The sequence below is a fragment of the Flavonifractor sp. An10 genome, from assembly GCF_002161215.1.
Lineage (GTDB): Bacteria > Bacillota > Clostridia > Oscillospirales > Oscillospiraceae > Flavonifractor > Flavonifractor avistercoris.
Window position 1 is genome coordinate 397,229 of record NZ_NFMB01000002.1, and the last position, 112,167, is coordinate 509,395.

Consider the following 112,167-nt stretch of genomic DNA (forward strand, 5'->3'; position numbering starts at 1 on the left):
ATTGCATGGTAATGGATAACTGTATTTGTGGTGCATTTATCTTCTAGGATTTTCTGATAAAACGCCTCGATGTGCTGAGGCGTTACATCTATGAGAGGGATGTTCTGGGGGCGAAAATAGGGAATAATGCGTGCTCTCAGCATGTCAGAGTAACTCTGATAGGTTGCAGTGGCAAGTGTTGCACGAACACCCTTAAGCCACTTTTCCATGTACACAGTGAACTCTTGCCGAGCATCTGGGTGGACACCTTTGAACATCGCTTCTTCTTGGGCTTCCCGTTGGAGGCGTTCTTCTTCCACTAGCTCATATTGCATCCGTATTTCATCAAAGACTTTCCGCACCTTCCGCTCACTGGTTCCGACGACTGGAAGTTTCGTAGCAATCCATTTTACCTTCCGCTTACCATTCACCCTTAGATAGAGTAGTGCATAGTAGTAACCATTTTTTTGTTGCAGGCAACCTGTTATCATAATTTCCTCCTTTGTTATAACATGCATGTATTTGCCTGCTGTTGACACCCTCAACATATCATGAAGCGGTTCGAATAGCCATATATAAAACGTAAAAATACCACTTGACTTTTCTACGTGTTTTGGAGGGAGCAGGCTCTAAATGTCTTTTTTAAGACAAGTTAATGTGGCACATTTCCTCGCCCAACAAATATTCAATCACACACAGTTTTGGAATCTTGTAAGTACGTCCCACGCGGACACTGTGGATCTCTTGCTCGGCAAGTAGCCGATAAGCTAGCTTTTTACTAATGCCGCCCAACATTTTACGCAAATCATCAACTTCAACGACATCAGGATATTCGGTAAACATAGGCTGCTGCTGTTTCATTTGGTGTGCCTCCTTTATCAACATTTGGGATGAGCTTCATATCACAAAAACGGAGACCGCCCAAATCCTGCATGAGTATAGGATCGGTATTGCATTGAGACCGCGTAGCTAAAAACATGCGGTTCCCTGATCCCTGTCATAGGCGGGATAATGCAGGGCGATCTCCGTGGCTTCTAACATGAAGCGCTTTTGTTGGCTCTATTCGACACTACTTCCCGAGCCTTGGGCGGCAGCAGACGGACCGCGCTGGTGCGCGTCACGGGAATCTCACCCCTCCGAGGATCTCTCCGAGCTGCCCCCACAAAGTGGTTTTAATATGGGCAGGAGTATCATTACTAGATTGTTGATGAGGGTCGGACTGGGCAAACCCAGACACAATGCGAAACAGCCCACCACAGGCTGCTTTGGGGACGGATGGGAACCGCTCAGCACCTTATTTGGCCGTCTTTGATGCAGGTTGATATCTGCACAGGTGGTCTTGGCGCATCCTCCCGAGTCGCTCTGGCCTCCCTTCCAGGAGGCATCTCATCAACGGACGTATCCCTGTTGCCGGATATTCTATTTTCAACGCCTCATGAAATGCCATCACAGCTGAGAATGAAAATATAGTCTGTGCGTTAACCGAAGGATTTGCTAAACTGAATACAGCAGGCGTAGTCCGGTTGCACCTTGGTGGATTTTCACCCCGTTTGTTCAACGTGGACGAGTTGCCCAAGAGAACAGCAGTATGTTGCGTCACATAAGTGAAGAGCACGAGTAGCAAAGTTCGGATACCCACCCGGGCAATTCCCAGCCTGCATAATTCAGGGAGGGATTTGATGCAAGACATATTGACCTGCGCCATGGGACTGGATATTCATCGTGACGTTATTGTTGCCTGTCTTGCCAAAGGTGAACTGGGCACCGATCCGGAAATCGAGATTCGCTCCTTCAGCACACTTATCCCGGAAATGCGGAAACTGCGGGATTGGGTGTTGGAAGCAGAGTGCCGCTATGTCGCTATGGAGAGCACCGGGATCTACTGGCAGCCTATTTACGAAATGCTGGAGCCATGTTTTGATGGGCAGATCAGCATTCTGGTCGTGAATGCCCGCCACATGAAGAATGTGCCTGGGCGCAAAACGGATATGCGGGACGCGCAATGGATCGCCACATTGCTCCGTGCCGGATTACTAAAGGGAAGTTTTATCCCAGATAAGACCTTCCGGGAACTGCGGCATCTGACCCGGTATCGTAAGAGCATCGTTCGCGACATTACCGCCCAAAAGAATCGCATCGATAAATTTCTGCAAAGCTCCGGTTTCCGCTTCACAGCGTTTCTGTCGGACGCATTTGGCGCTTCCGGGCGAAACATCATCCGTCATCTCATGGAATACGGAAATATTTCGCGGGAAGCTCTGGATCGGTGTCTGAAAACACAGACCCGGAAACGTATCGACGAAATACTGATTGCCTTGAACGGTTCGCTCTCGGAGCACCAGCGCGGCTTTCTTCGCATGATATTTGGGCACTTGGAAGCACTTGAACAGCACCGGCATACTGTGGAGGACGCTATTACGAAAGAGATCATAAAGCACGAAGAGGCATTGAGCCTCCTGTGCTCCATACCGGGTATTGATGTAACTGCGGCAGCAGCCATTATCGCGGAGATTGGTACCGATATGAGTGCCTTTCCGGATTCCCAGCATATATGCTCCTGGGCCGGTTTGAGTCCCGGTAACAACGAGAGTGCCGGAAAACGCAAGAGTGCTCACATTAACAAAGGTAATCCGTATCTGAAGAGTATGCTCTGTGAGGTGGGATGGGTCATCTCCGGAAAACGAAGCTTGTACCTCTCCGGTTGGTACTGGAGGATAAAACAGCGGAAGGGCGCTAAACGTGCAACGATTGCTTTGGCTCGCAAACTGCTGGCGCTGATTTACACGATGTTGAAGACAGGTTCTCCATACAACGAAGACTGTTTTGAGATCCGCAGAAAACAAAGTGAGCGCAAACGGGCCAGCCGTATGGTGAACGAACTGCAAAAGCTGGGGTACTTTGTGGTGGCACCAGGCTGATTCCCACTGTACCATACTTCGGCCGGCGACAGGTTTTGGCCTGCCGCTTTTTGTGCTGCGATGGTTTTTCATGAGGCGTTGAAAGCCTGTTTGTCAAGGTTCACGCCCTCGCTACTTATTTTCGTAGCAAAGAGCAAAAGAGCATCGTTTCCGCTGCTCAAGAAAGGCAGAAACCATCGACTCTGGCCGATGGAATTTCTCCCTTCACTTATCACACGGACATTTTTTTACCGTTTGGGGGGTATCGAAGAAAAACTTTTTTACTTTTTTTCTGATACACGCAATGGAGGCTCTTACGGAAGAATGATCCATTTGGTTTGCTTTGGCATATTCTCGGATACCAACTCCTGACACAATACAGTAAAGGTAGATATCCAGTTGACGTGGAGTAAGAATCTTCATAAATTCTTCTTCTGTTAAATTGGCAATGATCTCATCCTCAAAACTGTTTGGATCAGCCAACCAGTATTCACTGGTGTCGACATCCGCAAGCGTGTTCAGGGAGAGATCTTTGCCTTGCTCTCGCTCCACGTCTTTCTCTCTTCTTATTCGCTTTTCTTCGCAACGTAAAAACCGTAGTACAGGTAGGGATACTTGTGTGATCTCATCAGTGTACTTTACCCGCACCCAGTACTTCTTTTCGCCGTTCTCTTCCGTGGTCCAGATTTCATATTCAAACTCTTTCAGTTTTTTCATAGTGTGATCTCCTTTGAAGTTTTGAATTTTTGAAAATCAAACTTCGGAGATCACGGATATTTAGCGATATAAGTCTCCCAATCCACGCCGGCCCTCCTGGTACCGGGCAGAAAAAAGCCGGGAACGCAACTCAGCGTTCCCGGCAACCTCCTGCCACCATATTGCGGCAGGAGCATAGGAGCCCCAGATGCTTTTCAGCGTCTGGGGCTCCTATAACCTAAGCTATTCACTTTTGTGCATACCTGCCACTATACCGAGTATAGCAGGCGTAAAGTCGGAAGGGAGTAGGGATTAGGTCGGTTTTTCATCGGGAATTAGTCGGGAAATAGTCGGGGTACTTCCATTTCTTCCTGGAGCTCTGGAAGTGCGTATCCAAAGAGGCAAACAGAAAACAGGAAAAGAGCCTCTCGTTTCCGGTCATAGAAGACACTTCGCTCCATGCTTAACTCATCCAGTAGTTCTTTCTCCGTACTGTTAAAGCGGTGAATAAACTGCTTGACCAGTATCTCATAATAAAGTTCTCCGCGGTCCGGATATCGTTTCAGGCGAAGCAAGGCCCGGTCAATCACATCTACCAGCATTCGACTCTCCATAACACAACAGACCTTTTCCTCAAATTCCTGGAGGTCAATATCCGGGGCGAAATTTTCCAGATAGCAGAGGCCAGCGTCGGCATCTCGGCTACCAAGTTGCCAAGCATACTCATGCAGTTCTTCTGCTCGTTCACTGAGTACCCATACTACATCCCGATAAATTTTCAGGATTATTTTTACGCGGTGGTACGCTGATTGGCTATCAATACCAAGGGAGTCCATCTGCTTTTTACATTTCTGAACCGTGAGGCTCTCTTTTCTCATCATATCTCCTCCTGTTTTGTTCGCTAAATTGCGAACAAAACACACAGCATGAAGCCATGTAACAATCTTAGGGCTTGAAGTCCTTTTACAACAGATGGCGTTATCGAACCAGCTTTACAGCAAATTATGCGTTTCTAAGCGAATCTGTATTGCCTGTTTGGACACCTGAAAGATTTGCGCCATTTCTACAATTATTTGTCCTCCAGTTTTACCAGATCGAAGTTGGTAAAAGCATTTTTTGATTTGGGGGATAGGCATTAAGAGTGCCGTTGCCAATGCATCTGCTTGCCACTCAATCAGGCCATGGCTTTCATCTGAGGATGTTTTGCCTTCATAGGCAGCCACATCTCCGGTTCCAGAGTATAATTTTTGATGAAGCACCCAATGGCCAAGCTCATGGGCGCAGGTAAACCGCATTCTGCCAAGAAGCCTGTTTGTACAGAGCCGCTCATCCACCAAAATTGTCCCTGCCTTAACAGCGATCAAACGATATCGTTTCTCTAGGTGGTCATATAGAATCGCTGCACCGTCATCAAAGATCGTTTCCCCAAGGACACTCCCATTTTTGCGGAGGGTGTGGTACTCCAGAATCAGGTTAAACTTTGTTTCAATGATTGTTTCGATTGGAACCGCTTGCGGAGGGCCTTCCAGCAATGTGCGATCATACTCCTGTAGGACCTTTCGCCCGATAGCTTCAATGGCTTCCAACCGGTACTTCGGAGCATACAAGGAAATCCCTCCTTTTAGCTCTGGCGGTTTTTCAGCATTTTCATAAATGCTGTCCATTCCTCATCTGTAGCATCTACTTCTTTTGCAACTCTCAGGGCTGCTCGTACTATATCGTGCTTGCGTATATAGTCAGGAAGATCTGCAGGAACTGCTTGTCTGGAATCTGCAGCTAAGTCTAAAAGCATTTCATGTTCTTGCTTGTCCAACTCCAGAAAAGAGGAAATCCGTTCAACAAATTTACCCTCTGGAGCAGGACGGCGCCCCTGTTCAATATCACAGAGATACCCATAGGCAATCCCAAGGTGCTTTGCGGCATCGCGGAGGTTCAGCTTGGCCTCCTTACGTTTTGCGCTAATAAAAGCGCCAAAAGTCATCTTGTCTGCCTCCTTCCTTATGACGGTTCACTTCATTGCGAACACCTTATTTACAGTATAGTTCAAACAAGTGTTCTATTCAAGCGGCAAAAAAATATTCAGGGTGAGGTGTTAAAAACTCATAACACCTCACCCTGTTGTCACAGAAATTTACCAGCGATCTGGGTCATCTCCTCCACACATTCTTTGGGAGATATGATCTTAATGCTTCCCATGAATTTAAATACCCATCCATAAAAGGTTCCGCTGGGGTTCACTTCAATTTGGGCCACAAAATGATCATTATCGTATGGATGTGTGGGAATTGCCTCCCCATAGTAATCAACGATAGTCTTCATAAATTGATTCTCACAAAGAAGTTCGACAAGTACTGTGCGGCCAGCCGCAAACATATCAATCATTTTATTGGTGTAGTCGGCAACATCAAAATCAGGGTGGGGAACATAGGTGGACTCTAAGATTTCTACTCCGGCCAGACGGTCTACACGGAAGTGCGCCATGCCATGATGCTTATGGGAATATCCGATCAGGTAGTAGTGATCGTTTTTCCATTCCAGGGCGTAGGGATCCATCTTATAGAAATAGCCATTATGTTTGAGAATTCGCTCTTTATTCGGTGTGTACTCGTAATACTGAAATTGGATTTGATGACTCTCCAATATGGCATTTTGGATACCATCAATGATGTAATAGACCTTTTCGTTATGTGGCTTAATTCGGCTCGAAATCGCAGCCAGGTGCTGGAGCTTTTCGGCCTCTGACTCACTGGTCAACCGACAGAGCTTTTGGATGAGTTCATTCGTTTTATCTGCAGATATAACCTTAGAGGATGCAACCGCATCTGTGAGCATCTTTAATTCGGGATATTCAAACATCCGTGCGCCAATAAAATACTGGTTCTGTGTGCTTTTAATCACCACCACATCAATCCCAGCTGCAATGAGGTCTTGAAGATCTCCATACACCGTCTGCCGCACCGCATAGATACCCTTTCTTTTGAGGAAATCCAGCATATCAGCTATGGTGGCAGGATGTTCTTCATCTGTCCGCAAATAAAGGTATTTCAACAGTTCTAAGACTCTAGTGTTATTTTGCTTTCGCATAGCTATGTCCCCCGGTTATTGAAACACACTACTGTTCTGACCTTTGGCAACGCACAACCTTATGTTGATAAGCATAACTGTATCACATCACACTATAGTTGTATATGGCCCAAGTGTCAGGTGATCCGATATCCTCCTTTTGTCAGGTCCTGAATGAAATGAAACCATTCCTCGAGGGAGGCAAAACTGACCTCTTGATAACCTGCTCTTGGCTGAGTCGATACTACTTTTTCTTCCTGTGAATACCAGACATGCTTTGTCAGCACAGGCATTTTATCATCCATCTCTATCCGTCCCAAACACACTCACATTTACCGCTGACCAGCAGCAAATTCACCCATATTGATGTCCAGCACCCCTCTGGGCGGCTGGATCAGGGCGTCCTCATACTGGCACTTCCACTGGAGCTCCCGGCTCATCTGTCCATTCTCCACACCATCTACGGTTTCCCCATCCTGAATGGGGTTGTCATTGGCCAGAATATAGGACGCCACATTATAGGCGTGGTTTACCACCCAGTTGGGGTCCATGTCGTGGAAGTGATACTGGAGATCTGGCAAAAACAGGGTGCTCATGCCCACCGTGTCGATGAGCATATCCTCAGTGCCCTCGATGTTGAAGAAGCGAACATTGACGCCAAAGCGGATGAACCGATCCGGGCCTTCAATCTGATGGGAGCGCACATCCTCCGCCAGAAACAGCTTGCCGCAGTTCTGGAAATAGAACGCCTCACAGGTGGGATACAGTTCCGCCAGAGCATCCAAAAAGTCGGCATCCAGGTTGGCCCGCTCCAGCGCCGGAAGCGCTGCTGCCAGCATATCGGTGGCCAACACCTGATACCGGCACTCCCGGAAGATCCGCTCCCGGTCCTCCTGGCAGTCCCACATCTGGCTCATCAGGAAGGCGTCAAAGCCTTTGCCCTTGAACTTGTCGCATTTCATCACCATCAGCTGCACCGGGCATTTGCCGTCCTGAAATTCCGCGATATGATCCAGGGCGGCAAAGCCGGCCATCTTTTTATCACGGCAGAAACACTCTACGGCGCCGATGTGCTTTTCCATCACAGCGGTCATTTCATCCTTGTCTGGCATATCCACCGGCTCTTTGAATAGCATCTGAATGAGATAGGGGCCGCCGGGCTGTGGGCCTTTTTTGTCATCCAGGTTTTGCTGGAACACTTTATTGCTCATTTGATTTCCTCCTGTTTTTTATGAACTTACGGTTGCTGCATAGCGCCAGTGCCACTCATCCCAGAAGGCAAGATGCGTCTTCTTTCTAAAGCTCATATTTTGCGTTAATGCTTTATTTCGTAATGCGGCAATTCACTTTCTGTCAGGCAAAAATGCCATTACAGCACCTACAATGCCAATGATTGAAAAAATCAAAGACCATCTAAAAGATAGGTCAAAAAAAGCTGCATTGCCGTACCCTAACATCAACATGATAGAAACTAATATAAGTGCTATTCCTTGTAGTTGCTTTTTCATAGACATTTTACCTCCCGATGATTTTAATAATCCAGTAAAATGGGCACCCACTGTTCCTCAGCAAACCGCATGGCCCGCCAGAACATGGAGAAGGCAAACTTGGCCAGGGATTGGGTGTCATACTGGGTGTGTTCCGGGATGTCCGCCTTGCTATACTGTCCATCTGCGTCTATGGTTCCGTCTACCGGGTATCCTTCCGTATCCGCCCAATCAAGGATGGTATCCTCATCGGCCTGCCACGCCAGCTGGTTCAGCTTCTCCAGCTCCTTCCGCAGTCCGCCCAGGGTGGCGATCATCGCCTGATCATCGGTGGGCAGAGGCGCCTGAAAGAAGAAGGGGTCCGCCAGAGGCAACCACCAGGTAGCCCCATGGAACAGGGACCACACCCGTTCCTCGTCCGATGCAAGGCGGGCGACCAGAGGATGCTCCCCGAAGTTCCAGTCCTTCTCCACGGTGGATGGCACCGGCTCATCGTATGTATGGCAGGCGGCCACCAGAAGCATAGCGCCGAAGGCATCCCAATCCGGCTTGTCGGTGTAATAGGGCTTCTCATTATCTTCCGGCCAGGGGGTGTAGGGGGGCTGGCCCGGTTGAGAAATGGCGCTCAAGATCTGATCCCGCCAGTTCTCCACTGCAGCCTGGACCTCAGCTGGGGACATTTCTTCCTCGTTATCAGCAGCTTCTCCATCCGGCGTGATTTTTTGAAAGCCCCATCCATTTTCCTCCGCCCACTGCTGAACAACAGTTTTCCAGTTGTGAGAATAGTACCGGGTCAGTGTTCCGGCGTAGATGTCAAGTCCCATAGTGATGCCTCCTTTTCCGCTTGGTCAAAGCTGTTCCAGGGTACAGTCGTGCCCGGAATGGTCCGTATCCAAAATGATTTCCACAATGGTGTCCATAGTCTCTTTCCCGAGATTACGGACGCTTTTTTCATAGGCCAACCACTGGATGTGGATGGGTTGTCCATACTCATGCCGCCCGAAACCGCCCCGGAGAATATCATTGAAAGCATTCAGGTTCCGACCGATCTTCCGGTCCAAACCGAATGTAAATACCCGCTCCACTTCGTCATAAAACCCGGCCATGTTAGAAAAGCGGCGGCCGTCGATGGTGAACTTCTGCCGCTGTGGTTGGTCTGCTGTAAACACCCGGTCGATCTGCTCCAGATTATACTCCAAGATCCAGCCATGAAATTGATGGTAAAGCGGCAAAAGCAGTTCTCTGGAACTGCCCAGCACATCCAGCCCCCGGTCATCGTACAGGTGGTAGAGGAACGGTCCAGGCCCTGTCAGATAGACGCTGGACACAAAGCCGCTCCAGCCTCCGATATCTCCCAGAATGATCTCCTGCAAAAGTTGCTCCGGCTGAAAGGTAATCCCGCTGAGATCCCAGTAAAACTGCACTTGTGCATGGGTATCCCCATCTTCGTCCATCTCTATGGCCGGAAGTTGCTCATTGGGAACCGGGAGTCCCATTCGCTGCCGGATAACGGTCAGCAGGGACTCGGCAGGTTCTTCAACGGGATACCCGTCGATCCGCAGAAGGTCCGGCACCTCCGGAAGTGCCCGATAGATCGCGGCGGCCCGGTTCAGCGCCCCCTGAACATAGGCGGGGTTGGTTCTCAATTTCGCCGCACTCCTGTCCAGATAGATTGGTTCCTCCCCACCGATCTCAAACCGAATGCCTACCGGCGCATGGTAGAACAGAGGGTGTTCCAGCTGCTCCATGCCAAGGTCAGTAATTGTTTTCTGAAATTTTTCTGCCAGCATGCTACTTCCTCAATCCTCATCCCCGGCCTTAAAGTTGTAGATGGGGCGGATGATTCTCCTCACCTCCGCCGTGGGACCGATATTGTCCAGAATATCCTGCATCCCCTTGTAGGCCATGGGACACTCATCCAGGGTGGCGTTGCTCACCGAGGTGGTGTAGATTTCCGCCATCTGCTTTTTGAACTCGGACACCGTGAAGGACTGCTTGGCGTCCGCCCGACTCATTAGGCGGCCGGCACCGTGGGGAGCGGAGCAGTTCCAGTCCTCGTTGCCCTTGCCCACACAGAGCAGGCTCCCGTCCCGCATATTGATGGGGATGAGCAACTGCTCGCCCTCCTTGGCGGACACAGCCCCTTTCCGCAGGATCATAGCATCGGTGTCGATATAGTTGTGGATGGTGGTGAATTGCTCCTCCACATGGAGCTTCATGCCTTTGACGATCTCGTCCATCATAGCTTGCCGGTTGAGCATGGCGAAGTGCTGGACGATCTTCATGTCGTGGATATACTGCTCAAACAGTTCCCCGGACACATAGGCCAGGGCTTTAGGGATACTGGTCTGTTTGAGGTTTTTCAGCTTCTTCAGTTCTTTCTGGATTTCCTTCTCCCGGCCCTCTGCCTTCATCTGAGCCACCAGCGCCTGCAGGGAGGCATCGTCGGTGCGGTTGAGCACCTTGTAGCCCGCCTCCTGATAGTAGGCGGCCACCTCTACGCCCAGATGACGGCTGCCGGAGTGAACCACGATGTAGAGATTCCCTTCATCGTCCTTGTCCACCTCAATGAAATGGTTCCCGCCACCCAGGGTGCCGATGCTCTTTTCTGCCCGGAGCAGGTCCACATGGCGGGCACAGCACAGTTCGCTCAGGTCGATCTCATCGAGATAGCGGTGGGCCTTATCCCGTATGGAGAAGCCGGAGGGGATCTTCTCATAGATCAACTTGTCCAGTTTCTGAAGCTCCAGCCGTCCCTCCCGGATGCGGGTGGTCTCCATGCCGCACCCAATGTCCACACCCACCAGATTGGGTACCACCCTATCGGTGATGGTCATCGTCGTGCCGATGGTGCAGCCTGCCCCGGCGTGGATGTCGGGCATGAGCCGGATACGGCTGCCGGCCGCGAATTCCTGATTGCACAGTTCCTGAACCTGTGCGATGGAGGCGCTGTCCACCACATCGGTGAAAATCTTGGCCTCGTTGTATTTTCCTTTGATTTCGATCATGGTTTCCTCGCAATATTCTATGGGGCATGGCCCCGTCAAGTCATTTCATACAGCAGGGCTGTATTGCCCTGCACCAGTTCCAGATGGGAGCGCAGCGTTTCAAGTCCGCTTTGCACCGCCTCGGTGGGCAGATCCCAGTCTGGGGCAATTTCAGCGGACAACTCCGGGAGGTCCTGCTCCCGCAAAGCTGCCAGCACATTAGACGCCAGCTCTCCCTCCAGCAGAGCGCAGTCCAGGGTGTCCTCCGTCTGGGGAGCAGGAAAACGGACATCCAGATCCAGCTCGCTCTCACACCAGTCCCAGATGGCCATATAGACCGCGCCGGAGCAGTCGCCGTTGGACAGTTCCTGCCGCTGGCCGTCTTTGAGCAGATAAAAGGATGCGATCTGTGACATGGTAATTCCTCCTATATGTTATTCGCTTCCATCAGCCCTTCTGCCTGCATCCGGATCACATAGAAAGCCCGCACCCAGTCCAGCTCCGGCTCCATGGATTCCTCCAGAGCCAGCAGGCGGCGCTTTCCCAGCCTGCGGTCCAAAAGGGCAAAGATGCGGACAAGGGGATTCTCGCTGACGAGGCTTTTCTCGATGCTCTGGTTGTCAAAGATACCAAACGCCTCATAGAACACCTTTTGGTCAAAGGTGCCCTGCTCCAGCGCAAAGGCATGAGCCTGGTTGATGGCCTCTTTTGCGGAGTCGCAATCTTTCAGCGTTGTGGACCGCAGGTGATGAAATTTCGTCCACACATTCTCAAAATAGATGTAGTAGTTGCTCCGCAGTACTTCCACACCGTCCATGCGAATGGCTGCCCGGCCCTCATGGTCAGCGCTTTTGCTGTAACTGGTGGCAAAATACTGGATGTGGCCCCGGAGCGCCGGGCACAGGTAGTCATTCTCCAGTTTGTTCCGGATTCCGCTCCAGGTTGACATAGTGGTCACTTCCTTATCATTTCAGTTACTTTGATCGATACAGACACTCAGTTGTTTTTCGTAGGGGGCAATGGTTTTAGAAAAGAAGGAGATGTCGTCGCTGGACGCCCCGGTAATATAGAGCTCTGTGCCGTAATGCTCACTGTAAAAATGCATGTTTTTCCCTTTTATAAAGATGGAAAAATACTTTGTCATTTTGCGAAATTCCCCGTTGTCCGCAGGTGCTTCGGTCAGCAGTTCCGTCAGCAATGCGTCCGTGACCGTTCCTTTTACAGAAACTTCAAGCCCATCTTCCGAGGGGGTTCCATATCGGGAGGCCTGCTGGATTTCCAGGACTTCTTCTTTCCAGCATCGGATTTCCAATTCATCACCAATACAGACAAACCGACCAACAAGTTTTTTCCACCAGTCCGATGAAATTGAGTCGTCTATTACCTGAAGACGGATGGTTCCCATAACACACCTCCGAACAATGAAACTTTCACTCTTTATAGAGACTGGCTTTCTTTCCGATACAGACCGGATTGCAGCAGCTCCATCGACACCCGAATGTTTCCGCCCCACTTATTCGGCTCTGTGGTGTTGCTGCTCTGCGAGATATGCCCGGAAGCATTCGACAAACTCCCGATTCCGCTTTGGGATATCGAATCCCTTCCGATGGGGAAAGAACCCCTCCCGTTCTACATCGTCCAGCAGCTTCGGCAAGTCGGAAAACCGGGCGAAGAATGGTAGAGCATAGTCCTGGATCTGCTCAGAAATCTCCTGGATGGAGCGTTCCCGCTCCAGCAGAGTAGATACCTCATAGCGGGGGAAGTCATCATACCGGCGGGTCAGCCGGGCGATGGAGGTGCCCACGATACCGTCATAGGTCTCCTCCGTCCCTTCCTGCTCACTGCGCCACTGGGCGATTATCGGAGAGCCCACATGGAAGGTAGCGGTAAAGGTGGTGGAGCCAAAGCGGATGGAGGGAGAAAAATCAAAGGAGAACACAAAGATGCCGTCTTTTTTGTAGATGTCATTTTTGCTCTTGCGGTATTTGTAACCCAGCGGGATCAAGGGCTCCGCGATCCGCTCACAGGTATAGACGAAAATCTCGCGGGGCTTGGTTCCCTTGGGGAAATCCTTCTTCTCCATGTTGCCACCTTCCTTCACTCATTTACCGTTCCACTCTCAACCGCCGCGTTATTTTTATTGCTCATTGAGATACCTCGCCAATTTCTTCTCCAGCAGTTCTGTCATATCATTGCAGAGGCGCTTTACCTTGTCCTGCTCATGGGCGTAGTACCAGATGGTTTCCTCTCCAGGGCGGAGCAGGAGCTGGTCGCCGTCCGCTTCTTTCCAGAACTCGCCCAGCACACAATACCGCTCTCCATGGATGGTCAGATCAAACATCCCGGCAAGGGAAAGGATCACGCCTGTGGACGCCTGGATGCCTGCGGTCAGCAGGAAGAACTCCCGCACCTGGGATGGGAGCGTGAAGTCCAGCACGCTTTCTTGATTCCCGATTTGCTCCTCCGTGGCGGCGGGCTTGATCTCGTCAGAGGGGTCCAGCACCTTTGCCAACGCCTTGGAGAACTTGGGGTATCGGCCAAACAACTCCGGGTTGTTGGTCTTGAATTCCTTTTGCTTTTCCCGCTGCACTCGCTCCTGCTCCTTGCAGAAAACATCCAGCTCGGCCAGATACCGCTCCTGGTAGAGATTGCTGGCCTCAAATGCTGTGCCGCTCTTTTCCAGAATGGCGATGGCTCCCTTTTGGCTACCAAACACCGGGACCCACTGAAAACCGTGTCGGCAGGGCTTCAGTTTCAGAAATTCACCCCGACTCAGCAGGGCTTCCAGTTCCGGCTCATGTTCGCCCCACCAGTTCTGCCAGGTTTCGGGAGTTTCCCGCCCCTCGACCAAGTCCAGGAGCTTTGCTGTCAATGATTCTTTGTTCATAGGTGTCCACGCTCTTTCTCCGCCATTACGATACTTGTGATTCCATGACTTCGCCATTATCGTTGATATAAGTGTAATGAATAAAATCCTCGTCCACAAGCAACAGGTATGGACTAAAAACTTCCCATGCATCATGATCGCTCATGATGTCAGAATATTTGCCAAATACATAAATCTGAAATAATGCGTCAGTTCCCATTAAGAAGCACAAGTAGACATTTCCATGGGGATATGGGCAAACTTCTTGGATCGCCAGCTGCCCCGGCTGCTTAAAATTGAGTTTTGAGATAAAGGTTTCAATTTTGCGTGTTTCCACTTCATCTGCGTATCGGTATTTTTGAGAAAAATGTTCGATGCTTTTTGTAAGACGGTCCTTGTATTGCTGTATTTCTGCTCTTTTCTGCCTTTTCTTGAGCTGCGCTTTTTTCTGAGCCAATAGCTCTTTCCTCTCATGATCCATAGGTCACTTCTCCGTTTCAGAGGGCGCAGGAATAGATGCTCATGGCCCCGTAATCGGTGTGCAGGACAAGCCCGCTTTGAGTAAAGGCAAAATTCACCTGCCGCACCACAAAGGGGTCATCAATGGTGGCCAACAGCTGGCCGCTGCTGGTATCCCACAGCTCTATGGGAGAATTACCCCGTTCCTGCTGAACAGCCATCAGGCTGCCCCTTGTCCGTACCATGCAGGTATCTGAAAAACTCAGCCCCTGCCGGACGGAAAACGGGAACGGATTGGCTATCTCCTCTCCGGTCTGGGTCAGATAGAACCTGCCGCCCACCGAGAAGCACTGGTCATCCGGAGAGAAGAAGGGATGCCAGCCCGCATTGGGAATCACTACTTTTTGGGCGGACTTCAAATCGACCATCACATACTCACACTCGGTGACACGGTAGGCCGCTTTGCTCTGCCGGGGAGACAGCATCCCGAAGCAGTAATAGGCAAAATTCGGATCTTTTGACTTCTTGCATTTTACCGCTTCCCGCCACACCTCTGTGTTGCTGCCAAAGTCAAAGACGACGATCTCCTCGCCTGTGTACCACAGGGCCAGGTCGCCGCTGGCATCCAGCATGGTCTTCATGCTGTTTTTCTTGTTGGCAAAGGGCGTGATTTCATGGGTGCGGAGCGAGAACTGCTGGAGAAGATAGCTGTTGTTCAGAAGAAGGGTGCCATTGGAGCAGAGGACCTGCTCGTAGGTCATCCGCTTGGCACCCAGAGAGACCGTTTCAAGGATCTCCCCGCTGCCATCGAAGTGATAGAGGGTCTCGTCCTCAAAATCTCCGACCACCCTCGTCAGGAAGAAGTCGTCCCGTGTGAGGGCGGCAGCCAAGGGCATAAAGCCGTTGCTGTCCTTGCCGACAAACCGATGGCACCGCGCCTGCCCAACAGCGGCATCCCGATTCTGATAGACAAATCCTTTCCGCATCTGGCTCATCATGGCGCTGGCCGCCTTGCTCTTGACCTGGTAAACGGAGTCGCACAGGATCTCCTTGACCTTCCCGCCATTCAAGCAGGTTCGGATGGTATGTCCGTCAATTTCAATTCGCCACTGCTTATTTGTGGCGGGGTTGAGGAAGGTTTTTTCAATCATGGTTTTGGCCGTTCCTCCTTTCGGATCAGGATGCTTTTTCCCTCGGAGTTGATGCTATACAGGTCATCCAGATGGATGTGGAATCCATCCCCGCGAATAGTTTCTGCCATACCCAAAGCGGCTTTCGCCAATAGAAGCAGCCCCGCCCGGTTTCCCGTTAGCTCCAATTCATTTCCATCAGCATGAGTGGTAAAGGAGAGGTGGGCTTCCGGTTCCACTGGAAGGATGGGCAGTTGTTCATCATTCAGTTGAATGGTCAGTGTTTTGGGTTTCATCGCTTGTATCCCACCTTTTGAAAACTCCTCAATCAAAATCCATCCAGACCAAGTGTTTTCCGCAGTGGAGGCATTGGAACAGATAGCATTGCAGATGCCCGCCGTTGACGGATTCCTGGATCATTTCCTTATGTTCGTCATCCCACATTGGATCGTCCAGCACATCCTCCAGCACACCCAGCGCCCGCAGTTCTCTGGCACCCACATGGCCCAGATAGGCACAGTAGTCGCCGCAGTGGGCGCGCCAGTATTCCTGCTGCCAGCCACAGTAGCCAGGAGTTCGGTGGATCAGCTCGTCCAGTCGGGCCGGGTCCTCCACGCCATCGTCCACGGAGCAATCGTCCTGGAAGCTGCCATCATATTTCCGGGCCGCCTCGCCGCTGGAGATACACTCCGGGCACAGACACTCAATATCCTCCACAGCGTAAAAGGGGCCTGTATAGAAAATATGGGTCGTCTTGCCGCAGCAGTCGCAGGCAACGCCATCCGCGGACTCCTCAAAAGCGCCGGTTTCCAGAGGATTGGGGTGATACCGGAAGGTGGGCAGGCCCAGCTGGGCCTGCCGCTCCTTCTCTTTCTGCTTTTCCTCCGGCGTTTTGGGCTTGGGGAGGGCATAATGATTGCCCCAGTTTTCCGCATAGTCCTTCAGCGTGCCCAGCCGCTTGAGTGTCTTTTTATCGGAACGATTTCCGATTTGGCAGAGCAGTTCGTAGGCATCCTTCTTGAAATCCAGCAGATCATACACATCCACCAGCACCTCCTTGGCCTGTTTGTCTTCCGACTGCTCCAGTTTCTCTTTGAAGGTATAGAGAGCGCGGACACTGTCTGGATTTCCTTTTGTCTCTCGAAACTGCTTTTGGAGTTCAATATATTGCTTCAGATATTCGTTCATGGTCACAATCTCCCATCAATCCCACCAGAGATACCAGACAGTGGACTGCCGCAGCACATCCGCCAAAGCGCCCACGGTGGCGTCTTCCGGTCCCTGGTCGATGACATCGGGACAGAAGCCATACAGTTCTACCGCCGCATCCATGGCGTTCTGATTGGGAACAGGGGAGGGGAGTACAAACTCCAATTCATCGTGGCTCATGGCGGCAGGCACCGCGCCGTACTGCTCGAACCAGTATTTGGCCGCTGCCATTAGTTGGGGTGTGTCGGGGCACTCGTTCCAGTTTCCGAAGGGCAGATAGGCGAAGATCTCCCAGGGATTCTTGACCGGAATTTTCGCCAGAATGAGAGGATGGGTCATATCGGTGTCGGAATCCCAGTAGCAGGAGATACGGTTATTCTCGTAGCCGCCCTCCATCTCGCCCAGGATCTCCTCATCCCAGTCCATATCATCGTCCTCGGCTTCTTCCTTGCGCTGGCCGGTCAATTCATCCAAAACCGCCTTTCCGTCCTTGACGGGGGCGGAGAGTATCTTTTTCCGGTACTCCGTTACAGTTTTGAGGTCAAATTCGTAAATGTCTGCTTCATTCTCCGGGTCGGCATTCATCACCAGACACTCCAACAGCGTTTCGTCATCCGCCTTGATGAGCACCGGCACAAAGCCTTCTTGGGCGCTGTCCCGCTTGGCATAGTTGTAGGCTGCCATGATGGGGTCATCGTCCTTCATGGAGGGAAAATAGGTGCATTCACAGTCCAGATACTCCATGATGGCCTGAGCCACCTCGGAAGGCTCCAACGTGTCCTCGTCGAAGTCCTGTCCCTGCCAGTTGGTGAAGCGTTTCTCAATCACCTCTGCCATGGCCTGGTAGTAGTCCTCGTCAAAGGGGATGAACAGGTAGGCTTCGTCCTGGATCTCGTCGGAGTAATTGCGCTCCTGCCCGATGACGCCAATGGCGTAGTCGTCGATGTCGCTGGGGAAATAGGGGCTGTCCGGCTCCCCATAGTAGTAGGAGGCAAAGGCCCGGCCGATCTTGTTAAACATCGGGCCCACCAGCTGCCCATCCAGCTCATCCCGGATAAACTCCCGCAGATCCACGCTGGCAGGATCAGCCTTGACCTTTTCTACCACCTCTCCGTACTCCGCAAGGAATTCTTCGCCCATCAGGTCGTGCTCCATGCACCAGCGCAGGTAAATAGCCATGTGGTTGTAGGCGCTCAGCTCATCCACCGGCAGATTCTTTTCCTGAATGGTTTCCAGATGCCAGTCAGCGCAATCCATTTCCATCACGCCGCCGTCCTCCACACTGCCAAGTTTGCCCATAGTCATGGCGTTGGGACGGGTATTGTAAGTCACAAAGCTGATTCCGTCCATTTTGTCGAGCAAGGCATCTGCGTCATGCTCCATCTTATATTCCAATTCCTCTCGGTAGAGGGGGATCACCTGATAGAAGTTGACCTCCTCGCCGCTCGGCAGGATGCAGACCTCGCTGCCACCTTCGGTGTCCTGGGGGCCGGTCAGAATGGCAGCGCACAGCTTGGTGTCCTTTGCAAAGTCCTCCTCATTGTCCATGGTATGGCCGAAGCCCAGCCAGGTATCGCTGGCAATGGGCAAGCGGGCCAGGGTTTTCAGCAGGCGGATAGGCCAGTACCACCGCTCATTCTTCAAATCCTCACGCTTCAGCTTCCAGTTCCCCGGCAGCGCGATGGCCAGCTCCGCCCGCTCCAGCTTATATTCCGCCAGTTCCTCCGGCACATTCATCCGGTGAGCGCCCATCCCCATGGTGACCAGAGTGTAGTAGTCCCGCTTCTCGGAGGGCGGCACCACGCAGATATCCACATGGATGTCCGGGGAAGAAAGCTCATGGAACACATTCTCGAACTCACCGAAATACTGCTGGATGTGCCCCTCGACGGCCTCCATCTCCTCCTCGGTGTAGACCTCGGGAACACCGGATTCCTCATCCTCGGGCGCTTCGCCATCCGGGTCATCGCCGTCATCGTCAGGGTCACCGTCCGATGACGCCCAGGAGATTTTCAGGGTCATCTGCTCCTCCGGCAGTCCGACGCCAGGGCTGCGGGTGATGGTGTGCTTATCATCCTCCGCAAAACCGATGGTCTCTCCATCGTGGAGGTCCACATCATTCTCCAGCACATAGGAGGCAAGACTGGCCAAAAAGTCCCGCAGATCGCCCGGCTCGGCATCGGTGCCCAGCACCTCCATCTCGTCCTTGCCAAACGACGCCATGCCGTAGGTGTAGCCGTTCATGCCATGCTCATCCCGCCAAAGACCGAACCAGATCCAGTTGAAGATGGGCAGTTCGTCCTCCTGCATCATATCGGCAAAGCCCTCATAGAACCGGGGCTCAAACACCACGCCGCTGGTATAGATGCCGGTGGCATATTCCTGCCGGCAGCAGGCGGCTACCACCTTGGCGAACAGCTTGCCCTTTTCCAGCAGATCCTCCTCTTTGCCCAGCACCGCTACCATCAGGTGGGCACGGTGCTCTTTGGCTACCTTGACCGCATCCTCCCACATATAGTTGTTTTCCGCATTGCCCTCGGCCTCGCCGCCGGGGATAGGATAGGCGGCCAGGCTGACGGCGGCCAGCATGTCGCCCACCTCAAACACCAGGGCGTCGTCGTCCTTCTCCTCGCTGGCGTCGTATTCCTCCACAGCGATGTCCCACTTTTCCTTCATGTCCCGGATGAACTGCTCTTTATTCCATTCTGCTTTGGACAGCAGCACAAAGCCGGTGAAGACGCCTGTGTGGTCACTCTCATCCTCGGCTTCTGCCTCGACTCGCTTTGCGATCTCTTTCTGGCACTCCTGAATCACCGCCGGGGCGTCCTCGTCTTCGGGGTCCAGCTCCGCCCACCGCTGGGCGTAGGGGATAGCCTTTTCCTCCTGGCCATGGAGATACTGATATCCATAGGCCATCCGCATATTCCACTCCGCCTTGTCCTGGCCTTCTTCCCGGACAGACTCCAGCACCTCGATGGCTCGGCGCAGGGCCTTATCTCCCTTATAGTTAGGAGTACCCTCGTCGTGGTCCCCAATGATCGCATAGTTCTCCAGCGCCCGTGCCATAGCGTAGGCAATACGGTAGTTCCGCCAATCCTCCGGAATGGCATTCAAGGCCTGGATGCAGCGGGTGTACTCGTCCTCGTCGTTCCACTGCTCCAGCTGCTGGAAGAATTCTTCTTCGTTCTGCGGGGTGTAAGGGATATAGTCCATGCCCGTCAGCGTTTCGTCCAGCTCGGGGATCTGATCCTCATCGTCCGGCTCCTCCTCGGACGGTGTTTTCAGGTTCACCGTGCCCGCTTCACGGCGGAAGGTGTGGAAGCTGGCCCAGGGGATGTCGCTGTCCTCGAAGAACTTCTTTGCCATCTGGAGCGCCGTTTGGATATCCCAGGCGATGAAGTCCACATAGCCGCAGAAGATGCCGGTGGCCCCGCCGGTGAGGGTGAGGATCTCCGGGCCGTCCCCGGCGGCGAGGGCCTCCTCCAGCCGGTCCCGGAAATCGAAGATCTTCTCGCTCCCTTCCTCCTCCCGCAGAGCATCCAGAGGATAGCAGAAGAAGCCCGCCACCGCGCCGTCGGCATGGAGAGCGTCCATGAAGTCATTGTCGGCATCCAGATAGCCGTTGATGAGCGGCACGCAGTTGGTGGAGCCGACCATCACATCCAGCCGCCAATCGGCATCCGGGTCCTTGTTGGGTTCCATTTTGTAGCCGAGGTAGCTGTTCAGATAGGCTTCCGGGTCAGTGGAGAGATTCGCTCCCTTTTCCTTCAGCTTGTCCGGCAGCTGGGACATGGGGATGGACGGCTCCGCCCTGGGGGCCTCCAGTACATCAAAGCTGTCTATGTATCTCATGTGGGAAATCTCGCCCAACACCTGGTCGGTAAGGGTGGTGAGCATCCACCAGGCCCGGCCTCTTTCTTCCTCCAGCATGGGCAGCAGCTTTTCGCAGTAGGCGGAGAGGGCGAAACTGTTTTTTCCCTGCTGCTCCAGCCAAATCTGCACATCCTCCCCGGAGATGTCCCAGCCATCGTCGGTGCGAAGGCCGATGTTTCGGATGGGCTGACGGCCTACCAGTATGTTCCAGTGCTCCAGCACCTCCTTGGGGGCGTGCTTCTGGAAGTAGACCAGCTCAAACAGCTTGACCTTGTCACCCTCCGGTGTGAGGATCAGCTCGTACTTCTCGCCGTTGAAGCCTATCTCGAAAGAGATTTCGTCAAACGCCTGGTTCAGAATCCCTTCCACCCGGTCCACCAGCTCCTGGCCCCGGGTGTGGTCCTTGTCCTCGTCCATCATTCGGCGCAGTTGGGCCTCCTGCTCGGCAAAGTCTTTCCATGCAGATTCCGTCCGCTCCCGGAAGCACATCGAAAACCATGGCCGAGAAATGTCCGTTTCGCACCATTCGATGAATCGCTTGGTGTCCTCATCGTCGGGGCGGGCCTCCAGCGCCTTGCGGAAATAAGGCAAGGCCCGGCCCCCCTGATCCAGGTAGTAATAAGAATAGCCCATGCGGAAGTTCCAGTAGTGATCGCCCTGAAAGTATTCCTCATGAGGTTTTAAGAGAGCGATGGCCTTTTTGAGTAGCGGACGGTTGGAAGGTGCTCCCAGATTGTTGTAGGCTCGCGCCAGCTCCATATCCATTTCCGGGGTACGCTCCTGGGCGGGGATGGCCTCCAGCGCGTCAATGATTTTCTGATATTGGCCCTTTTCATGCCACTTCTGGCACTGCTTCAAAATGTCCATATCCGGGTCCTCCTCGTCCTCATCTGGTTTCCAGTCTTTGATCTGCTGGAACACGCCATTTTCATCCCGCTCAAAGGCGCAGGGGGCGGGGGTGTTCAGCAGAGGAATGATGTCGGGATCGTCGTTGCAGATTGTGTTCAGCTTGTAAATCCCGGCATTGTTGGGATCGTCCATGTACTCCTCACTCTCATCACCGGCGGTGAAGCGCCAGCCGCTGTCCCAGTCGCCGTCCGGCTTCTCCCGGTAACAGTAGCCAACCTTGTAGCCCTCCACCGTGATACGGTTGGTGGCAATGCAGCCATCGGCACCCTTCCAGTCAGGGAGCAGAGATTTTACATCCTCCGCTTTCACATGGTAGTCCCGGTTGCGGCCAGCGGCCTCGTACAGCTCCTTCCGCAGCGCCTCCACATCCCGAGCCATCTCCTGGATCTCCTCGTTGTCCATCATCTCACTGAGGTCATATTCCAGCGGATTCTGGGCAAAATCCGCCAGGGCCTTGTTCATGGCGTCATGCTCCTCTGGCGTAGCGGTGATGCGGATGCGGCGGGCAGGGGTGTTGTACTCGTCCAGATCCTGAAGGTTTACACTGCCGCTGACGCTGCACTCCAGCAGGATGGCGGCCAGGTCGGTGACCACATCAATGGCGAAGTGGAAGTCCATCTCCACGCCATCGGAGTGTGTAAACTCCAGATACTCCACGGTCTGGCGGAAGTCCCAGTTCTGCTTGTCCAGCCCAATCTTGGCGAAGATCTCGCTGAGGGGGATCTCCTCCTTCTTCTGATCTACCAAAAAGGCCACAAGGTTCAGGCTGTCATCCGAGCCTCCGATAAAGTTGCCCCAGTATTTTTTGATATACATGACCATCCTCCTCACTTGCGCGTCAAAGTTCCGTTATCAATAAGGGCAGCCTCCCGGATGCGCCGGAGGGATTCCGGCTCCATCAAAAACTCCCGCAGGTTCGGGTCCTCAAAGAAGGACATGGGGCGCACCTGCGTCGGCCCGGCAACCACCCACAGCCGCGATGTTGCCAACCGCTCCGCTGTCTGGAGCGCCTTCTCCCGTTCGCCTAAATAGAGATAGCGGGCGATTGCGTCCCGATAGGAGGAGTCAGCCATGGGCACGCCCTGGATCTCCTCAAAGAGATCTACGGCATCCCTGGCGGTTCCGAACATACAGCAGTGGTTATAGAGTTTCCGCTTGGCATCGGGATCGTCCGGCGAGAGTTTCTTATTCTGTTCCACCAGCTTTGCCCAGAGCTGCTCCTTTGTCTGCGGTTCCTCCGGTTCATGGTAGGGGTAGTTCTTGTCGTTGTCCGCAAAGGGCATAACGCCCCGCTTGAGGTAGTCCATCAGAATGTCACAGAACCGATCCCGCTGGGGGAGGCCGTTCTCAGCACGGATGCGCGCCTGTTCCTTTGTCAGCGCCTCAATCATCTCCTGCTCGCGGTGGAGCTGGATGGCGGCCACCGTCATGGCAATCATGTGTTCATCGCTCACATTGCTGTAATACCACTCCTCCAGCCAGGGAAGGATGGTCAGATCCAAAGCCAGCGCCTTTTCATAGTCCAGGTTGAAATATGCGACCTCGGCCTTGACCGCCGCTACCTGATGAGGATATTTATCGGCAAAGGATTCCAGCGTGTCCAAGGCTCCTTCTTTGCCATCCATGATCTCATAGCAGACCATGCGGACTTTCTTGGGAAGTTTCACGACATCCATGTCGACGCCTCCTTCAGTCTTTTTTCTGTAAATAGTAGGTTCCACACCGGCCCCACAGCCGGGTGTCCAGATTTTCCTTTTTGATATCTGCCATCTGCCGAAAGACCGGCGCACCCCGGATGCAGGCTCCCATAAAATAGAGGGCTCCACAGTTGCGGCACTGCATATAGTGGCAGACGGTATAGTGCTGCTCAGCGTCCAGCACTGCGCCGGTATCCTCCAGTGGGCAGTCACCGGCGTACAGTTCCATGTCACCCTGCCGCTCCAGTTCCATGAGTTTCTGGAGAAGCTGGTCATATTGGCGGTAGGAGATGCTGCTGTCTTCCTTCATCTGTGCCGCCAGTTGACCACAGGAAGGGCAATACAGCTTCTTGCTGTCCATCTTCATCCCTCCGGCTACAAATTACTTTCTACAACCATAACGGTGGGATAGGTCAATGCTGTTTCAATTCACCCTCTAAGCGTTTCAGGTAGGTTGCAGGAACCACCTTTGTAAGCCAGACTCCATTGGCGGACAGATAAAAGAGATATCCGTCCCGGTGCATCTGTCCGGCATCCACCAGATAGATCACAGGTTCTCCATGCCGGCGCCCAACTTTCTCCGCTGTTTCCTGATCCGGTGAAAGATGAACATACAGGCGGCTCTGGGGGAGCAGTCCCTGGGCCTCGATGGAGGCGGCAAACCGCTGGGCCGTCCCGTGGTACAGCGTCTCCGGTGGCTCAGTCACGGGGAGTTCCACATCCACCTGAATGGAGTGGCCCTGGTTGGCCCGGATTTTTGTCCCGTCCTCGCTGAAGGAATACCGCTGCTTTTCATCACTCTGTACGATTTCCTCCAGGATGTCCCGGTTGATGGGGTATTTTCTGCTGATACCCGCCAGCAGCGCATTGACATCCGCCCAGCCGTGGGTATCCAACTTGATCCCAATAATCTCCGGCTTGTGCCGAAGGATCAAGCTGATATACTTGCTGATCCTTGTGAGATCGGGTGTTGTTTCTTTCATAACCTACCTCTTGAAAATTATCTTTTAAGCCATCGTTCCAACATATTGATTTCTTGAAATGGATGCCACAGCAATTCTGCCATTTGTATCGATTCCTGCTGCTCTGACTCCTCAGAAGGATTAGAGCAAGGCGTTAAGTGCAGTACCAATTCTTTCTCGGTTTGATTTTGGATGGCAATTTGATGACCATTTGTATCCATTGTCAACACCGTGAATTGCCGCTCATACAAATCTAGGAGAAGCAGGGGACACTCCACTCGATTTTGGCCGGATAAGTACACCTGTGACTTCAAACACACATACCGGCCATTTGCAGAAAACACAGGGGTTTGAGGAGGGAAATGGGCTTTGTCCGCGTTCAGTAGCAGGAGGGGATGTTCTCGGCTTTCGAAAACAGCCAGACAGCCTACCTCGTTGCACATACTGACTTCTGCAATGGAATAGATCAAGATGGCATATTTATCAGATGGAGACTGGGTGAGTTGATCATAAACATAGGGAAAACGCTCCCTAATCCTCCAATGAGGCAGGCTTTCAAAGAGATAATTCCAGCCGTTGATGTCCATTGTTTCCCTCTATTCTCTCAAGTCATCTCTACCCGGATAATGGGCCGGTAGAAATCATAGTCGCCGTTCAGTTCCTTGTCCTCCTGCACTTCCGGCTTGCAGTGGGGCGAACAGGGCAGAAAACCGAGGAAGATTCCAAGTCCGCCGCAGATGCTGCGCCCGCCATCACCGCCGCAAGTAGTAAGCTGCTCGGCCTTCACGACCTCCCGCATATAGGGGTCATAGGCGATGGACACTCCGAAGAAGTTAGGCTCCTCCATATCGAAGGGCTTGTCCTCATCCTCCGGGCTTTCGAAGTGGTGCAGGTGCATGGAGTAGTCCATTCCATCTCCCCAGGGGAACAGGGTGCGGCACCCACCGCCGCACAGATAGGCCCACTCGTCTGCCGTAGGCAGCGAAAGCCCCTGCTTTTCCAGCCCGGCAAGGAGCGCATCGTAGTCTGTGCGGTTATAGAGACAGATCTGAAAGCCCTTCTCCGTCCGCTCAATGCGGGCTGACTGGTGCAAGGTAAGGCTGTCAAGGTCGCTCCAGGCAAAATCCCGAAACTGCTTCAGCCAGTCGGGGTGGGCGGTCAGTCTGGGATCGGCCATTGTGACCGGCTCCCAGCACAGTTCCTCCAACTCCCGGCCCACCAGCATAGGGCCAATAGCTGCCTGCCGAACGGGAGCCATGCTTTCCCGGATCATCTCCTCCGGGTCCTGTTCCATCTCCCATTCCTGGAACAAATAGTCCAGTTCCTCTCGGCTGTCCTGATCCAGCCCAACAGCGAACCGTTCCCAGCCCAGGGTGACGGTGTCACCGGGAACAAAGACAAACTTCCGGCCATCTTTCTCGAATATGCCGGTGGTACAGTTCTGGCCCCAGCGGTCAAAGGTATGTAGACCGTGAAAAGTCATATCATAACGAGCAGCCAGCCTTTCCATCAGTGCCTGTTTCTCGGTGGTTTCCAGTTGATCAAATTGGCTGCGGAATAAATTTTCGTTCACAGTAGTCCTCCTTCGATCCTTTCTGCGTGTTCCAGCAGATAGCGTCGGCCATCCTGCTTGGCCTGCTCCAAGTATTGTGGAAGCAGGCCGGAATGGATGGCGTCCAGCGAGACCAGAACCGCGATCCGCTGGTATTCCTGTAAATCGAGGGAATAACAGTTCCGCTCCCAGAACAGCGGAGCGAACTGTTCCACACAGTCAGGACGCAGAGTGGGCATCGCCAAAAGCGCCCGCCGGCTCACATATTCATTGGGGTCCTTTGCGAAGTCCAGGATCATGTCTTTTACTTCCTGGCTGCACGGACATTCTGGCAGATACGCGGCAAACTGCCACTTGGCCTCACTCTCATTGGAGGCTGCGGCCCTGCGGCAGAGGCACTCAAACCATTTTGGATGGGAAGTGGTCTCCTGTATAAACCCCTCCGCTTCGTTGTCCCTGGCGATCAGATAGACCATCTCATCCAGTAGGACGCTGTCTGCCGTTTCTGCATCCATTTGGGTCAACACATGGCAAAAGGCACTGTAAGTATCATTCCAGTATGGATAATCGACTTCCCACTCACCGCCGAGTTCCTCGCTGGTTTTGCCGGGATAAGTGGCTTCCTGCCATTGATGGAACTTTATTGCCTGCTCCAGTAGGCGTTCACGAATGCCCTTTGCCATGTGCTCACCTCACAATTTTCCGAAATGGTCCAGATATAAATCCCGCACAGAATAAGGGCCTACAAGGTTCGTTTCCTGCCTGCCATCCCAGGAATACACATGAATTTTGCCCTCGTCCCCAATGTACTGCTGCTCCTCAAAGGGTGCGGGGAAGGGGAAGCTATCTACTATGCTCCAGTCGATCTTGGGTTTCAGCCCATCAAACTCCTCGTGCTTGAGCCTTTTGAAGTTAAACACCAGTGCTGCCCCAATCCCATCGAACAGCAAGTCTGCGTATTCTCTGGGGGTGATACTCTCGCTCACATTGGCGGCATCAACATTCACATCCAGAACCTTGTTGCCGCAGTTTGTCCAGATTTTATCGGGGGAGAACCAGGTGGCGCGTTCCGCAGCGTCTGCAAAGTCCTCACGGGGATACCATCCGTTTGCGCTGTCCGGCTTGACACCTTCCCGAAGCTGCCCGTTGTACGGGGAAAGCGGATAATATCGGTGCCGCACCGGATCAAATCGGCCAAAGGCAATTTTCAGCAGATACTTGTGCTTTTCACTACGCATGAGCTTATGGGGCTTCACGATATGTTCTTCGATCAAGCTCCAAATGTACTCATCTACACGGATGGATACACGGGGACGGCTGAATAGTGTGATTTTGTTGGTGTCTGTATCCACATTGAGCCAGACACGATTGATTTCAACCATTGTCATTCCTCGCTTTCACCAAGTACCCCGCCATAGAGAACGCCGTTTTTCCCGAGGAACAGCATCTGGCTGCAAAGCAGGCTGCACTGCACCACAGCGACCTTGTTTCCATCACAGGTGGGAATCGCCTCCTGCTTTTGCCCAAGGCGATCACCATGAGCGGTAAGGAAGTAGAATTTGTCCCGTTGCTGGTATCCGCCTTGAAATAGGAAGGCATTGCCGGACGGGGCAACAGAAAAAGCTCCGCTTCCTTCGATTGGCAGTTCAAACACAAGATCCTCTTTGAAGTTCGTCCGCACCAGCTGGAATTCATCGTAATAATAGAACCACAGGTTTTCTTCTTCGTCCAGGCTGATGGCATAGCAGTCATAGATGGAATACTTCTCATTCTTCCAGAGAGGAGTTCCCTCCGATGTCCATGCAATCAGGCCGCAAGCGCCCAGAGGTTCATCCCAACCGTAATTACCAAATACACCTTCGTCAAAGTAGCTGGTAATGATGGTGCCATCTTTTTTTACCACACAGTCTTGAATGCCATCCCCCAGGCAGAAACGGGACAGCACAGCTCCGTCCCGGCTGACGATCCAGGCGTTCTGGTCGGGGCCGCTTTCCCGATAGGCGCATCTTGCTCCCAGCAGGAGGAAGTATTCGCCTGCAGGCCGCAAATAATGGAACTGGAACTTCAAGAGGCCAAGAGGAAACAGCGTCGTTTCCAGCACCCGCTGTTCCGCCCAATCCAGCTGGATTTCCACTGCGGTATAGGTGGAAGGAGTGCTGAGCCAGTCCTTACCCTGTGTTTCGGACGGCTGTTCCATGAGAAGATAGACTTTTCCATCCCTTGCCGTGAAAAAGTCTGTCACTTCTGTGCCCTCCAGATGGTTTTCCCGGCGCAGCTGGTTCAGGTCAATGATGGAGAACAACGGCAGATTTTTGGCTTTTATAGGTTTGTTCATAGTGTCTCCTCCTGGTTCCTTTCACGCTCCATCATAGGTGTGGCTTTCCCAGATGGCCTCAAATTCCGCCTGCTCTATGATGCAGGCGTGGAATTCCTCGCCCCAGACATGGGCGTTCAATTCCTCCACGGTGGGGATCGGCGTAATCTCAATGGCGCTGTCGTAAAGGTCAGGGATATTGCGGGTGCGGCCATCCGCAAAGATGTCAATGGAGCGGAGGGCCAGCCGCTCATTTTCGGTATCCACTTCATAGAGGATGACCGGTGGCTCTCCCTCTGGTGCGCCCTCCCAAAAGAGCTTGATGTACTCGATCATTCCATTTCCCTCATTTGAACCAATGCCACCCCGTCATGGTGCCGGTTACCTCATCTATCTGTATTGCGATATCATAATTGCCGCGACAGCCCAGCAAGGCCGCAAGATGATCGTTTTCCATAATCAAATCATAAAACTCAACCGCTATACCTTGGAATTTCTCTGGGATCTCCAGCACAGAAAAGGAATCCACTGACTGAGCATTTTGGAAAAATTCAATGGCCGTTTTACTGCATTTTACTATAATCCCTGTTTGAGTGGTCAACTCTTTCATGCTTTCGCTGCCTCGCTCATGTTCAGATACATCCCCATCGTTTTTTCATCGGCACAGGCCGCCCGGATCATTTTGGCCAGCATCATCAAATCGTCGATGTATTGGGAGTACACGCAGAACACATCCTCGTCGGAGTCGAAGTGAAACAGATCCTCGCCGCTGTTGCCTTCCTCGAACTCTTGGATCACACCCCGGACCAGCCGTTCCCAGTCTCCGCTGCTGCCGGTCAGTCCCAGCCGACGGAATTCTTCCGTCCGGAATCCATCGTTGATTTTAAGCAGAAGGGAGATGGCATAGGGGTGGTGGGGAATGAGAAAGAATGGCGCGATCTGCTCCGGCTTCACCCAGATTTTGAAGGGCGGGCGCGGATCGGGTATCCAGGGCAGTATTTCCCATTCATCATCCCGTCTATTTCCGTATTGGCATAGGTCTTTCATGTAATCCCTCGCTTTCCGGCACATCAGCAGCCCAGTTGTCCTCCGTTTACCGGGCGGAAGATCCTGCGGCCCGCCAGCAGTTCCTCCAGCTTTTTGGCCAGCGCCTCTACAATGGCATGGCAAGGGTTTTCGTAGCCCATGATCTCCAGCTTTTGCAGCTCGACGCAGTGGAGCGTTCCATAGAAGCCCAGCATAAACTCCGTCAATTCAGCAATCATCTGGTAGCCTTCCATGTTGCTCACATCCGTCTGGCCCTCTTTGGCGGTCATCAGCCCGATGATCCCCACCGCCACGGTGAAGGCACCACAGCAGGACTGCTTGGTCTGCATCCCAAGGCCCATGACGGAGAACATCTTCCGGGTCTCCTCGGACAAATTCAGATGGTAATATTCATTGCAGGCCATGAACATCGCCTCGGCGCAGGTCAGTTCTGTGCCGATGTGGTAGTGGTTGACCAGTTCATAGAGTTTCATTGTTGCCATACTGTGCTCCAATCGCAAAGCATTTCATTCTGTGTCACTCGGCGCAGTTCGTCCCGCACCTCCATCAGCGCAAAGCCCAGTAGGTTCCGTCCCCTCCACTTCATGGGGTCCTGGGCCTCCGGGGAGCTGGCCGCGAGGCGGATGCCCCAGATGGCATCGTAGGGGCTGGCCTCCACCAGCACGCTGTCCCCGGTGGAAAGGAGAAACTCCCGCAGTTCGCGGTTCTGGCTGAATTTGTGCCAGTTGCCAAGCAGCACAATGGCGTACTTGAACTTGTCCCATACCTTCTGCTCAAAGCCCCGCACCTTGCGGCCCAGGGCCTTGATCTGCTTTTGGTCGCTGCATTTCAAAATCTGGTCCCGGATCTCTTTGTCACCGAACAGCTCGGCCTTAGCAGCCATCATATACTGCTCCATGCAGAGGTAGGAGTCAGCCGTCGTATAGAAGTCCTCCATCCACCACTGGCTGAGGCAGCTTTTTGTCAGCTGGCCGTCCTCGGCAGGCTGATGGCTCCAGAACAGGCACAGCTCCCGCTTCCGCCCGGCGGCAAGCTCCTGCTGGAGCCACTGGCGGGTGTACTTGGGACGGCCCTCCGACTGCCACGCATCCACCAAGAAGTCACCATGCTCCAGCACCTCGCTGCTGTCCTCGTCATCCCACCAGCCCTTCCAGGTCACCGGCTCGGGAAAGAGAGTGCGGTATTCCGTCCGCTCCTCCGGGGAGAGGGTGTCCAGCCAATCGCCAAATCGGTATATGTAATCCTCCCCATAGCCCATGCGCCAGCCAATGGAGTATCGCTCGATCTCCCGGTGGGCCAGCCAAGGGGGAGGCATGATTTTCTTATCTTGTAGTGCCATATTGTTTTCCTCATTTCTCTTGCAGCTTCTTCAGCAGCTTCACGATCCGCTCCCGGTTCTTTGCGGTTTTCATGAAGGTGGGGAGATGGTCGGCCTGGGTCTTTTTCTGCCTTCCCGATGGCTTTTCCCTCAGGTCGGCGCTGAGATAGCCAATCAGATAGGCCAGGTGCTCCCGGTTGAGAGCCCAGACTGGCTTACCCTGGAAGGAGGTCAAAAACCACAGTTCCAGGCCGAACCAGGGGTCCTTGCCGCCCTGAATCTCCGCGCCATAGGAGAAAGCCTCCGCCGTCTTGTGTACCTCGCCCGGCATGGTTGCCCCGCAATAGGGGCAGGCCACATGGAGGACGGGAAAGTGTTGTTTTGCCTCATCTTCAATATCCACCCGGTAGTATCTTCCGCAGTTTTTGCACTGGTTATGGACATCGTAGCGGTAGACCGTCCGATCCTGCGTCATCCGATAGCCGCAGCTCAGGCACCGGAAATAGGCGTTGTCATCATCCGCTGTCACCACACCTGCGCCGTGGCACTTGGGGCATTTCACCTGGATGCCGGTGGTGAGGGCGCTGTAGGCACTGTGGGTGAAATAGGGTTCATCAACGATTCGGCTCATGCGACCGCACATTCCTTTCTCTACGACTGAACTAAAGATGCACAACGATTTCTTCCTCGTCCTTCCTGCCGAAATAGACAAGATATACCTTTGGATGTTCTTTGATATAGTCACTCAATCCGGAAATCTGTTTCTGTTCCAATGACTCGCCACAGATCGGGCAAACTTGAGTGGAGTCAATGTAGAAAAATGCATTGCCGCTAAAAATTTTCTCCGCCCGCTTTGGCATGCTGTCATTCCACCCAAAGCGGAGCTCATTTTCGGTAAGCTCCATAATCACAAGGGTTGATGACTGCGGCGCATAAACACTGCTAAGAAATATTGGCACCATATCGGTATCCGATGTAGATACAGCCTGAACAAACACATTCTTGCACTTTTTACAGCTGTACCTATGAACTACCATTAAACAAAATGTAAGTCGCCTGACTTGTTCGTTACCTTTCATGAGGTTTGTCCTCCCTTAATGGCCGTATTTGATGCCAATGCTGAACTCATTCCGGTGAAAAAGACACCTCCATAAAGACAATGCCGCATCAAAAATCATGAAGCTCATCGAACTTCGCAATCAGGGCATCTTTCTGGAGTATATCGCCTGGCAGGGCATCCAGGATACCCCGCAGGGCCATATAGATTTCATCCCGCTCCTCAGTTTCGATAAAGCCCATCTTGTTGAAGGTCTGAGTGTAGGCTGCCACCGCATCCAGTGCCTGGGCCTGAGCGTCCTCGCCCGGCTCAGTGGCCAGCTTCATCAGCTGGGAACGGGTCTTGCGGTATTGATTGGCTGCCTTTTTCGCAGCAGAAGCAGGGATATGCTCCGCACCGTCCCAGCCTCGGAAGGGATTGTCCAGGTTTTGCGCCAGCCACTCCGGTTTCCGGGGCTTGGTGATCCGCAGATCCATTCCCGGCTTGCTTTTCCAGAGCTGTTTTGCCGCTTTTGCCGCCGTCTCCGGCAGGCTGGTCATCCAGAACCAGCGAAGTTCCGGCATCTGCGCCGGGGTGGGGATGTCCTCCGCCCCGAAACCAAACAGGTCGAAGGTGGAGAGATTCGTCAATTCTCGGAACCCTCTCACGGCGGAGAAGTTCCCCAGGTTTCCCGGCGCACCCCAGAGCCGCAGCTCCTTCAGATGGGGATGGACAGCATCCATTCCAGTCAGCTCAAAGTCCTTCAGCTCGATGCCATGCAGCCCCCATAGGTTCGGCAGTTCCGTGTGCGGGCGGTATTCCCCGATAAATTGGAGGGTCAATCCGCTACCATCTTCGGGGGCATGGATGGCACAGGCGTCCGGCCCCTTGTTCTGGAACAGGAGCAGCTCCGTTCCCTCACACAGCCACAGTTCCTCCAGCCCGGTCATGTCCAGCATCAGCTTTCTGATGCTGGTGCCCCGCAGATCAAGTGTCCTCTGACCGTGGTTCAGCAAAGTCACTTCATCAACAAAGGGGGTTTCCCGCAAAAACTCCAGCAGATCCGGGTGCCACCGCTCGCAGATGAGTTCGGAGAGGCAGGGTAGCGCCTTTAGTTCCAGCGCCGAATCGAATGGTTCGTACTGGTCCGTCACCCGATGGCTGCTGACCTTCACCGGGATACCGCCGATCTCCGTTTGCTCGTCACTGTCCATGGCCTCCTTGAAGGCCCGCCGCCGTTCCTCCGGAATGGCCTGCCACCGGATCTGGAGATACACATCATAGCCGTCACTCCAGCCTCCGTAGGAGCGGCAGGGCTGGTCGGTGAAGGGCGGAAGTGTACCCACCAGTTTATACTGGGGCGGGACCTCCAACGGCACCCGCAGCAGGTGGAGGTCGCGGGACCAGTACATGAAGTCCTTGTAGAGCGGGCGGAGATGGGGCAGTTCCTCCGCAGTCAGAGGGGCGTCGCCCACCCAATCCAGAGAGAGGACCACCGCCCAAGATTCTTCGCTCACCGTGTCCGGCGGCGCAATATAGGCCACCTGGCAGGCGGTGTAGCGTTTCAGATATTGGTTGTAGACTGTATAGACTTCTCCGGCGGTGGCTTTCATGGCGCCACGCTCCTCTCATCCGTTCTTTTCCAGATAGAATCCCCATACACAGTTGGAGAACTCCCCGGCGGCAAAGCGGTGGATCTGCCCGTCAATCTCCACCTGCCAGACCTCGAAGGTATGGTCTTGGTGATAGATCGGGTCTTTGACTTTTACTCGCTTGCCGGTGGTTTGCCAGTCGTAGTCAAAGATGTTCACACCAAACAATTTACATTGACCGTCTGGGCTAAAAGTTTCATATTCCCAAGCCATGTGATGCCTCACAAACCCGTGCGCTGCCAGCCGTCCAGCCGCTCCTGCACCCCGTCGATCATCCAGTTATCGCCCACACGCTTCATGAGGAAACGGCGGTCAAAGCCGGTGTTTTTCTCTCTGGTGTAGATGTAGAGTTTGTTTTTGGTGATCTGCTCCGCGTCAAGGAATTCTTCCCCGTTGTAGGTGCCCTGGGCACTGTATGAGAGGCCCAGAGGACGGTAGCCCGGACGGGGCTTTTCGCTCACATACTTTTCCCAGATCGCCAGCAGGCGGGGCACAGCCTCGGCATCTTCAAACCCGGCATGCTCCATGTACTGCTCCCACTGTGTCATCTCGGCAAAGAAAGCGGACAGCACCTTGCGGCATTCTTCCGCCGCCTGCTCATCCAGCTGGACGGGCTTTTTGGCCTTTTCCCGCTGGAGCTGGGAGAAGTGTTCCATCTGCTCCTTGGTGAATTGCACATGGGCCACCGGCTCGATGCGGTTGTTACCGGCGATGGCCAGCAGGCCCTCATAGGTAACGGCGGAATGGTCGATCTGGATGTGGGAGAGCTTGGGGATGGAGGCCGCCTGGAGCAGACCGGCATCATCCAGCCCGGTGCGGTTGAGAGTGATAAGATCCAGCTTGCAGCCTTGCAGGGCGGACAGACCGCTGCCGTGGATGGCGGCATTGCCGTCCAGCAGGAGATAGCGCAGCTTGGGCATAGCGGAAAAAACAGGGAAACAGGCGTCGGTGAGCGCACCGTCCTCCACGCCGAAGTTGGCCATGCTTTTATGGCCGGCAAAAGGGGAGAGTAGGTCGTCGGTCACCGGATAGCCTTTTACATGAAAGCCCACCAGAGTGTAACCGGCCAGCTGCTCCATGATCTCTGCGGTCAGTTCCGGGACTTCAAACTGCTTTTCTCCGTCTAAGGTCAGGACACCACTTGCCCAGTCCGCTGTCCGCGCCCGTTTTGGCCATTCCATCGCTGTTTACCTCCTTACACCTGCTCCTTGTAGCTGGCTTCAATGTCGATGAAGCGCACATACACGGCACAGATTTCGCCCTTGGCGTCATAGCCGAAGTAGACGGGATAGTAACCGTAACCGTCACCAGAGCCGGAGGCGAAGATGGGCAGATTGGAGTCTGTGTCCGGCACCGTCCAGTTGAGCCAGTCGCCGTAGTCCCCCTGATATTTGGGGTGGGCTTTGGCGTTTTCCTTGAGAAGATCGCAGAACAGGTCGTTGTAGGGGTCGATGTCCGGGTCTTCTTCCAGACGCTTGGCCCAGTAGGTCTTGAAGGCCGCCTGGGTCTGGATGTCCGCAACGCAGCCCATCCCAGTGTCTACGCCAAAGCCAAAAAACTCGTCCTCGCTCGGCTCCTCAACCAGATCCTCTTGGCCGGTCATGCCCAGCTCATAGCGGACAGGCTTTTCCCGGCTGACCTCCACCTTGACGCAGGCGTAGCAGTCGCCGTATTTCTCACTGGGCACCACGCAGATCTTCACCGGATAAGTCCCGGCGGGGATCGTCTGGATAAAGGGCGGCGTGTCCTCCAGCTCCACCAGAGGATCGCAGGCGAAAATCGTTCCTGTTGGGAAATTGACGGCGCCAATGTCCAGCACATCCACACCCATATTCCCAATCACTTTTTCTGTAAAATAGTCGTCCAGGTCCGTTTTGCAGGCCAGTTTGTCCTTTATGGATTCGTATTTGTTCAGCCATTCGGTAGTCGGCATAATGGCTTTCTCCTGTTTGTCGTGTTTCTTAATGTACTCGCTCTTAGAGCCGTCCCAGTAGCAGTTCACACACCGGCCATTCTGAAAATGGTGGGGACAATTTGGGTAGCCATAGAGGACATGAGCGCATTCCGGGCACAGTCCCATCATCTGTGAGGAGCCTTTGAAAAACAGGCTGCCGCACTCATCACAGACGGCCAGTTCATTTTCTGCCATGAGGTTCACCAGTCCCTTTCCCGGATGGCCTCCTCAATATCAATGGGAATGCCGAACCACTCCAGAATGTAGGCCACAGTGACTCCAATACAATCCCGGGCCACCGTTTCGATCTCGCTGTCGTTCTCGTCAAACTCCTCCTGGAGATCATTGATGCCGCAGACCGCCTCATCCAGCGTTTCCTGTATTACTTCAGTGTCGGTTTCGCCGCTCTCAAGCAGGTCGATGACCTTCTGGAGTTCGTCCTTTACCTTATCCACCAGAAAAGTAGGATAGTAATCATCCTGATACATCTCGTCCAGCAGTTTGTAGTTGGGATCAAATGCTTTCATAGGGATTGCTCCTTTCTCATTCAAACATCAGGCCGTATGATTCGGTCAGGCTGCCATCATCCTCATGGAACATACACTGATACAGAGGCTGGCGCTGTGTTGCTTTGCGGAATCGCTCCAGAACCGGAGCCAGCGGCTCATCGGTAGGGACGCCGAGAGCATCAGCTACCCGTCGCCAGCTGTCCATATCCATATCTTCCAAGTTGATGTTGCGCTGCCTCTGCCCGTATTCCTCCAGTGTTTTGGAGTCCGCATACTCCTTTGCGTCACAGCAGTCGTGCCAGCAGATACAGCTCACAATCAGTGAAAAAAGGTCATCCATGCTCTCAGCCAGACGGCCTGCCTCACCTTCGCTGCTGTAATAGCCGATGGAGCCATCTTCCAACAGGTGGTATTCTCCGCCGGAGCCATCTCTCGCAAAAGCCATACCGGGCAGTGTGAAGGTTGCTCGACCATCCGCCTCATCCCTCGGGGACAACTCATCCAGCAGGAAGAAGTCAAAAAGGGAATCAAACTCCTCTGCCAAATCAGGGTTTTCATGCAGTGCCTTCAAATAATCCATAGCCGTTTTCCTCCGTCTACTGTTCTGGTTTTAACTCATGCAGCCTTTCCAGCCACAGCGGTTCTTCAATCATCTCATCGTTTTGGTAAAAATGTTCCTTGTCACGGGCCAGATGATCGGCAAGCGGAGGTGCGTCCAGCGGGGTGCATACCGTAAAACTGTCCCGATCCGCCTCCTTAATCTCCCGGTTGAGGTAGTACACCCGCCTGGCATCGCGGGAATACCAGTGACCGAGCAATTCCCATGAGGGCAGATCCGCCTTGGGAAGCTGCTTACCGTAAGCATAGATTCGTTTCTCATCCCTGGCAAAATAGGTGTCGCCCAACGAGCGGAAAGAGGAAACTTCCGCGCCCTTGATGATCTTCACCTTGCCGTCTCCGTTGTGGAAGTAGACCTGCCGGCTGTCCTTTGCATATCCCTGTGGCGCGCCCGAATCGTTCTGGCCATTGTCCAACACCTGGAAGGTTGTCAGCTCTACATCTGGGATTCTCCCGCTGGTAGTGTAGACGGCTGTTTTGTCCATCGCGTAGGCATAGTTTAACACCCGAAACGATGCCGGGTCTGCTCCACGCAGGCGAATCCCGCCGAGAAAGCAGGCCGTAGAGGATTTGCCCCAGTAACGCCAGCAGCAGAAGTCTTTGGGAGAAACACCCTTCAACAAGCCGTTTTCATATAGGCCAGAGAAATATACGGCTCCATCCTGAAAGAAAAACTCATTGTCCACCGGCTCTATGTTTGTGATCGGCTGCAGCAGTTCTTCGTGATGATCTGTTATGCTCAGTTCGATTTCGTCGTCGCTATAAACTAAGTAGAGCCCATGAGGGGCCTTTCTATCGAAATGCAGTTCAATGTCATAATATTTGAGGATCAAAGGTTTCCCGTGGCTTCTCATGGTGGAAACGGCATCGGGATTCCCGAAGATTTCTATGACCTCATCCTGCGATATTCCGAATTTCAGCGGTGAAATGTCCCGCGGATTCTGCAATATTTGATTGCGCCAAATAGTAAAGTCCTGTTTCATAGTTTTCCGTCCAGTGCCTCCACAGTTTTCATGGCAGCGGAATCAAATTTGCACTGCCGCAGATCCCGTTCAATCAGGGCAAACACATCCGGGAAACACTCAATCTCATCCTGGTACTCATATTTCGCATACAGTTTCCCGTACTCGGAGATCCAGACCTCTGCCGGGTAGTAGTAGCCGATATGACCGATGGGCTGGCATTTTTCACCGGCAGCCTGTTCGATCTCTGCCAGTTCACAGCCGGACATATCCCGAAAATAGGCTTCTTCCAAATGGTTTTTGATTCCGTTGACCAGGTAAGGGAACAAAGCGAATTGGAAGTCAGCCGCCCAGTTCAGTTTTTTCTGCTCCAAGTACCACTCACAGCACAGGCCGAAATACTTGCGGTAAAACCGCTGGGTGGTCTTCATCATTGGGATGCCATGAGCGGCGTAATACTTCTCCGCAATGGAGATGTCCACCTTTCGCCCTTCCTGCCATCCGGCGTACTCCATCAGCTGCTTGACCTTACTTTTGAGATCGCCGGAGATGGAGATGCGTTCTTTGATCATGGTGGTTACCTCCATTACCAGATTTCAGATATTTACAACTCTGCCACAAACTCATAGGAAACCGCAATGATGTTGTAAACATCATCGTATGTAAACAGCCGGTAGTGCCGATAGATGCCTTTGTCAAAGTCCTCCCGCACCGGCAGAGACTTCAGCCAGGTGCTGTCCTCAATTAAATCGAAGGAACTGCCATCTAGATACTCCGTCCCAGCCAGATTTTCATAGGTGTCCAATTCACAGGTAAAATAGGCCAGCACCTGCCGGAAGGTGAGTGTATAGGGAAACCAGTCTTTTTCGTCCCTGCGCTGGGAGATTAGATGGCCATTGATGTCCCCCGTAAAGGTCAGATTGTTCAGAGCATCCTGTTTCACCTGATCCAGATAGATGCAGTCCCGTCCCTTCAAAACACCTAAGCAGGTATTAACAGCAGTCGCTTTTTCCATAGGCAATTCTCTCGCATCAGCTTTCATGGGTAATACAGAAAATCTCCTGGTTTAAGTCAAAGTAGATTACCATCAACTCGTCGGTGATCTCCGGGTTGAAGGACAGATCCATAATGAAAACTTGTTGATCCATCTCATCATCCACCAGACTGCCGAACCGCTTGAGCTTCAGAAAGTCCACCATCTCGGCAAAGGACAGTTTGGATGGGTCGGTTCCCGGAAAAAGTTCCGCCGCAATATCCGGGCCTACATCGTCCCGGTGGAACTCCATGAAAAATGTCACAACGCTATGGTAGCGGCTGTCCTCGTCCGCCAGCGCCGCTTTGATGGCGGCTTTGGCCTTCTCCGCCAATTTCTCCGCCTCATCCAGCATTTCTCCCACCGCATCCATGGCAGCAGGATCGCCGGTCAGTTCTTCCTCTACATCGAAGAGAAAGGGCAGTCCCGATTCCTCGGGAAAGGTGAAGATCTCCTCGCCGGGCGTGTATTCAAAATCAATGCGTTTACAGTTCAGCTTCATCATACTATCCCCTTACCCCTCAATGTTGGCAGCTTTGAGGCCCTTTTTCAGGGAGCCGCAGACCGTCACCGCATGGTCGGTGAACATCTCGTCGCAGTCAAACCAGGCGGTGAAGCTGCCGCCGGAGGTGACGGAAAGGCTTGTCATGCTGATTCGCCGGGCAAACTCCTCCTCTGTGATGGGGGCGGTTTCCGAATTGCGGGGGTTTTCCTCGTCCTGGGAGAGCCAGTCGTTGGCCAGCCCAGTCAGGTTCTTTGCCGCAAGCTCCCGCATGGCCTTGTCCCAGGTCTCGCAGTCAGCCAGTAGTTTCTTGGCGGCGCCGCGGGCACGGGTCCAAGAGGGCTTGCTCTCCGCGTTGACCTCCAGAGAGAGGAGCACAGCCTTTCCCCGCCACTGGATCTCGCCCTCAAAGGTATCGTAGTCCTTGTCCATGGTCAGCTCCCCCAGCACCTGGTCCTGGATCACCACCGGCTTGTGGTATTCGTCCAGAACGGCCTGAAGTTCCGGGCAGTCCTCATGGGCATTGACTATCTCGGAGATACACCAAGGGCGCACCACCAGATCCTTTGCCCGTTCTTCTTTCATCCGGCGGATCTTCAGGCGGCAGATCTGCTCCTTGCCAAAGCGTCCCCAGCCCTTGTCGCTATTGCGTTCCTCCTCGGTGACCGGCCAATCCAGTCGTTCCTCTTTGGTGCTGACCTTGCCGGTGTCGCAGAACATGATGCCCAGCGTCACAACGGTCATTTCCCAAAAGTTGCCTTTCCAGTTAAATCCGCCCCCAATGCAGCGATTGATCAGAGCGACCACTTCCTGCTCCTCGGGCTCGTACATCTCATAGAATTCTTCAAACATCGGGTAGCCTCCTTTACAGCAGTTCCAGCACCTCGGCAGCGGGCTTGGCAAACTCTGCCGGGACTTGCTCCAATACATCCTGGTAGGCTTTCACTGCTTGCCAGGAGTAGTAATAGAAGCTGTAGAACAGGTCATCGGGGAAAACCTCGTCCTCCTCGTAGCGCATCTCATCTTCTTCCTCGTCGTATTCCTCCGACCACAGATATTCTTCCTTCAACAGATCGGAGAAGCAGGGGAGGGGAGAGGCGTGTTCCATCTCGTCTCCATCGTGGAAGCACTGGAGGATGCAGGAGAAGAAGTCCAGCAGCTCCCCGGCCAGGAAATGGGCTGCAGGGTTCTGCCCGCTGTCTGCGAGGGCCTTCTCCAGAATTCGGCTCAGGAACACCATGCCAAAGGGGGTGGCGTGCCAAAGGGTACTCTGGTGCTCCATGTTGGTGGTGAGCTCGTAGAGGGACTCTTTGACGGATGCCAAATCACGCATCTGCTCCAGCACTGTCAGGTGTGCGGGAAAATCCGTCCCCCGGCCATAGGCGGTGGTGAGTCGGTGCCACGGGACATCAGCGACCTTGAGATGTGTGATGTAGGTTCTGTTCTTCTCTATCATGTTGCTGCCCTCCTTATCCCGCCGACTGGCTGAGGTACTCCTTCTCCAGTGCGGTGTACCATCGTTTCAGCATGGTTTCCAGACTGCTTTTCCCGCCTCGGTCTGTAAAAACAAGGAACTTCTGTATCAGTCTGGGGAAAAGATATTTGCCCGCTGTTGTCAGATCCTGATTGAGATAGACCATCCGTAGGATACGGCCCTGCCGGTCCAGAGGGTTCTTTTTCAACAGCTCCTTTTCAAAGCAGAAGCGCAGGAAGACTACATTCTCATCGTAAAAGTCCTCCACCACAGCCGCACCAATGCTGGTGTATGTGATGTCGTACACCAAACGGCTCCAGTCAAATTTCTCGGCATAGAGCAGTTTCAGCGCTTTTGCCCAGTGTTCCTCCGGGATCACCAGCATCCTGTGCTGGGCGGTGCTGGAGTATCCGCGATAGACGGGGTCCGGCTGCCCCAGCAGCTCGCTCACACTGTCGGTATAGACGAAGCACAGCTCCTCATCGAACAGGCCGCCGATAAAGTTGCCGTTGCAGTACAACATATAATTCTTGGACTTGGCCGGAGAATAAGAGAGGTTATATTCCTGCGAGTCCAGGCTTTTATGTACCTTGTTCAGAAAGTCTATTGATGTCATGGCTTTACTCCTCAAACTCGCCCTCGATCATCCCGTTCAGATACCGGCCGGGATCTGCGATGAAGTCATCCCATTTGGCCAGAGGGTGGAATTCCTCATGCTCGATGTCCAGATACCACAGCTTTTTGTCCCTGGGGCTCCACAGCAGCAGATAGTCGCTGTAGTTGTCCATCTGCACCATCAGGGAGAGCAGCTTCTTCCGTTTCCAGGTCATCTCCTGCACATCCATGAAGGAGTAGAGTTCTGCCCACTTCACCCATTTTTGCTCCGGGAATTCCAGCCGCAGGGAACCGGTCTTCAAGTATTCCACCAGCTTGGCGGGCAACTTGTAGGGCATGAGCTGCCGGATCTTTTCCTGCTCGTTGTGCCATTCCTCCGGTTCCAGCTCCTTCAGGTAGTCGGCCAGCTCCTGATTTTTGTTCTGCACCGCCACACTGTAGGGACGGTCGCCGTATTTGTCAACAAGGGTGATATCCGCTCCCTGTTCCACCAGCCAGCGCACCATGGAGAAATTGTTGGAGCGGGCGGCCTCGGTGACAGGGGTGGAGGCGTAAGGGAACACCATGTCCGGCTTGTGGTAATTGATATCCGCCCCTTTTTCCAGCAGCAGTTTGGCAAGCTCGGCCTGTCCATCGGACACCGCCGCCCGGAATGCCTCGCTGCCAAACTTGTCCACAGTGATCCCGGCTTGCTCCAGCACCTGGATATTCTCCGGGCGCTTGCCCCAGCGCACTTCCTGGAAGGCCCGCTCTTTTTGCTTCGGGCTGAGTTTTGCGGCCTGTCCAGCAAAGAGGGAGACAACCTCCGGCCCGCAGCAGCGGGCGGCAGTGAGCAGCAGGGGCTGTTCCTCTGCCAGACCGGGATCAGCTCCATGCTCCAGCAGGAAGTGGATCATGGGCACATCATTCCGAAAAACCGCGATCTCCAATGGCATCAGCTTGATGTATTCGCTGAGCTGGATGGGAACATCTAAATCCAGACCGCCCTGGAGCAGCGCCTCCAGCTTGGGAGTGTCATGGTCACAGATGGCGGCAGCCGTTTCCGGGAGGGTCTCCCAGCGGCCAATATATGCAATTTGGTACATAAGGCACCTGCTTTCTCGACTTGTACTCATTCATCCCCGAACCGATCAGCAGCATCTTTGTAAACAGTAATACTTTCTTCCACTTTCACTTTTTCGCTGCGAATACGGAAGTATTCCCGCAGAATGCGCTTCAGTTCCGGGTTTTCCACCTTGCGGGGCAGCAGGCTGATGAACATTTCGTCGTAGCTTCCATATAGCACACCGCCCCGATTGTAGGTCTGCCATGTCACCGTAGGTTTGCGGCCCTCCGGGTCCTTGGCCAGATCAAAGAGCCACCGCTCATCCAGATCCACATAGCGTTCAATCATAAACCTTGTGTCATAGGTTCCATAGCTATAATCCCCCCAGAAAATCAGAGCGATCATTCCATCCGGGCCCAGGCGTTCATAGGTCCAGCCTTCCGGATAACAGCGGTAATGGAGCATTCCCAGCGCATGGAACAAATAGCCTTTTAGCGGCGTATCCAGAAGGGGCGAATAAGTCTCGTACACCTGCTCCTTGGGCTGGGTGATGATCGCCTTCATAAAGACCGGCATCAGCCAGCTGCCGCCGTAGCGTTCATTCAGCTCATCAGCCAATGCTTGCAGTCGCTCATCCGGGTTGCGGATCAGGGAGGCGGTCAGCACCACAGCGGGAATTTTCTCTTTTTCCTTGGGTGTGGCATCCCAAATGCGAAGCCCGTCCGTAATCCACCAGGAGGTACAATCATCATCAGAATAAACAGGCGCGCGTTTCAGATGGGCGATCCGCTGGGAGTTTTCCGCCAGAAAGCGGTAGACCTCCAGCATTTTAGGCGAGGCTTTCCCCAACATCAAATGGAAACAGAAGTTCAGTTGTTCGATATCCAGTGGCTTTGTGTCCCCCTCGTCCAACCGCTGGGTGAGAGTCTTCAGAATAACTGGGGCGATCTGCTCCGATACGCAGTCGGAGCAGGCATCCGACATGATATTGCTGCCCATCCACTTGCCCTTGACCAGCTTGGCCCACAGTGGGGCAGCAGAGGCATACTCCAGCTGCGCCAAAGCCTTCTGAGCAGCCGTTTTGCATTTGCCCTTTTCTGTATTCACAAGCTGGAACAGCAGTTCGCCGTTTGCTTCATCCTTGCCCAGCTCCAAAATGGCCTGTTCTCGCTTTACGCCCTTGGGGGGCAGTTGTTCCAAAGTCATCATTCATTTTCTCCTATCCCACAATGGTGGTTTCCTTGACTGCCAGATTGTCGTAATCCATGGCGATCAGCTTCTTGGCGGTCTCCGGCTCGGCCGAAGGAGCGGCCGCATATACTTACTGCTTTTTCTGGCAAAACTCTTTCACATAATCGTATATGCTCTTTATCCCGCCATCCGTTACTGTATTAAACAGGCCATAAGGTTCGTTTTCCAGCTCCTTTTCTGCAAGGAGCATTGCCTGGCGGAAATTCCCTTCTGCGATTTCACACAGTACGACATTCAATCGTGCGGCCGGCGCAGTATCATGGAGAATCTCCGCTTTGAAGTCGGAGACTGTACTGCATCGGCTATGATGGTCTTGAATGGACTTGTTAAACCGACAAAACGCCTCATTCATGACCAAGGTTGCTGCGTCCACCGTGGGGGCAGGTAGTTCCATTTCCTCGATGATATGAGCGGAAGGGGAATGTGCCGCTGTGATATGGAAACTAAATGGTTTCTTCCGGGCTACCTCACCCATTTCATATACATCCCAAAAGACATTGTCAATGACGCATGGCTTTACGGAAACGACTGCTCTTATGGCAGTACCACACCTGACAGGTGGCGCAGATAGAAACACTTCATATAAAAAATCGCCCAGGACCTTATAGGCGCAGTCTGAAACCACTTTGAAACCATGCTCTCCGGCAACTACTTTTAGGTTTTTGGAAATCATCGCGCTTAATTCCTTGACTGCCTTCTGCTCCTGCCGTGTCATGCTATTTCCACCTCGCCCAGCTCCAAAATGGCCTGTTCACGCTTTGCGCCCTTGGGAGGCAGTTGTTCCAAAGCTACCATTCATTTTCTCCTATCCCACAATGGTGGTCTCCTTGACGGCCAGATTGTCGTAATTCATGCCGATCAGCTTCTCGGCGGCCTCTGGGGTACACATGAACCAGGTACTCACGCCCCAGGCGTCCATCCTTGTAACGGTGAAAAAGTCGGTTTCGGCAGGAGAGGGATTTCTGGCGTCAAGATAGCGGTCGGAATAGAGGTAGACCAGATCCACCTCCCGGTCCGGCAGCCACTTGGCCCGGCGCGCACGCGGTTTACCATTTTTCAGAGTCTTTTCTCTGGGGTTCTCAAACCACGCCAGTTCCTTGATCCTCAGACCGGTGAAGGTATCCATGAGCCGCTGGGCAATCTCCCGGTGGGTAAATACTCCACAGTCCCAGGAGCCCATCAGCCATGTCTGTATAAAGTCGCCCACCTTGCTGCCAGGAGCAGGCGGCCCATAGACGCTCTCGTCCGCCCACATGACCTCCATCTTTTCACATTGATCTGGCCGGGGACAGGACTTCTTGTTGCCGTATCGGTACATGATATTCACATAACCGAAGTCCTTGCCGGTTCGGTCATGACCGATGGCTTCCACTTTATAGGCAGTTATGGACATTGCAGTTCCACCTCCTGAGCCAGTACAAATCCGCACAGCCCAAGGGAAGAGTCGATGACAAACACCCGGATGTGCTCCCGGTCCATGCGTTTCCGCAGTTCCTCGATGCTGCAGCAGGCGGGAAAGCCGTAAGAGATGGTCCTGCCCAGCAGGTCTTTGTACTGTTCAAAAAAACCGTCCACAGTGATCTCATCTATGCCAAAGAGGATGTTGTCCTGGATCACATTCTCAAACCAGTGGGCCAGCAGGCCGGTGAAATGAACGGATACCTTCTCTCCGGCCTCGGTCTGGGTATCCATGTGCAGGGTGTGGGCTTCAAAGTCAGCGCAGTAGCGCAGGACTCGGTTGTCGTGCAGGCCATCAAAAGAGCAAATCAGCGTACTCACAGGGATTCCTCCTCGTCCATGAGCTGCTCCTGGACCTCTTTGGGCAGGTCGTTCCATAAAATGTCGTATGTAAAATCCCGAATCTCCGGGTAACACTCCCGCGCAGTCTTTTCCGCCGTTTCCCGATCCAGGTAGTGCATCTCTTGGTGGAAAAACCAGTTGAGCTTTTCCATCAGCCGATAGAGGCGGATCTGTTCTTCTTGGGTCATGGGATCGCTCCTTTTATTGCAATTTCAGCACGAATCCCCAGATGCTCACCACGATCAGAAGGACACCCAGCAGGAAGAAGATCACCCGCCGGGAGCCGCGTCCATAGCGGTGAGAATCCGGCTTGCCGGTAGGGTCGCAGAGCCAGTTCCAGTTGCGGATTGCTCCAATCAAAATCACGACCCCAATGATCACTGAGGCAATATACCAATGCTCCTGTAAAAAAGCCGTGATCTGCTCGCTGTTCATTTAGGTTTCCTCCTCTGCTTATCCCTGTATATCAGCGTCAACGGGGCCTTTTTTCAGTGTTCCATCCACAGTGATCACATGGCCCCAGAACATATCGTCGTCTTCATACCAGGCGGTAAAACGGCCGCCGGGAGATACTGTAAACTCGGTGAGGAAGATGCGCCGGGCAAACTCATCCTCGGTGATGGGGTCTTTCTCCGGGTCCCTGTCGGTCTGGTCATTGTCCGCCAGCCACTCGTTGGCCTGAGCGGTGAGCTTTTGGGCAGCCATCGCTCGAAGGGACTTGTCCCAGACTTCCTGATCTGCCACCAGTTTCTTCATCACATTGGTGACACGGGTCCAGGACGCTTTCTTTTCAATCTCCACATCCAACGAGATCCGGACTTCTTTTCCCATCCACTTACAGGTCCCCTCGAATATGCTCATCTCACGATCCAGCGTGAGGGTCCCCAGCACTTCGTCCTCCAGAAGAATCGGCTTTGTGTACTCCGCCCAGATATCCTCCAGTGCTGGACAGGGTACGCCTTCCTCCAGTACCTCCGTGACATACCACTGAGGTTCGTAGAGGGCATCACCTTTCCAGCCGCGGGCTTTGATCCGGTAGATCTGGCCCTTGGTAAACCGCTTGGAATAGTCGCCGGCATCCCGTTCCTTGTCCGTCAGCGGCCAGCTCAGGTAGCATCGACCGGAGATCGCCTGTCCGGTCTGGACATCCGCCATGGCGAGGGCATGGGTATGCGCCGCCCAGTAGGTATCCAGAAAGGTTTTGTCCGCGCTGACACCGTCCTGAATCAGTACCAGTTTTTCCTCATCTTCTGGGGCGTACAGGGCAACAAAATCCTTGACCGTTCTCTTTTTCATGGCGTTCTCCTTACGCAAATACTTGCTGGTATTTCTCTTTCAGTTCCTTCGGCGCCGACTTGATAACCTTGCTGCCGCCGTTTTCAGAGGCTGTGCCCCAGATGGCCCAGAGCACATCACGCCACAGGTAGGCCAGCGCCCTTTTGTCATTGCCGGATTCTTCCGGCAGGTAATATTCCAGATGCCCTTTGATCTCCAGCAGAGCATCCAGGCTCTCCTCATTGGCGATCAGGGTGCGGAACTCCTTTGCGGGCTTCAGATTCTGCATGGACTGGACACCGTGGACCAGCACCGGCAGGGACTGGGCGGTAAAGCCATATTTTTTGAAAAATGCGTGGATGAACTTTTCTTGGAGCGAAGAGTGCTCATCGTCACAGCGGTCCAGGTAGTCGCACACCAGCCCCCACCACTTCGGCCCCTCCAGCCCCAGGGCAAACACCGCAAAGGTGCCGGGCAGGGCGCAGATCTCATCGGAGAGGTTTTGGTACCACTCATCCTCCCGCATGGCAAGCCGGGCATAATTCTCCATCCGCACATGGAGGCGGGGGTACCGCACCGCGCAGGCAAACAGCTGGTTGACACCCTTCTTGGGCAGACCAGGGATGGGCAGGTAGATTTTCTCCGGCCCGCGGAACTCGATGGAGTAGCTGCGGGGGAACTCCGGCTGCTCCAGCACCTCCACCAGATAGCTCAGCGCCTCGTCGCAACACCCCTCGGTGCAGTCCCTGGCGGTGATGCGGATGGTGGCAAAGGCATCGTTGGCCGAGGCAGTCAGGTGCTTCGTTTTCCGCTTTTGAATGTTAGGCGGCAGTTTGCCGGTGCCGCTGGTTTTCAGCTCCTTCACCATGTCGGGGCGGAGCTGGGAAACCAGGCCGAGGATATGCTCGGTGGTGAGGTACTCAAAACTCAGCCCATACACGGTATAACAGACTGCCACATAGCAGGCAAAGCGCAGCAGCCCTTCGTCTATATCCTCTGGGCGCAGTTCCGGCCACACAGCACAGGGAGGAAAGGGCGAAAAGTAATCCTCCTTCTCTCCGACCTCAAAATATCGCTCCTGTACCTGCTTTTCGATGTACTGCCGCAGTGTGTGATCGATCTCCTTCCAGCCCGCCAGCCGCCGCAGGGCATCGCAGAATATAACAACTTCCTCATAGGGAAATCCCTTCAAAGGCAGTTTGGACAGATACCGATCCAACAGCTGGCTGGGAAGAAAGGGTGTCCCGTTGTGATTTCGCACCACAGTCGGGTAGGCGGAGTGATTTTCACGGGCGGTGCCGTTCAGTACATCCTGAATGCAGAGATCCGCCTCCGCCAGCACCTCCGGGGAAGTATCCGGCTTATGGATCAGATAGTAGCGGTCATGCACGCCGTCACGCTTAGGCAAACTCATGGTAAGGTCTCCTCTCAGGTCTGCTGGTGCTGCATGGATACGATGTGGCAGTCTGGGCAGAACTCCACATAGAGCGTGCCCTCCGCACAGTCAAACACCGTATCCCACTGGATCTGGGCCAGATATTTCATGGGCTTGCCGCAGTGGGGGCAGGTCGTATATTCCGCGTCCTGTACCCAGTTGGCAAAGCCACCCACCGTATTCACATCCTGGCAGGCCGCACCGTAAAACAGGGGCACCGGCGTCTTGCCCAGCACAAAGGGATTTTCGGTAAGGGCCTTGTAGTCCTCGGGCCGGACATAGCAATCCGCCTTCTCCGCTCCGTCAAAGAGTTCGGAGGGAAAGACCTCCACGCCGCCGTCCAGGGTAAAGCGGTTAAAGGCGGGGCCTTTTAGAAATCCCACGCAGCTGGGGCAGCAGGTGGCAGTCAGGATACCGTCCAGCCCCAGGAACCGGAGCCGCTCATCCCGGCCATCCAGCACCAGCATGTCCACCATGCGTCCGCCGCAGTGAGGGCAGGTGTCCTCCCGCGCGCGGCCAATGCGGACGGGAGATTTTTCGCCAGCGGTTCCCTTGACCATAGGATAGCAGGTGTCAAAGTTGAGTTGGATTCTCTGGCCCTCCTTGTTGAAGGTCCAGCCGCCGATCTGCGCATAGCTGGATGGGTCCACATAGAGGCCCTTGCGCCAGGGCCGGGGATTTCGCTCCAGCTCCAGCAGGGTCTCCATTGCCTTGCCATCTCCCTGCATAGCAAGGCAGCTCATCAGGTTGGATGCCTCGCTGGAATATTCCGCGGACAACAGCGCGTGAATCAGACCATCCCGCACATCGGCGGGAGCGTGATAATAGATCTCACAGGGCCAGAACACCGCTGCGGCCAGTGCCGCCCGCTGGATCTCTGGAGCGATGGCATTATGGTAACCAAGCAGCTGCCAGAAGTCGGCGAACTCCGGGTCATCCATATCAGCCAGCCTCTGGATGTTCTGAATCAGGTTTCTCTGCTTTTCTGTGATTTGTTCCGGTGTCCAGGCAAGAGCAGCCTTCCGCTCCTGTTCCGATTTGCATTTCCAGCACAATCCCTCATAGCCCAAGGGTGTCCCACAGCCAGGGCAGGTGTATTTCAGGCTCATATTCTATGACTCCTTTCCAAAGATAGAAAAAACGCCCTGCGACACCCTGTCATATGAACAGGCTGACGCAAGACGTGAAAAGGCCGCGAGAGAGGAGCCACATCTACTGCCAGATGTGGTTTCCTCCACAGACAAGATAATTTCCTCGTATATCAAAGATGCAGTGATTAACTGTTCTGGTTTTTCTTTCATCGCATAACCTCATGATTCGTAATCATGCCCAAATACACGACCTGATAAGGGCACAATTTGAATAAATTATATCATATCGCTAAGCATTCTGAAAGATGTATTTATGGCGGAGTGACAAATTTACGCTTTGTTTACCGGGATGTCTTAATCTAAAAACTTCCTTTAGTTATAATTTGTTAATCCACTCTCTATGTATTAGCGTTTCTGTATCAATGTGCCGCTAATCCTTATACTAAATTGTATCAACACAGAAAGGAGCAGCGGACTTTCGAGATGATTGATAGACGGATTGGAGAGCGAATCAAGCGGCGCCGCGAAGAGCTGGGATTAACACAGGAGCAATTTGCGGAGCAGCTGGGCTTGACCACAAATTACATTTCAACCATTGAGCGGGGTGCATCGTTTCCGCGATATGAGAAGTTAGTCGCCATTATCAATGGTCTGGAAACATCTGCAGACGCGATCTTCTGCGATGTCATTAAGCATACTACCGAATACCGGGCAACATGGCTTTCAGAAAAGATTGCGGAACTTCCCCCAGAAGAGCAGCAGCGGATTTTGGAAATCATTGAATTATTAATTGCTCAGGCCAAGAAAAAGAAATAGCATCGAACACAAAGGCGGCAAATGATGATTTGCGGCCTTTGTTATTTTTTTAGTGCAGTTCTCTCGTTGTATGCTATACTATGGATTAGCATTATATATCATGCTGCTAATCCATATATATGGAGGAGAGTACAATGTTTGAGAAGATACTGCCATTCACCAGGAAGAGACATGTTGTTGGATTAAAATGTGCATTTACAGGACATAGACCACAAAACCTTCCATTCCGTTTCGATGAGACAGATGAACGGTGTTTGCGCTTAAAAGCAGAACTCCGTAAACTCATCGTGCAGATGATTGAACAGAAAAATGTCACACACTTTATTTCGGGCATGGCTCTTGGAATTGATACATACGCTGCTGAGATGGTGTTGGACCTAAAGACTGATTTTCCGTTCATTACTCTTGAATGTGCGCTTCCGTGTGAAACCCAGGCTGCAAAGTGGTCCGAGCGTTACCGAAATAGATATTTTAAAATCGTAGAGCAGTGTGATAAGGAGACGCTGCTTCAAACACACTATACACCTGACTGTATGCAAAAAAGAAATCGCTACATGGTTGAGCATGCCGATTTTGTCTTAGCGGTTTGGGACGGAAGCCCTGGTGGTACTGGCATGACAGTAAACTATGCGCATTTTCTAAATAAGGTGGTATGGACATTGAATCCAAATACTTTTTCAATCTGTTTTGAATAGCTTAAAGATTTGCTATATCGAAGTATATTTATTATTATATTATTTTTTTGCAAACAATCAACTCTAATAGCGTTGATTAAATCCAAATAGATGGTGTATTGTTTTTCCGGCTCAACTTATACTATCAGTGATACTGCAATGCTTATAGGAGGTATCACGATGGGACTTGAGTCCATTGGAAAAAACATACGAAAGTTCCGTCATCATCGAGGACTGCGCCAAGAGGATCTGGCAGAGATTACCGGATTGAGTACAAATTATATTGGAGCGGTTGAACGAGGGGAAAAGATACCAGCTCTCGAAACATTCATAGATATCTGCAATGCTCTGTCTGTCACTTCAGATATGGTTCTGTGCGATGTGCTTCATGAAGGTTATCGGATCAAGGTTTCCAAACTGGAAGAACAGATGGAAAACGTATCTGTCGAAGATCGAAAGAAGATTATTGACGTTGTTGAGGTCTTGCTCAAACAATCGAACTATGTTGTTTAAAGGGACAGCGGTAGACTAACCGCTGTCCCTTTAAACTGTTTTTGACCATACTTATAGATACAAGGATCTTATACTATTTTGCGGGCGGGAAGCGGTGGGGTTCAGCCACACACTGGTACAGTACAGCACCGCATTTCCGACAGATGAGATACTTCAAACGGTTACCAAGCATTCCATGAAACTTGAAGGTTACCAGAGCCTCACCGTGCTGCCAGCCCTCACCGATATCTTCGGATCCACAGTACTGACACTTTGTAACAGGCAGTTGTGCCATGGCTTATTCTCCTTCCTGTGCTTATTATAGTTCCGCAAACATATGATACCGGAAAAAGCGTCTGAAGTCGAGAGAAATAGACATTTTAAATTGAATGCGAGCTGGGTGAATAGGGTAGAAGAGGCTGCTCATATGATTAATGAATACAGGTTAGATGTATTTCCGCCGTTTTCTCTGAACCTGGCCCGCTTCTCAATTTTCCCCCGCTGGATCAGTTCCCTCATTGCCCGCTTGATCGAGGAACGGGAAAGACACAATTCTTTGGCAATGGTGTTAATAGCGTACCAGCTTTCACCCTTCTTGTTGGCTCGGTCATGGAGATAAAGCAACACCATTTTTGCTTTACTGCTCAGTTCGGGGTCACCATAGATTTCATTGAAGTAACTCATCGTTTCATCAGTCCCTTCTTGGAGTGTGATAGCCTTTCTGCTGCAGGCTATTTGTAATAACCGGAAATTCCGGCAGAACTGCATGCAGAAATTCCTTTTTGTCTGCATAGTACACTTTCCGGGCAGCCTTCTCCGGCACCTGATACGGCTTTCCGAAGGTGATACCCCACTCCAGGAACAGCCGCAGCCGGGTGCGCATGGGGTGAGTGCCGGTTTTCATGACAATGAATTGACCCTTTGGTAATGATTTGAGCTCGTCCGGCGTCATGAGAGGACGCTGGATCATCTGCAGTGACTGCCCGGAATCGCTCTTGCCCCTGGTGATGGTTCCGCTCATAACCGTGCGGTTGCCCAGGGCCTTGGACAGGGCCTCAGCGGTTTTGCTGTTGGGTGCAAAGCCGCCGAAGATGGTGTCCTGCACGTTGTCCTGAATGATCTCCGCACCCTCTTTCCCGTAGTTCTTCTCCAGTTGGGCCAGGGACTGAATGATGGGTACCAGGGTGAGCCGTCGGGAGCGGCCGGCGGAGAAGAGGGGCAGGATGTCAAAGGCGGGCATGGTGCCCAGCTCGTCGCAGAAAAACACCACCCGGTTCTGCAGCTTTCCGTCGTGCTCGTCCGCCACGGAGAAGAGCTCCCGGCTCAATGTCTGGATCATCAGCCCGGCCATGAAGTTCTTGGTGGTGTCCTCCTCGGGCAGGATCAGAAAAATGGCGGATTTTTGGGAGGCGAAGCTCTCGGCGTCCATGGCGCTGTCAAAGCACAGCACCTGCTCCAGCTCGCTGTCCAGGAAGGTGTTGAGCCGGGCGAGAACAGTGGACATGACGGAGGCCATGGACTGTTCCGCGGCGTTGAGGGCGGAGCCGGAGAACCACTTGGCCTTGTGCTCCTCCGGCAGGTGGTCCATGAGGAATTGAAACTCGTTTCTCCCCGGCACCATGCTGGGAGCAAGCAGTTCCTGCACCAGCTTGAACACGGACACGATGTGCCTCCGCTCCCGGAGTGCTCCGTCGATCTCCTTGGGCGGAAGGTATTCGGCCAGCAGCAGGATGACTGCGGTGAGCACACCCTCGGCGGCGTCGTAGAAATACTGGTTCTGGGCAAAGCTCTCCCCCTCGGGATTGATGATGGTCTTGGATAAAATCTTGGCGTACTTCTCCGACCTGGCCCGGGCCGCCAGATTATCCGGCTTCTGCCGGCACACGTCCATGTAGTGGTTGATGAGGGTGAGCAGGTTGTAGCCGTCCGAGCGGGTGGGGTTGCGCAGATCCACCACCGCCACCTGGTAGCCGTAGTATTTGGTGGCAATGGCGCCGTAGTTTCTGGCCAGATCCCCCTTGGTATCCAGGGCCAGAAAGCTCATGCCGCTGGCACAGGCATATTCCATGTTGGGGTACAGAAAGTAAGCCGTCTTGCCCACACCGGAGGCGCCGATCATCAGGCAGTGGATGTCATCACAATCCACCAGAGCGGCCAACCTGTCCTTTTTCCCAACGCAGCCCAGCACCAGGCCCTGGGCCTCTGGGAGCTGCTCTCCCTTTCTCCATAGGGCCGGCCGGAAGGGTACCCGCCGGTAGCTCTTGCGGATCTCCTTCTCCGTGGCCCAGCGGGCAGTTCCGTACTGGCCGTCACCCACCGTCTTGTTCTTGATGCTGTTCAGGCTGCCCCGGTTGGAGAGGGCAGCTATCGCAACCAGAGCTCCAAATACCAGGGCCAGCAGTCCAATCAACATCCAGTTTTCGTCTATCATGGTTCGGTCTCCTTTCTCGTTCTCTGTATTTGAGCCCTCTTCCAGTGTGACCTTCTGGGTGGTCCACGGTGAACCGACCCCCGGTCCAGGAAAAGGGCATACTTCTCCCTTGGCGGAGGCTGTCATGGTTCCGGCTCATAAGCTCTGGACCGCAGTCATGGACGGGGATGCTGTAAGCGCACCAGCCACCAGGTCTTCGTTCCAGTCTTTATATACGGGAAGGAGGATACCACAGTGGTATCCTCCTTCCTGCAATTCTGTCTGGAGCCGTCTGGCGGCAGACTGTCCCGGCCCGTCGTTATCCAGGCAGAGCACCACATCCTGCAGGTTCTGATTCTGCTCCAGCATCCAGTGCATGGCCTGCCCTCCGGTGCCGCACAGGGCCACATAGCTGTGGGCCTGCCAGTCCTCCGGGTACAGGGTCAGAAACGACAGCATGTCGATGGGCGCCTCAAACACATAGAGCAGGTTATCTCTCCCCACATGGTGGAAGCTGTATTGGGGGCGGCTGCCCTCCACATTGACCTTGAAGGATTTGCCCCGGCTGTTGGTGCTCCGCTTGTGGGCGTGGCGGGGGACGCCGCCCTCGTCCGCGCCCACAAAGACACAGTTGTGGTACTGGGCGTCCTCATAGAGCAGTCCCTTCCGGACAAAGTGGGTGATGATGGCGCCGTCGATCTGCCGCTGCTTCATGAGGTAGGCATACACCCGGCGCATATTCTGGTGGGGAGGGGGCAGTGCAAAGGGCTTGGGCGGCTCCGTTTCCCGGCTGCCGGCAACGGGATAGGCGCCATTCAGGAGAAACTCCATAGCCTCCTGATAGGACATGCCGTAGTAGTGCTGGACGAAGCTGACCGGATGCCCACCCTGGCGGCTGTCGTGGTCGTACCACTCGCAGCCCCGGACGGTAATGCTGTGGTCGTTCTCCAGGCGATACTCCCGCCCAGAGTGGAGCAGCTTTTCGCCGCGCTGCCGCAGCAGCTCCACCAGATCTACGGTGTTGGCCCGCTCCTTCTGCTCGTCGGTATAGTGGATGTAGGTTCCCATATTTTCCTCCTGAAAACAGAGGACGCCGTGAGCATCTGCCCACGGCGTCCTTTTGTACCTGATATTTAAAAGAGTGAGAGCTGTTGGGAGGCTTCCGCCTCCACATGGGTCAGCTCCGGCGGTATCTGGCGGAGCAGCTCTCCAGCGGCCTGGGGATTGTGTACCCATTCCTCCACCTGCTCCCGCCTCAGCACCAGCGGCATCCGGTCATGGATCTCCGCCATGGAGCCATTGGCCGCCGTGGTGAGAATCACACACCGGTGCTGGCCGGCATAGTCGTTCCACAGCCCCGCCAGATAGAGGGCCCGATCCGGGCCCGGCATCTGGAACCGATACTTCCGCTTCTGCCCACCCCCATGTCCCCACTCATAAAAGCCTGTGGTGGGAAATACGCACCGCCGCCCCAGCACGGACTGACGGAACATGGGCCGCTCCAGGGCGGTCTCACTGCGGGCGTTGATGATGGCCCTGCCTTTTCCGCCCACCCCCGGATAACCCCACACCATAACCTCCGGAGCCAGCTCCGCCCCTGCCTCCATCAACACAGGCACCGGATCGGTAGGGAAGACCTCTCCGGTTTTGAACTTGTCCTGCACCTGCTGCAGGATATCCATGATCTCCCGGCTCTCCTGGGGGGACAGGCTGTATCTACCGCACATAGCACTCACCTCGCCACGTTATTCTACCACAAAACTGCCAAAACTTACTCGTGGATATTTGGGCCTGTGTCACACTATACTGGTACTAGAACAAATGTACGGGATGTGGTGCGGTGGAGCGGGTGATTCTGCACAGCGATTTGAACAACTTTTATGCCAGCGTGGAGTGCCTGGACAACGCCGCTCTGCGGGGGAAGCCGGTGGCGGTGTGCGGGGATCCCGCCCTGCGCCATGGTATCGTCCTGGCCAAGAGCTATGAGGCCAAAGCCTTTGGCGTGGCCACCGGGCAGGCCATCTGGGAGGCCAGGAGCCGCTGTCCCGGCCTGGTGGTGGTGCCGCCCCGGTATGACCGCTATCTGGAGCTCTCCCATCAGGTGCGGGAGCTTTACCTCCAGTACACTGACCAGGTGGAGCCCTTTGGATTGGACGAGAGCTGGCTGGACGTGGGCGGCAGCGCCGCTCTGTTCGGAGACGGGAAGCAAATCGCGGATACCCTGCGGAGGCGGGTCAGGGGAGAGCTTGGCCTGACGGTGTCGGTGGGAGTCTCCTTCAACAAGGTCTTTGCCAAGCTGGGTAGCGACTATCGAAAGCCGGACGCCACCACGGTGATTACCAGGGAGAACTACCGGGAGCTGGTGTGGGCCCTGCCGGTGAGCGACCTGCTGTATGTGGGCCCTGCCACCGCCCGGAAGCTGGGCCGGTACGGCGTCTATACCATTGGGGCGTTAGCCCGGTCCAGCCCTGAATTTCTCCATGCGGTTTTGGGCAAGGTGGGGGTGATGCTGTGGCAGTTCGCCAACGGCCTGGATCGCTCCGGGGTATCCCCCTATTACGCCATACCACCGGTAAAGTCGGTGGGCAACAGCACCACCGCCCCTCGGGATCTGGTCAGCGATGACGACGTGAAGATCACCCTCTACGCTCTGTGCGAAAGCGTGGCTGCCCGTCTGAGAGAACAGCGGTGTCTGTGCTCCACCGTTCAGTTGGGGATCCGGGACAACACCCTACTGCGCTATGAGCGGCAGGAAAAGCTAAAAGCCCCGGCCAGCAACTCCACCGACCTGTTTGACGCAGCCTTCCGTCTGTTCTGCACCAACCGCCCCTCCCGGCCGGTGCGCAGCCTGTCCGTCCGTGCCTGCGGACTGTCCCCAGCGGAGGAGGCACCTCAGCTCTCCCTCTTTCCCGAGGACGTCAAGCGCCGGAAGCGGGAGGACCTGGAGCAGGCGGTGGATCGCATTCGGGCCAAGTACGGCTACACCGGCATCCGGCGAGGCATCCAACTGCTGGACCCGGCGTTGGATCTGGACGCCAAGGGCAGCCATATCATTCACCCCATCGGGTTTCTGGGTACCCTTTCTTAAGGCTATTTCAGCCGCATAGCCACCTCGTGGTCGTCGGCCTTGTGGCCCAGTGCCATGCGCTTTTCCTGGAGCATCCGGCGGCGCTTCCTGTCTATGTGCAGGCCCTGCTGGATGGCGTCATCCGAAGACTGCTCCCGGAAGATACGTCCCATGTTATGAAACAGGCTGAGCACACATCCGGCCACCTGGGGCCGCGTCAGGGGCTGCCGCTCTGCTGTGTGCGGACTGGAAGCAGCTGCGCTCTGCTCTCTGTGGTGCTCCGCCTGTCTGGGTGTCTGGGACGGCAAGCTGCTCTGCTGTGACACGTTATGTTGTGGAAGCTCATCCCGGCACAACTGGAGCACCTCCCGGATGACCATATTGCGCACGGATTTGAACTCCTTCTGCCGGGACAGCGGTACCCGCTGGGGCGGATGCTCCGTGTAGGTGCGGCACACCTCCTCCCGCATCTGGTTCCACAGGTCATAGGTGGAAGCAACCCGCTCATCCTTTGCCAGCTCATCCACGATGGCGTCCACCACCGCCTTGGTCTTAGGCGGCAGATAACCATACACCTTTTTCCCGGTGGTGTTCTGGAGCCGGTCTGCCAACTCCGTGACCAGCCGCTCCAACACCTTGTTTTCACACTGGCCGTGTTCCAGGTCTGCGGTCAGCTCCGCCATAGCCTGCTCTGCATCCCGGCCCAGGGTATTCCGGTACTCCGTTTTCTGTTCGTAGACGTGGAGCAGGTCCTGCTCAAAAATGCGCCGGCCGAAGGCTGACTTGACCTGTTCGATGCCCTGTTTGGTCAGGTAACCCTCTTTGGGGTCAGTGGAGAAGAGCACCAGGTGGATGTGGGCGCTGTGCTCCTTCCGGTGGAAGGCTGCGTACCAGCGCAGGTGCTCCAGCGGGATCTTGTAGCCCCTGGCGATCTCCGGGAGGCAGGCGCACACCAGAGCGCGCCAGCTCTCAGCCGTGTCGTAGCCCAGCCGCTCCGCGTCCTCACGGCGGATCGCCACAACCGGTGTCCACACGTTGCCTGTATGCTCCGCCACCTCCCGAACTGCCTGCGAGAGATTGCGCACCTTGCCGTCACCGTTCCACAGTCCGTGCTCGCCATCCGTTTGCACACCAGGACGATGAGCCACGTAGTCCAGGTAGTTTTCCACCCGGCTCATAGGCTCCACGAAGTCCTCGCAGGCTTGCTGAATGAAGTGATCTGCATGGCCTCTGGTCGGCTCCCTCCGGTAATCTTCATACTCCAGCAGCTCCTCCGCACCGGGGAAGTCCCGGAGGATGCGCTGGATATAGGCTTCCTGCTTTTTGGTCGCCGGCAGATCTCTCTGCTCATCGGGCAGCACCTCTACGCCGGGACGGGCTGCGATGTACCGGACACGGTTGGACAGCTTGGCGGCATTTTGTCCGCCTTTCAGGTAGGGGGACATGAAACGGACACGGCTCATTCGTCAGAGTCAATTTGCCGCTGGAGATCCAGGGCGTCATCAAAGCTGATCTGACCATTGGTGCGCAGCACCTCGTCCACCGCATAGGCCCGCAGCTCCCGGCGATTGATGGGATCTGCGCGGAAGTGAGCGGCCACGGTGTGTCCCATCATGTTGATCTCCACGCACAGCTTGAACAGCAGGCTGCGCAGACGGTTTCCGTTGTCCGCCAGCATACCCCGCAGCGTATCTACCAGAGCGCGGGAGAGATACGCCGAGGTGTCCTCCGCGGCCAGGTAGCCCATGTAGAACCGCAGCGCTTTTTCAGCAAACTCCCCACGACTTTTACAGTTGTCCTCCTCCAGCCAGCCGTCCATCCGGCGGACAATTCCCGGCTTGAGCCAGAGGGTAATTTTTAGCCTGTTTTTATCGTCCATAAGTCCTCCTCGTTTACCACGGCGGTGTAAAAGAGGCTTAACTCCTTGCAACACCGCGCTTTTTCAAAGAAACCACCGCTTTAAAACTTAGAAACAGTCAATACCGACGGCGGTACTCAAATCCGGGAAAAGCCCCGCACTGCGGGGCTTTGTGGGCGGACAGCCGGGGTTCACCACGGCGGTCCTTTATCCTAGTACTAAAATCGAACAGCCCGGAAGCGCACATCCGGGGTGAAATCTGCCCCAGAAAACGGCCCGAAGCGGGAGCTGACAGCCTGGAGGGGCGGAGATACCCCTTGCGGTCGAAAGCGGGCACACAGCGCCTCACAGCGGCTCACGCGCGGGTAACCAGCGGTGGTTACATCTGAGGCGCAGCAGGCCCTTGCATTTCAGATAGGTAGTGTGCCCGGCAGTCCTCCAGATGCATGCCGGTCATCTTCACACAGATTGCGTCCATTCTTTTGCCCAGCACCAACTGTTCGTGGACGGTCAGCGGATACCGATACTCCAGTTCTCCCTCTGCACCCCGGTCATGAAATACAGACAGGGCGCTGCACACCTTGCCCGTGTCCAGGTCATAGACAGCACAGGCTGTCAGGAAGTCGTCATTGTCAGCCTCTGCCACATGAAGCCCGAACACAGCATCAGGATCATAGTTGGGAAGCAGATAGAATGTGAGGTGGTTGTCCAGCTCATTGATCTCATGCTCCAGAGTAAGCTCCTCCAGACGGAAGCGGCGGCTGCCGCACAACACCGGAGGCTCAGGATCCGACGTCAGCTCTTTTCCATCCAATTTGTTGAGTAGGCGTTCCCAGCGTTGATCTGTGGAGAGATCCTGTTTCCGGAATGCGTGGTAGGCCGCAATGCTCACATCGTGCATCCGATAGGTATGCCAGCCATCCATTGTGCTGACAGCGGAGAACAAGTTCTTATCAAAATCCAAGTCAAAGACACCGGATACACAGCCGGTGTTCTCCAGCCTCTGTGACACCAGCTGGTCGAACTCTTCCTTGGTGATAGGCTGCCGGTTTTTGAACCGCTCCGCAAAAGAAGCTGGTTGTGGATCCTGCTCCTCGGAGAGATAGGTGCGCAAGCGCAGACCGGTATGGAGCAGCTGATCCGCTGTGGCTGTTTTGAAGTACTGCTCCGCGCCATGACCGGTGACATGGTACGCGGCCCAAGTGGTGTTGGTCATTTGCCGGGCAAGCTGTTCCGCACGCTCGGTTTCGATGCGTTTTTGTATTACCTGCCGTTCCTCTAAGGGGACGCGGGCAGAATACAGTTCAGCCAGCATCTTCTGCATCACCTGCTCGGTATCTGTTCCCTCCACAGCAAGATATTTTTCCAGTGCGCTGAGTTCATACTCATGAATCCAAGTTGCAATTTCGACGGAGCCGCTCATTGTAACACCTCCTGTTCCGCCGCCTGATTGATTTTTGCTTGCTGTGCGTGCTGTGCCGGATGACTTTGCTCTGATGTGTATTCAGCGGTCGGTTGCATCGGTATGTGTTCTTGTTTGTGAATTTATATTTCCTCACCGGTTCCGCCTCCCATGTTCTGAAGTGCGCCATCATGTGCCCGCTCAGCTTGCGGCGAATGACACTCTTGATTTGGCTTCACACCCCGCCGGGGCCTGGGGCGGGAAGAGGTGGGTTTGCATTTGCTGTCCAGGTACTCCCGCATCTCCTCTGGAACACATTTCTCATAGAGCTGATCCAATGCACGCTGCAGCTCCTTCTCAGGTGTGCTCTTTTCCTTGGCAGACAAAAAATACCGAAGGGCATCCAGCCGCTCCGGTTCCATGGTTACTTTCAATTCAATCTTTTCCATTGGGCACACCTCACATGGAGTAGAACTCAAAGCGGAAGGCATTTTCCACTTCGCCGGGCTGGAAGGTCTCCGGCTGTGCGAATCGCTGAGTGAAGTGCTCCATCTGCTCCGGGGTGAGGGAGCAGAAATCGCCGTCGTCCGTACACCCTGCCAGGAAAAAGGTACCGGTGATGATATCATTCCCCAGCCGGCGATTTCCCTCCAGCCCGTTGAGTTTGCCATCCTCATTGCACACCAGGCAGGCATTGTCCAGCGCGATGACCTCAATGTATCCGCCCACCATCTTCTGGGCAGCTTCCAGTGTATTGGGGATAGTCACAGTCTCCGGAACCTTTCCAGGCTCCACTTTCAGTATGGTGATCTGGTTGCTTTTCATTTGAATTACCTCCTTAGCTCGTAGGCAGATAGGATCTTGGATTGACGCGCTGACCGTTGATGCGCACCTCGAAGTGCAGATGGGGCCCGGTGGAGCGCCCGGTGGAGCCGGACAGAGACACAATGTCGCCTGCCTCCACAGTGCTGCCCACTCTGGCCAGCAGCTTGGAGCAGTGGGCATACAGAGTCACCATGCCGTTGCCGTGGTCGATCATCACATAGTAGCCGTAGCCGCCGGCATTGTAGGTGGCGGTGGTGACCACGCCGGGCAGAGCCGCCCGGACCGGCGTGCCGGTGGGAACGGCAATGTCAATCCCGGTGTGGCCCCTGGTCTCGCCGGTGAAGGGATCCCTGCGGTAGCCGAACTCGGAGGTGACACGGCTCTCCCAGCCGGAGCCGATGGGAGAGCAGAACCCATCCGCACCAATGAAGGGCACCTCCGCGCCTGGGATCCAGTCCTCTGTTCCGGTGGAGGAGCCGTAGCGCACCAGGTTGTAGATGCTGTCGGCATTGCTGCGGTGCTCCTCTGTGATGGTGAGCCCGGTGGCTGCCTGGATGTTTGCCCACACGGTTTCCAGGTCTGTGATGGGGATGGCCACGGTATAGCTCTCCTCGGTCTCCACCTCATTGCCCTCCTCGTCTGTGGTGGTCACAGTCCGGGTGCGCTCCTCATAGGTCACAAAGCAGTCCACAAATTGCCGGTGGGCCCGGCTGCTGGGTACCTCGTCGCCGAAGTACAGAGCATAAAAGATGGCCTTGACCCGTATGGAGTCAAGGCCAGTTTCACCCTCGGTCACATTGTTGACGGTCTCTATATACCCGTCCAGCAGCGCAAAGCTGTGCTGCATGTCCTCCACATAGACGCGGTACTCCGCCGGCATATTGGCTGGCAGAGCACCGCCGGAGAAGCACAGTTGGAGCACGCTGTTGTTGTGATCCGCCGAGCCGCCCAGGATGGAGCAGAAGGCAGCGACAAGCAGAATCACGGGAGCCAGAATCGCCACCAAAACCCATCCAACAGCCTTGCGTCCTCTTTTATCGGACAGAACTGCGGCAGCGACCTTGGCGATGGCCGCAATGGGAGCTGCCATCAGCGACCACCCGCCGATCCAAAAAGTTTCTCTTTATGGGGCGGAGCATGCACCGCCAACAGGTGCCGGTCGCTGCCGCACTTGTAGAGGCAGACGCCCTTCTGGGGCTGCCGCACCAGCTCGTACTCGTTTTCCTCCAGCTGGAGGTTCTCCATATAGAACCGCTTGTCGGTGGATCCGGCATAGAAGATGAACTGGTGGGTGGGGATGGCAAAGAGGGGGCGGGTCAGCTCCCGGATGCCCGACTGGTCAAAGTCCTCCAGGTTCTGACTGGCCAGAATCATGCTGGACTCCTTTTTGCGCACCCGCTTGAGACAGTTGCGGATGTAAGTGACTGCCACCGGATTGGTGAGCCACAGGTACAGCTCGTCAATAGCGGCCACCGTGTTGCCGGCGGTGAGCAGTTGGTCGGACATATAGGCCAGCACGCTGAACAGCAGGGTGTCTCTCAGGTTCTGGGCCGCATTCTCCAGCCCCTTGATACAGAACACCAGGAACCTGGACGACGAGATGTTAGTGTACCCGTTGAAGAACCGAGCGTCTGCACCCTTGCACATGGAGTGGAGCCCCAACATGAGGTCCCGGAGCATTTCCCGCGGGTAGAGCTTCAAATCCTCCTCGTGCTCATAATTCTGATAGGCCTCCTCAATGGTGTCGTAGAGGTCTGACAGGACGGGGTAGTCGGTAGGAGTCATCCGGGAGAAGTCGGTGGCGTCGCTGATGCCCCACTTCCGATAGAGCCGCTCCACCATCAGCTCCAGGGTGTCGACGTGAGGGGTATCGAAGTCCTTGTAGACCCGGAAGATGTCCCGCAGAAAGGAGATGTGCTGGGCCAGCAGGGTGCCCCGGAAGGCGGCGGGCGCGTCAGGGTCATCCGGCTCACTGCCATCGTCCCAGTGCCTGGGCTCCAGCAGATTGATGCGGATCCTGCCGCTGAGCAGATCCACAAAGCTGCCCCCCAGGTTGCCGCACAACTCCTCCATCTCATGCTCCGAATCCAGGGAGATAACGGACTTGCCGGACTCCAGCACATTACACAGCAGGAATTTCAGCAGGTAGCTCTTGCCCTGCCCGCTGTTGCCCAGGATCAGGGCGCTGGCGTTGGTCTTGTCGCCGGTTCTCCGATCCAGGTCCACGATGATATTGGAGCCATATTTCTCATTGCCCAGATAGAAGCCGCAGGGATCCGTCTTGCCAGAGTAGCTCATGGGGTAGAGGTTTGCCACACTGGAGGCGGGCAGGACGCGCTCGGCAAAGGCACCAAAGACGTTATGGCCCGCCGGATTGGAGGAGAGGAAGCCATCCCTCTGCCGCAGGAACAGAGGGTCCGCCCCCAGCTTGGCACGGAGCAGCATGGCATTGACCTGATCCCGCAGGGTGCGCAGCTGTTCTGCTGAATTTGCGCTCAATTCAAGAAAGACGGAGCAGTGGAGCAGGGGCTCCTGTTCCCGGCGCAGGGTGTTGATGAGGGCGGCCACATCCTGGAGCTTGGCCTCCGCTGTGACGCTCTGCTTCATGTTGTTCAGGTTGCCACGTTCCATCCGGCTCTTGTTGGTGGCTGTGTGGAGAATGGCATTTTCCTCCGCGGCTGTGACTTGCCGGGCGGTCAGGTGCAGCGTTACGCCCCCCAGCTCTCCCAGCTGACTCAGGAGAGCCAGCTGCTCCGTCGTGGGGGGATAGCTGCGCAGAACCATCACAGAGCGGTAGGTGCCGCCCAGGATAAAGGAATCTGTGTTGAACTGTACGGCGGCAGGCGCAATGAGATCCAGGAATTCTTTGGGGCGAGGGAGTGGTGGCTGCTTTGTGCCCACTTTTTTCTTCTGCTGTTTCTTAGCCATTCCCGGTCACCGCCCTTTCGCCGTCCACGTCCTCAAAGTAATCTGTGGTCACTTCATGCTGGTAGTAGACTGCCAGCAGCCGCTTCACGTCCTGTTCTTCCACCAGCTGGACACGGACCCCGTGGTCACACAGGGCCTTTTCCAGCTGCCGCAGCCCGCGCTCGTCCGCAGCTTCTTTTTCCTCCATCCGCATGACCAGCAGAAATTCCCGTGACGAGGCGGAGGCGGACTGGATCGTCTCCAGATGCCGGATATCCTGCTGCAGCAGAGTGCGCAGAGCCGGGATGGTCTCCTGCTCCAGTCTTGCCTGGTAGAATTCCTTGTTGCGCTGGAAGGACTCTCTGGAGTCCAGGGCCAGCAGTTCCACCGCCGATTCCGCCCGGAGCAGATTGGCCAGGGCTGTGACACGCACCCGGATGCCATCCTCCGAAAGGACGGTAAGGTTGTCCGGCCGAATGAGGAAGAACACCAGCTCACCGCGGGCTGTCGTCACTCCATGGGGCGTAATCCGCTGGATCCCCATGAGCTGCCGGGTGGACTGATGCTGGCGAATTGCCAGTTTTTCTTTTCGGTTCATCATGGTTCAAGCCTCCAATCATAACGCTGCTGCTGCAAAAACAGAAAGCACGCTGCCCGGCGGAGAAAGTCCAATATGCTGGAGCCATCCAAACGGATGGAGAGGAAGGCATACAGAACCGTGATCACCAGCGGAATCATGCCAATGCCCTGACTGAGCGCCAGAACAGAGAGCAGAAAACTCACGCCGATGATGCCGATATCCCGCAGCTCCCACAGCCAGAGCATGGGCTTGGCTCTCAGGTTTTCAGGGTAGATAAACATTTCATCACCTCCGCTGTTCAGATCAACACGGTGGTTTCATGGTCAGCCCATCATTCGAGGACTGCTGACACGGTTCCTGGCCGGACAAGCATTCATACAGAACGGGCTCAGGCTGTATTTCTCCTGTCTGGATCGGAACTAGGAAATGGGTCACTTTTGCCAACAGCTCCTTGTCCGGGCAAGAATAGATAATGCTTCCCCGCGTATCCAGAAGCAGCCGGTCCAACGTGTCGGTCAACACGATCTCGTCTGCGCAAGGGCGGCTTCCAATAAAATTGGCGATGTCGCGCGGTGTGTCCGGGAAGCGGTATTCCGCGCAGCTGCCATTCTGATAGACTGCGGCGTACACCACGTCGCGGATGGGAATAAAATAGTCGAATTTGTCTTCCATGGCGCGGAGCTCCGGCGAACGTGATGTCATTCGCTCCCAGATATTTGGAAATTGAGCGGAGTAGTCCAGCAGGAGCTGGCCGCTGGAGATGTCGGGATGCTGAGGTAACTCACGCTGGAGTTCATTGAGGCTCTGGTCGGTCAATTTATGGTGGTTTAATGCATTGTACAGTCTGCGCCTCTCTTCCTCATCTGCAAGCGAGAGCTTTTCTGCGTATGCGTCAACGGCACAATCCGCAAAGCTCGGGAAGCTCATTTCTGCCCCAATATGAGGGTCCTTAGCCAGCGTGTCCGGGTTGTCAATGGCTGCCAAGTAGATCTCTTTCCCTTGGGCAACTAGCCAGGTCCGGAAATCAAGAAACCCATCAGAGGTAGCAGGGACACCCAGTGCGGTGCTGGCAGCCTGGAGGTCATTGCGGCATGCTGCATCGCGGTATTCATAGAAGTATAGGTTCCAGTCCAGAATGTCCTCCGGCGGTTTCTGCAACAGCTCACGATAAATTTGTTCTGCCATCATGGATTGGCTCCCGTCAGGAACAGCTTGGCGGGCGGTTTCAATGGTGCTCCAGAACTCTTCCTTGGTCATTTCAGATCCTCCTCTCGTAGAATAGATGTAACCTGATACCAACTAGAATGCCCCCGCCGCACAGTACAGCGGCGGGGGCATTCCCATATTTACGCTTCCGGTTTTTGCTCGGCATCTTCTGCCAGCGCCCGGTGGATGCAGTCCAGAAAGAATGCCTTTTGTGTCATGTTGTATTTCTCAAGATACGCCTTGAGCTGATCCATCAGCTCCGTCGGGATTTGGAAAGCCACCGTTTTTACATTTGCCATATTGCAGGCGCCTCCTTTTTCATATTCGTAGTAGGCTGTGATGAGCTCTGTCATATACTGGCCCAGTGTCTTACCGGACGCCTCTTGCAACTTACGCACCTGGGCATGCAGGCTTGCCGGAATCTGGGCACAGAGGTTTTTGGTCCCTTCCGCCATTTTCTGACCTCCTTTCTCTGTCATTGCAAAGCAAGCATACCCAAATGCAAGGCATAAAGCCATTCACAAAACCCGACAAAGAAGATGCAGGCAATGCAAGCATAATATCCATAGATTTTTTCTACTTTGCCACCGCCTGTACAATAGTCCTAGTTGTATTGACGGCTGCTTGGGCAGTGTAGACCGCAGACATGATGTTGGCTCTGGTAGTGGTATCCAAGCCAAAGGTACCAGCAATCCTGGGCACCTCTCCCGCGGAGAGCATCAATCCCAGCCCAAGCAGGGGATGTTCGCTGAATACCATTAGCCCGGCCACCAATATGGTCGCTTGGAGAAAGGCGGTCAGGCACAGGCCAATGACCTGCTTCATCCACTGGGTGAAGCCATCCGTGTAGCCACGTGGGATGGAGAACATGTACAGGCTCCCCACAGCGATCTGGATGAGCAGGATGCCGCCCCGCTTGAGGTTGGCGAAGAACACCTTGATCACGGCGTATGCCATCAGGATCATGCAGAAGAGAATCATAATGGGGTTTGTGCCGATCCCCCAGTTCGTCTCCGCGGCCAGATCCATCAGCGAATCAATATCCATCCCCTCCAGGACGGAGGCGCCCAGCTCACCGATTCCCAGGTGGGAAATCCCGGTGGTGAAGGTGCCTTGCAGGGATACTGATAGGGTATAAAGTCGAACCGGGACGATGGTAAACAGGCTGACCGCCAGAAATCCTTTGATGGCATTCAGAGCCACCTGTTGGAAATTCCCTCGTCCTCCGGAAGCATACTCGATCCCGCATTCAAAGCCGGCCACCACCAGGCTCACCCCATACAAGGCCCAGCCCAGTTGGGAGAAAAACTGAACCACGGCCTGAACCCACTCCAGTTCAAACAGCTCCACCCCCATATTGCCCATCTGGGCGAAGAACGCCCCTAGGAAGCCTACAACCTGGCTGTAAAACCAATCCACCAGTGCGTCCATAACAGGATTGGCCACAAAGTCCCAGATAAACACGCTTTTGTCTCACCTCCATCTTCGTTTCCGGGGCGATCAGATGCCCACAATGCCCCAAATGTACTTGGGGGCAAGAAGCACGAAGATAAGACAGACGAACAGAATGGCCGGACCCGTCCACTCAAACTGGCCGTGCTTGCGGAACTCAAAGTAGCTCAGCCCTAATTTAACAAAGAATGCGATAGCCAGGATCATGGTCAGGGCCGGAAAGACAACACTGTCCACCACGGTCTTGATTTGGGTAGCGGCATCCTTCCAGGTCTGCTGCACCGCGCCGGCCACATTGCCACTGGTGGCCATGGCCGGGATGGTGAAGAGCAGCACCAGCAGAAGCACGATAAGCATGGGCCTGGCGTACCGTTTGATAGCTTTCATTCACAACACCTCCAAAAAGTGGTGGGGCCATCCTTGCGGATGGCCCCTGGGTGGGTTCTCAATATCCGGTTCGGGGCAGAGGCTGGGAAGGCTTGTAGACCCTGGTGACCCACCGGCTGGTGGCCATGATCCACTGTCCGTCATAGACGCCGCCCACATCCGCCTGATTGGTGAACTGAGTTCCACTGGCGAGCTGGGAGACGACAGTGCAGTAGACCTGCGGGGCCTCCACCTGCCGGAAGTTGGCGGGCACCACACCGAAGGACACCATGAACGCCGTCACATACTCGTTGGAGGCCAGCCCCAGTGCGGCGGGAGAGGCATCCAGCGTGTAGTTCTGTCTGGTGAGTAGGTTATCGTACATGGTGCGCCAGGTGCCGCCGCTCAGGTTGGTCTGGTAGACCACCTTGTAACTGCCGTTTACATTGTAGGTGCCGGTGATGATCTTATCCAGCCGTATCGCCTGAGTGGGCAGGGTATCCCGCCAATAGAAGGAGGTCAGGCTGGTGGTGGAGTTGTTGGCGATCCCGCTGAAGTCATAGCGGATAGATTGGCCGGGCATAACCTCCACGTACCCTGTCTTCTTGATGCTGACATTGGTATAGAGGCTCTTGTTGGTCATGGCAGTCTTGACGATCTGACCGGCAAACTCCAGCTCCACCTGGATAGGGGTCTTGTCCAGTCCATAAAACTCCGCTGCCTGGGCTTCCACGATTTTGTACCGGCCCAGGGGCAGGGGCTTGGAGACCGCCACACCGTTCCGGTCCGTTTTGATGGTATCTACCAGCTTCCCGGTCCGGTCATTGTAGATCTCAAAAACGGTGTTGGGAATGGGCGTCCCTGCGGGCCAGCCATTCATGCTGTTGTAATCCGCAGAAGTCTTGGTGATCTGAATCTGTCCGGTAATGGGCGTGTTTTCCCATTCCACCTCGGTGGTTTCCCCGGACTTGACATAGACGGTTTTCTTCTGGGTATCCGGGACATAGCCCTCGTTCTCCAGCTCCCGCAAATAATAGCGGCCCGCCTCCAGATCCTCGATATAGACATAGCCCCGATCGTCCGAGGTGTACTGGCCTATGGGGGTGTTGCTGCTGTCGTAGAGCAGGAAACTCACCCCGTAGATGCCTTCTCCTGTGCTTTCGTCTGTCTTATGGATGAGGATACCTGAAAGTGCCCGGTTGGTGATCGTCAGTTTGCTGGTCTTACCGTCCTTCACCTCGAAGTAGTGAGGGGTATCATCCAGCTTATAGCCCTCCGGAGCTGTGACCTCCAACGCATAATAAGCGCCATCCTCCAGGGGAAGGAACGCTCGGCCATTCTGATCGACAGTCACGGTATCCACCAAGGCATCATCCATTTTGCGGATCTCAAAGGTTGCGTTAGCCAGCCGCTGGGTCTTGTCCGCCTCATCCACCTTGATGATCTCCACGCCGCCCACAGCATTGTTATAAAATCGGATCGTCTGGGTGTCATTGGGGTTAATAGTGACGGTCTGGCTCTGGCTATCCGGGTTGACGGTGTACCCAGGCACACTCTCAAGTTCAGTCACTACTACAGTTCCAGAGATCCCGGACAGGATGACCTTTCCTGTGGAGTCAGAATAATAGATACCATTGCTGGACAACGTGCCTCCTGCGGCGTCCACATACTGCCCATTGGCGTACTTAATCTCAAATTTGACGCCCTCCAGGGGGACTTCCGTAGAGCCGTTCCGTCCCCACTTTTCAATTACCAGATTGCCCATCGGTTTGTTCCGAAATTCCAATGTCGTGGTCTGGCCGGCCTTGATCTGGGCGGTCTGGGGGGTGTCATCCAGGAGGAAGCCCTCTTTTGCTTTGACCTCCTTTGCGACCAGTGTGGTGCCGGGATCGATGTTATCAATGAGGATGGTGCCTGCCGAATCGGTGGTGAAGTAGCCATTGCTGTTGCCGACCACAGTGCCATCACTCTCGGTCACGAAGAACTGCACATCGGAAATGGGGCTATTGTCCGCACTGGAAACCTTTTTGATGAGCAAGGAGCCCTTGGGGCTATTGCCGAAATAAACCTGTACGACCTCCTGCTCCTCGCCGGACAGATAGACTGTCTGGGGCGGAGTGTCGATGACGTGGGTGCCATCGCTGGAGAGTTCCTCGATGATATAAGTGCCCGGTTTACAGCCCGTGACGGTGAAGGAGCCGTTGGCCGAGGTGCGGTAGGTGCCGATGACCGTGCCGCCGGTGCCGCTGGTGTTACCCGAGAGATACCGCACCTGGAACACCGCGCCCTCAATGGCCTGCTCCGGGTGGACACTGTCATACTTCCACACGACGATAGCGGAGTTGGGCCGGTTGTAGATGCGGAAGGTGTGTCCCTCGCCGGCCGCGATGAATGCCTCCTGCTTGCTGGATTCCGTCAGGCTGAACCCCTTCGGCGCCTCCAGTTCCTCGATCCGGAACCAGCCGTCCCGGAGGGAAATGTCCGGATCACTGAGCACGATGCGTCCCTCTTCATCCGTGTAGAACACGCCAAGGTCGTTGTACTCTCCGGTGGATGTGTTGTTGCTGGCGTACCAGACCTGCACGGGGACATTGGAGAGCGGATCATGGGTGATCTCGTTTTCCTTGATGATCTCGATGGTGGGCCGCTTATGATTCTCAAAGTATACGTCCCGATCCCTGTTGGGATAGAGCGTAACCAGCTGGGATTCCTCCGCCAGCAGATAGGGCTCCGGCACCGACTTTTCGACGACCTCTACCACGCCGGGCAGCAGATTTTCCACCACTGCGATGCCGTTTTCATCGGTTTCCGCCTCGGCAATGGAATGACCATCTGCACCCTTCACGAGAAAGACGGTATGGGGGACCGGCTGTCCGCTGTCCGCGTCCCGCTTATGGATGATCAAATTGGGGCGTTTTTCATTGGTCAGGGTGATCGTGCTGGTCCGCCCGGGGAACAGTTCCACATGATACTCCTTGGGATCCAAAATGTGGTTTTCCAAAGTGGACTGCTCTTTTACGGAGTATACCCCAGGCTCCAGGTCCGAGATTAAGACCTCACCCCGATCGTTGGTGGTGCGGTCAAGGTAATGGCTGCCATCTTCAATCTTTGCGATGCGGAAGGTAACACCCGCCAGCCGAGAACCGTCTGCGCTGAGCTTGATCAGCTGAAGGGAGGGCCTGACCGTATTGGTGAAAATGAACTGCGCATCCTCATTGGGCTTCAGATTGATGATGCGCTGGGCATCGTCGATGACGTATCCCTCACATGCCTTCTCAGTTACCTGGAAGACCCCGGCAGGCAAATGAGACAGGTCGATTTCTCCGCTTTCATTGGTGGTAAATTCCTCCGGCCCAAAGCTCCCATCTACTGCCTCGATTTCAAAGACTGCGTTGGAAATCACTTTGGAGGGGTCGGCGGAGTCCACCTTAATCAACCGCATCCCCGGTTTCATGTCATTGAAAAAGACCAGCTCCCTAATGCCGTCACCCGCCTTCAGCTCCACCTCCTGGGGCGTGGTGTCCAGGATATAGCCCTCGTTTCCGGTGTCCACCTCAAACGCCCGGTAGGTGCCGGGCTCCAGATCGGTAAGCAGGATTTCCCCGAATTCATTGGTCTTGAAGTTGCCCAGGTAGTCGCCGTCCCGGTAGATGGCGAAATAGACATCGGCCATGACCATATAGTTTTTGCGGTCATACTTTACGATGCGCAGGCCCGGGAGCTCCTTGTTGATAATGGGAAGGGTAGTTGTCTCCCCGGCCACCACGGTGGCAGTGTAGATGGTGTCATCCTTCAGCCACCCTTCGGGGGCGGTCTGCTCCTGGATTCGGTATGCGCCCAAGGGAATCTCTCCAAACACTGCTACACCGGCGGGGCCAGTCTCCTGAGTGAAGGTCAGGCCAGACTCAATGTGCTCAATGGTAATGACCGCGCCGGGCAGATACTCGCCGGTGTCAGACCGCTTCTCAATGCGGAGGGAGCCATACGGATCATTAAAAAATGCCACCTCGGCTACTTCATTGTAGACCACGGTGACATTCTGGGCAGGCTGCTCGCTGATGATATGGTTTGCCGGCGCGTCCCGTTCAATGACGGTGTAATTGCCGCAAATGGTCAGGGGGATTTCAATGCGTCCGTCATCCTGGGTAATAAATACGCCAAGGGAATCGCCGTCCGGGCCAATGACCTCAAAACGGGCGCCGCTGAGGGGGATCTCCGTCCCGGTCTCGTACTTCAGGATGCGGAGGCCCGTATCCGGAGGATCTTTCTCCGGCGTATCCGCATAGCTGCTGATGGCGTTGAAGTTCAGCGTTGTGGTGGGGTCGGTATCCACCACATAGTTCTGCAGGTTGCCGTACTCGTCTTTCTCCAGGCAGCTGGCAAAGAACACAGCGTATGCATACACCTCGCAGTTCAGGGAGAGCTGGACGCTGCCTGCCTGGCCCTGGATGCTCTCCACCGGATACAGTACCTTGAAGATCCCGCCGTGGCCGTTGTTCATCCACTCCGCCTTGATAGACGTGATGTCCTGGTTATTTTCGTCTACAATGCGGGTGCCGGCGGGGACGCTTGCGGGGTCAGTGAAGGCGATGTTGATGGCATAGTTGTTCACCCAGGTCTTGGACCAAACAGTGAACTCCTGCTGCTTGTACTGCTTGCCGTCAATGGTGACCTCGTAGGCGGTGTCACGATCCGGCGTGCAGGTTACCTCCGGGCTTTTCGTGTCGTTCCAGGCGGTACCCTGGGCATAGATGTCCTTGGCTGCCGCCAGGATCTTCTTTGCCCGCTCTGCCTCATCCCCGGACAGGTTGGGATTTACCGTGAGCTTGTTGATATCCCAGTCGCTGATGAGATAGCTCCACAGCGCCATTTTGGTGGCGTAAAAGCCCTGGTATTTGTTTTCCAGGCCCAGTTCGGACAAGGGGCGGGTGGGGTAGCCGCTGGCCACAATGCCCACCACCTTGGGATCGCTGCTTTTTTCCTCTGCCAGGTAGCGGATGCTTTCGCCTTCCTCCACAACCTTCTGGACACCAGGCTGATTGGGCGTCACACAGTATGCCGGGATTTCCTTGGTGCCGCTGCCGGTGTCAAACAGGTAATAGACATAATTCTGAGACTGTACCTGGCCATTCATCGCCAGATAGTTCATGCGGTAGCCGCCGTTGAAGATGTTGATCTCACCCAAAGCTTCTTCCTCCGATGAGGCGGCAAAGGCGCCGGCCGGCAGCAGGCCCAGGGCAAGCACCAGGGCCAAAAGCATAGAAAGCAGTCGTTTCATTTCCATCCCTCCTAGATTTCTACTGCCCGCACCATCCAGCGGTAGGCGGGCTGGTTTGCGACACAGGTGTACAGGGTGATCTGGTTCCCTGTGGTAGCGGTCAAGCCGCTGGTATCCGTCTCCAGGATCTTGCTGACACTGGTCACTTCGTAGGTGCGGGTGCCCAGCTTAGTGGTCAGAGTCACTCTGTCACCAGCGGAGAGCGTGTGGATCTTCCCAAACTGCGCGTGTGCGCCGCGGTTGTGGGCCGCAATACACACGTTGCCATCCCAGATGCTGGTATCCGTAAAATGCCCGGCGCCCTTGGCCAGAGGTGTGGTGCCGGTACCCTCGTATACCTTCACATTCACCCCGATGGAGGGGATCTTCAGCGTGGCCAGATAGCCGCCGGAATAGTAGAGGTCATCGGTCACATAGGTATACCCAACGGTGGTGCTGGCTTCCCCGGAACTGCCGCTTGCTGCATCTGAGGCAGGCGGGAAGATAACGGGCATATTGCCGCCGGTGATCGTCCCAACAGCCATGCCGCCGGGGGCCAGATCGGGGGTCAGATAGGTGCCCGTCCCAAGGGCGTCCGCACTGAGACTGCCGAAGGTGGGCGGGATCAGCGCCGCGTTTTTGCTCACATCCTCATTCTTCATCGCTCCACCGTCCGCCGTGTAGATCACTTCGATAGAGGTGGGAGAACCATAGTCCGGGTCTCCGGGGGCATCAATACTGTAATCCAAGGCACTGGCGGGCAGGGCCAGGGCCGCGGACAGGCAGATGGTCAGGCAGGTGGTTATCAGCTTTTTCATTGGTCATCCTCCTCTGTCGTCTCCTGGCGGCGTCTCATAAACAGAGCTGCCCCGATCCCTACGCCGGCCAGGGCCACGACGCCAAAGGGCACCGCAATGGGCAGCCAGTTGAACTGGGCAGGCGCGGAGTCCTCCGTTTCTGCCGGCAGGATGGGTTCCAGTGGCGTTCCCTCAAAGATGGCCACATAGCGCACTTTGTTCAGGGCGATCCGGCTGACCGTGCCAGTGTAGTCTGCCGTCACCGTATAGCCCTTCACATAGCTGCTGGTGGCGGTACCGGTGTAGGTGGCCACAGCGGTAAATCGATCCCCCAGAGCGTAGCCGTCCATACTGGCCGTGTTGTCCGTCTGCCAGTTGATGGTCTGGAGGGTCAGGGTGCGCCCGTCCTCTTGGATGCTCTTGGGGATGTACTGGGTGTCCTGGTTGGCCAGGTTGGGGTAGGTTCTGGTGGCAGAGACCTCTTTGGTGGAGCTGCCGTAACCGGCCACCTCTACCCGGACGGTGGACAGGTCCAGGCTGAGGGTGCCGGACAGGCCGTCGTCGGTAATAAATTCCTTCTCTGTGGGCAGCAGCGCCAGCACGGATTCCATATCCTTGTTCTTGCTGGGCAGGGAGACGGTCTCCGTATGCTGGCGGCTTTCGTTTTCCGGGAGCTCCTGCTTCAGCAGGTCGGTCAGGGTATAGTGAAAGCCATCCTGCTCAAAGTCAGAGCGGGGGATGCCCGCCGGGTCATCCTCCGGCCCCAGGTCGTAGATCTTTTTCAGCTCCGTGCCGTCCTCGTTGCGGGTGATGGAGGTGGGATAGCACACCTGGGCAGAGGCGCCGGCACCCACCGGTTCCGCTGCCAGGGCCGCGGGGCACAGCATCGTTGCCAACGTAAGAGCCAGAATGGAAAGGGATAGAGCTCGTTTCATCTTGTGTTCCTCCTTACATCGTCATGGCAGGGCCATTGTTTTCCTGCGTCTTCTGCATGTTCTGAGCTTGGGTCTGGGTGTAGGCATCCAGCACCTGCCGGTCAAACTGCTGCTTGAATTCCTTGGTGCAGGGAAAGCAGACATCCCGGTATTCTCCCTGCACCTTTCTGCTGGGCATTGAGACGAAGAGCCCGTTTTTGCTCTCCATGATCCGCACATCCCGGATGGCAAAGCAGTTGTTCAGGGTCACAGATGCGGTGGCCACGGTGGGGCCTTCCCCGCGATAGGGGTAGATCCTCACATCCAGCTCCATGGGGGTTGCTGCGCTGTTGGCACTCATTTCTTTCTTCCTCCTGTCGTTGATGTATTTTGGTCAAGCCGCTCCAGGGTGCGGCGAACCAACAGATCGTACTCCCAGGGCTCGATCTCCAGATAACAATAATCGCCGCGCTCTGTCAGCCCATCTGCCCGGAATTTGAGTACCAGGGGATGGCTGGAGGCGCGGCGTTTCCATTCCTCTAAGGAGACCCAGCCCGTACCGGCAATGTAGACCCAGCGAATGGCGGAACCCGGGTCGTGGTTGATGCTCAGCCACAAATACTTGTCCCGTAGGTGCTTGGGAAGCCGGTTCGAGCGTGAGAGCGGCATGATGGCGTCAGAACAGAATTGATATCGCAGGTTGAACTGTTTGATACAGTCCTGTGTGGCAGACTTTGCTTCCGGCAGATCCGCCCAGAGAGGGTACTGCCGGTAGTCGGAGGCCAGGATATCTTCACCCGCTGTATCAAAGGAAAAGAGCGGTACACACCGGACAAGCTCCAGGACATGCATACTGTCCGTCAGCCCAAGTCGCTTGTCCTTCGAAAGGGGAATCTTTCGATAAGAGCGGATTGCCTCCTCCAGGGTGTCAAAATGCTGAATGGTCCATCCCTTGCGGAGCAGACCTTTCCGCGACAGGGACATATCGTCAATGGTGTAATAAAAAACCTTCACATTATCCCTCCATGTTCATCCCATTCATGCCGGATATATGTTGCTGCGATTGGTGTGCCAAGAGCTGCTCCAACTTCGCACTGGCCCAATCCGGCAGGAATTTTTCATCCAGCACCCCCACAAACTCGGTGCGGTTCCACCGTGTTGTCTCACCGTCGCCCAGGCAGGTACAGCGGATGGAGCGCCCAATGGCATGGGGGCTGCAGCCAAACCCGTCATGGGCGTACCAAAGTTGGTTTTCTTGAGACCAGCAGGCCTCCCGCAGAGTGTCAGGACTCAGTACCAGTACCTTTCCCTGATAATCCAGCTCAGACCAGGAATTGGACAGACAGTGCTCCGGGCCAAAGAGGTTCAGCTCCTGATAGGCCCTGCGGAACTGGGTCACAAATCCATCCAGCACGGCAGGGTGTGACTCCACAATGAAGTCCACTTTGTGGCCCGTATCGTCAGGGATAAAGGTGCGCTGCGCCCAACTTTTGTTGTCTGGTCTGAAACGGCCATCCCAGCTCTTTTCCTGGATGGTATTGGCCAGCACCCAGTTCACCCGTTTGAAACCGAACTCCTCCACCACTTCTTTGGCACAGTCTGCTTTGAGGTGCATTCCGTCAAAGCCCTGCCGGATACTCTCCTCAATGGCCTTTTTGCAGGCAATGTTGGCCTGATAGCTGGCCCGCCAGAGGGCGATATCGCCTTCCCGCCGGGCGGTATCCAGGCCTTGGGTGTAGAGATAGGTATCATTCTTCAATTTCTTCATCCTCCATTGCCAGAAGCAAACGCAGGCCGTCCGGACTGGCGCCGCAGCCCAGAAGATCGTCCAGAACATCCCTGTCCACATGGTCCAGCGGATCCGGAACGTCCACGGTGTTCACAATTTCATTGCTGGCGTCCACCAACTGGAGCATCATGGAATCGATTTTTTCCTGGAATAGGTCAATCATTTGTAGAGCTTCTTTCACCGAGAGTTTGTCTCGGCTGAGCAGGACGCAGCCCTTTTGGACATCACAAATCAGTTTTTCGCTTCCAACCAGGCCGGACAGCACCTTGATAAGGGGGGAGAGTGTCAAGCCGGGTTTATCTAAGTCCGGATAGATTACAAACTGCATAGCAAATACCTCCTGTCTTAAAATCGTCTATGCCGCATCAGGTTCGTGGATCAGCTTATAATTCCGCTCCTCTCCCTCTGCCTCCCCAAAGGGGAACAGAGTAAATTGCTGACCATCACGCTTCCATTTGCGCGGGTCATAGTTGGTGATGATCAGTTCCTCATACACGCTGTCTGCCGTCTGGGACATACTGTTGGGGCGGGTGGTGTAGAAGATGTAGAACTCCTTGTAGAGATTCAGAATGAACGGGCAGAAGTTGTAGGATACCATCACACGCCCTTTGCAGTTCACCAGTACATCGTGGAGCCGCTGGTGATCTTCCACCGGAAAATCCACCGGGTAGCAGTCTTCCGCCTGGTAATAGGGCGGGTCACAGTAGAAAAATGCATTCTCCCGGTCATACTGCCGGATCAGGCTCTCAAAGTCCTTGTTCTCAACCACCACATTGGCCAGTCTGCGAGAGCACTCCCAGATCAGATGGAAGAAGCGGCGGATATCACATGGCTTTCCGGCAAAGGCCTTTCCTCCTCCGCTGAAGCTGTAGCGGATCAGCTTGAAGTAGTCCGCCGCCCGCCGGACGTCCCCCCGCGGGGAACGCTCCAGCAGCAGCTTCCGGATCATCTCCTGTTCCGGAGGTTTCAGATATACCTGGGTCAGCTCCAGCTCCTCCTCCAGGTAATCGTCGGTAAACTCATCCTTGGAGAAAAATTTATGAAGTACCTCGAAATCGTCCCTGGAGTTGAGGGGGAGAAAACCCAGTTCCTTCAGCAGGGCCATCGTCCGGTTCTTGACACAGCAGAACAGATTGGTCAGGTTGCTGTTGTAGTCGTTGTAGACCTCCAGACAACCCTTGCGGATAGGGCGGTCAAGGGTTACTGTCCCGCTCCCGCCAAACACGTCGATGAAGCGGGGATACCAGGGCGGCGCCAGCTTTCGGATCAGCCAGAGGAGCTTGCCCTTTCCTCCCACCCAGGGAATAAAGGACCTGGCAATACGCCCTCACCTCCTCGCTGGAAAACCGTCCAGAGCTTGCTCCAAGCCCTGAATCGCCGCATCCAGCCCGGCACGCATTTTCTTCAGATTTCGGATGGTAGCATAGACTTCCCCTGCGGTCTGGGCATAGAAGTAACCGTTCCGGTCACTGGCAATGGGCTCGCACTCCTGCCGCAGACGATTGACCGCTTTCCGCAGTTCTGTGCCGTTGAGATTCAGTGTCCGCCCCAGTTCTTTTCCTCCCATACAGCGGTCCCGTCCAAGGCAGGCCCCTTTCAGGTAGGCCAGCAGTCTCTCTTCCCGATTCATCGTTTCCCTCCTTTTCCGGGCCTGTTTTTCCAAAAGGGCACAAAAAACGGGGCCGCTTGTCCCTATCGGAAAAACGGCCCCTGTGTGAGATATGAGATTGGTTACATGGTCATTGCCGGTCCATGCTCCGGCTTACTGTACTCATAGTTGAGTTCCTGCCCATTCCGGGCGACATAGCCGTGGTCTGTGGCAGACAGGCCAAACTTCGCCATATGATGCTGGGCGTAAGCCACAGAGTCAAAGCACTGGTTGAGCAACGGATCCTGTCCGAGTATGCCTTCCTTTTGTGCCAGCTCCATGCCGTATTGGGCGAGGCCTGCGCCGCGAGGGATGAATTCATAGCAGTGGAGATTCTGGGAGAGATCCAGAGCCCGGTCCAGCCGGTGGCAGTCCTCCAACTCCAGCACTGCCTGCCATTTCTCCAACCAGTGGGCTTCCCCCTGGCCCTGCTCCGCCCAGACATAGCCGAAGTCAATGGCGTGCCGCACCAGTTCTCCGGCGGAGTCATACTGGGAGAGGATATTTGTGAGCTGGGGCAGGGCACAGTCCACATCCACCGCAATGCACTGCTCCAGGGTCTCCGCATCCAGGGCGTCCAGCCCCAGGAGCAGCTCATCCGGGTGAGCGGTGTCCATGTATTCTCCCGTGTCAGGGAAGCCCACCCAGACACCTTCCAGGTTGCTCCGGCTGGCTAACTTGACCCGGATGGCGTAGTCGCCAGTCGTGGGCAGTACGGCATCCGGTTCCAGTTCGGGGAGCGAGTGGCCGGGGCTGATGCGTTCCACATAGTGGCCCTCCAGAAAACATCCGTCTCCGCTTTCCCGATAGGCAGTCCCCACAATCTCCGGGTCAAGATAACCTCGTGCTGGGCGAGTAGGGATGTGAATATGCTCCATAACGAACCGCCCCAGGGCTACATCATCATCCGCACCATAGAGGAGTCGGTATTGATCCAGTCCCCTCAGAACCCGGAGGGTCTCCTCAACGGTCTGCGGATGCTCCAGCTGCATAGCGCCCTGAAACAACAGTCTCTCTTTCGCGGTCATGCTTCCGAACCGCTGCTCCAACCAGTCATGCTCAGACTTGCCCATCTCCATACCATCCAGGGCATCGAAGAGGCTGTCCCTCATAGTCCCACCTCCATGCTCGGACCGCCCTGGCTCTGGGAGTAACTCACATCCAGATCACTGTGCTGCACCACATAGCCCCCGGAGGTAAAAACGCCCCCTTCTTCTTGTCTGGCTTTCCGGCCGATGGCTCCATAATCCAGCAGCTCGTATACCTCCTCTGGCAGTCCGGCCGGCAGGACGGGGAAGTCGTTGTCCACATAGAAATGGCCCAGCTGCTCATCATTCCCGGCCTCTGCCACCATATGGCAACAGTCCACACTGCTGGCCAGGTCGATCAAGCGGTTCAGCGGCAGCTCTGCCATACCCTTGTCCAGATCCATGCGGACAAGGCCCTCAAAGGCGGCATCCTGCTGCGGGGACAGGTCTGCCAGTTTACAAGCCAGCAGATTCAGCTCTGTCAGCTTCATATCCTCCGGCAGATGCTCTGCCAGGTAGTCCCGGCCGCAGTATTCCGAGACCTCCACGTAGAGTGGCTGACCAGTATTCAGCTCCAGCAGGAGTCTGTTCAGCTTTTCCTGCTCTATGGGCAAGTCTATCAGTCGTCCCAGCGAGCTGTCCATTTCCAGCGGACTTACATATACAGAAAAGGTTTTCTTCAAAGCAATCACTCCTCGCTCTGATAAAGTAATAGGACGGAATAATCACTGCATGGTCATTCCGTCCTGGGTGTGTTCCGCAGGATCAAAGTTCTCTTCGGCGCTGAGCCGCTCCTCAACCGCCTTCATGTATGCGTCATAACACCGGGAATACTCGGCGTAGTTTTCACCTCCAATCTCCTCCAGGAATTCCTGTTTGAAGGTCCAGAGCGGATATTCGCAGAAGCCGCTACTTTTCCGCAGCCCGGTATCCTCTACGATTCCTTGGTTCAGAAGCTGCTGCGCAAAGCGACAGTTGTTGGTATCGATGTAGGCACTGTTTTTCAGCCCGATGAATTCCCCGAAGGAGACCGTGAGGGTCGCATAAGGTTCTACGCCATGGTGCTCGTCCACAATCTCATCCAGAGCAATAGCAAGACCGGGCATTTCCTGGCCCATGAAGTCGTGGACGGAGTAGAGTTCCACTCTTGGATGCAGTTCCACACGGCTGCCAAAGATATCGGTAATCTCAAGTGTCATGTTGGTTCCATCTCCTTTTCAGCTGATGGTCATTCCACCATGCTGCTGTGATTTGTACCATTGGGGGTCTGCTCCTGGTACATTCCATCCACACATACTTCCAGTGAGCATGGCTTGCTCCTGGGCAGGCGTAATGCCCCGCCTTTCGTTGTTGTAATCGGCCAGGCAGCGATTTTGCTCCGGGTTGTCCGTATTCCAGTCGCTCACGTAGTATCCGCTCTCGCCCCGTTTGATACAGATCAGGGTTCCGTCGCTGGGCAGCACCGACCAGCACAGATCTGGCAGGCGTGTTTGTGCGTCCGGCGAGAATCTCTCATCCTCTGTCTGGATACTCCAGTCGCCCGCATTCCAGAGGCTGACATAGAGCTCTCCCTCGTCCAGTTCGATGGGGCGCTGCTCGAAGCCCTCGCCCCAGCCATCTGAGGCTTGGCCTGAAATGTATTCGGCCAGGGTTTCCTTTTCCTCCGGCAGAAGCTCCCCAATTACCTTACACTCTGCCACGCCCCAGAGCTGCCCATCGCGGTCTTCCACCTCAAATACCACCGACTGGACCTTTGCCTCTACACCATCCTGCTTATCATACCAGTGCATCAGCCCGCGGGCTGCCTCCTGCGGCATCCTGTTCTCCACCAGGGTTTCCTGGATGCTGCCCTTATATCTGCGGAGATCCCGCCCATCCATCTCTTCACCCTGATCGCTGGGGTCGCCCCAACTATCATAGCTGCGGTATGTTGCTGTGAGCGGCATGTAGAACTTTAACGTCTGAGGTTCCGGGGGAAGAACCTGAAACCGATCTTTGCCGATGGCCAAGACCGTCTCCTTGCCATCCTCCCATCTGACATGGAACTGCCCTTCATCGTCAATATGCTCCAGTGTCCCTCTGCTGCCTGGTTGAACAGGGGAGAGGGCGTCCGTCTGTTCGCTCAGCCGGATACCACTTCCCTTGGGATACTGATCTCGCAGAAAATCCAGCCACTCTTTTTCCACAGTCACTTCACATGCCTCCCATACTCATATTTTGTGCGGAGCTGTTCTGTATCAGTTCTTGGTGCAGCCGTCTCACCGCCTCGTAAATGACCGGATCAGCCTTGAAGCTTTCCAGCTTTTGATAATCAGGAAAGAATCGCTGTTTTCCGCCTGCCATGTGGACGATATCCACAGTTGCAATGGAATCCTTGGTGACGCCGAGGCGTTTCTCCGGAGCATCGCTGCCCTGGTAGAGCTGGATTGCCTCCTCCAATGTCAGTTCCCCGAAAAACTGCTCCTGGGTGGTGTTGCACTCCGTCAATACAAACCAGGCATAGGTATGGGGAAGGGAGGGATCTGCTGCATTCCGGAGCCTCTGCATACCTTTCTCCGTCAGGCCATAGTCACATACCCTCTTGGGATTTTCCTCGCCAGCAAAGTCCAGGATGATGTCATCCACGGCCTTTTTGACCTGCGGATCGTCGGTGAGTGTTTCATGTCGGAAGCCTGTCGTATTGCGGTACGGCAGTTCCTCTCTGATGGTTCGGAGATACTGCTGTGGGTCTGTAAACTCCTGCTCGGTGCCATCTGCAAAGGTCACCCGGCCTACCGGCTTTTCCTGATACGCCAGCTCCTGCTGCCGCTTGTCGTAGCAATACAGGTACGCCTGGTAATCACCGGGACTGGGGGTGCAGCGCAGACAGTAGCGGTAACGGTCTGTCTCCACCACATAGCCGAAGCTGCGCCCGTCCTCGGAGATAGCCCCGCCGTTCTGGGCGCAGAAGCTACGCATCGACGTCAGATCCTTCAGTGGTCCATCCGCCCGGAGGGTATCCACGATGGTTTGAAGTTCATCTTTGAACTCCGGGATATTGAGCTGATTCTGGTTGTGGGGCCACCAGGTGTGCCAGAATTCCTTTCCGTGGTGACCGAAGTCCATTCGGACATGCCCCACGGTACCCAGTGCCTTGTCCTGTTCCACGTCCAGTTCCGAATAGAAAAGGCCCGCCTCCTCAAGGGAAGCGGGCCTCAACTGGACTCCGTTTTCACTTGTTCTTACAGCGCGTTGATTCATGGGTTTCACCTCCTTTCTTTGGTAAGCACACAACATACCACACCGTGCAGGAAATATCTACTGCATTTCCATCACCCCCGTATTTGTTCTGAATTTGCGGCCATCAACGTCACATCGTTGGTTCCAGTCCGGGGCTGTCATGCTCTTCCAGACTTTGAATAATCCGCTCCCTGCAATCCGGTACCAGGTCCTGAATTCTGTCCTGGATTTCCTGGATAACCTCCTCCTGTTCTCTGGATAGCGCACAGCTAAACGCCACATAAGAGCACTGCTGATAGATCTCGATGAGCTGCTCGGGAGTAAACTGCCGTTCATGGGGGACAAGCCCTGATCGGACTGCAAAGTCCTGCTTTGCTCCGGAATAATCTCCCTCATAGTAGTTGCCTTGGTTGAGACTGGTGTGGTTAAAGCTCCAGTCCCAGGTAACGAATTTAGCCCCGTGGTCTGTCTGTCGTCCAGCCAATACCGTACCGTTGAATTCGGCCAGCGCCCTGTAGGGCTCGTTTAACCCAGTCGCTTGAAGGACGGGCGCCCGCTCCAATAATGTCATGTATTCCTGGACAATAGTGGCCGAATCTGTGACTCTTCTGCAGGCCGCCTCCCGGTCCAGAGTATTCACATTATCCTGGTGATAGAAAACGCTGCCGGTTGCATCAACCCGACACAACGGCCGACCTTCATACTCCACCGGGAGGAAACCGTCCTGTTCCGGCAGCGCGGTGAATCCAGACCGACTCAGGACAATCCCCAGTTCTTTAAAATATAGTTCCTTGTTCACTTTACTTACCTCCTTGGGCTGGCGCCCTTTTTGATTTTGGGGAAAACAAAAGGGCGCCGCTTTGATGGTCATCAAGACCAACAAAACGGCGCTGCTATTTATGCTAATTATTTTAGAAAGACGAGATAACGGGTGATAGAACGATATAAGTAAATTTATATCCTTTGCCATCAAACTAACCTGTTTATGATAGTTGCTAATTTGTGCGAGAGTGTAGCTGGATGAGTATGTATGTAATCAGATATAAACTGAACGAGCCATTGCTTTGCCACCTTGCGTCCCTCCGGACAATATACACATTGAAGCCTTTTTGAATTTATCCATTGGTTGATTGTCTGTAAATTGTATCCGGTTAACCGTGAAATTTCCTTTGTAGTGAGTGCATCTGGTGCTCCCCTCCAACTTGTGTGCAGTTCTTTCTGAATCTCTTTATCGGAGATATGTGTAACTGCATGTGTTTTTTTCTCCTTGTTTGTACTGGTGAAGAGGCCAACAGGTGTTACAGGCTTTTGAGGATTGTTTTCTGAAGCTAACAAGTAGTTTATTACATCAACAGTACGAACTTGGAAGCGACGGGTTTTCTTCCCGGAATCCTTGCACGGAATTATTCCGTTTTCCAAGAGCCAAGTTGCCTTTCGCTTGCTGATGTGGCAGATGCGGTATACCTGCTCCTTGCTAATGATTTCAGGATACTCAATCAACAAAGCAGAATAATCTCTGTTCATCTCGGACCTCCTATTTAATCAGTTGTGTTCTATCAGCTTTGCGTTTGTCAACAGCAGGCTCGCTATTCTAACATTTCACTCTTTTGTTGAGCAGAAACTATTGTGACTCAAATGCATAATCGCTTTACCCTCATCTACGCTTTTTCTTACACTTTGCTTGAAAACCGTAATTTAGGGTAGTGGTGGGTTGCAGGAAATTGATTGCGTAAGACAGCCAGAGTCTTTGGATTTGCTGGAGTTTTAAGATTCCAACTCAACCTAAAGTCATCCATCGACACTATGCTTACATAAATCGAAATCGTGTGGGGCAGCCTCCTGGCCGAATCCCTCAACCCCTTGATTTTACTGTGTTTATCTGATATTCTTAAGAGAACATGGATCGGCGTTTCTACGGAATATCTACGCTTTTTTTGATGTTCCGATCGACGGTTTGGCGTGAGCGTGTGCGAGTGGTTTCAAGATCAGCGGGATCCTAAAGTCTCTCTACGGATTTCAGGTTCGTATTGCCCTTACGCACTCGAAATCAGTTTGGGAGCAATCCCACGAGGGTTCGAATCCCTCCCGCTGCGCCAAAAAGAAAGACACGACGTAAGTCGTGCCTTTCTTTTTGGGTTGGTGGCGCCAAAGGCAACCCCCGGCTATGCCGGGGGTAAAAAATAGCTTATAGCGAGGAGAAAAGTAGAAAAAGAAAAAACTCCCTGATAAGGTAGAAGTGGTTTGCCGACCACACAACTACGATAACAGGGAGGTCTTCATCGTGAAAGACAAAGACATAAGTAGTTTAGAGCATACAAGTTGGAGGTGTCAATATCACATCGTATTTGCACCCAAATATCGAAGGATGGAGATATATAGTCAGATAAAACAAGATATAGGAGTAATATTAAGAAAACTGTGTCAGCAAAAGGGCATAGAGATTATAGAAGCCAGAGCGTGCCCAGACCATATACATATGTTGATAAGTATCCCACCCAAGTACAGCGTATCACAGATTATGGGGTATTTGAAAGGGAAAAGTAGTCTGATGATATTTGATCGGCATGCAAATTTGAAGTATAAGTATGGAAATCGGCACTTTTGGGCCAGAGGATATTATGTGGATACAGTGGGACGGAATAAAAAGCAAATAGCAGAGTATATCCGAAACCAACTGGCATCGGATCAAATAGCAGACCAGATAGGCCTGAAAGAGTTTGTTGACCCGTTTACGGGTCGCGAGAACAGGAAGGCATAAAAGGAACCCCTTAAGGGGTAGCCCGAGAAAGAAATGCAGTCGGCAAACCTTTCGGGGCCCCTTAAGGGGCTTCGTCCGTATCAGGCCCTTATAGGGCCTACTCAAGCCTCCGGCTTAGCCGGAGGTTTTGACTGTATCCCAAAACCACTCGCTAGGCGAGTGGTACAAAAAAGCCTATGGCGATAAAGAAGATAGAAAAACTCCCTTTGCTATAATGAAAGTGCGGTCTGCCAACTGCACAAAGAATAGCAAAGGGAGGGCATTCAGATGGGACTGAATGACATCAATAGTTTATCTCATACGCGATGGAATTGCAAATATCATATTGTATTTGCGCCGAAGTACCGTAGGAAAGTATTTTACAAAGAAAAGAAAGCAGCAATAGGGAAGATACTGCGGCGGCTGTGCGAGTGGAAAGGGGTAAGAATCATAGAGGCGGAAGCGTGCCCCAACCATATTCACTTGTTTGTAGAGATACCGCCGAAAATCTCGGTGTCGCACTTTATGGGGTATCTGAAAGGGAAGAGCAGCACAATGCTGTATGAGCAATTCGGCGAGTTGAAATACAAGTATCGAAACCGGGAATTTTGGTGTAGAGGGTACTACGTGGATACGGTGGGGAAAAATGAGAGCCGAATTGCGGAGTATGTGAGGAACCAGCTAAAAGAGGACGAGATGGGAGAGCAACTGAGAATTCCATCTAGTGGCCCGTTTACGGGCGGCAAGTAGCAGTCCTCACGCAGCTGGCAGACCGTATTACGCGTTGCACGCGTCCGCGAGGAACAAAGGGCTATGCCCGCACAGTGACAACCACCAGCTTCGCTGGTGGTTGTGTTCATTGCTTTGAGTTAACGGGCAGGCATATCGGTCGATAACTGTAGCGGAGGTGCCACAATATAATTCTTCCTTACTTAAAAGTCCGCATAAAAACAGTTCCTGCCGTCAGGTTAAAAGATCGAAATGTGGAACATGCCATGCAGGGCCGCTGCCCGCTGCAGTTATCTTCATCAACGTATCCGGCAAAAAAAGTTGACAACCCACGAATTATGTGGTATCATAAATCCCGCACTGAAGAGAGTGCTCCGTTGCGCGAGTGGTGGAATTGGCAGACTCGCTAGATTCAGGTTCTAGTGTGCATTACGCACGTGCGGGTTCAAGTCCCGCCTCGCGCACCAAACCCATATAATCCGAACCCGTTTCCGATAGGCGATGGGTTCGGATTATTGCTTTTCTTTGACCGCTGCGAGGCCACATACTTCCGCAACGGGGTACGGCGCAGGCCCACCTCCAAGCCGAGAGGCCCAAGGAAGAAAAAGACGGTTTAACGAAAATGCGGACGCACCAGAAAAGGTGTGTCCGCATTTCTTTATTGCCCTGTTGCCGTGGCCTTGCACTTTATGGCTTGTTGCTCCTCCTGCCACGCTGCAAACTCCCGCTTGCCCTCCTCGCTCTCGAAATATGCTTGTATCTCCGGGAACAAGCTCCGGGCCAGAGCCTCCAGCTCGTGGTCTGGTATCCAGCACTTGTGCGCTCCCATACATCGCCGCACAGTTTGCCCTACCCTCTCTGAAATCCAGTGTTGTGGGATTACATGGCTTTCTCGGTAGTTTTAGATAAAGTTGAACACGGACGTCATACCCATACTCTAAAAAATCAAGTAGGGGGTACAGTTCATTTAACACACGATAGGCGGATACCATGCCCATGCAGCCAAGCCCCACCGCGGGCACGGCCAGGGGGCTCTTCCTCCCTAAAACGGTTGTTTTCACTGCCTGCACGCCTTCTCCTGTGTACTGTCAGCATAGCACAAAAATACTCAGATGTTTAATACCTATTTTCTATCCTGAAACATAGAGAATGGGCATTTTTAAGCGGCGGGCCGGCAAGGCCGGGGACGCCGCTTCCCGGTGGATCAGATATGCAAAAAAGGCATTTATGTAGATACACCATAAGTATTTTACATTTATCTCCCGCCGCTTTAGAATGAAGGCGTCCTGACAGGGGCGTCTTCTTTTTCTGCCGGGCAGGACGGGGCTGATTTTGACGATTGGGAGTGAGGGCATGACAATACAGGAGGCCAGCGAGCATTACCAGATTCCCATGAAAATTCTCAGGGAGTATGAGAGCTGGGGGCTGTGCGGCGTGGTAAAAAAGGTCATGGGGGCGTGGCAGTATGATGACACCGATCTGGAACGGCTGAGCATGGTGATGACGCTGCACGACGTCGGCTTCACCTCGGAGGAGGTGGAGGCCTATATGCGCCTGCTGCTGGAGGCGGAGGACTCCGGTCTGACGCGGCTGAACATGCTCAACCGAAAGCGGAAGGCCGCCCTGGACGACATCCACTTCCGGGAGCGCCAGCTGGAGCGGCTGGACTACCTGCGGCATGAGCTGCAGAAGAAGACCGAGGGGCAGGAGTGAAAGAGCATGGAAATGATTCGGCTGAACAACGGCGTGGAGATGCCGCAGCAGGGGCTGGGCGTCTTTCAGGTGACCGACCAGTCCGTCTGCAAAGAGAGCGTCCTGACCGCCCTGGAGACGGGGTACCGGCTGCTCGACACGGCGGCCTGCTATGGCAACGAGCGGGCGGTGGGCGAGGCGGTTCGGGAGAGCGGCCTTGCCCGGGAGGAGGTGTTCCTCACCTCCAAGGTCTGGATCCAGGACGCGGGATATGACAGAACCCTGCGCTCTTTCGGCAAGACGCTGGAGAACCTGGGGACGGACTACCTGGATCTCTACCTGATCCACATGCCCTACGGGGACTACCACGGGAGCTGGCGGGCCATGGAGGAGCTGCTCCGGGCCGGGAAGGTGCGGGCCATCGGGGTGTGCAACTTCCTGCCCGACCGGCTCTGCGACCTGATCCTCAGCCATGAGGTGGTTCCGGCGGTGAACCAGATCGAGCTGCACCCCTTCTGCCAGCAGCGGGCGCTGCGGCGGCTGATGGAGCAGTACCAGATCCGCCCCATGGCATGGGCGCCCTTTGCGGAGGGCATGAACGGCGTGTTCCGGCATCCGGTTCTCTCCGCCATCGGGGCGCAGTACGGCAAGACGCCCGCCCAGGCGGTGCTGCGGTGGCTGCGGCAGGAGGGGGTCATCGCCATTCCCAAGTCCGTCCACGCCCAGCGCATCCGGGAGAATTCTGCGGTGGACGACTTCCGGCTCTCCCCGGCGGACATGGTGCAGATCCAGGCCCTGGATCTGGGACACAGCCTCATTCTGGATGTGTCCAGCGTCAACGAGGTGTACCGGCTCCACGGCATCCGGTTTGAACAGTAAAAAAGGAGGGGTTTGACCCGTGAAAAAATGGCTCTCTCTGCTTCTGGCCCTGGCAATGGCCCTGTCCCTGGCCGCCTGCGGCAGCGCCGGGAATCAAGAAAACACCTCAGAGCCGCCGGCATCCGTCAGCGGCTCCACAGGGGAAGAAACGCCTGCTCCCACAGATGCGGAAACACCCGCGGAAGAACCGGCTGAGGAGCCGGCGGAAAGCGAAACGCCCGCCGCAGAGGATTCCGGTTCCGTGCTGATTGCCTATTTCTCCGCCACCGGGAACACGGAAAACGCCCGGCCGGGAACCGCCCCGTGCCGATGCCTGCCCTGCAGGCATCCTGATATGCCCCGCACCGGATATTCCGGGGTCAGCTGACAAAGCAGCCTGCCGAAAAAGTCTTTTCGACAGGCTGCTGAACTTTTTGAGATTTGAAAAAAGTTTCAAAAAGATGCTTGATTCGACGTGAAAGGTCTGGGATCGGGGATTCTTCCGGATTCAACACTCCGTCTCCTCCCATTTTTTCAGCGCGGCCAGCTGCTCCGGGGTGTGGAACCAGTGCTCCCCGCCCTCCAGTACCGTGAGCCGGACGCCCTGCCGCCGGGCATAGGCCTCCACGGCCTCCCGGGGCGTCATATTGTCCCCGCTCCCCCAGAGGATGCGGACGGGACAGGCCCAGCGGTACACCGGGTGTTCCCGTACCCAGCAAAGGTATTTCCAGGACAGGGGCTGGCCGAGAGCGTCGGCAATCTCCCCCCGCTCCCGCAGCTGGGCCTCCGACACCCCGGCCCGGTTCATCATGGTGAGAATCAGCCCCTCCATGTCCAGCACGGGGGAGAGCAGCAGGGCGCGGGCCGGATTGGCAAAGGCCAGCATGGCAAAATAGGCCCCGATGCTGGCGGCCCGGAGGGAGATGCTCTCCCAGCGGCGCTCCGCCCAGTCCAGCGCGGCCCGGATATCCGGCACCGCCGTCCACGGGGCCAGCTCCTCGCCCCGGCCCTGGCGCACCCCGTGGCCGGGCAGGTCGATGGACAGCACCTGATGCCTCCTGGGGCAGGCCGCCCGGGCAAAGGCCTCCGCCTCCTCCTTGCGGCCCATCTGCCCATGGAGGAACAGATAGCCCCGCTCCGCGGGATCACCGTACAGGATGGCGGGAATCCCGCCGATGGAAACCTGTTCTGCTCTCATGCGTTCTCCCCTCGTATCTCTCCCGCGGCGCCCGGCTGCCGGCGTCCCGCGTGCCGCCCCGGACGGCGGCTTTCATGGCAGTCCTCCTCAGATGATGATGCCGTCGCAGTGGTCGATCTCGTGCTGGATGATCTGGGCCGTCCAGCCGGTGAAGGTCTTGATGCGCTCCTGAAACTGCTCGTTCTGCCAGCGAACCTTGATGGACCTCCACCGCCGGGCCCGGCGGGTGCCGGTGAGGGAGAGGCAGCCCTCCTCCGCCTCATAGGGGCCGGATTTTTTGATGATCTCCGGGTTGAACATGACCATGCGGGCGCCCTCGTTGTCAAAGGCGATGATGCGCTTGTTCACCCCGATCATGTTGGCCGCCATGCCCACGCAGCCATCGCGGTGGTGCTCCAGCGTGTCCAGCAGATCCGCCGCCGTCTGCCTGTCCTCCGGCGCGGCAGGCTCCGCCCTCCGGGCCAGGAACGCCTCGTCTCTGCAAATCTCACGAATCATGGCTGACTCTCCTTTTGGGCCCGAATGGGCCGCCGCTTCCCGCGGTCAGAACATTATAACACACAGGCGTGGAAAACGCCATGGCCGGGCCGCCTCTGCACCGTATCATAGCACATTTTCCCGCCCCATTGTTAAACGGGAATTAAATTATCCGGGCCGCGGGGACACGCCGGCTCCGGCCGGAGTATGCACAGTCTGTGAACAAAACCTGTCTTTCCTATGAAGAATGGCGGAACCTGGTTGACAGAATACCGGGGCGATGCTATAACAGGGCATCATTGAGGCCGCGCCCATCCGGGCCGCCCCGATGAATACCGAAGAAAGCTGGGCAAAACCAGACGAGGTGATTTGCAATGATAAAATCCAGATATCTGACGGGCCTTCTGGGCCTGTCCCTCTCCCTGACCGTGCTGCTGGCCGCCTGCGGCCCCGGCGGCGCCGGCACCCCCACGCCGTCGGCCTCCCCCTCCGCTTCGCCGGAGGACACGGCGGCGCCCTCCGCCTCTCCCGCCCCCTCGGAAGAGCCGGCCCTTTTTACCCCCGGAACCTGGCTCTCCGACGGCGGACAGTACTACTTTATCGACGAGGGCGGCGCCACAGGCCGCACCGCCAGCCTGGAGGACGGAACCGGCGTGGGCTTCTCCTACACCCTGAACGGGGCGGAGGCGGATTTTGCCATGGGGGCCGCGGACAGCTCCTCACCCTGTACGGTCAGCCGTGACGGCGATACCATCACCCTGGAGTGGGAGGACGGCACCACCGAGCACCTCACCTATGTCTCCGCGCAGGGCTCCGATGCCTTCCGGTTCTACAGCAATCAGGAGCTGGCCGATCTGGCCCTGGCCTACTACAAGGAGCAGAGCGGCGTCCAGGATATCGGCAATCTGACCGCGGCCGCCCAGGCCAACGAGGACGGCAGCGTCACCATCCAGGTATATGAGAACCTGGGCGACCACAACAGCACCGCGGCCTGGTACACGGTAGACCGCACAACCGGGGCCGGGACGGATGAGTCCGGCGGCGAGGTGGCCCTGGCGCAGGGACAGTGACATTGGGGGACATCCCCTTTTTGTAATCAACACCTCCGGCAAGGCCGTAATCCCATTAAGATAAGGAACAGACCAGACCAGACTGTCTTGTGTGCAGTCTGGTCTGTTTTGCAAATATTTGAAAAAGTCACAAAATCTTAGACATCGGATTTTTGCGCCCGATATGTCCCCAATACGCCGGAAGCGATGGGGGCTGCGCCCTGCACCCGGCGTTGATTTCTGCCTGAAATTTTTTGGAAAACCCCGGCAGAGCTTGTGAAAAACGCCTCTATGCACGGAGGGCGAACCTCGCTATAATAATCCGTTGTTTGGCGCGGCGGAAGTTCGGCCGCGCCGGGCAGGAAGCGAGGTGCTCTTTATGATGAAGGATCTGACGACCGGCAGCCCTATGCGGCTGATTCTCGGCTTTGGGCTGCCCACACTGCTGGGCATGCTGTTCCAGCAGTTCTATAACCTGATGGACACCATGATCGTGGGCAAGCTGCTGGGCGCGGGCGCCCTGGCGGCGGTGGGCTCCACCAGCTCCATCAGCTTTCTGGTGATCGGCTTCTGCATGGGGGTGTGCAACGGCTTTGCCATCCCGGTGGCGCAGCGGGTGGGGGCCAACGACCCAGTCCGCATGCGCCGCTACGTGGCCAACGCCGCCTATCTCTCCGCCCTGTTCGCCCTGGTGCTCACGGTGGCCACGGGCCTGCTGTGCCGGGCCATCCTCACGGTGATGCAGACGCCGGCGGACATCTTCGCCGGCGCATACATCTATATCTTCATCATCTTTATGGGTATCCCCACCACCTTTCTCTACAACCTGTTGGCGGGGATCATCCGCTCCCTGGGGGACAGCCGGGCGCCGGTGTACTTCCTGGCCCTGTCCTCGGTGCTGAACATTTTCCTGGACTTTGCCTTCATCCTGTGGTTCCACACGGGGGTGGCGGGGGCGGCCATCGCCACGGTGGTGTCCCAGGGGATCTCCGGCGTGGCCTGCCTGGCCTATATGGGGAAGAAGTACCCCATCCTCCGGATGACCCGGGAGGAGCGGCGGCTGGATCCGGATACCTGCCGCCACCTGTGCATCATGGGGGTGCCCATGGGGCTTCAGTACTCCATCACCGCCATCGGCTCCATCGTGCTCCAGGCCGCGGTCAACGGCCTGGGCAGCACCTATGTGGCGGCGGTGGCGGCGGGAAGCAAGCTGTTTCAGCTGCTCTGCTGCCCCTTTGACGCCATGGGGGCCACCATGGCCACCTACTGCGGCCAGAACGTGGGGGCCCTGAAGCTGGGGCGGCTGGGCCAGGGGATCCGCTCCTGCGCCCTGCTGGGGGTGATCTGCTCCGGAGCCATCCTGCTCTCCATGGTGCTCTTCTCCGGCCAGTGCGCCATGCTGTTCCTGGATCCCAAGGAGCCGCAGCTGGAACTGCTGCGTTCCCTGACCAGCCAGTACATCCTGATCAACAGCGCCTTCTGCATCCCCCTGTCCCTGGTGAATATCGTCCGCTTCTCCATCCAGGGGATGGGCTACAGCGTCTTCGCCATCCTGGCCGGTGTGCTGGAGATGGCGGCCCGCGTGGGCGTGGCCTATTTCCTCGTCCCTGCCCTGGGCTATGCCGCGGCCTGCTTCGCCTCTCCCGCCGCCTGGATCAGCGCCGATGCCTTCCTGATTCCGGCCTGCATGCTCTGCATCGCGCGCCTGCGCCGGCGCTACCCGGACGAGGACGGGACGCCCCAGCAGGTTCCTGCCCCGATCGGGCAGCCTTGTGGGGGAGAGGCCGGCGCCGGTGTAAGCAAAATGCCCCATATGACAAAATAAGTCACACAGCGTTTTGGAAATAGGGAGGGACGTGAGAACGATGGTAAAAATCCTGTTTGTCTGCCACGGCAATATTTGCCGGAGCCCGATGGCCGAGTATGTGATGAGGGATTTGGTGAAAAAGGCGGGGCTGGAGGACCAGTTCCAGATCGCCTCGGCGGCCACCAGCCGGGAGGAGATCGGCAACCCGGTCTATCCGCCGGCCCGCCGGAAGCTGGCGGAGCACGGCATCTCCTGCGGCGGCCATGCCGCCCGGCAGCTCCGCAGCGCTGATTATGGGGAGTACGACTTGCTTGTCGGGATGGATCAGGCCAATCTGCGCAACATGCGCCGCATCTGCGGCGGCGATCCCGACGGCAAGCTGCACCTTCTGCTGGAGTATGCCGGCCGCCCGGGCCAGGAGGTGGCAGACCCCTGGTATACCGGGGACTTTGAGGCCACGTGGAGGGATGTGCTGGCAGGCTGCCAGGGGCTCCTGGAGGAAATACAGCGCTGAGGGCAGAGGATGGGCAGGCACGCCTGTACAGAATAAAAGCGCCGGAGGGGCCGGTGCCTGGAAATGCTCCAGGCACCGGCCCCTCCGGCTTTCCGGTGTGCCTCGGCGGCTAAGAGCCGGCCTGTGCCGGCTCCACCCGCATCTGCAGCTCGGTGACGTACTCCTCCTCCAGGTTGGTGTCGTGGGCGTCCACCCGATAGAGCTCCAGCGGCGGGCCGGCCGGGCGGCGGCCGGCCGCCTCTGCTCCGGCCAGAAGCGCGCGGTAGTGCTCCTCCAGCCGGTCGTAGGAGCCGCGGTAGTAGAGGCGGACGTATTCCCCGGCGGGGAGCACATCGTCGTAGGGGAGGCCGGGCTCGGTAAAGAAGAACACCCGGGAGAAGTGGTTATAGACGCCCCGGGACAGGCTGTCCTCGTCCACCGCCGCCCCCATACACTGGCTTCCGATCACCTTCAGATAGTCCTGGTGCCGCTGCTCCAGCTTTTTGAGCAGGAAGTCGATCTCCTTCTCCAGAATGATATCCTTTTCCAGGAATACATAGGGGCGCTCCGCCTCCTGCACCAGCTCCACCCGGCCGGCGGCCGCGTTCCGGTACTGCTCCAGCCGGGAGCGGCGGTTCTGCGCCTCCTTCAGAGCCGCCTCCAGCTCCGCCATGCGGCGGCGGAGCAGTTCCTCCTCCCGATCCAGCAGGGTGAGGGTCTCGCCCACCGACCGCCGCTCCAGATAGGCCCGGATGGAGCGGGTGGGAATGCCCAGCTCCCGGAGGGAGCGGATGATGTTGAGGGTGCACACGTCCTGGATGCCGTACATGCGGTAGCGGTTCTCCCCCCGAACCGGGTGGAGCAGCCCCTTCTCCTCATAGTAGCGCAGCGTGTCGGGGCAGAGGTCGAAAAGCTTGGCCAGCTCGTGGATCTGATAAAACTGTTTCAAAAATTTTCCCTCCAGCTCTTGACTTTCGGATATTACGAGGGTTTAAGATAGAGGCAGCAGAGGAGGTTTTACCCTTGAATCTAGTCAAGAAGTTTTTCAAGTTCACCATCCCGTCCATTGTCTCCATGTGGATCTTCTCCCTCTACTCCATGGTAGACGGCATCTTCGTCTCCTGGGGCGTGGGAGAGCACGCCCTGACGGCGGTCAACCTGTCCCTGCCCTTTGTGTCGCTGATCTTCACTCTGGGCATCCTGCTGGCCACCGGCACCTCCACCATCCTGTCCATCGCCCTGGGGCAGGGGGATGTGGAGAAGGCGCGCAACTATTTCAACCAGAACCTGTTTGTAGTCATCGTCACCACCGTGATCCTGTCGGTCATCGTCCTGCTCAATCTGGACTGGGTGGCACATTTCCTGGGCTCCGCCCCGGAGAACCACCACCTGGTGAAGGAGTATGTGGGTGTCATCGCCGCCTTCTCCGTGTTTTTCACGGTGTCCTATAACCTGGAGGTACAGGTCAAGGCCGACGGCGCCCCCCATGTGAGCATCATCGGCGTCACCTCCTGCGGCCTGATGAACGTGCTGCTGGACTATATTTTCGTCATGCACTTCCACTGGGGGGTGTGGGGCGCGGCCCTGGCCACCGGCCTGTCCCAGGCCACGTCCACCCTGGTGTTTGTGGTCTACTTCCTGACCCACCGCTACCCCCTGCGGTTCGGTAGATTCAAGCCCGACTTCGGGGCCTACCGCCGCATCATCCCCCTGGGCACCGCCGACGGCCTGAGCGAGCTGTCCAACGGCTTTGTCATGTTCCTGTTCAACCACATCATCCAGCGGGTCATCGGCCTGGACGCCCTGGTGTCCTACACCATCATCGGCTACGTGAACACCCTGGTGATCAACTGCATGATCGGCATTGCCCACGGCATTCAGCCCCTGTCCAGCTTCCATCTGGGGGCCGGGGAGCGGCACATGTGCCACAAGTTCCTCGCCTTCGGCGTGCGCACCGCCGCCGTGTTCGCGGTGATCTTCTTCGCGGGCTGCCAGCTGCTGGCCGCTCCGATTGTGGGCATGTTCCTGGAGCATGACAGCGCCCTCTTCGCCAGCTCGGTGTCCGCCCTGCGGCTCTATTCCTTCGCATTCCTGCTGGTGGGCTTCAACGTGGTGGTGTCCGGATTCTTCACCGCCATGGAGCATCCGTTCCCCTCCCTGACCATCTCCTTCGGCCGGGGCCTGGTGCTCATCGCCGGGTGCCTGCTGGTGCTCTCCTCCCTCTTCGGTGCTACCGGTATCTGGCTCTCCCCCCTGGCGTCCGAGGCCATCTGCCTGGTGTCCACGGTCTTCTTCCTGGTGCGGTATTTCCGCCGCGTCCGGCAGGAGGACGTGGTAAAGGAGCAAACCCCGGAGACGGAACCGCTGGCATAACCCTCCCCCTGTGAAAACGGCGCATGGCTGAGGCCATGCGCCGTTTTGTTGTGTCAGGTATCCAGGAAGTACCGCTCCACCGCCATGGCCACGCCGGCCTGGGTATTGGAGCCGGTGACATAGCGCGCGGCGGCCTTGGCCTGGTCTGTGGCGTTGGCCATGGCAAAAGACCAGCCCGCCCAGGAGAGCAGCTCCAGATCGTTGCCCGCGTCGCCGAAGGCCATGACCTGCTCCGCCGACCAGCCCCGCCGGGCGCACAGACCCTGCACCGCCGCCCCCTTGTTGACGCCGGGGGCGTTGAGCTCCAGATTGCCGGGAAAGGCGGTTACCGCGGTCAGAGGGCCGCAGGAGAGAATCCGTTCCACCACGGCGGCCCTGCGCGCCTCCGGGATGCGGTAGACGTGGATCTTTTCCACAGCCCGGCCCGCCAGCCCGGACGGCAGATCTTCCGCCAGGGTGGTGCGGCGGCACAGCATATCCTGAAACCGGGGGGAGAGGGCGCACGCCAGCACGGAGGGAAACCGATCCCGCTGGATCACATTTTCCCCCTCGCAGTAGACCTCGAAGGGAAGCTGTTCCTCCAGCAGCACCCGCACCAGAGGCTGCCAGGTGGCCGCCTCCAGGCAGCTGCGGTAGAGCCACTCGCCGGTCTCCAGATCCAGCACGGCGGCGCCGCTGGACATCACGGCATAGCGCACCGTACCCAGCTGATCGGCCGCATCCCGCAGCAGGCTCCACCCCCGGCCGCTGGCCAGAGCCACGGCGGCCCCCCGCTCCGACGCCGCCCGCAGGGCGCGGATGTTGCGCGCCGGCACGGTGGCGTGGTCGGCGTCCAGCAGGGTGCCGTCCATGTCCAGGCAGATGAGCCTGATATCCGTCACTTTTTCAGCTTCAGGGCGTGGCGCACCTTGTCCGCGATGCCGGCGGGGGTGAGGCCGTAGGCCGCCAGCACATCCTGGGCCTTGCCGGAGCGGCCGAACACGTCCTCCACGCCGTGGCGCACCACGGGCACCGGATGGTGCTCCGCCAGGAACTCCGCCACCGCGGAACCCAGGCCGCCCACGGTGGTGGCCTCCTCGGTGGTGACGATGCAGCCCGTCTCCAGGGCGGCCTTGAGCACCAGCTCCCCGTCCAGGGGCTTGATGGTGTGCATGTCCAGCACCCGCACGTCGATGCCCTCGGCGGCCAGGGCCTCCGCCGCCTGGAGTGCCATCTGCACCATCATGCCGGTGGCGATCACCGTCGCGTCGGCGCCGGGCCGCAGGGCGACGCCCTGGCCCAGGTGGAAGGAATAGCCGGGGATGGCGTCGGTGACGCTCTCCACCGCCAGGCGGCCCAGCCGGAGATAGGCGGGGCCGTCGTAGTCCAGCAGGGCCTTTACCGCCTGGCGCATCTCCGGGGCGTCACAGGGGGAGACCACCAGCATGCCGGGGATGGCCCGCATGATGGCGTAGTCCTCGATGCACTGATGGGTGGCGCCGTCCTCGCCCACGGACAGGCCGCCGTGGGAGCCCACCACCTTCACGTTGAGACGGGGGTAGGCGATGGAGTTGCGCACCTGCTCCCAGGCACGGCCGGTGGCGAACATGGCGAAGCTGTTGGCAAAGGGCATCTTGCCGCAGGTGGCCAGGCCGGCGGCCACGCCCATCATGTTGGCCTCGGCGATGCCCATATTGTAAAAGCGCTCCGGGTGGGCCTTGGCAAAGCCCTTGGTCATGGTGGAGCCGGACAGGTCGGCGTCCAGCACCACCAGCTGGGGGTACTCCTCCGCCAGTGCCGCCAGGGCCTCGCCGTAGGCGGCGCGGGTTGCGATTTTCTCTGCCATGCTTACTTCCCCTCCAGTTCCGCGATTCTGGCGGCCAGCTCCGCCCGGGCCTTCTCAAACTGCTCGTCGTTGGGGGCCTTGCCGTGCCAGCCGTAGTCCCCCTCCATGAAGGACACGCCCCTGCCCTTCACCGTCCTGGCCAGGAGCACGGTGGGCATACCCTTGCAGGCCGCCGCGGCGGCAAAGGCGTCCTCCAGGGCCTGGAAGTCGTGGCCGTCCACGGGGATCACGTTCCAGTTGAAGGCCGCGAACTTCTTGTCCAAAGGCTCGGAGGGCATTACGTCCGCCGTGGCCCCGTCGATCTGCAGGCCGTTCACGTCCACGATGGCGCACAGGTTGTCCAGGCGGTACTTGGCCGCCGCCATGGCGGCCTCCCACACCTGGCCCTCCTCGATCTCGCCGTCGCCCAGCAGGGTGTACACCCGGTAATCCCGGCCGTCGGCCTTGCCCGCCAGGGCCATGCCCACGGCGGCGGAGATGCCCTGGCCCAGGCTGCCGGTGGACATGTCCACGCCGGGCACGTGGTGCATCTCCGCGTGGCCGGACATCTGCCCGTCAATGCGGCGGAACTCCTTCAGCCGCTCCACGGGGAAGAAGCCCCGCTGGGCCAGCGTGGGGTAGAGGGCGGGGGTGCAGTGGCCCTTGGAGAGCACAAAGCGATCCCGGGCGGGGTCGCGGGGCTGCTCCGGGTTCACCCGCATCACCCGGAAGTAGAGCTCTGTCAGGATGTCCATGGCGGACAGGGAGCCGCCGATGTGGCCCGACGCCGCCCGATGTACCATCTCCATCGCCAGCAGCCGGCTCCTGGCCGCGGTCAGGGCCAGGTCGTGCATGTTCGTCTGTTCCATCCGATTCACCTTTCCGTTTTTTCCGGCCCGGGGGCCGGACATTTTCCCGAACTCTAGTATATCCTACCAAACCCGCCGTTTCAACTGTTGGCCGAGAAAAAATCCCACGAAAAAAGGCCCGCGCCGCCGACCGGATGCCGCAGAGTGCCAAAGGGGCCGGGCCAGGGGACAAAGAAAGCCCTCCGGAAAGCCTGTAGGCATTTTCGGAGGGCTGCCGGGTCTATGCCTTTTTCCGGTACTCGATGTGCAGGGAGCCGCGGCCCAGGGGGATGTTCAGGGCCTCGGGCAGGGAGACGGGGCGGGCGGAGGCCGCCACGGCGTCCCGCACCAGGGCGTCCATGCGGAACACCGACAGGAGCACCCCGGCCAGGGCCGCGTCCACCAGCAGGAAGGTGACGCCGTAGGACAGAAAGGGGAGGGAGAGGGCGCCGGACGGCCACCAGCCCAGGTTGTAGAGCCAGTAGATGGCGGCCTGGAACAGCAGGGGGCAGAGGGCCGCCAGGGCCGTCAGCTTCCCGGTGCGGCTGCGCAGGCGGAAAATCCGCCGGAGCAGGAGGGCGGCAAGCAGGATGATGCCGGCCGCGGCCGCCCAGAACACCCACCGGCCCAGCCCCTGGGAGACCTCGGCCAGAAGCAGGTCGGGAGAGGTATAGGTGACCTCGCCGGCGCGCAGATGGGCATACCACCAGCCGTAACCGAAGGGATCCAGCGCCGGGTTCCAGAACGCAGCCATGCGCATCTGGGCGTAGTCGCTTCGCGCCAGCTGGTATCCCATCCCCAGCGCCGCCGTCAGGGCGGGCCCCAGGGCGGCCAGGGCGTTCCACCGGCGCTTTCCCCGGAACCAGCCCAGCCGGACGGCGGTCAGCAGCACTACCAGCATACTGCCCGCGCTCACCAGCCAGGCGGTGAGGTGGGGGGCCAGCAGGGCGGTGAAGGGGAGCGCCAGCGCGGCAATTCCGCAGAGGAGCACAGCCAGGGGGCCCTTTCCGCGCAGGGTAACCAGCAGAGCGGCAAAAGGTACAGGCAGGAGCAGGACGGGGTAGACAAGAAGATAGTAGACGGGCAGAGTCCACCAATCCCTCAGCCAAGTGGACGGTATCAAAAGAAAGCTCAGACAGAGGACGGCCATTGCCGCTGTCGGCACCCACCTGCGGCGGAAGAGAAGGGTGTAGTCAGAAAACCAGAGGCACACCAGCACCCCCACGGCCAGCACCAGCCCCACGGCCTGCCGCCGGAAATAGTAGTCGGATGCACTATCCCCGGTAACCTGGCAGGCCAGCAGCTGAAGCGTCAGCCCAACGCCCAGCAGCACCGCCACCGTCAGCGCCAGCCGCCAGCAGCTCCGGGGCCGGTGGAGCCGATCCAGCTCCCGTCCCACCGCCTCCGGCTCCCCCATCTCGGCCACGGCGGCGGCCAGGGCCTCGCCGGGGCTCTGCCCCTCCGCCTCGAAGGCGGCGGCCTGGTCGGCGATGTGGTCGGACAGCTCCCGCAGCAGGGGCCGCCTCGCCCGCTTCCAGCGGATCTGGGCCCCCACCGCCTCCAGGTATTCGTTCAGCTGCTCACGCGCCACAGCAGTCACCCCCCTCCAGCACGCCCCGCACCGCGTCAGCGTAGGCGTACCACTCCGCCCGCTGTCCGGCCAGGGCCTCCCGGCCCTCCCGGGTGATGGAATAGGTGCGCCGGGTGCGGCCGTTGACCGTGCCGTCGCTGGAGGTCACCCAGCCCTGGGCCTCCAGCGTGTGAAGCAGGGGATAGAGGGTGCCCGCCTTCAGGTGGAAGATCTCCCTGGACTGGGCCCGCAGGGCCTCCACCATCTCATAGCCGTACATGTCCCTGCGCTCCAGCAGGGCCAGCAGCAGCATGCCCGTGCCGCCGGGGGCGCCCCGCCCATCGGATTTTGCCATAGTCCTCACCTCGATAGATAGATGATCTATGTATCATTATAGATAGATGATCTATCTATGTCAAGAGGCAGTTTGACCGTCAGCTCCGGCGGGCGGCCCGCCGCTCCCAGACCGCGCCCGCCCAGGCCGCGGCCAGATAGAACAGCAGCAGGAACAGGGGCCAATAGTAGAACAGGAAAACCGGGAACATGTGGTCGGGGGAGAGGAAGAATACCAGTCTGTCCAGCCCGAAGGAGAGGAGCCAGGCGGCCAGCACCACAAAGGGACGGCGGCGGTACCCGCCCCAGGGCAGGGGGAACAGGGCGGCCAGCAAGACGAGCTCCTCTGATTGATAGGGCTTTGGATAGTAGAAGCCGGGGCTCACATCTATGGAGATTAGAGCCGGAATCCGCAGAAGGTGCAATACAATGGTTGCGGTGGCAAACAGCCCAACCGTCAGACCCAGCCGCAGGAGGGCGGGCCGGTCAAACTGCCTCCAGGCGGCCCTGACTGCCAAACCGAGGAACAGGAGCAGCGGGAGAAAGAGCAGCCAGTCCAAAAATATCTGAAAAGGGGTGGAAAAGCGGTAGACAGCGGGAATCAGAACATTCCACGGGGAAAGAATCGAGGTGATTTGGAAATAGACCACCAGGAACATCCAGAAGCTCAGGCCCAGACAGAGCCCCAGGTGTTCCTGCACATACCAGCACAGCAGCCCGGCCAGCACCAGCCACAGGGTGAGGTAGATCAGCAGGGTGGTGCAGAACAGAAGGGAGCCCACCCCGCCGCACACCAGCAGCACGATGGCGGCGATTCTCCGCCCTCCTGCGGGGCCGGAGGCCGGGCGGGGCCGCTCCAGCCGGCCCGCCGGGGCGGGGGCGGCCTCCCCCTTCACCAGCTCGTCCAGGGTGAGTCCGAAGAGCTCCCCCAGCTTCACCAGCTTGTCCAGCTCCGGCACGCTGGTGTTGTTCTCCCACTTGGACACCGACTGCCGGGACACCCCCAGCGCGTCGGCCACCTCCCCCTGGGAGAGATTGCGCGCCTTGCGGAGCTGATAGAGCCGCTCACCCAGATCCATGGCGAAACCACCTTCCTTTCCTCACCAGTGTACCAGAAAGCGGGGAAACTGTCGAGCAACCGGCCTTGAAAATGGCGCAACCGCCGGTTGCACCAGGAACTGTGGGCAAAAAGGGGGCGGCGGACTTTAAGTCCGCCGCCCGGTGGATAGGAGAGAGAAGGAGGATTACATAGAGGTATAGCCGCCGTCCACGGGTACCATGACGCCGTTGACGTAGCTGGAGGAGGGGGAGGCCAGGAAGATGGCGGTGGTGTCCAGCTCGCCCTCTCTGCCGTAGCGCTCCATGGGAATGGCGCCCTTGGCGTACTCCTTGAACCAGTCGGTGTCCAGGGTGTCCTTGGTCAGCGGCGTCCAGAAGTAGCCGGGGCAGATGGCGTTGACGGTGATGCCGTACTTGCCCCACTCGCAGGCCAGGGCCCGGGTCAGGTTCACCACGCCGCCCTTGGCCGCGTGATAGGGGGAGGCGGGGGCGATCTTGTTGCCCACCAGGCCGTACATGGAGGCGATGTTGATGATGCGGCCGTACTTGGCGGGGATCATGGCGGCCCTGGCTACCTCCCGGGCCATCTTGAAGGTGCCGAACAGGTCGATGTTCAGCTCGTTGCTGAACTGGTCGTCGGTGATCTCCTCGGCGGGGGCCACGGCACCGGTGCCGGCGTTGTTGATCAGGATGTCGATGCGGCCGAAGTGATCCATCACGGCCTTCACCGCGTCCTGCACCATCTGGGTGTCGGTGATGTCGCAGCGGACGGCCAGGGTCTCCACTCCATAGGTGTCGTGGAGCTCCTTGGCCACGGCGTCGATTTTCTCCTGGCGGCGGGCCAGGGCCACAATTTTGCACCCCTGGTTGGCCAGAGCGTGGGCCATCTGGACGCCCAGGCCGGTGGAGCAGCCGGTGACCACCGCCACCTGGCCGGTGAGATCAAAATAGGATTTCATGGAAAGGACTCCTTTCTTAGGAAAATATAACTTTGTTCAATTATTTATACTAAATAGTATATTTAATATGATTAAAGTATAATCCTGCGGAGCGGCTCTGTCAATGGGGAGAGTCTACGGAAAACAAGCCCTGAATTTGGGGATTTTGTCAGATACCAAAAAGTCCGTACCCCGAAAGAGGGATACGGACTTTTTGAAGCGGCTTACAGGGTTTCCAGCAGGAACCGCCCAATGCTCTCCATGGCCTCGGTGGCCTTTTTCATGGGGAACATCTGGAACACGTGCCACAGCTCCGTCCACACCTCCAGCCGGCAGGGCACCGCCGCCTGCACCAGCCGATCCCGCAGGCGGATGGAGTCGGACAGCAGGATCTCATTGGTGCCCGCCTGGATCAGGGTGGGGGGGAAGCCGGACAGATCGGCGAACAGGGGGGACAGGCAGGGATCTGACCAGTCCCGGCCGTGGGCGTAGGCGTCCCGCACGGCGTGGATATAGTTGAGGGTGAGCACCGGGTCGATGTCGGCCCGCTCCTGGTAGGACTTGCCGCTGGCGGTCATGTCCGTCCAGGGGGAGAGGAGGATCAGGGCCCGGGGGAGCCGCCGCCCGGCGGTCTTGAGCAGGTGGGTGAGCACCAGGGCCAGGTTGCCCCCGGCGGAGTCCCCGGCCACCACCACGTCCCGGGCACCGTAGCCCTGGTACATCAGATAGTCCCAGGCCTTCATGGCGTCCTCCACGGCGGCGGGATAGGGGTTCTCTGGGGCCAGCCGGTACTCGAAGGAGAGCACCTGCCAGCCGGTGACGTTGGCCAGCTTGGAGGCCAGAATCCGGGAATAGCCCAGGTTGCCGCTGGTATACCCGCCGCCGTGGCAGTACAGCACCGCCCGCCGGCGGTCGTGTCCCCGGTGAGGGCGCACCCAGGCGCAGTTCATGCCCTCCAGCTGGAAGGGCTCCCAGCTCATGCCCGCCATGGGGGCCACCAGGCGGCCCAGCAGCTCCTGCCCCCGGCGCTGCTTCTCCAGATCCTCCACGTCCATGACCTCCGGCGTGGTGGCGGTGTGGACGGCCTTCAGCGCCCGCAGAAAGGGGGCCAGACGGCGCTTCTCGTCGTCCTGGCGCTGTTCCGGCGTGCGGCGGGTCAGCTTCATGCGGATGGGATCCTGTTCCATAGGGCAGTCCTCCTTGTCTGTGTCGGGTATTATAGCATGCCCATGGGAAAAAGAAAAGACCCGCCGCAGAAGATGCGGCGGGTCCGAGGCCGTCGATAGACCATCCTGCTGAAGGATTCGGAGGGAAGGATAGTGTGAAAGGGAACCGTCAGGGTTCCCTTTCGCGTTGGATCAAACAACTTTTTGAAACTTCAAAAAAGTTTCAAAAAGTTCAGCAGCCTGTCGAAAAGACTTTTCGACAGGCTGAGACCCGCCGCAGAAGATGCGGCGGGTCTCAGCCGGCTTACAGGTCGTTGCGGCACAGATCCTCCAGGGACTCCCGGCGGACGGCCACGTAGGACTCGCTGCCGCCCCGCAGCATGACGATGGGGGGGCGGGGCAGGCGGTTGTAGTTGGACGCCATGGAGTAGTTGTAGGCGCCGGTGGTGCACACCGCCAGGATATCCCCCCGGCCCACGCTCTCGGGCAGGGAGATGTGCTCCTGGATGATGTCGCCGCTCTCACAGCAGCGGCCCACCACCGAGCACGCAAAGGTGCGGGGCTCGTCCATCCGGCTGGCCGGCAGGCAGGTGTAGTCCGCCTTGTACAGGGCGAAGCGGGGGTTGTCCGGCATGCCGCCGTCGATGGAGACATAGTTCTTGTAGCCGGGGATCTGCTTCACCGTGCCCACGGTGTAGAGGGTGAGGCCGGCGTCCGCCACAATGCTGCGGCCGGGCTCCATGTGGATCTCCGGCAGGGCGATGCCCAGCCGCTCGCAGGCCCCCTTGGCCGCGGCGGCCACCTGGCCCACCTTGGTGTCCACATCCAGATAGGGGTCGCTCTCCACGTAGCGCACGCCGTAGCCGCCGCCCAGATCCAGCTGCCGGGTCACAAAGCCGTGCTTTTTTTCCATATCGGCGATGAACTCCAGCATGATCACCGCCGCCCGCTCAAACACGTCCTCGGCAAAGACCTGGGAGCCCACGTGGCAGTGGAAGCCCACCAGCTCCACATGGGGCTGCCCCAGGGTGTAGACGGTGATCTCCTCGGCCTGGCCGGTCTCGATGGCGCTGCCGAACTTGGAGTCCACCTTGCCGGTGGAGATGGCCTCGTAGGTGTGGGGGTCGATGCCGGGGGTGAGGCGGAGCAGCACCTTCTGCCGGATGCCCCTGCGGGCGGCCTCGGCCTCGATGGCCTTGATCTCCTCCACATTGTCGGCCACGAAGTATCCGATGCCGTGCTCCATGCTGTAGCGGATGTCCTCGTCGGTCTTGTTGTTGCTGTGGAAGTAGGCCTGTCCCAGGTCATAGCCCGCCTGGAGGGCGGTGTAGATCTCGCCGGAGGACACCACGTCGATGCCCATGCCCTCCTCCTTCATGATCTCATAGATGCGCTTGAAGGAGTTGGCCTTGCTGGCATACAGGGGGCGGGCGCCGGGGCCGAAGTGCTTGCGGAAGGCCTGGGTGTACACCCGGCAGTTGTGCCGGATCCGATCCTCGTCCATCAGGTAGAGGGGGGTGCCGTACTGCTTGGCCAGCTCCACGGTGTCCTGCCCGGCGAAGAGCAGGCGGCCGCTGGGGGAGACGGTGAGGTTGTCGCAGATCATGCTGCACGTCCTTTCTGAGTTCGGCCGGGGGCGTTGTCCGCCCCCGGCCGTTTCCTTGGTAGAGTGGAAATTACTTGGCGGCCTTGGCGCTCTTGGCGGCGATGGCCTTGTCCAGCCAGTCCTTGCCGTCGGTGATGCGGGCCACGATGTAGGAGACCACGTAGTCGCCGGAGGAGTTGATCATGGTGGCGGGGGGATCCACCAGGTTGCCGATGGCCACCAGGATGGGGAAGGCGATCTCGATCTGCTGGGGGAAGAAGATGGTGCAGATGATATACTCGCCGATGTAGCCGCCGCCGGGCACGCCGGACATGCCCACGGAGGACAGCACCGCCACGGCCACCACGGCGGGCAGCATGCTCCAGCTCATGTCAGCGCCCATGGCGCCCAGCACGAAGGCGATCTTCAGCACGCAGGAGAAGCAGGAGCCGTCCATGTGCATGGTGGCGCCCATGGGGATGACCATGTCGGCCACGTCCTTGGGGATGCCGGTGTCCTCCGCCTCCTTCAGGTTGGTGGGGATGGTGGCGGTGGAGGAGCAGGTGCCCAGGGACATGAGGGCGGGACGGGCGATATGCCGGAACATGGTCTTGATGCCGTGCTTGCCACCGCCGATGTAGGCGAAGATGGGGAAGGCGGTGAAGATGTAGATGAAGCACAGGGGGTAGTACACGATCAGGGCGCGGCCGTAGGCGGCGGTCACCTGAGAGCCGTAGGTGGCCACCAGGTCGGCGAAGATGGCGAAGAAGGCGATGGGGGCATAGTAGGTGATGATCTGCACGAAGGACATCATCACCTCGGTCAGGCCGTTGAGGAACTTGCCGATGATGTGGTCGGGGCCGCCCACCAGGTTGGTGGCGAAGCCGAAGAAGATGGAGAACACGATCAGGGGCAGCATGGCGCTGCGGCTGAGCAGGCCCACAAAGTCGTCGGTGGTGAAGAAGTTGACGATCATGTCGGCGATGGAGGCGTGCTCACCCATGGCCTCGCTGGTGAAGTCATGCCAGGGCTCCAGCACCGGGGGGAAGATTTTCATGATGACGAACATGATCACGGCGGCGATGGCGCCGGTGACCACGAAGGTGATCACCGTAGTGCCCATGATCTTGCCGGCCCGCTTGCGGCTGCGCACGCTGGCCACGGAGTTGGCGATGGACGCGAACACCAGAGGCACCACCACGCAGAACATCATGTTGATGAACACGGTGCCCAGGGGGGCGATGAGGGTGCCGAAGCTGGGGGCCACAAAGCCCACGATGCAGCCCGCCACCATGGAGCCCAGCATGAGAGCCAGGAACCGGTAGTTTTTCATCACAGCAGATTTGTCCATAACAATACCTCTCTTTCTTCAAAACCCTTGCCAAAGGATACAAGAAAAGGACGAAAGCGTACTCTCCCCCCGGAGACAGAACGCCTTCGTCCTAAACTATGGGCCATAGTATAGTACCGAAAGGCGCCCTTGTCAAGCGCGGGAATCAAACCGGGCGGAGAGGCGTGTCATCCCTCTCCCGGGCCGCCGGGCCGGCTGCGCAGTCTCCCCCCTCTCCTGGATTCGTATCCGTCCGCGGCGGCGTATTGCTCAAAGGGCGAGCTCCTCGTCGGTGACCTCTCCCTTGGCAACCACGTTGGTGGGGCCGGTGAGGAGGAGCCTCTCCACAGCTCCGTCCCGCACCTCCACGTCGATGACCAGCTCGCCGCCGGTCATCTGTACATGCACGTCCCGGCCGTCGGACTTCCCCTGGAGGGTGAGCACCGTAACCACCGAGCCGGTTCCCGTGCCGCAGGCGTGGGTGAAGTCCTCCACGCCCCGCTCATAGGTGCGCTCCCAGATCTGCCCCGGGCCCTCCACCTCATAGAAGTTTACGTTGGCGCCCTTGGGAAATGCCGGGTGATGGCACAGTTTTCTGCCCAGCTCAAAAAGTCCCTGCTCCGGGAAGCGCCGGAGTCCGGAAATCGGAACTACCGCGTGGGGCAGGCCGGGACTGCCCAGCTCGATATAGGAGCAGTGATAGGTCACCCCGTCCACCTCCACGGGGTAGTCCAGCCTGAGCACCGTGGGGCTGTTGAGCTGAACCCTGTACTGGCGTCTGGTCATCCGCCAGCCGGTGACCAGGCCCGCGGTGGTCTGCACCCGCTGCACCTCCCCGGCCAGGCCGTTGTCGCAGCCGTAGCGGCAGATGCACCGGGCGCCGTTGCCGCACATCTCGCCCACGCTGCCGTCGGAGTTGAAAAACAGCATCCGGTAATCGGCGTCCGTGGTGGGCTTCTCCACGATCATCAGCCCGTCGGCGCCGATGGACATGCGGCGGTCGCACAGCCGCCGGGCCAGGGCGGGGAAGGACTCGGCGGGAAGCCCCTCCACCATATTGTTGAGGATGATGAAATCATTCCCCGCGCCGTTCATTTTCCAAAACTGCATGGCAGGAACCCTCCTGTTCGACTGGTTTTGCCAGGATAAAAAGCAAGAACGGTGCCACACCCGGGCGGCGGCGTATTTTCGCCGAATGGCACAAATAGCATGCCCCAAATTTCATAACTCTTCCAAAAAAGACCGGGAGAACGGGGGCGGAGGGCCCGGAACCGGAGAAAAAAACGGAAAGGGAGTTCGGATTTCCGAACTCCCTTTCCGGGAAACCGGACAAGCCCTAGGAGATCTGGTACTCCTTCAGCTTGCCGTAGAACACGGTTTTGGACAGGCCCAGCAGCTTCATGGCCTGGCTCCGGCTGCCGCCGCACTGGGCCAGGGTCTGGCGGAGGATCCGCTTCTCCTCCTGCTTCAGCCGCTCCCGCAGGGTGAGCTGGACGGGCTGGCTCTCCACGCAGATGTGCTCGGCATAGATGAGCTCCGACTCAGAGAGGGCCACGGCCCGCTCCAGTACGTTCTCCAGCTCCCGGATGTTGCCGGGCCAGTTGTAGGAGAGCAGCTTGTCGAAGGCCTCGCCGGACAGGCTCTTGGGGGGCACGCCGTACTTCTGGGGGATCTTCTCCATCAGCCGGTCGATGAGGAAGCAGATGTCCTCCGGGCAGCTGCGCAGGGGCGGCAGCTCCACGGAGAAGGCGCTGAGCCGGTAATAGAGATCCTGCCGGAACCGGCCGGCGGCCACCTCTGCCTTCAGATCCCGGTTTGTGGCGGCCAGGATGCGCACATCCACCGGGATGGTGCGGGTGGAGCCCACCCGCACCACCACCTTGTTCTGGATCACATTGAGCAGCTTGGCCTGGATATGAAGGGGGATCTCGCCGATCTCGTCCAGAAAGATGGTGCCGCCGTCGGCGGCCTCAAAGAAGCCGGCCTTGCCCCGGGGGTTGGCCCCGGTGAAGGCGCCCCCCACATAGCCGAACATCTCGCTCTCAAAAAGGGTGGGGGAGAGGGTGGAGCAGTCCACCGGCACGTAGGGGCCCTTCCGGGGCTGGGCCCGGGCGATGGTCTGGGCCAGGAAGGACTTTCCGGTGCCGCTCTCACCGGTGATCAGGATATTGCAGTCCAGCTGGGACAGCTTGTAGGCCAGGTGGCGCACCGCAGCCGCGGTGGTGCCGAAGCCGAAGAGCTCGGCAAAGGGGGCCTCCTGGGGCGCCTCGCTGCGGGCGCTCTCCCGGTAGGTGCGCTCGGCGGACTTGATGGCGTTGTTGCGCTCCAGGATGGTGGTGTGGATGTCCTCGATGCTGCGGAACTTGACGATCACCTCGTCGGGCAGGCCGTCCGCCCCGGGGACGGGGAGGAGGGAGGCCACCAGCTCGTAGCCGTTGATCTCGTACTCGGCGTCCTCATACCGGGGCACCTGGCCGCTGAAAATCCGGGCCAGATGGCGCTCAAACCGCTCCCCCTCGAAGAACTCCCGGAAGTGGTAGCCCACCACCTTCATCTCCAGGCCGGGGCGCTTTTCAATGTAGGCCCCGCCCCGGAGCAGGCTGCCCGCGCCCTCCTTCCGGGCGGAATAGCCCTTCTCCTCCCAGAACTTCACCTGGCCGGTGCCGCGCTCCAGCGCCACCAGCTGGCCGATGCACTGAAAGTAGTCGATGGAATAGGTGGTGTCCCTCACCTGGACGGACACGGTGTGGGGCTCGATGGAGAGCCGGAGGGGAATCCCGTCCCAGACGGTCTCCAGCTGGAGGCTCTCCGCGTCCTGGCCGGGGAGGAACTTGTAGACCGGCCGCTGCCCGGGGTCGTCGAAGGCCCCCACGGCCACCAGCCGGTCTCCGGTGCGCAGCCTGGGCTCCCGGATGCCGATGCGCTCCAGATCCTCCGGCCGCAGCTCCCCGTCGTCGGCGCCGATTTCGGTGTCCGCCACCAGAACCAGATCCCCCGGCTCCAGCCGGCCGGCGGGGTGGGAGTGCTGGCTGTGGTTATACAGGCCAAAGCGGTTTTTGGCCTGCTGGTTGATGTGGGTGATGATCCCCTCCCGATCCAGGGTAAAGATGGCGTGGGAGGAGGTATCCAAAAGACTCTGCAGAAGCTCCATAGGCGGACTCCTTTCCGTACAGTGCGGGGTTTCCCCTATTGTACTAAAGAACGGCGGGGATGTAAATACGGCGGCCCGACAAACCGCAGGAGAGGGGGCGGTTCAGCCCCGGGAGTATTTTTAGTTGAGAACAGGGGCGCTCTATGGTATAATAATTTCAAAATCAGATGCGCCCCAAATGGAGGTGGGGCGCGGTTGTACGCACACTTTGCGACATAATAAACATTCTGTCAATGGGGGGCTTACTATGTCGGAAGCGTTTGAGGGCAGAGCCGGAGGAATGGCGGCATATCAGGAGCTGGCGGAGGCGCTGGAGGAGCGGTATTTCGCCATTCTGCGCGTGGAGCCGGAGGCGGATCAGGTGCTGGTGCTCCAGAGCGTGGACAACCCGGAGCACATGGGGAAGACGCTGTCCTGGACGGCGCACCTGGAGCGGTACGGGGCCTTTCTGGCGGAGCCGGCACGGGAGAAGACGATGCGGCGCCTGTCCGCCCGGGCCCTGCTGGAGTCCTGCCGCAGGGGAGAGAAGGGGATCTCCCTCAACCTGGACTATGTCCGGGGAGGGCGAACCAACTGGGTGACCGTTGTTACGCGGAACAGGGTGCAGAAGGACGGCCGGTTCCGCTGCTTCGTGTTTGTGCGGCAGACCAATGAGGAGCACCTGCGCCAGAGGATCATTGATCTGTACGTCTACAATACATGTGATTTCTTTATCTGCCTGGATGCCAGGAACAACAGCTACGTCATGTTCAGCGGCAGCGAGTCGGACACGCCTCTGCCGCCGGAGATCTGCGACGATTATGAGGCCCTGGTGGTGGACTATACCAGGGATTTCGTGGTGCCGGAGGATCGCGAAATGGTGATCCGGGAGATGCGCACGGCCCGGGTGCTGGAGCAGCTGGAGCGCCACGGGGTGCACAACATCTACTTCGGGGTGGAGGATCCGGTGCGGGGCTATACCCGCAAGCAGCTGCGATACCAGTACTATGACCGCCGGGCCCAGCTCATCCTGTTCTCCCGCAGCGATGTGACGGGAATTTATCTGGAGGAGCGGGCCCGTCAGAAGGAGCTTCGGGAGGCCCGGCGCCTGGCGGAGACCGACCCGCTGACCGGCCTGTATAACTACGGCGGGATCGGCCGGCGCATCTCCAGGATCCTGGAGGAGGATGCGGCGCCGTCCGCCCTCCTGTTCCTGGATCTGGACAACTTCAAGCAGATCAACGATTCCATGGGTCACCAGGAGGGGGATCGGCTGCTGCGGAAGGTGAGCCGGGTTCTGCAGATGCAGAGCGGCGAGGGGGCGCTCCAGGGCCGGGTGGGCGGCGATGAATTTGTGGTGTTCCTGCGGCGCATCCGGGGGCGGGAGCAGGCGGCGGACTGCGCCAGGCGCATCTGCGAGGCGGTAAGCCGCCTCTCCCTGCCGGAAAACGGGTCGCTGCCCATCTCGTGCAGCATCGGCGTGGCGCTGGCGCCGGAGGACGGATGGGACTACCGGACGCTGTGCATGGCGGCGGACAGGCGGGCCTACCGGGCCAAGGCCCAGGGGAAGAACCGGTTTCTGCTGTAGGGCCGGCTTCCGGTCTGCGCGGCCGGAGGGGGCTGTATCTGCCAGTGCAATACCCCTATAAAAAGGACATATAAGCGGCGGCGGGGAAAGCATGCTATAATGGGAAAAACGGCGCGTCTGCGCCGGACTGACCATTTAAGGGGGAAGTGCAATGGCGATCCAAGGAATTTTCGGCCCCATCGACCCGGCGGAGCTGGGGCAGACCCTGATACACGAGCATCTGACCTGCGCGGACTGGTCTATGCGGATGAACTTCGGCGGGAAGTTCTTCGACTTTGACCAGGTGGCGGCCATGGCGGAGGGCCAGCTGAACAAGGCCAAGGCCCTGGGTGTGCGCACCGTGGTGGACGGCACCCCCATCAACCTGGGGCGGGATATCCACCTGATCCGGGAGGTGTCCCGGCGCACCGGCCTGAACTTCATCGCCTCCACCGGCTTCTACTATCAGGAGGAGCCCTGGCTGGGCATGCGGGACGAGGAGCAGATCTACGACCTGCTGATGGGGGACTGCGTGGACGGCATCGCCGGCACCGACAGCAGGCCGGGCATTCTCAAGGCCGGCGTGGCCCGGGCGGGACTCACCCCGCTGCTGCGCAAGGTGCTCCACGCCACCGGCCGGGTGGCGAAGGAGACCGGCCTGCCCCTGTTCTGCCACCACGACCCGGCCATCAAAAACGGCGGGGAGATCCTGGATCTGCTGGCCGGCTGCGGCGTGCCCGCCTCCAAGGTGATCCTGGGCCACAGCGGCGATTCCACCGATCTGGAGTACCTCACCGCCATGCTGGAGCGGGGCTGCTGGCTGGGCATGGATCGCTTCGGCTTCTGCGACAAGGATCTGGCTCTGGAGCCCCGGGTGGACACCATCGCCGCCCTGTGCAAGGCGGGCTGGGGCCACCGGCTGCTGCTCAGCCACGACTGGGCCGCCTACCTGGCCTTCTGGGACAGCTGGGAGACCACCAAGGGCTCCGACTGGATGAACCTGGAGGAGGACTACACCTTCATCCACCGGCGCGTCCTGCCCGCCCTCAGGGAGAAGGGCCTGGATCAGGCCGCGGTGGACGCCCTGCTGGTGGACAATCCCCGGGCCTTCTTCGAGGGGAACTGAGCCGCACGGACAACTGCACATCAGCAGAGAACGGGCCGGACATCGTCGGATGTCCGGCCCGCTTTTCCTGTCCGCCTGGCGGGGATGCCGGGGCCGTCCCGCCTCAAGAAAAAGACAGTGTTTCGCCGGAACAGGACCCTGTTTCAGCGAAGCACTGTCTTTTTGCCTAAAAGGAAAGCTGAGGGGGAAGGCCCTCCGGGGAATTACACAATCCCCAGCGCGGCTCTTACCTTGTCACCGTCGAAGGCGGGGATGCCCAGCATCTGGCGGGCCTCGGCGGGGGTGGCGGGGGTGTTGCCGAAGGCCTTGACGGCGGACACGGCCCGCTCCACCAGCATGTGGTTGGTGGCCATGACCTTCTCGCCGTTCTCCTTCACCTCGAACACCACGTTGTCCTCCATGCCCACGCGGATGTGGCCGCCCAGAGCCAGGGCCGCGAACATGATGGGCAGGTGGCCCTTGCCCACGCCGAAGGCAGACCAGGTGGAGCCGGCGGGGATGTGCTGGGTCAGGTAGAGCAGGTTCTCCACGGTGGCAGGCATGCCGCCCAGCACGCCCAGGCAGAACTGGAAGTGGCAGGGGGTGGACAGGTGGCCCTTCTTCACAAAGTAGTTGGCCACGCCCAGCATGCCGGCGTCAAAGATCTCCAGCTCCGGCTTGATGCCCTTCTCCATGTAGAGGTCGCCCAGCTTCTGGAGGAACTGGGGGGAGTTGATGAACACGCCGCCGGGCATCCAGTTGAAGGAGCCAGCGTCGTAGGAGCCCATCTCGATGCCGGGCAGCTCCCTGTGGTGGGCCATGCGCTCGTCGTCGGTGGCGGGGTGCTGGGGGGAGGCGCCGGAGGAGGTGCAGTTGATGACCACGTCGCAGTCCTTGTGGCTGCGAATGAGGCGG

126 protein-coding genes and 1 tRNA gene (2 of these 127 only partly in view) are annotated in these 112,167 nt (G+C 56.7%); 17 read left to right on the forward strand and 110 right to left on the reverse strand.

Features of this window, described 5'->3' with window-relative positions; translation table 11 throughout:
* Together B5E42_RS04705 and B5E42_RS04710 are read right to left on the reverse strand one after the other, a co-directional pair.
* Positions 1-470, reverse strand: partial view of a site-specific integrase gene (locus B5E42_RS04705; RefSeq protein WP_087237134.1) — the 5' end (the start) only. Its footprint begins 745 nt before the window's first position; the window shows 470 of its 1,215 coding nt (coding positions 1-470); it begins with the start codon at positions 468-470; its stop codon lies off the left edge, out of view.
* A gap of 151 nt (positions 471-621) precedes the next feature.
* Positions 622-840, reverse strand: coding sequence for a helix-turn-helix domain-containing protein (locus tag B5E42_RS04710; RefSeq protein WP_087237136.1), 219 nt, complete (start codon positions 838-840; stop codon positions 622-624).
* An 818-nt stretch (positions 841-1,658) separates the two neighbouring features.
* Here B5E42_RS04710 and B5E42_RS04715 point away from each other — a divergent pair.
* The gene (locus B5E42_RS04715) at positions 1,659-2,897 is read left to right on the forward strand and encodes an IS110 family transposase (RefSeq protein WP_087235867.1); all 1,239 of its coding nucleotides are present in this window, start codon (positions 1,659-1,661) and stop codon (positions 2,895-2,897) included.
* A 204-nt stretch (positions 2,898-3,101) separates the two neighbouring features.
* On the opposite strand, the gene B5E42_RS04720 is transcribed toward B5E42_RS04715, so the two are convergent.
* From B5E42_RS04720 to B5E42_RS04995, 59 genes are all read right to left on the reverse strand, one after another.
* Positions 3,102-3,593 carry a hypothetical protein gene (locus B5E42_RS04720; RefSeq protein WP_087237138.1) on the reverse strand — a complete coding sequence of 164 codons (492 nt, stop codon included), beginning with the start codon at positions 3,591-3,593 and terminating at the stop codon, positions 3,102-3,104.
* Between the two features lie 314 nt (positions 3,594-3,907).
* Positions 3,908-4,450, reverse strand: a complete 543-nt coding sequence (locus B5E42_RS04725) for a hypothetical protein (RefSeq protein ID WP_087237140.1) — start codon at positions 4,448-4,450, stop codon at positions 3,908-3,910.
* Between the two features lie 114 nt (positions 4,451-4,564).
* A complete protein-coding gene (locus tag B5E42_RS04730; RefSeq protein WP_204244378.1) occupies positions 4,565-5,179 on the reverse strand; it encodes an ImmA/IrrE family metallo-endopeptidase in 615 nt (204 codons plus the stop codon).
* Between the two features lie 14 nt (positions 5,180-5,193).
* Positions 5,194-5,553, reverse strand: a complete 360-nt coding sequence (locus B5E42_RS04735; protein ID WP_087237144.1) for a helix-turn-helix transcriptional regulator — start codon at positions 5,551-5,553, stop codon at positions 5,194-5,196.
* Between the two features lie 140 nt (positions 5,554-5,693).
* Positions 5,694-6,656: a WYL domain-containing protein gene (locus tag B5E42_RS04740; protein WP_087237146.1), complete on the reverse strand. Its 963-nt coding sequence runs from the start codon at positions 6,654-6,656 to the stop codon at positions 5,694-5,696.
* A 116-nt stretch (positions 6,657-6,772) separates the two neighbouring features.
* Positions 6,773-6,940, reverse strand: a complete 168-nt coding sequence (locus tag B5E42_RS19115) for a hypothetical protein (protein ID WP_162613911.1) — start codon at positions 6,938-6,940, stop codon at positions 6,773-6,775.
* A 27-nt stretch (positions 6,941-6,967) separates the two neighbouring features.
* Positions 6,968-7,846, reverse strand: a complete 879-nt coding sequence (locus tag B5E42_RS04745) for a DUF4261 domain-containing protein (RefSeq protein ID WP_087237148.1) — start codon at positions 7,844-7,846, stop codon at positions 6,968-6,970.
* Positions 7,847-7,978: 132 nt separating this feature from the next.
* Positions 7,979-8,143 (reverse strand): hypothetical protein, encoded by a 165-nt coding sequence (locus tag B5E42_RS19120; RefSeq protein ID WP_162613912.1) that lies wholly within the window; start codon positions 8,141-8,143, stop codon positions 7,979-7,981.
* 23 nt (positions 8,144-8,166) lie between these two features.
* On the reverse strand, positions 8,167-8,946 hold the full coding sequence (locus B5E42_RS04750; protein WP_087237150.1) for a hypothetical protein: 780 nt from the start codon (positions 8,944-8,946) through the stop codon (positions 8,167-8,169).
* Positions 8,947-8,970: 24 nt separating this feature from the next.
* Entirely contained in the window at positions 8,971-9,912 is a 942-nt protein-coding gene (locus tag B5E42_RS04755; RefSeq protein WP_087237153.1) for a DUF3885 domain-containing protein, read from the reverse strand.
* 9 nt (positions 9,913-9,921) lie between these two features.
* Positions 9,922-11,130, reverse strand: coding sequence for an RtcB family protein (locus B5E42_RS04760; RefSeq protein WP_087237155.1), 1,209 nt, complete (start codon positions 11,128-11,130; stop codon positions 9,922-9,924).
* A gap of 35 nt (positions 11,131-11,165) precedes the next feature.
* Positions 11,166-11,525 (reverse strand): hypothetical protein, encoded by a 360-nt coding sequence (locus B5E42_RS04765; protein ID WP_087237157.1) that lies wholly within the window; start codon positions 11,523-11,525, stop codon positions 11,166-11,168.
* A gap of 11 nt (positions 11,526-11,536) precedes the next feature.
* Entirely contained in the window at positions 11,537-12,058 is a 522-nt protein-coding gene (locus B5E42_RS04770; protein ID WP_087237159.1) for a hypothetical protein, read from the reverse strand.
* 21 nt (positions 12,059-12,079) lie between these two features.
* Positions 12,080-12,514 carry a hypothetical protein gene (locus B5E42_RS04775; RefSeq protein ID WP_087237161.1) on the reverse strand — a complete coding sequence of 145 codons (435 nt, stop codon included), beginning with the start codon at positions 12,512-12,514 and terminating at the stop codon, positions 12,080-12,082.
* A gap of 108 nt (positions 12,515-12,622) precedes the next feature.
* Positions 12,623-13,192, reverse strand: a complete 570-nt coding sequence (locus tag B5E42_RS04780; RefSeq protein ID WP_087237163.1) for a DUF4304 domain-containing protein — start codon at positions 13,190-13,192, stop codon at positions 12,623-12,625.
* Between the two features lie 54 nt (positions 13,193-13,246).
* Positions 13,247-13,996, reverse strand: a complete 750-nt coding sequence (locus tag B5E42_RS04785; RefSeq protein ID WP_087237165.1) for an SMI1/KNR4 family protein — start codon at positions 13,994-13,996, stop codon at positions 13,247-13,249.
* A 25-nt stretch (positions 13,997-14,021) separates the two neighbouring features.
* Positions 14,022-14,456 carry a hypothetical protein gene (locus B5E42_RS04790; RefSeq protein WP_087237168.1) on the reverse strand — a complete coding sequence of 145 codons (435 nt, stop codon included), beginning with the start codon at positions 14,454-14,456 and terminating at the stop codon, positions 14,022-14,024.
* A 16-nt stretch (positions 14,457-14,472) separates the two neighbouring features.
* A complete protein-coding gene (locus tag B5E42_RS04795) occupies positions 14,473-15,585 on the reverse strand; it encodes a hypothetical protein (protein ID WP_087237170.1) in 1,113 nt (370 codons plus the stop codon).
* Positions 15,582-15,860, reverse strand: a complete 279-nt coding sequence (locus B5E42_RS04800) for a hypothetical protein (RefSeq protein WP_087237172.1) — start codon at positions 15,858-15,860, stop codon at positions 15,582-15,584. Before B5E42_RS04800 ends, B5E42_RS04795 begins: the two co-directional genes overlap by 4 nt.
* A gap of 28 nt (positions 15,861-15,888) precedes the next feature.
* Positions 15,889-16,752, reverse strand: coding sequence for a CbrC family protein (locus B5E42_RS04805; RefSeq protein ID WP_087237175.1), 864 nt, complete (start codon positions 16,750-16,752; stop codon positions 15,889-15,891).
* A gap of 15 nt (positions 16,753-16,767) precedes the next feature.
* A complete protein-coding gene (locus B5E42_RS04810; RefSeq protein ID WP_087237177.1) occupies positions 16,768-22,371 on the reverse strand; it encodes a DUF2185 domain-containing protein in 5,604 nt (1,867 codons plus the stop codon).
* An 11-nt stretch (positions 22,372-22,382) separates the two neighbouring features.
* Positions 22,383-23,231 (reverse strand): hypothetical protein, encoded by an 849-nt coding sequence (locus tag B5E42_RS04815; RefSeq protein WP_087237179.1) that lies wholly within the window; start codon positions 23,229-23,231, stop codon positions 22,383-22,385.
* 13 nt (positions 23,232-23,244) lie between these two features.
* Positions 23,245-23,613: a hypothetical protein gene (locus B5E42_RS04820; RefSeq protein WP_087237181.1), complete on the reverse strand. Its 369-nt coding sequence runs from the start codon at positions 23,611-23,613 to the stop codon at positions 23,245-23,247.
* 52 nt (positions 23,614-23,665) lie between these two features.
* Complete coding sequence (locus B5E42_RS04825; protein WP_087237183.1) at positions 23,666-24,235, reverse strand: RNA 2'-phosphotransferase; 570 nt, start codon at positions 24,233-24,235, stop codon at positions 23,666-23,668.
* A gap of 17 nt (positions 24,236-24,252) precedes the next feature.
* Positions 24,253-24,801, reverse strand: a complete 549-nt coding sequence (locus tag B5E42_RS04830; RefSeq protein WP_087237186.1) for a hypothetical protein — start codon at positions 24,799-24,801, stop codon at positions 24,253-24,255.
* Positions 24,802-24,818: 17 nt separating this feature from the next.
* Positions 24,819-25,787, reverse strand: coding sequence for a hypothetical protein (locus B5E42_RS04835; RefSeq protein ID WP_087237188.1), 969 nt, complete (start codon positions 25,785-25,787; stop codon positions 24,819-24,821).
* Positions 25,784-26,449 carry a hypothetical protein gene (locus B5E42_RS04840; protein WP_087237190.1) on the reverse strand — a complete coding sequence of 222 codons (666 nt, stop codon included), beginning with the start codon at positions 26,447-26,449 and terminating at the stop codon, positions 25,784-25,786. Before B5E42_RS04840 ends, B5E42_RS04835 begins: the two co-directional genes overlap by 4 nt.
* A 9-nt stretch (positions 26,450-26,458) precedes the next feature.
* Positions 26,459-27,148 (reverse strand): hypothetical protein, encoded by a 690-nt coding sequence (locus tag B5E42_RS04845; RefSeq protein WP_242967017.1) that lies wholly within the window; start codon positions 27,146-27,148, stop codon positions 26,459-26,461.
* Between the two features lie 2 nt (positions 27,149-27,150).
* Complete coding sequence (locus B5E42_RS04850; protein ID WP_087237194.1) at positions 27,151-28,101, reverse strand: hypothetical protein; 951 nt, start codon at positions 28,099-28,101, stop codon at positions 27,151-27,153.
* Between the two features lie 21 nt (positions 28,102-28,122).
* Positions 28,123-28,416 carry a hypothetical protein gene (locus tag B5E42_RS04855; RefSeq protein WP_087237196.1) on the reverse strand — a complete coding sequence of 98 codons (294 nt, stop codon included), beginning with the start codon at positions 28,414-28,416 and terminating at the stop codon, positions 28,123-28,125.
* 10 nt (positions 28,417-28,426) lie between these two features.
* Positions 28,427-28,690, reverse strand: a complete 264-nt coding sequence (locus B5E42_RS04860) for a S6 modification enzyme RimK (RefSeq protein ID WP_087237198.1) — start codon at positions 28,688-28,690, stop codon at positions 28,427-28,429.
* Positions 28,687-29,127, reverse strand: a complete 441-nt coding sequence (locus B5E42_RS04865) for an immunity 51 family protein (protein ID WP_087237443.1) — start codon at positions 29,125-29,127, stop codon at positions 28,687-28,689. Before B5E42_RS04865 ends, B5E42_RS04860 begins: the two co-directional genes overlap by 4 nt.
* Positions 29,128-29,150: 23 nt before the next feature.
* Positions 29,151-29,609 (reverse strand): C-GCAxxG-C-C family protein, encoded by a 459-nt coding sequence (locus tag B5E42_RS04870; protein WP_242967018.1) that lies wholly within the window; start codon positions 29,607-29,609, stop codon positions 29,151-29,153.
* The gene (locus B5E42_RS04875) at positions 29,597-30,466 is read right to left on the reverse strand and encodes an NADAR family protein (protein WP_087237202.1); all 870 of its coding nucleotides are present in this window, start codon (positions 30,464-30,466) and stop codon (positions 29,597-29,599) included. The genes B5E42_RS04870 and B5E42_RS04875 overlap by 13 nt, the downstream gene beginning before the upstream one ends.
* A 10-nt stretch (positions 30,467-30,476) precedes the next feature.
* On the reverse strand, positions 30,477-31,076 hold the full coding sequence (locus B5E42_RS04880) for a hypothetical protein (RefSeq protein ID WP_087237204.1): 600 nt from the start codon (positions 31,074-31,076) through the stop codon (positions 30,477-30,479).
* 31 nt (positions 31,077-31,107) lie between these two features.
* A complete protein-coding gene (locus B5E42_RS04885; protein WP_087237206.1) occupies positions 31,108-31,524 on the reverse strand; it encodes a hypothetical protein in 417 nt (138 codons plus the stop codon).
* Positions 31,525-31,612: 88 nt separating this feature from the next.
* A complete protein-coding gene (locus B5E42_RS04890; RefSeq protein WP_087237208.1) occupies positions 31,613-33,094 on the reverse strand; it encodes a hypothetical protein in 1,482 nt (493 codons plus the stop codon).
* Between the two features lie 15 nt (positions 33,095-33,109).
* Positions 33,110-33,346 carry a hypothetical protein gene (locus B5E42_RS04895; protein WP_087237210.1) on the reverse strand — a complete coding sequence of 79 codons (237 nt, stop codon included), beginning with the start codon at positions 33,344-33,346 and terminating at the stop codon, positions 33,110-33,112.
* A gap of 8 nt (positions 33,347-33,354) precedes the next feature.
* A complete protein-coding gene (locus tag B5E42_RS04900) occupies positions 33,355-34,314 on the reverse strand; it encodes an NTF2 fold immunity protein (protein WP_087237212.1) in 960 nt (319 codons plus the stop codon).
* A gap of 14 nt (positions 34,315-34,328) precedes the next feature.
* Entirely contained in the window at positions 34,329-35,282 is a 954-nt protein-coding gene (locus tag B5E42_RS04905) for a DUF4241 domain-containing protein (protein WP_087237445.1), read from the reverse strand.
* Between the two features lie 5 nt (positions 35,283-35,287).
* The gene (locus tag B5E42_RS04910; protein WP_015544494.1) at positions 35,288-35,614 is read right to left on the reverse strand and encodes a DUF5713 family protein; all 327 of its coding nucleotides are present in this window, start codon (positions 35,612-35,614) and stop codon (positions 35,288-35,290) included.
* A gap of 16 nt (positions 35,615-35,630) precedes the next feature.
* A complete protein-coding gene (locus B5E42_RS04915) occupies positions 35,631-36,176 on the reverse strand; it encodes a hypothetical protein (protein ID WP_087237215.1) in 546 nt (181 codons plus the stop codon).
* A 16-nt stretch (positions 36,177-36,192) separates the two neighbouring features.
* Positions 36,193-37,197, reverse strand: coding sequence for a DKNYY domain-containing protein (locus tag B5E42_RS04920; RefSeq protein ID WP_087237217.1), 1,005 nt, complete (start codon positions 37,195-37,197; stop codon positions 36,193-36,195).
* On the reverse strand, positions 37,194-37,748 hold the full coding sequence (locus B5E42_RS04925) for an SUKH-3 domain-containing protein (protein WP_087237219.1): 555 nt from the start codon (positions 37,746-37,748) through the stop codon (positions 37,194-37,196). Before B5E42_RS04925 ends, B5E42_RS04920 begins: the two co-directional genes overlap by 4 nt.
* Positions 37,749-37,780: 32 nt before the next feature.
* A complete protein-coding gene (locus B5E42_RS04930) occupies positions 37,781-38,191 on the reverse strand; it encodes a hypothetical protein (protein ID WP_242967019.1) in 411 nt (136 codons plus the stop codon).
* A gap of 16 nt (positions 38,192-38,207) precedes the next feature.
* The gene (locus B5E42_RS19300) at positions 38,208-38,711 is read right to left on the reverse strand and encodes a DUF2004 domain-containing protein (protein WP_204244379.1); all 504 of its coding nucleotides are present in this window, start codon (positions 38,709-38,711) and stop codon (positions 38,208-38,210) included.
* Positions 38,712-38,723: 12 nt separating this feature from the next.
* A complete protein-coding gene (locus B5E42_RS19305; protein WP_204244375.1) occupies positions 38,724-39,563 on the reverse strand; it encodes a DUF2262 domain-containing protein in 840 nt (279 codons plus the stop codon).
* Positions 39,564-39,576: 13 nt separating this feature from the next.
* Positions 39,577-40,167: a hypothetical protein gene (locus tag B5E42_RS04940; protein WP_087237222.1), complete on the reverse strand. Its 591-nt coding sequence runs from the start codon at positions 40,165-40,167 to the stop codon at positions 39,577-39,579.
* Positions 40,168-40,180: 13 nt separating this feature from the next.
* Positions 40,181-40,801, reverse strand: a complete 621-nt coding sequence (locus B5E42_RS04945; protein ID WP_087237224.1) for a hypothetical protein — start codon at positions 40,799-40,801, stop codon at positions 40,181-40,183.
* A gap of 4 nt (positions 40,802-40,805) precedes the next feature.
* Positions 40,806-41,885: an ankyrin repeat domain-containing protein gene (locus tag B5E42_RS04950; protein WP_087237227.1), complete on the reverse strand. Its 1,080-nt coding sequence runs from the start codon at positions 41,883-41,885 to the stop codon at positions 40,806-40,808.
* Between the two features lie 26 nt (positions 41,886-41,911).
* Entirely contained in the window at positions 41,912-43,054 is a 1,143-nt protein-coding gene (locus B5E42_RS04955; protein ID WP_087237229.1) for a hypothetical protein, read from the reverse strand.
* Between the two features lie 112 nt (positions 43,055-43,166).
* Entirely contained in the window at positions 43,167-43,811 is a 645-nt protein-coding gene (locus B5E42_RS04960; protein WP_087237231.1) for a hypothetical protein, read from the reverse strand.
* A gap of 90 nt (positions 43,812-43,901) precedes the next feature.
* The gene (locus tag B5E42_RS04965) at positions 43,902-44,489 is read right to left on the reverse strand and encodes a hypothetical protein (protein WP_087237234.1); all 588 of its coding nucleotides are present in this window, start codon (positions 44,487-44,489) and stop codon (positions 43,902-43,904) included.
* The gene (locus tag B5E42_RS04970; protein ID WP_087237236.1) at positions 44,480-44,875 is read right to left on the reverse strand and encodes a hypothetical protein; all 396 of its coding nucleotides are present in this window, start codon (positions 44,873-44,875) and stop codon (positions 44,480-44,482) included. The genes B5E42_RS04965 and B5E42_RS04970 overlap by 10 nt, the downstream gene beginning before the upstream one ends.
* Positions 44,872-45,084, reverse strand: a complete 213-nt coding sequence (locus B5E42_RS04975; RefSeq protein WP_055270385.1) for a hypothetical protein — start codon at positions 45,082-45,084, stop codon at positions 44,872-44,874. The genes B5E42_RS04970 and B5E42_RS04975 overlap by 4 nt, the downstream gene beginning before the upstream one ends.
* Before the next feature lie 13 nt (positions 45,085-45,097).
* A complete protein-coding gene (locus B5E42_RS04980) occupies positions 45,098-45,331 on the reverse strand; it encodes an Imm17 family immunity protein (RefSeq protein WP_087170178.1) in 234 nt (77 codons plus the stop codon).
* Positions 45,332-45,349: 18 nt separating this feature from the next.
* Positions 45,350-46,192, reverse strand: coding sequence for a DUF2262 domain-containing protein (locus B5E42_RS04985; protein ID WP_087237238.1), 843 nt, complete (start codon positions 46,190-46,192; stop codon positions 45,350-45,352).
* Positions 46,193-46,202: 10 nt separating this feature from the next.
* Positions 46,203-47,585, reverse strand: a complete 1,383-nt coding sequence (locus B5E42_RS04990; protein ID WP_087237240.1) for a DUF6138 family protein — start codon at positions 47,583-47,585, stop codon at positions 46,203-46,205.
* 14 nt (positions 47,586-47,599) lie between these two features.
* Positions 47,600-48,715 carry a hypothetical protein gene (locus tag B5E42_RS04995; RefSeq protein WP_087237243.1) on the reverse strand — a complete coding sequence of 372 codons (1,116 nt, stop codon included), beginning with the start codon at positions 48,713-48,715 and terminating at the stop codon, positions 47,600-47,602.
* Between the two features lie 465 nt (positions 48,716-49,180).
* On the opposite strand from B5E42_RS04995, the gene B5E42_RS05005 reads away from it, so the two are divergent.
* From B5E42_RS05005 to B5E42_RS05015, 3 genes are all read left to right on the forward strand, one after another.
* On the forward strand, positions 49,181-49,513 hold the full coding sequence (locus B5E42_RS05005) for a helix-turn-helix transcriptional regulator (protein WP_087237247.1): 333 nt from the start codon (positions 49,181-49,183) through the stop codon (positions 49,511-49,513).
* 134 nt (positions 49,514-49,647) lie between these two features.
* Complete coding sequence (locus tag B5E42_RS05010; protein ID WP_242967020.1) at positions 49,648-50,208, forward strand: SLOG family protein; 561 nt, start codon at positions 49,648-49,650, stop codon at positions 50,206-50,208.
* A 159-nt stretch (positions 50,209-50,367) separates the two neighbouring features.
* The gene (locus tag B5E42_RS05015) at positions 50,368-50,700 is read left to right on the forward strand and encodes a helix-turn-helix transcriptional regulator (RefSeq protein ID WP_087237252.1); all 333 of its coding nucleotides are present in this window, start codon (positions 50,368-50,370) and stop codon (positions 50,698-50,700) included.
* A 402-nt stretch (positions 50,701-51,102) separates the two neighbouring features.
* Here B5E42_RS05015 and B5E42_RS05025 read toward each other — a convergent pair whose 3' ends face one another.
* The 4 genes from B5E42_RS05025 to B5E42_RS05040 form a co-directional block, all read right to left on the reverse strand.
* Complete coding sequence (locus B5E42_RS05025; RefSeq protein ID WP_087237257.1) at positions 51,103-51,363, reverse strand: helix-turn-helix domain-containing protein; 261 nt, start codon at positions 51,361-51,363, stop codon at positions 51,103-51,105.
* A 7-nt stretch (positions 51,364-51,370) separates the two neighbouring features.
* Positions 51,371-53,110 (reverse strand): type IV secretory system conjugative DNA transfer family protein, encoded by a 1,740-nt coding sequence (locus B5E42_RS05030; RefSeq protein ID WP_087237259.1) that lies wholly within the window; start codon positions 53,108-53,110, stop codon positions 51,371-51,373.
* Between the two features lie 135 nt (positions 53,111-53,245).
* Positions 53,246-54,157, reverse strand: coding sequence for a DUF3991 and toprim domain-containing protein (locus B5E42_RS05035; protein WP_087237261.1), 912 nt, complete (start codon positions 54,155-54,157; stop codon positions 53,246-53,248).
* 65 nt (positions 54,158-54,222) lie between these two features.
* Complete coding sequence (locus B5E42_RS05040) at positions 54,223-54,816, reverse strand: SOS response-associated peptidase (protein WP_087237263.1); 594 nt, start codon at positions 54,814-54,816, stop codon at positions 54,223-54,225.
* A 113-nt stretch (positions 54,817-54,929) separates the two neighbouring features.
* On the opposite strand from B5E42_RS05040, the gene dinB reads away from it, so the two are divergent.
* Positions 54,930-56,177 (forward strand): DNA polymerase IV, encoded by a 1,248-nt coding sequence (gene dinB / locus B5E42_RS05045; protein ID WP_087237265.1) that lies wholly within the window; start codon positions 54,930-54,932, stop codon positions 56,175-56,177.
* Between the two features lie 2 nt (positions 56,178-56,179).
* On the opposite strand, the gene mobP3 is transcribed toward dinB, so the two are convergent.
* The 29 genes from mobP3 to B5E42_RS18730 form a co-directional block, all read right to left on the reverse strand.
* Positions 56,180-57,619 (reverse strand): MobP3 family relaxase, encoded by a 1,440-nt coding sequence (gene mobP3 / locus B5E42_RS05050; RefSeq protein ID WP_087237267.1) that lies wholly within the window; start codon positions 57,617-57,619, stop codon positions 56,180-56,182.
* On the reverse strand, positions 57,616-58,035 hold the full coding sequence (locus B5E42_RS05055; RefSeq protein WP_087237269.1) for a hypothetical protein: 420 nt from the start codon (positions 58,033-58,035) through the stop codon (positions 57,616-57,618). The genes mobP3 and B5E42_RS05055 overlap by 4 nt, the downstream gene beginning before the upstream one ends.
* A gap of 358 nt (positions 58,036-58,393) precedes the next feature.
* Positions 58,394-59,437, reverse strand: a complete 1,044-nt coding sequence (locus tag B5E42_RS05060; RefSeq protein WP_087237271.1) for a hypothetical protein — start codon at positions 59,435-59,437, stop codon at positions 58,394-58,396.
* A 122-nt stretch (positions 59,438-59,559) separates the two neighbouring features.
* The gene (locus tag B5E42_RS19500; protein ID WP_242967021.1) at positions 59,560-59,865 is read right to left on the reverse strand and encodes a DUF6103 family protein; all 306 of its coding nucleotides are present in this window, start codon (positions 59,863-59,865) and stop codon (positions 59,560-59,562) included.
* 10 nt (positions 59,866-59,875) lie between these two features.
* Positions 59,876-60,241: a DUF3846 domain-containing protein gene (locus tag B5E42_RS05070; protein WP_087237273.1), complete on the reverse strand. Its 366-nt coding sequence runs from the start codon at positions 60,239-60,241 to the stop codon at positions 59,876-59,878.
* A gap of 13 nt (positions 60,242-60,254) precedes the next feature.
* Complete coding sequence (locus B5E42_RS05075) at positions 60,255-61,331, reverse strand: M23 family metallopeptidase (RefSeq protein ID WP_087237275.1); 1,077 nt, start codon at positions 61,329-61,331, stop codon at positions 60,255-60,257.
* Positions 61,331-63,169 carry a type VI secretion protein gene (locus B5E42_RS05080; RefSeq protein WP_087237277.1) on the reverse strand — a complete coding sequence of 613 codons (1,839 nt, stop codon included), beginning with the start codon at positions 63,167-63,169 and terminating at the stop codon, positions 61,331-61,333. The genes B5E42_RS05075 and B5E42_RS05080 overlap by 1 nt, the downstream gene beginning before the upstream one ends.
* Positions 63,162-63,749 carry a hypothetical protein gene (locus B5E42_RS05085; RefSeq protein ID WP_242967022.1) on the reverse strand — a complete coding sequence of 196 codons (588 nt, stop codon included), beginning with the start codon at positions 63,747-63,749 and terminating at the stop codon, positions 63,162-63,164. Before B5E42_RS05085 ends, B5E42_RS05080 begins: the two co-directional genes overlap by 8 nt.
* The gene (locus B5E42_RS05090; RefSeq protein ID WP_087237279.1) at positions 63,746-64,009 is read right to left on the reverse strand and encodes a hypothetical protein; all 264 of its coding nucleotides are present in this window, start codon (positions 64,007-64,009) and stop codon (positions 63,746-63,748) included. The genes B5E42_RS05085 and B5E42_RS05090 overlap by 4 nt, the downstream gene beginning before the upstream one ends.
* A gap of 22 nt (positions 64,010-64,031) precedes the next feature.
* A complete protein-coding gene (locus tag B5E42_RS05095) occupies positions 64,032-64,985 on the reverse strand; it encodes a DUF4240 domain-containing protein (RefSeq protein ID WP_087237282.1) in 954 nt (317 codons plus the stop codon).
* Positions 64,986-65,074: 89 nt separating this feature from the next.
* Positions 65,075-65,389, reverse strand: a complete 315-nt coding sequence (locus B5E42_RS05100) for a hypothetical protein (RefSeq protein ID WP_087237284.1) — start codon at positions 65,387-65,389, stop codon at positions 65,075-65,077.
* 121 nt (positions 65,390-65,510) lie between these two features.
* Entirely contained in the window at positions 65,511-66,398 is an 888-nt protein-coding gene (locus B5E42_RS05105; RefSeq protein ID WP_087237286.1) for a conjugal transfer protein TrbL family protein, read from the reverse strand.
* 36 nt (positions 66,399-66,434) lie between these two features.
* A complete protein-coding gene (locus B5E42_RS05110; RefSeq protein WP_087237288.1) occupies positions 66,435-66,773 on the reverse strand; it encodes a DUF3852 domain-containing protein in 339 nt (112 codons plus the stop codon).
* Between the two features lie 58 nt (positions 66,774-66,831).
* The gene (locus tag B5E42_RS05115; protein WP_087237290.1) at positions 66,832-72,030 is read right to left on the reverse strand and encodes a SpaA isopeptide-forming pilin-related protein; all 5,199 of its coding nucleotides are present in this window, start codon (positions 72,028-72,030) and stop codon (positions 66,832-66,834) included.
* Positions 72,031-72,041: 11 nt separating this feature from the next.
* On the reverse strand, positions 72,042-72,827 hold the full coding sequence (locus tag B5E42_RS05120; RefSeq protein ID WP_087237292.1) for a class D sortase: 786 nt from the start codon (positions 72,825-72,827) through the stop codon (positions 72,042-72,044).
* Entirely contained in the window at positions 72,824-73,741 is a 918-nt protein-coding gene (locus tag B5E42_RS05125) for a cell wall anchor protein (protein ID WP_087237294.1), read from the reverse strand. The genes B5E42_RS05120 and B5E42_RS05125 overlap by 4 nt, the downstream gene beginning before the upstream one ends.
* Before the next feature lie 13 nt (positions 73,742-73,754).
* On the reverse strand, positions 73,755-74,081 hold the full coding sequence (locus tag B5E42_RS05130) for a SpoVG family protein (RefSeq protein ID WP_087237296.1): 327 nt from the start codon (positions 74,079-74,081) through the stop codon (positions 73,755-73,757).
* The gene (locus B5E42_RS05135; protein ID WP_087237298.1) at positions 74,078-74,734 is read right to left on the reverse strand and encodes a hypothetical protein; all 657 of its coding nucleotides are present in this window, start codon (positions 74,732-74,734) and stop codon (positions 74,078-74,080) included. The genes B5E42_RS05130 and B5E42_RS05135 overlap by 4 nt, the downstream gene beginning before the upstream one ends.
* Position 74,735: 1 nt before the next feature.
* The gene (locus B5E42_RS05140; protein ID WP_242967023.1) at positions 74,736-75,479 is read right to left on the reverse strand and encodes a DUF3849 domain-containing protein; all 744 of its coding nucleotides are present in this window, start codon (positions 75,477-75,479) and stop codon (positions 74,736-74,738) included.
* Positions 75,469-75,837: a hypothetical protein gene (locus B5E42_RS05145; RefSeq protein WP_087237302.1), complete on the reverse strand. Its 369-nt coding sequence runs from the start codon at positions 75,835-75,837 to the stop codon at positions 75,469-75,471. Before B5E42_RS05145 ends, B5E42_RS05140 begins: the two co-directional genes overlap by 11 nt.
* 27 nt (positions 75,838-75,864) lie before the next feature.
* Positions 75,865-76,806, reverse strand: a complete 942-nt coding sequence (locus B5E42_RS05150; protein ID WP_087237304.1) for a DNA adenine methylase — start codon at positions 76,804-76,806, stop codon at positions 75,865-75,867.
* Between the two features lie 30 nt (positions 76,807-76,836).
* Entirely contained in the window at positions 76,837-77,139 is a 303-nt protein-coding gene (locus tag B5E42_RS05155) for a hypothetical protein (protein WP_087237306.1), read from the reverse strand.
* Between the two features lie 101 nt (positions 77,140-77,240).
* Positions 77,241-78,269: a hypothetical protein gene (locus B5E42_RS05160; protein WP_087237308.1), complete on the reverse strand. Its 1,029-nt coding sequence runs from the start codon at positions 78,267-78,269 to the stop codon at positions 77,241-77,243.
* On the reverse strand, positions 78,266-78,829 hold the full coding sequence (locus tag B5E42_RS05165; RefSeq protein WP_141242459.1) for an antirestriction protein ArdA: 564 nt from the start codon (positions 78,827-78,829) through the stop codon (positions 78,266-78,268). The genes B5E42_RS05160 and B5E42_RS05165 overlap by 4 nt, the downstream gene beginning before the upstream one ends.
* Before the next feature lie 81 nt (positions 78,830-78,910).
* On the reverse strand, positions 78,911-79,384 hold the full coding sequence (locus B5E42_RS05170) for a DUF4313 domain-containing protein (RefSeq protein WP_087237312.1): 474 nt from the start codon (positions 79,382-79,384) through the stop codon (positions 78,911-78,913).
* Positions 79,385-79,402: 18 nt separating this feature from the next.
* Positions 79,403-80,377 carry a DUF4314 domain-containing protein gene (locus B5E42_RS05175; RefSeq protein ID WP_087237314.1) on the reverse strand — a complete coding sequence of 325 codons (975 nt, stop codon included), beginning with the start codon at positions 80,375-80,377 and terminating at the stop codon, positions 79,403-79,405.
* A gap of 1 nt (position 80,378) precedes the next feature.
* Positions 80,379-81,425 carry a hypothetical protein gene (locus B5E42_RS19505; protein WP_242967024.1) on the reverse strand — a complete coding sequence of 349 codons (1,047 nt, stop codon included), beginning with the start codon at positions 81,423-81,425 and terminating at the stop codon, positions 80,379-80,381.
* 109 nt (positions 81,426-81,534) lie between these two features.
* Positions 81,535-82,203 carry a hypothetical protein gene (locus B5E42_RS05185; RefSeq protein ID WP_087237316.1) on the reverse strand — a complete coding sequence of 223 codons (669 nt, stop codon included), beginning with the start codon at positions 82,201-82,203 and terminating at the stop codon, positions 81,535-81,537.
* A gap of 170 nt (positions 82,204-82,373) precedes the next feature.
* The gene (locus tag B5E42_RS18730) at positions 82,374-82,928 is read right to left on the reverse strand and encodes a DNA-binding protein (RefSeq protein WP_141242461.1); all 555 of its coding nucleotides are present in this window, start codon (positions 82,926-82,928) and stop codon (positions 82,374-82,376) included.
* A gap of 757 nt (positions 82,929-83,685) precedes the next feature.
* On the opposite strand from B5E42_RS18730, the gene tnpA (B5E42_RS05190) reads away from it, so the two are divergent.
* The 6 genes from tnpA (B5E42_RS05190) (at position 83,686) to B5E42_RS05215 (ending at position 87,808) form a co-directional block, all read left to right on the forward strand.
* Positions 83,686-84,162 carry an IS200/IS605 family transposase gene (tnpA, locus tag B5E42_RS05190; protein ID WP_204244376.1) on the forward strand — a complete coding sequence of 159 codons (477 nt, stop codon included), beginning with the start codon at positions 83,686-83,688 and terminating at the stop codon, positions 84,160-84,162.
* 273 nt (positions 84,163-84,435) lie between these two features.
* Positions 84,436-84,891 (forward strand): IS200/IS605 family transposase, encoded by a 456-nt coding sequence (tnpA, locus tag B5E42_RS05195; protein ID WP_141242463.1) that lies wholly within the window; start codon positions 84,436-84,438, stop codon positions 84,889-84,891.
* A 358-nt stretch (positions 84,892-85,249) separates the two neighbouring features.
* A tRNA-Leu gene (locus B5E42_RS05200) sits at positions 85,250-85,337 on the forward strand.
* Positions 85,338-86,223: 886 nt separating this feature from the next.
* A complete protein-coding gene (locus B5E42_RS05205) occupies positions 86,224-86,583 on the forward strand; it encodes a MerR family transcriptional regulator (RefSeq protein ID WP_087237322.1) in 360 nt (119 codons plus the stop codon).
* Positions 86,584-86,589: 6 nt separating this feature from the next.
* Positions 86,590-87,441, forward strand: coding sequence for an aldo/keto reductase (locus B5E42_RS05210; protein ID WP_087237324.1), 852 nt, complete (start codon positions 86,590-86,592; stop codon positions 87,439-87,441).
* A 19-nt stretch (positions 87,442-87,460) separates the two neighbouring features.
* Complete coding sequence (locus B5E42_RS05215) at positions 87,461-87,808, forward strand: hypothetical protein (RefSeq protein ID WP_087237326.1); 348 nt, start codon at positions 87,461-87,463, stop codon at positions 87,806-87,808.
* 120 nt (positions 87,809-87,928) lie between these two features.
* Here B5E42_RS05215 and B5E42_RS05220 read toward each other — a convergent pair whose 3' ends face one another.
* Both B5E42_RS05220 and B5E42_RS05225 read right to left on the reverse strand, forming a co-directional pair.
* Complete coding sequence (locus B5E42_RS05220) at positions 87,929-88,618, reverse strand: alpha/beta hydrolase (RefSeq protein WP_087237328.1); 690 nt, start codon at positions 88,616-88,618, stop codon at positions 87,929-87,931.
* An 87-nt stretch (positions 88,619-88,705) separates the two neighbouring features.
* A complete protein-coding gene (locus B5E42_RS05225) occupies positions 88,706-89,116 on the reverse strand; it encodes a peptide deformylase (protein WP_087237330.1) in 411 nt (136 codons plus the stop codon).
* 353 nt (positions 89,117-89,469) lie between these two features.
* Between B5E42_RS05225 and B5E42_RS05230 the strand changes: the two genes are divergently transcribed.
* From B5E42_RS05230 to B5E42_RS05240, 3 genes are all read left to right on the forward strand, one after another.
* Positions 89,470-90,165: a hypothetical protein gene (locus B5E42_RS05230; protein WP_087237332.1), complete on the forward strand. Its 696-nt coding sequence runs from the start codon at positions 89,470-89,472 to the stop codon at positions 90,163-90,165.
* A 358-nt stretch (positions 90,166-90,523) separates the two neighbouring features.
* Complete coding sequence (locus B5E42_RS05235) at positions 90,524-91,969, forward strand: MATE family efflux transporter (protein WP_087237334.1); 1,446 nt, start codon at positions 90,524-90,526, stop codon at positions 91,967-91,969.
* Positions 91,970-92,009: 40 nt separating this feature from the next.
* Positions 92,010-92,465 (forward strand): low molecular weight protein-tyrosine-phosphatase, encoded by a 456-nt coding sequence (locus tag B5E42_RS05240; RefSeq protein ID WP_087237336.1) that lies wholly within the window; start codon positions 92,010-92,012, stop codon positions 92,463-92,465.
* Between the two features lie 109 nt (positions 92,466-92,574).
* Here B5E42_RS05240 and B5E42_RS05245 read toward each other — a convergent pair whose 3' ends face one another.
* Positions 92,575-93,393 (reverse strand): MerR family transcriptional regulator, encoded by an 819-nt coding sequence (locus B5E42_RS05245; RefSeq protein ID WP_087237338.1) that lies wholly within the window; start codon positions 93,391-93,393, stop codon positions 92,575-92,577.
* A gap of 74 nt (positions 93,394-93,467) precedes the next feature.
* Here B5E42_RS05245 and B5E42_RS05250 point away from each other — a divergent pair, with 74 nt between their 5' ends.
* On the forward strand, positions 93,468-94,817 hold the full coding sequence (locus tag B5E42_RS05250) for an MATE family efflux transporter (protein WP_242967025.1): 1,350 nt from the start codon (positions 93,468-93,470) through the stop codon (positions 94,815-94,817).
* A 53-nt stretch (positions 94,818-94,870) separates the two neighbouring features.
* Here B5E42_RS05250 and B5E42_RS05255 read toward each other — a convergent pair whose 3' ends face one another.
* The 12 genes from B5E42_RS05255 to B5E42_RS05315 all read right to left on the reverse strand — a co-directional run bounded on the left by B5E42_RS05255 (position 94,871) and on the right by B5E42_RS05315 (position 108,601).
* On the reverse strand, positions 94,871-95,698 hold the full coding sequence (locus tag B5E42_RS05255; RefSeq protein WP_087237340.1) for a Cof-type HAD-IIB family hydrolase: 828 nt from the start codon (positions 95,696-95,698) through the stop codon (positions 94,871-94,873).
* Complete coding sequence (locus tag B5E42_RS05260; RefSeq protein ID WP_087237342.1) at positions 95,695-96,642, reverse strand: transketolase family protein; 948 nt, start codon at positions 96,640-96,642, stop codon at positions 95,695-95,697. The genes B5E42_RS05255 and B5E42_RS05260 overlap by 4 nt, the downstream gene beginning before the upstream one ends.
* Before the next feature lie 2 nt (positions 96,643-96,644).
* Complete coding sequence (locus B5E42_RS05265; RefSeq protein WP_087237454.1) at positions 96,645-97,490, reverse strand: transketolase; 846 nt, start codon at positions 97,488-97,490, stop codon at positions 96,645-96,647.
* 220 nt (positions 97,491-97,710) lie between these two features.
* Positions 97,711-99,060 (reverse strand): permease prefix domain 1-containing protein, encoded by a 1,350-nt coding sequence (locus B5E42_RS05270; protein WP_087237344.1) that lies wholly within the window; start codon positions 99,058-99,060, stop codon positions 97,711-97,713.
* A complete protein-coding gene (locus B5E42_RS05275) occupies positions 99,050-99,394 on the reverse strand; it encodes a helix-turn-helix transcriptional regulator (RefSeq protein WP_087237346.1) in 345 nt (114 codons plus the stop codon). Before B5E42_RS05275 ends, B5E42_RS05270 begins: the two co-directional genes overlap by 11 nt.
* 79 nt (positions 99,395-99,473) lie before the next feature.
* Entirely contained in the window at positions 99,474-100,451 is a 978-nt protein-coding gene (locus tag B5E42_RS05280; RefSeq protein WP_087237348.1) for a helix-turn-helix transcriptional regulator, read from the reverse strand.
* A 165-nt stretch (positions 100,452-100,616) separates the two neighbouring features.
* Positions 100,617-101,390, reverse strand: a complete 774-nt coding sequence (locus B5E42_RS05285; protein ID WP_087237350.1) for an SDR family oxidoreductase — start codon at positions 101,388-101,390, stop codon at positions 100,617-100,619.
* 203 nt (positions 101,391-101,593) lie between these two features.
* Positions 101,594-102,556, reverse strand: a complete 963-nt coding sequence (locus B5E42_RS05290; protein WP_087237352.1) for an alpha/beta hydrolase — start codon at positions 102,554-102,556, stop codon at positions 101,594-101,596.
* 283 nt (positions 102,557-102,839) lie between these two features.
* Entirely contained in the window at positions 102,840-104,141 is a 1,302-nt protein-coding gene (gene lysA / locus B5E42_RS05300) for a diaminopimelate decarboxylase (protein ID WP_087237356.1), read from the reverse strand.
* Between the two features lie 70 nt (positions 104,142-104,211).
* A complete protein-coding gene (locus B5E42_RS05305; protein ID WP_087237358.1) occupies positions 104,212-105,471 on the reverse strand; it encodes a dicarboxylate/amino acid:cation symporter in 1,260 nt (419 codons plus the stop codon).
* Positions 105,472-105,720: 249 nt separating this feature from the next.
* On the reverse strand, positions 105,721-106,560 hold the full coding sequence (gene dapF / locus B5E42_RS05310) for a diaminopimelate epimerase (protein WP_087237361.1): 840 nt from the start codon (positions 106,558-106,560) through the stop codon (positions 105,721-105,723).
* A gap of 226 nt (positions 106,561-106,786) precedes the next feature.
* Entirely contained in the window at positions 106,787-108,601 is a 1,815-nt protein-coding gene (locus B5E42_RS05315; protein ID WP_087237363.1) for a sigma 54-interacting transcriptional regulator, read from the reverse strand.
* A 247-nt stretch (positions 108,602-108,848) separates the two neighbouring features.
* Between B5E42_RS05315 and B5E42_RS05320 the strand changes: the two genes are divergently transcribed.
* Positions 108,849-110,168, forward strand: a complete 1,320-nt coding sequence (locus B5E42_RS05320) for a GGDEF domain-containing protein (RefSeq protein WP_162613913.1) — start codon at positions 108,849-108,851, stop codon at positions 110,166-110,168.
* Positions 110,169-110,319: 151 nt separating this feature from the next.
* A complete protein-coding gene (locus tag B5E42_RS05325; RefSeq protein ID WP_087237367.1) occupies positions 110,320-111,273 on the forward strand; it encodes a phosphotriesterase in 954 nt (317 codons plus the stop codon).
* Between the two features lie 203 nt (positions 111,274-111,476).
* On the opposite strand, the gene B5E42_RS05330 is transcribed toward B5E42_RS05325, so the two are convergent.
* Positions 111,477-112,167, reverse strand: partial view of a 3-keto-5-aminohexanoate cleavage protein gene (locus tag B5E42_RS05330; RefSeq protein ID WP_087237369.1) — the 3' portion only. The gene runs 194 nt beyond the window's last position; 691 of the gene's 885 nt are visible here — the last part of the coding sequence; its start codon lies off the right edge, out of view; its stop codon occupies positions 111,477-111,479.

Bases quoted from the DNA above. Each gene is read 5' to 3' on its own strand.
- B5E42_RS04710 (WP_087237136.1), bottom strand. From the start codon at position 840: ATGAAACAGCAGCAGCCTATGTTTACCGAATATCCTGATGTCGTTGAA.
- B5E42_RS04715 (WP_087235867.1), top strand. From the start codon at position 1,659: ATGCAAGACATATTGACCTGCGCCATGGGACTGGATATTCATCGTGAC.
- B5E42_RS04720 (WP_087237138.1), bottom strand. From the start codon at position 3,593: ATGAAAAAACTGAAAGAGTTTGAATATGAAATCTGGACCACGGAAGAG.
- B5E42_RS04725 (WP_087237140.1), bottom strand. From the start codon at position 4,450: ATGAGAAAAGAGAGCCTCACGGTTCAGAAATGTAAAAAGCAGATGGAC.
- B5E42_RS04735 (WP_087237144.1), bottom strand. From the start codon at position 5,553: ATGACTTTTGGCGCTTTTATTAGCGCAAAACGTAAGGAGGCCAAGCTG.
- B5E42_RS04740 (WP_087237146.1), bottom strand. From the start codon at position 6,656: ATGCGAAAGCAAAATAACACTAGAGTCTTAGAACTGTTGAAATACCTT.
- B5E42_RS19115 (WP_162613911.1), bottom strand. From the start codon at position 6,940: ATGGATGATAAAATGCCTGTGCTGACAAAGCATGTCTGGTATTCACAG.
- B5E42_RS04745 (WP_087237148.1), bottom strand. From the start codon at position 7,846: ATGAGCAATAAAGTGTTCCAGCAAAACCTGGATGACAAAAAAGGCCCA.
- B5E42_RS19120 (WP_162613912.1), bottom strand. From the start codon at position 8,143: ATGAAAAAGCAACTACAAGGAATAGCACTTATATTAGTTTCTATCATG.
- B5E42_RS04750 (WP_087237150.1), bottom strand. From the start codon at position 8,946: ATGGGACTTGACATCTACGCCGGAACACTGACCCGGTACTATTCTCAC.
- B5E42_RS04755 (WP_087237153.1), bottom strand. From the start codon at position 9,912: ATGCTGGCAGAAAAATTTCAGAAAACAATTACTGACCTTGGCATGGAG.
- B5E42_RS04760 (WP_087237155.1), bottom strand. From the start codon at position 11,130: ATGATCGAAATCAAAGGAAAATACAACGAGGCCAAGATTTTCACCGAT.
- B5E42_RS04765 (WP_087237157.1), bottom strand. From the start codon at position 11,525: ATGTCACAGATCGCATCCTTTTATCTGCTCAAAGACGGCCAGCGGCAG.
- B5E42_RS04770 (WP_087237159.1), bottom strand. From the start codon at position 12,058: ATGTCAACCTGGAGCGGAATCCGGAACAAACTGGAGAATGACTACCTG.
- B5E42_RS04775 (WP_087237161.1), bottom strand. From the start codon at position 12,514: ATGGGAACCATCCGTCTTCAGGTAATAGACGACTCAATTTCATCGGAC.
- B5E42_RS04780 (WP_087237163.1), bottom strand. From the start codon at position 13,192: ATGGAGAAGAAGGATTTCCCCAAGGGAACCAAGCCCCGCGAGATTTTC.
- B5E42_RS04785 (WP_087237165.1), bottom strand. From the start codon at position 13,996: ATGAACAAAGAATCATTGACAGCAAAGCTCCTGGACTTGGTCGAGGGG.
- B5E42_RS04790 (WP_087237168.1), bottom strand. From the start codon at position 14,456: ATGGATCATGAGAGGAAAGAGCTATTGGCTCAGAAAAAAGCGCAGCTC.
- B5E42_RS04795 (WP_087237170.1), bottom strand. From the start codon at position 15,585: ATGATTGAAAAAACCTTCCTCAACCCCGCCACAAATAAGCAGTGGCGA.
- B5E42_RS04800 (WP_087237172.1), bottom strand. From the start codon at position 15,860: ATGAAACCCAAAACACTGACCATTCAACTGAATGATGAACAACTGCCC.
- B5E42_RS04805 (WP_087237175.1), bottom strand. From the start codon at position 16,752: ATGAACGAATATCTGAAGCAATATATTGAACTCCAAAAGCAGTTTCGA.
- B5E42_RS04810 (WP_087237177.1), bottom strand. From the start codon at position 22,371: ATGTATATCAAAAAATACTGGGGCAACTTTATCGGAGGCTCGGATGAC.
- B5E42_RS04815 (WP_087237179.1), bottom strand. From the start codon at position 23,231: ATGGATGTCGTGAAACTTCCCAAGAAAGTCCGCATGGTCTGCTATGAG.
- B5E42_RS04820 (WP_087237181.1), bottom strand. From the start codon at position 23,613: ATGGACAGCAAGAAGCTGTATTGCCCTTCCTGTGGTCAACTGGCGGCA.
- B5E42_RS04825 (WP_087237183.1), bottom strand. From the start codon at position 24,235: ATGAAAGAAACAACACCCGATCTCACAAGGATCAGCAAGTATATCAGC.
- B5E42_RS04830 (WP_087237186.1), bottom strand. From the start codon at position 24,801: ATGGACATCAACGGCTGGAATTATCTCTTTGAAAGCCTGCCTCATTGG.
- B5E42_RS04840 (WP_087237190.1), bottom strand. From the start codon at position 26,449: ATGGCAAAGGGCATTCGTGAACGCCTACTGGAGCAGGCAATAAAGTTC.
- B5E42_RS04845 (WP_242967017.1), bottom strand. From the start codon at position 27,148: ATGGTTGAAATCAATCGTGTCTGGCTCAATGTGGATACAGACACCAAC.
- B5E42_RS04850 (WP_087237194.1), bottom strand. From the start codon at position 28,101: ATGAACAAACCTATAAAAGCCAAAAATCTGCCGTTGTTCTCCATCATT.
- B5E42_RS04855 (WP_087237196.1), bottom strand. From the start codon at position 28,416: ATGATCGAGTACATCAAGCTCTTTTGGGAGGGCGCACCAGAGGGAGAG.
- B5E42_RS04860 (WP_087237198.1), bottom strand. From the start codon at position 28,690: ATGAAAGAGTTGACCACTCAAACAGGGATTATAGTAAAATGCAGTAAA.
- B5E42_RS04865 (WP_087237443.1), bottom strand. From the start codon at position 29,127: ATGAAAGACCTATGCCAATACGGAAATAGACGGGATGATGAATGGGAA.
- B5E42_RS04870 (WP_242967018.1), bottom strand. From the start codon at position 29,609: ATGGCAACAATGAAACTCTATGAACTGGTCAACCACTACCACATCGGC.
- B5E42_RS04875 (WP_087237202.1), bottom strand. From the start codon at position 30,466: ATGGCACTACAAGATAAGAAAATCATGCCTCCCCCTTGGCTGGCCCAC.
- B5E42_RS04880 (WP_087237204.1), bottom strand. From the start codon at position 31,076: ATGAGCCGAATCGTTGATGAACCCTATTTCACCCACAGTGCCTACAGC.
- B5E42_RS04885 (WP_087237206.1), bottom strand. From the start codon at position 31,524: ATGAAAGGTAACGAACAAGTCAGGCGACTTACATTTTGTTTAATGGTA.
- B5E42_RS04890 (WP_087237208.1), bottom strand. From the start codon at position 33,094: ATGAAAGCCACCGCCGGAGAAGTCTATACAGTCTACAACCAATATCTG.
- B5E42_RS04895 (WP_087237210.1), bottom strand. From the start codon at position 33,346: ATGGCTTGGGAATATGAAACTTTTAGCCCAGACGGTCAATGTAAATTG.
- B5E42_RS04900 (WP_087237212.1), bottom strand. From the start codon at position 34,314: ATGGAATGGCCAAAACGGGCGCGGACAGCGGACTGGGCAAGTGGTGTC.
- B5E42_RS04905 (WP_087237445.1), bottom strand. From the start codon at position 35,282: ATGGCAGAAAATGAACTGGCCGTCTGTGATGAGTGCGGCAGCCTGTTT.
- B5E42_RS04910 (WP_015544494.1), bottom strand. From the start codon at position 35,614: ATGAAAGCATTTGATCCCAACTACAAACTGCTGGACGAGATGTATCAG.
- B5E42_RS04915 (WP_087237215.1), bottom strand. From the start codon at position 36,176: ATGGATTATTTGAAGGCACTGCATGAAAACCCTGATTTGGCAGAGGAG.
- B5E42_RS04920 (WP_087237217.1), bottom strand. From the start codon at position 37,197: ATGAAACAGGACTTTACTATTTGGCGCAATCAAATATTGCAGAATCCG.
- B5E42_RS04925 (WP_087237219.1), bottom strand. From the start codon at position 37,748: ATGATCAAAGAACGCATCTCCATCTCCGGCGATCTCAAAAGTAAGGTC.
- B5E42_RS04930 (WP_242967019.1), bottom strand. From the start codon at position 38,191: ATGGAAAAAGCGACTGCTGTTAATACCTGCTTAGGTGTTTTGAAGGGA.
- B5E42_RS19300 (WP_204244379.1), bottom strand. From the start codon at position 38,711: ATGAAGCTGAACTGTAAACGCATTGATTTTGAATACACGCCCGGCGAG.
- B5E42_RS19305 (WP_204244375.1), bottom strand. From the start codon at position 39,563: ATGTTTGAAGAATTCTATGAGATGTACGAGCCCGAGGAGCAGGAAGTG.
- B5E42_RS04940 (WP_087237222.1), bottom strand. From the start codon at position 40,167: ATGATAGAGAAGAACAGAACCTACATCACACATCTCAAGGTCGCTGAT.
- B5E42_RS04945 (WP_087237224.1), bottom strand. From the start codon at position 40,801: ATGACATCAATAGACTTTCTGAACAAGGTACATAAAAGCCTGGACTCG.
- B5E42_RS04950 (WP_087237227.1), bottom strand. From the start codon at position 41,885: ATGTACCAAATTGCATATATTGGCCGCTGGGAGACCCTCCCGGAAACG.
- B5E42_RS04955 (WP_087237229.1), bottom strand. From the start codon at position 43,054: ATGATGACTTTGGAACAACTGCCCCCCAAGGGCGTAAAGCGAGAACAG.
- B5E42_RS04960 (WP_087237231.1), bottom strand. From the start codon at position 43,811: ATGACACGGCAGGAGCAGAAGGCAGTCAAGGAATTAAGCGCGATGATT.
- B5E42_RS04965 (WP_087237234.1), bottom strand. From the start codon at position 44,489: ATGTCCATAACTGCCTATAAAGTGGAAGCCATCGGTCATGACCGAACC.
- B5E42_RS04975 (WP_055270385.1), bottom strand. From the start codon at position 45,084: ATGACCCAAGAAGAACAGATCCGCCTCTATCGGCTGATGGAAAAGCTC.
- B5E42_RS04980 (WP_087170178.1), bottom strand. From the start codon at position 45,331: ATGAACAGCGAGCAGATCACGGCTTTTTTACAGGAGCATTGGTATATT.
- B5E42_RS04985 (WP_087237238.1), bottom strand. From the start codon at position 46,192: ATGAAAAAGAGAACGGTCAAGGATTTTGTTGCCCTGTACGCCCCAGAA.
- B5E42_RS04990 (WP_087237240.1), bottom strand. From the start codon at position 47,585: ATGAGTTTGCCTAAGCGTGACGGCGTGCATGACCGCTACTATCTGATC.
- B5E42_RS04995 (WP_087237243.1), bottom strand. From the start codon at position 48,715: ATGAGCCTGAAATACACCTGCCCTGGCTGTGGGACACCCTTGGGCTAT.
- B5E42_RS05005 (WP_087237247.1), top strand. From the start codon at position 49,181: ATGATTGATAGACGGATTGGAGAGCGAATCAAGCGGCGCCGCGAAGAG.
- B5E42_RS05010 (WP_242967020.1), top strand. From the start codon at position 49,648: ATGTTTGAGAAGATACTGCCATTCACCAGGAAGAGACATGTTGTTGGA.
- B5E42_RS05015 (WP_087237252.1), top strand. From the start codon at position 50,368: ATGGGACTTGAGTCCATTGGAAAAAACATACGAAAGTTCCGTCATCAT.
- B5E42_RS05025 (WP_087237257.1), bottom strand. From the start codon at position 51,363: ATGAGTTACTTCAATGAAATCTATGGTGACCCCGAACTGAGCAGTAAA.
- B5E42_RS05030 (WP_087237259.1), bottom strand. From the start codon at position 53,110: ATGATAGACGAAAACTGGATGTTGATTGGACTGCTGGCCCTGGTATTT.
- B5E42_RS05035 (WP_087237261.1), bottom strand. From the start codon at position 54,157: ATGGGAACCTACATCCACTATACCGACGAGCAGAAGGAGCGGGCCAAC.
- B5E42_RS05040 (WP_087237263.1), bottom strand. From the start codon at position 54,816: ATGTGCGGTAGATACAGCCTGTCCCCCCAGGAGAGCCGGGAGATCATG.
- mobP3 (WP_087237267.1), bottom strand. From the start codon at position 57,619: ATGAGCCGTGTCCGTTTCATGTCCCCCTACCTGAAAGGCGGACAAAAT.
- B5E42_RS05055 (WP_087237269.1), bottom strand. From the start codon at position 58,035: ATGGACGATAAAAACAGGCTAAAAATTACCCTCTGGCTCAAGCCGGGA.
- B5E42_RS05060 (WP_087237271.1), bottom strand. From the start codon at position 59,437: ATGAGCGGCTCCGTCGAAATTGCAACTTGGATTCATGAGTATGAACTC.
- B5E42_RS19500 (WP_242967021.1), bottom strand. From the start codon at position 59,865: ATGGAAAAGATTGAATTGAAAGTAACCATGGAACCGGAGCGGCTGGAT.
- B5E42_RS05070 (WP_087237273.1), bottom strand. From the start codon at position 60,241: ATGAAAAGCAACCAGATCACCATACTGAAAGTGGAGCCTGGAAAGGTT.
- B5E42_RS05075 (WP_087237275.1), bottom strand. From the start codon at position 61,331: ATGGCAGCTCCCATTGCGGCCATCGCCAAGGTCGCTGCCGCAGTTCTG.
- B5E42_RS05080 (WP_087237277.1), bottom strand. From the start codon at position 63,169: ATGGCTAAGAAACAGCAGAAGAAAAAAGTGGGCACAAAGCAGCCACCA.
- B5E42_RS05085 (WP_242967022.1), bottom strand. From the start codon at position 63,749: ATGATGAACCGAAAAGAAAAACTGGCAATTCGCCAGCATCAGTCCACC.
- B5E42_RS05090 (WP_087237279.1), bottom strand. From the start codon at position 64,009: ATGTTTATCTACCCTGAAAACCTGAGAGCCAAGCCCATGCTCTGGCTG.
- B5E42_RS05095 (WP_087237282.1), bottom strand. From the start codon at position 64,985: ATGACCAAGGAAGAGTTCTGGAGCACCATTGAAACCGCCCGCCAAGCT.
- B5E42_RS05100 (WP_087237284.1), bottom strand. From the start codon at position 65,389: ATGGCGGAAGGGACCAAAAACCTCTGTGCCCAGATTCCGGCAAGCCTG.
- B5E42_RS05110 (WP_087237288.1), bottom strand. From the start codon at position 66,773: ATGAAAGCTATCAAACGGTACGCCAGGCCCATGCTTATCGTGCTTCTG.
- B5E42_RS05115 (WP_087237290.1), bottom strand. From the start codon at position 72,030: ATGAAACGACTGCTTTCTATGCTTTTGGCCCTGGTGCTTGCCCTGGGC.
- B5E42_RS05120 (WP_087237292.1), bottom strand. From the start codon at position 72,827: ATGAAAAAGCTGATAACCACCTGCCTGACCATCTGCCTGTCCGCGGCC.
- B5E42_RS05125 (WP_087237294.1), bottom strand. From the start codon at position 73,741: ATGAAACGAGCTCTATCCCTTTCCATTCTGGCTCTTACGTTGGCAACG.
- B5E42_RS05130 (WP_087237296.1), bottom strand. From the start codon at position 74,081: ATGAGTGCCAACAGCGCAGCAACCCCCATGGAGCTGGATGTGAGGATC.
- B5E42_RS05145 (WP_087237302.1), bottom strand. From the start codon at position 75,837: ATGCAGTTTGTAATCTATCCGGACTTAGATAAACCCGGCTTGACACTC.
- B5E42_RS05155 (WP_087237306.1), bottom strand. From the start codon at position 77,139: ATGAATCGGGAAGAGAGACTGCTGGCCTACCTGAAAGGGGCCTGCCTT.
- B5E42_RS05160 (WP_087237308.1), bottom strand. From the start codon at position 78,269: ATGAGGGACAGCCTCTTCGATGCCCTGGATGGTATGGAGATGGGCAAG.
- B5E42_RS05165 (WP_141242459.1), bottom strand. From the start codon at position 78,829: ATGGACAGCTCGCTGGGACGACTGATAGACTTGCCCATAGAGCAGGAA.
- B5E42_RS05170 (WP_087237312.1), bottom strand. From the start codon at position 79,384: ATGACACTTGAGATTACCGATATCTTTGGCAGCCGTGTGGAACTGCAT.
- B5E42_RS19505 (WP_242967024.1), bottom strand. From the start codon at position 81,425: ATGAATCAACGCGCTGTAAGAACAAGTGAAAACGGAGTCCAGTTGAGG.
- B5E42_RS18730 (WP_141242461.1), bottom strand. From the start codon at position 82,928: ATGAACAGAGATTATTCTGCTTTGTTGATTGAGTATCCTGAAATCATT.
- B5E42_RS05205 (WP_087237322.1), top strand. From the start codon at position 86,224: ATGACAATACAGGAGGCCAGCGAGCATTACCAGATTCCCATGAAAATT.
- B5E42_RS05210 (WP_087237324.1), top strand. From the start codon at position 86,590: ATGGAAATGATTCGGCTGAACAACGGCGTGGAGATGCCGCAGCAGGGG.
- B5E42_RS05220 (WP_087237328.1), bottom strand. From the start codon at position 88,618: ATGAGAGCAGAACAGGTTTCCATCGGCGGGATTCCCGCCATCCTGTAC.
- B5E42_RS05225 (WP_087237330.1), bottom strand. From the start codon at position 89,116: ATGATTCGTGAGATTTGCAGAGACGAGGCGTTCCTGGCCCGGAGGGCG.
- B5E42_RS05230 (WP_087237332.1), top strand. From the start codon at position 89,470: ATGATAAAATCCAGATATCTGACGGGCCTTCTGGGCCTGTCCCTCTCC.
- B5E42_RS05235 (WP_087237334.1), top strand. From the start codon at position 90,524: ATGATGAAGGATCTGACGACCGGCAGCCCTATGCGGCTGATTCTCGGC.
- B5E42_RS05240 (WP_087237336.1), top strand. From the start codon at position 92,010: ATGGTAAAAATCCTGTTTGTCTGCCACGGCAATATTTGCCGGAGCCCG.
- B5E42_RS05260 (WP_087237342.1), bottom strand. From the start codon at position 96,642: ATGGCAGAGAAAATCGCAACCCGCGCCGCCTACGGCGAGGCCCTGGCG.
- B5E42_RS05265 (WP_087237454.1), bottom strand. From the start codon at position 97,490: ATGGAACAGACGAACATGCACGACCTGGCCCTGACCGCGGCCAGGAGC.
- B5E42_RS05275 (WP_087237346.1), bottom strand. From the start codon at position 99,394: ATGGCAAAATCCGATGGGCGGGGCGCCCCCGGCGGCACGGGCATGCTG.
- B5E42_RS05280 (WP_087237348.1), bottom strand. From the start codon at position 100,451: ATGGATCTGGGTGAGCGGCTCTATCAGCTCCGCAAGGCGCGCAATCTC.
- B5E42_RS05285 (WP_087237350.1), bottom strand. From the start codon at position 101,390: ATGAAATCCTATTTTGATCTCACCGGCCAGGTGGCGGTGGTCACCGGC.
- B5E42_RS05290 (WP_087237352.1), bottom strand. From the start codon at position 102,556: ATGGAACAGGATCCCATCCGCATGAAGCTGACCCGCCGCACGCCGGAA.
- lysA (WP_087237356.1), bottom strand. From the start codon at position 104,141: ATGATCTGCGACAACCTCACCGTCTCCCCCAGCGGCCGCCTGCTCTTC.
- B5E42_RS05305 (WP_087237358.1), bottom strand. From the start codon at position 105,471: ATGGACAAATCTGCTGTGATGAAAAACTACCGGTTCCTGGCTCTCATG.
- dapF (WP_087237361.1), bottom strand. From the start codon at position 106,560: ATGCAGTTTTGGAAAATGAACGGCGCGGGGAATGATTTCATCATCCTC.
- B5E42_RS05315 (WP_087237363.1), bottom strand. From the start codon at position 108,601: ATGGAGCTTCTGCAGAGTCTTTTGGATACCTCCTCCCACGCCATCTTT.
- B5E42_RS05320 (WP_162613913.1), top strand. From the start codon at position 108,849: ATGTCGGAAGCGTTTGAGGGCAGAGCCGGAGGAATGGCGGCATATCAG.
- B5E42_RS05325 (WP_087237367.1), top strand. From the start codon at position 110,320: ATGGCGATCCAAGGAATTTTCGGCCCCATCGACCCGGCGGAGCTGGGG.